The following is a 110,037-nucleotide window of genomic DNA, read 5'->3' as shown; positions in this document are numbered from 1 at the left end:
CCGGCCGAACTGCGCAGGCTGAACATGATCAGCGCGACCAGCGACAGGCCGTAGGCGGCGAGCTTGGCGACGTTGTGGACGGCCAGCGACACCTCGCTGTGCAGCCCGACCCAGCCCACGCCCCAGGCCAGAGCGGTCGACAGCCAGATGATCACCACGCCCAGGCGCATCAGCCGCCAGGGCCACAGGCCGCTCAGACCGTGACGGCCGGTCATGGTCACGACGGCCAGCGCGGCCATCCCCTGCACCACCGCCCAGGCCGACACCTCCAGCACCGGCGACATGCGCATCAGCAGCGGCATGACGGCGACCACCACGGCACCGGCCAGCAGGCAAAGCATCCAGGCATCACGGGCGAGCCGACGGCGTGAGCCTGCCGGCACAAGCGCCGCCGACTCCCATCGGCTCATCATGCTCTTTTCCTTTCCTGCCGCGTCGAGACGGTATGCCCCCTATCGGCCTCCCGCCACCGCTCCTGAGCGCTCTAGCCGGGAAAGCTTGACATCGACGGGCAGGACGGGCCGCCACGACGCCGGGTCCGCAGTGCACCGCCAGCACCCCGGCGAGGCCGGGACCGCCCCAGTGGTCTCGGCACGCCGCCGGGTCGGACATATCGATGACGAACGGTTCCGCGACGGCTCGGACGATCGAATACGCGCCCAGGACGAATCCGAGAATCTTAACGATCTTCCATATGTCCTTCTCCTGATATTCATGATCCGTCCGCGGGCTTGAACGGCTCCAGCGGACGGGCGCCGAGCACCCATCCGGAGGTGACCCGCGCGAGGCACGCCTGCACCCCGCTGAGCTCCTCCCGGCCGATCGACCAGTCCATCTCCGGCGATCCCCCGCCCATGATGATCGACTCCGTGAAGTCGTTCCAGCGCCCGTACGAGCTGAGCAGGACGGCGTCGTCCGGCACGTCCAGGTCGAGCACCGCATAGCGGGCGTACTCTTCGGGAGTCTGCGGGCACAGGAGCAGCTCCGCCGTCAGCGCCACGGCGTTGTCGCGGGTGTCCGGCCCGGTCCAGGCCCAGACCGGAGGCCGGCCTCCGCAGTCGAGGCCGCGCCGCGCCATCTCCGCCACCATCACCTCGTAGCAGGCCCGGTAGTTCCGGATCATGATCCGGTCCCAGTCCCCCACCAGCTCGCCGGTATCCTCCAGCGCCTCGAGCACCGCTCGATGCTGAACCGTCCACAAACGCATCGGGCGATTGTGCCAGCGCGGGGACGTGACGATCCACGCGATTATCCGGAGGGCGGCGGTGCCGTACGGGAAGAGACGTCTATCGGTCTCCGGCCGTCTTCACAGGCAGGCCCGACCGCTCCCGGAGCGAGGCGAGCGCGTCCGGCGTCACCGCTCCGACGTGCACCGTCGAGGTGACGTAGGAGTAACTGGCCAGGATCCGGGCCGGCCGGTCGATAAAACTCAGCCAGTCGCCGCCCCGGCAGGCCTCCCGTGAGCCGACGTAGCCGATCAGCGACTCGACGGTCTCCAGCTGCCCTTTCCGCAGCCGGCAGGTGGCCTGGTACGGCAGCGACCTCACGGTCTGCACGCAGGCGACGTTGATCAGGAAAGCCGACAACCTGCGGAACGCGCTGTGCCACTTCTGCCCGGGCTCGGCCCGGCCGTGGACACGGGGGTCGGACCAGTCCACGTCGTCCGGGCGTATGCTCCACTGCGCACTCCACCGGTTCTCCCCGCAGAAGACGAGCCACCCGTCATCTGCCGTCAGGTGCCCGGGAGCGTGCATCCGGAAGGTGTGCTCGTGCCCGCCGGCGCCCATCAGCTCCGCGTGCCGCCCGGCCGCCGTGTAGTAGTCGCGCAGGGCCTGCGGCAGGCCGGTCCCGAGGCGCTCCTCGGCCGTCGCGATCTCGGCGGCGGTGCACCCGTTCTCCGGCGTCCACCCGCCGTACGCGGTCGTCATGACGTCCCGGAGCAGTTCCCCGATCACGCTGTGCCCCGCCCTCCGATCCGTCGTTGGAGACGGGCTGCGCTCCGTCGATGGCGATCATAGGCGACCGGCGGGGCGGTCAGCGGTGGTGACTGCGTCGGCGTGCGCCGGCCTCCGCGCTCCGGGGCCCGCCCCGGGTGTGCGGAGGAAGGGGTCGAGCAGGCCCGGTACGGCTCGCGCCGCCAGGTCGAGGCCCTCCCCGGGGTCCACGTCCAGTACGTCGTAGTGGCCGTCGCCGGCCGCCGTGGTCGCCGAGACCGTGATGAGGCCGAGTCTCCGCTGGAAGTACGACTCGGTGACGGTCCAGCCCACGACGCCGCCGCGGTCGAGGGCGACGGTGCGCCGTACGATCGCGCCCGCGCGGGTCACCAGGTGCCGCTCGCCCAGCGCGTGGCCGAGTCCCCGGGCGGCGTCCGCCGCCAGCCACAGCGTGACCGGCAGGGCGAGCACCGGCACCGCCCACGACCAGGTCCAGGGGGCCGGCAACGACCACGACCGGGCCGCCGCCGCGGCCACCGCCGCCAGGACCGCGGTGGAGACGACCGTCGCGCGCAGCCGCCTGGTCCTGGCGGCCCGGGGATGAGGGCGCAGGCCCGGGCGCCCGGGAGAGCCCAGGCCCGGGAACGCCGTTCCGGCGACCTGCTCCGCCACCCGTCCGGCCGTCGCCCGCGGCATCGGAGGAGTGAGCATGGCGACCTCGTCGGCCTCGTTCTCCTCCTTCTTCCGCAGTCCTGCGGCCACCGCCTTGACCCGTGCGCCGCCGCCCAGCCGCAGCAGGAGGGGCTCGACGAGCTCCACCCCCCGCAGGCGGCGCTCCTCCAGCGTCAGCGAGCGGGCGGTGAGCAGGCCCCTGCTCAACCGCAACCTGCCGGGTTCGCGTTCCAGCCGGTAGCGCCCCCAGGCGGTGGCGAACGTCACCACCGCGCCGGCCAGCCCGACCAGGACGTTGAGCGCCAGGAGCAGCGGGATCACCGGCCACGGGCGGGTGGTGACCCAGTCCCACAGCTGCGCGGCGGCGCCCGACTCGAACAGGTCGAAGCCGAGTGCGTCCAGCGGCTTGTAGGCGATGCCGAGGATCAGCGCGCCGCCCGCGACGGTCCACACGGTCAGCGGCGCGAGCCTGAGCCACGACCAGTCCAACTCGGCGAGCGGGGCGTCCCGGGACGGGTCGTCGCCGTGCTCCTGCCCGGCCTGCCGCAGCAGCAGGATGCCGCGCAGTTCCTCGGCGTCCCGCCGCGACAGCGGATCGAGGGTCAGCATCGAGCGCTCACCGGAGGTGTGCTCAGCCGTGCCGATCTTGACGACGGCCAGGCCCAGCGCACGCCGTACGGGATCGGAGGTGAGATCGACGCTGCGGACCCTGTCGCGGGGCACGGAACGGTGCTCGCGGAAGACGATGCCCGAGCGCAGCTCCAGCCGCTCGCCGGTGAGCCGCCAGGCCGTGGTGCGCAGCCGTAGCAGGTCGAACACCAGCACCCCCGCCAGGACGAGCGCCGCCGCTCCCGCGATCGCTCCGGCGCGGGCCGGGACCGTCCAGTCCCGGGGCAGGACCCTGATCAGGACGACCACGACGGGGACCACGATCGCCGTCGACATCGCCGCCGAGGCGGCCAGGCTCCGCCGGTGCAGGGGCCGCCAGGCCGTCACGTGGCATCACCCGGTGTGGCCTGGGTCATCGCGGTCAGCCGCTCCGCCAGCTCGGCGGCCAGCTCGTGGTCCAGTGCCTCGATCTTGATCGCCCCCGCCGCCGAGGCGGTGGTGACCCTCACGTCGGCCAGTCCGAACAGCCGCTTCACCGGCCCCCGCTCGGTGTCGACCGTCTGGATGCGCGACATCGGGGCCACCCGCCAGACGTGGGTGAACCAGCCCGTGCGGGTGTAGACCGCCTCGTCGGTCACCTCCCACCGGTTCAGCCGGTGATGGGCATGCGGGGTGACGACGGCCAGAGTCAGGAGCAGTACGGCGAAGCCTCCGGTCAGGACGCCGAGCCAGACCGGACGGGAGGTGAAGATCCAGTAGGCGGCGACGGCCCCGGCCACCACGGGCACGGTCAGGAACAACAACTCGATGGTCCACACCGGCACCGCTCTGCGGTCCATCTGATTGCGCGGCGGGCGCAACAGCGCCCCCGCGCCCCGCACCCCCGGCCCGTCCCGGCGGGCGCCGTCGGCGTCCGTAACCGTTCTCATGGGACCAGCCTGGTGGCGGCCGGGCCCGCGCCGCTTCGTGCGGAGGTCGACGGCGGCACCTACTTTGGTCGCCGTCGACCTCGACCGTCGTCGTGCGAGACGGCCGCGCACCGGCGTCGAGGCCGACGCCGGTCCGGTTCTCTCCGGAGGCCGGAGCGGCTACGCCTTCGGCAGGCCGACCGCGTTGGCCGCGTCGGCTTCGAAGTACTCCGTCGCGGCGAAGGGGCCGGCGTGCTTCTCGAAGAAGGTTCTGACGCTGTCGACCGAGTCGTGGACGATGACGTTCACCGCTCTGGTCCCGTCGGCGCTGGCCACCGCCAGCGTCCATCTGGCGCCCTTCGGCAGTTGTCCGTACGCCGCCTTCAGCGCGTCCCAGAACCTGCCGGCGTCGGAAATCGCGGAAACCGTCATGACGTGCATTCCTGTGTTCTCCTCGTTCGCTCTCGGATTCACTCGGCAGTTGGTGTGGAGGTACTGCGCGACTCCGTGCCGGAAGTCGTAGACGGCGACGGTCTGGGGGTCTTCGATCGGGCTTGCCGGAGGCATCAGGAAGTGCGTCTCGCTGATCGGGAGCAGTTCGTAGGTGACGCGTTCCGGCTTACCGGCGAGTTCGGCCTCCATGGGGTTCACCGTGAAGGTGAGGCGGAGTTGCCCGTCCTCGGCCGACACGGTGTACCGGGAGCCCGGCCGCTCGTAGACGCCTTCGTACCTTGACGGGTCGAGGGACGGGGCCGGGCCGGGTTCCGGCAGGTCCGGGACCGCGGGCGCGCCGAGGCCGGGCAGGATCTCGTTGAACACCTTCCTGTAGAAGGTGTCCCGCGGCCCGGCGTTGGCCAGCAGCACGAGGGCGAGGCCCGAATCCGGCAGGATCCGCAGGCGCGCGCTCTGGCCGACGGTGCTGCCGTCGTGCGCGTAGACGGTCTCGCCGTGCCAGTCGCACACGATGAGACCGAGGGCCCACTCCGGCCCGAACGCATACGGATCGGGTACGGGGACGCGTGATTCCGTCATCTCGCGAACGGCCTCGGCCGAGACGATCCTGGTGCCGTCCGGCGCCCTGCCTCCGTCGAGGAAGACGTGCGCCATCGTGAGCACGTCCCGCGCCGTCGAACTGATGTTGCCGCCGGGTCCGAAGGACCGCGGCAGATGGGTCAGCGGTGAGATGACGGGCCCCTCGTCGAGGGAGCGGACCAGGTGCCCCGTCGCGGCGCGGCGCGGGTCGACCTGGGCGTGCCAGGTGCTCGTACCGGTCAGTCCCAGCGGATCGAAGAGGCGATCCCGCATGATGTCGTCCCACCGTTTGCCGTCGACCACCTCCATGACGCGGGCGAGTACGGCATAGCCCAGGGCGGCGCTGTACCCGTGGGTGTGACCCAGGGGGTGCACCTGGGGCGCCTGGGCGACGTTGGCGACCATGCGTTCGCACACGTCCTCGCCCTGGCCGGGATCGCCGTAGGCCTCCTCGATGCCGTTCGTGTGGTTGAGGAGATGGCGGGGTGTGACCTTGGCGCTGACGCCGGGGTCGGCGACCCGGAAACCGGGGAGAAAGGTCCGCACCGGCTCGTCCAGGCCGGCTTTGCCTTCGTCGACGAGTTGCATGAAGGCCAGGGCGGTCCAGGTCTTGGTCATGGAGCCGCACTGGTAGACGGTGTCGGCCGTCGCGGGCTCGCGCGTCACCGCGTTCTTGACGCCGACGGCGAAGTCGACGATCTCCCCGTCGTGGAGGATTCCGACCGCGGCGCCCGGGATCCGGTATTCGGCGAGGAGTTCGGAGACCCGCGCCTTTGTTCGCGTTACATCCAGCATCGACGTGTCCTTTCCGGGGAATGAAAGGCTACGTTGCGTTTTAAGTAACGTCAATCAAAATTGAATGGATATAGCGAGCTAGAAGCGGATCGTTGCAACAGCATTGTCGATAAAAGCAACTCATGTCATTCGTCCGTTGCAATGTATTGTTGGTGAACGCATCTGCAGAGGAGGCGCGGCCGATGCCCGGAGGCAGGCTGACCCACGAGGATCGTCAGAAGATCGCGACCTGGCTGGCCGACGGGCTGGGGTACGCCGACATGGGCCGGCGGCTCGGCAGGCCCACGTCCACGGTCACCCGCGAAGTCGCGCGCAACGGCGGGCCCGCGGACTATCTGGCGGACCGCGCCCAGCAGGCCGCCGAGCGGCGCGCCCGCCGGCGCAGGCCGGTCGGGACCACCGGGCCCGACGAGCGGCAGACCGAGGCGGCGCGCCGCTTCGTGGAAGAGTTCGCCGTCCTGGTGGCCGGGACCGGACTGCCCCGGATGCCCTCCCGGGTGTTCGTCTGCCTGCTCACCTCCGACTCCGGGAGCCTGACGTCCGCCGACCTCGTACGCCGGTTGCGGGTCAGCCCGGCCTCGGTGTCCAAGGCCGTCGGCTACCTCGAATCGATCGAGCTGGTGGGACGCGGCCGGGATCCGGACGGGCGCCGCGAGCGATACACGATCAGCGACGACGTCTGGCTCCGCGCCTGGAGAGCCGACACCAGGGCGCACGCCGAGGTCTCGGCGGCCGCGCGGCGCGGAGCGCACATCTTCGGCTCCGGCACTCCCGCCGGGACCCGGCTCCGCGAGATGGGCCGGTTCTTCGCCCGCATCAGCGACCACATGGACGACAACGACCTCAGCCACACCGCCGTGGCCGACACGCTGACGGTGATCGCCGCGCTCGTGCACGCCGCCCGGCCGCTCACCGCGGACGACCTCGCCACGGCGCTGGACTGGCCCGCTCAGCGCGTCACCGGCGCCCTGGAGGTGATCAGCCGTCGCCCGGTCCTGTCCGACCCGCTCGCCGTGGAGCGGCTCGGAGACGGCACGTACGTCATCGTCCCGAGGCCGGACCGGCTGGGCCCCGCGCAACGCGAAGCGCTCCGAGGCCGGACCGGCTGAGATCCGCGCGACGCGAAGCGCTGACCGCCGGTCTCCGCCCGGTTCAGGGGACGGCTCAGGGGACACGGAAACGAGGCCGGTGACCGGCCGTGTTCACCCCGGCCGGCCGACGGTGCTCTCGCGGACCACCAGCCGGTGGGCGGCCACGATCCTGCGTGCCGGCGGCGGCGCGTCCCCGGACGGCACCTCGGGGTCCCGACGCCTGCCCGCGCCGGTCGGCGGCCGCTTCAGCCGGTCGGCCAGGCAGCTCAGCGCCCGCTCGGCGATCCCGGCCTTGTCCGGGGCCACGGTGGTCAGCGACGGGGTGCCGTAGCGCCCGTCCTCGATGTCGTCGAACCCGCACACCGCCAGATCGTCCGGGACGGCCAGGCCGTGGTCCAGCGCCGCCCGCAGGGCGCCCAGCGCGAGCTGGTCGCTGAAGCAGAAGACGGCGTCCGGGGCGTGTCCCCCCTCCAGGAGCTCGCGCATGGCCCGGGCCCCGTCGGCCCGGTGCAGAGCGGTCACCGGCATCTCCAGGGCCGGGTCGTGGGGGATCCCCGCGGCACGCAGCGCCTGCCGGTAGCCGGTGATCCGCTGCTGCGCGGTGCCGTTGGCCAGGTGCGGCTGCACGCCGATCGCCGCGATCCGGCGGCGGCCCAGGCCGATCAGATGCCCGGTGGCCTCGGCCGCGGCCGCCACCGAGTCCACGCTCACGTGGTCGATCAGCCCGGCGGCGTCCTGCTCGCCGAGCAGGACCAGGGGGACGGCGTCGGCGCGCCGGCGCAGCTCGGCCGGGGACACGGCCCAGGGGCTCATGACCAGTCCGTCGACGATCTGCCCCGGCGGGCCGTCGAGCAGCAGGCGTTCGCGGTCGGGATCGCCGTTGGTCTGGTCCACCAGCAGGGTCCAGCCGTACTGCTGCGCCGCCTGGACCAGCAGGGAGGCCAGTTCCCCGAAGTACGGCGAGTCGATCTCCGGGATGACCAGCCCGACCAGTCCGGACCGGCCCGCGCGCAGCAGCCTGGCGGCCGCGTTGGGGCGGTACTGCAGCTCCTCCAGCGCCTGCTGCACACGCCGCCGGGTCTCCGGGGCGACCTGGGGGAAGTCGTTGACGACGTTCGACACCGTGCGCACCGACACCCCCGCCCGCATCGCCACGTCTTTCAGGCTCGCCCCCACCACCCGTCCTCCCATCCGTGTCCCGCCGCGCCACAAGCCTGACACCAGGTGCTCGCACAAGTCACCCTTCTCGCCCGGAAAAGACTATTGCAACGTTGCATGCAACGATGCAATATGGATGAATCCCCCAAAAAAGGAGCGGGCAGGCATGACGGAGACAACACGTCCCACCCTGGCTCGGACGAGGACGGCCGGTGAGCAGCGGCCCGGGGCCGCACCGGCGGGCTGGCGCGACATCCGGGCCGACGAGGCGAGCGTGGCGGCCGCGGTCGAGGATCTCTACCGCGACGGGATCACCGCGCGCCAGGGCGCCTTCGCGGCCGGATGGGCCGATGAGATGGCGCAGGACATCGAGGCGGCGTTCCGCGAGGCGCTCTCCCGGCCGGGCGGCGCGGTGGGACGCGGCCCGAACCGCTACTACGTCGAGATCCACCCCGAGCAGATGCGCGGTTTCACCGACCTGGTCACCCACCCGTGGGTGACCGCGGTCTGCGAGGCGGTGCTCGGCCCCCGGTACGAGATCGTCGAGCTGGGCTTCGACGTGCCGCTGGCCGGGGCGGTCGACCAGCCCTGGCACCGCGACTTCCCGATGCCCGAGGAGACCCGGTCCCACCGCAGGCTCACCTCGCTGGCGTTCAACCTCACCGCGGTCGACACCGAGCCCGACATGGGGCCGTTCGAGATCGCCCCCGGCACGCAGTGGGACGACGAGCCCTCCTTCGAGCACGGCATGTTCCCGCCCAGGGACACCTACGCGCGCTATCGCGAGCGCGCGGTGCGCAAGTATCCGCGCCGCGGCGACATCTCGGCCCGCTCCGCGCTGACGATCCACCGGGGTACGGCCAACCGCTCGGCCAAGGACCGTCCTGTGCTCGTCCTCGGCGTCGACGCCCCCGGCGCGGGCAACGCCGACCGCCACGACATGGCCGTCACCCGCCGCTACTGGGAGAGCCTGCCCGCGCAGGTGCGCGACCATCTGTCCTGCCAGGTGGTCGACGAGCTCCGCCCGATCACGCAGAAGCACACGATCGAGGGCCTGGTGATGGGCGACGCGTGACCGCCGGTCACCGGGACGCGGCCGCCGGCGACGGATGGGCCCGCACCGTCCACGCGGTGGCGTCGATGCGGATGGGCGGGGAAGGCAGCAGCTGCCGGCAGCGGTCGCGCAGCCCGTCCCTGTGCCGGGGGTCGAGCCCGGCGACATACGCTCCCGCGGGCCCGACCCCCAGCAGGAACGGCTCCCACCACTGCTCGAAGGTCGGATGCGTCACCCGCACCGACAAGGTCGCCGGTTCCGGGTCGGGCAGACCGGCCAGCTCGAACAGCTCCCGCAGGTGTCCCTCTCGCGCGCCGGCCAGACCGGACTCGTCGGGGGCCGCGGGGTCGAGGTCGCGCGCGGCCCGCCAGAAGAGCGACAGCGGGCCGCCGCCTCCGGCGTGGTCCCACACGCAGGCGGCCACCACCCCCGCCGGCCGGGTGACCCGGGCCATCTCGCGCAGTCCCGCGACGGGGTCGCTCATGAAGTGCACGACCAGCTGGGCGAACGTGACGTCGAAGGCCGCGTCGGCGAACGGGAGCCGTTCCGCGGCCGCCGGCCGTACGTCCACTCCGGCGAGGCGCTCGCGCGCGGCCGCGACGAACGTCTCGGACGGGTCCACGGCGCAGACGGCGTCCGGCCCCAGTCGCCGGACCAGCTCCGCCGCCAGCGCCCCGGGCCCGCACCCGACATCCAGCGCCCGCTGCCCCCGGCGGACGTCCACCAGGTCGGCGAACCGCATCGCGAGCGGCTCGGAGTAGCGCCCCATGAAGCGCCCGTAGGCGTCGGCACTCACATCGAAGCCCATCGCTCCAACCTATGTGAACCGCGCCGGCCGGGGGCTCAGTCGGCCGGAGCCAGTTCGAGGCCGGCGAGTGCGGCGTAGTGCATGAACTTGAACGGGTTGAGCATCTGGTTCTGCGCGACGAGCGAATCCAGGAGCCGCCGTCTCAGCCCGGCGAGTTCGGGAGCGCCGGGGTGGCTGAGCAGCCCCAGGTCGACGAGGTGCAGCGCCAGGGCCTGCTCGCCCCGCCGTGCCAGCTCCAGACCCGCCGCGCCGAAAGCCGCGGCGCTCCCGCCGCCGAGCAGGTCCATCGCGGCGGCCAGCTCCGCGGGCGCGAAGCGCTCGACGCCCTCGCCCCGCCTGTGCCAGTACCCGGTCCGCTGGCGGTGCAGGCGCTGGATGAAGTTGTCGCGGGTGACCAGGTACGGCATGACCGCGGCGGGATGCTCCTTCAGGACGTCCGGCAGGTGGTTGAGCCGCAGGATCTCGACGAGGGTCAGCCCGTCCGCGATCCCGGCCGCGACGAGCCGTTCCAGCTCGCGCAGCGCCGCGAGCAGTCCGGGGAAGGCCTCGATCGTGTAGTTCTCGGTCAGCGCGGTGTGCCCGTGGACGAGCTGCCGCGGCCGCAGCTCCATGACCGTGCGCATGGCCTCGAACAGGCCCTGCGCGGATCCCTCCGCGAGGGTCGGGGCGCCGAGGTAGGGCATGCTCATGTCACCGGTGAAGACCACGCCCGGGCCCGGGAGGTGGATGATCAGCCCGTCGTCGGTCTCTCCTCCCGGGATCGGGATGAGGGTGAACTCCACGCCGCCGATCGTCAGAGTCTCCCTGTCGCGCACGAGGCGGTCGGGCGTGAGGTCCAGGCGGCGGTCCTCCCCGTCGCGCGGGAGGTAGTAGCCGAGCGGCGGCGGGCCGGAGTTCTGCCGTGCGAGCTCGCCGGCGAAGTTCGCCTGCGCGATCACCGTGGCGCCGTCGGCGGCGAAGGCGCCGACTCCCCCGACGTGGTCCGCGTGGGCGTGTGTGAGGATCACGTGCGTGACGGGCAGGTCGGTGACCTCACGGAGTTCGCGCAGGGCCGCGGCCGCGTGCTCGGGGGTGCTCGCGGCGTCGACGGCGACCACCCCCTCGCCGGTGACGACGAAGCCGACGTCGGAGAAGTCGTAGCCCTGGGCCGCGTACACGCCCTGCGCGAATTCGACCAGGCGCCGGGGGCCGAAGCGGAATCCGTCCTCGGGGTTGCCCCAGTGGGGGGTGATCAGGTGACCGGCCCGCTCGCGTGCCCGCTCCGCCGGGCCGGTACGGCCGAGCAGGTCGTAGGCACGTGCCAGCGCCGCGTGGACGGGCCGCATGAATCCCGCCGGGAACTGGTCCTTGACCATGAGGACGAACTCCAGGTCCGCGACCACCGTCTCCGCGCGGCCCGCGCATCCGGGCAGGTCCGCCAGCGAGATCCCGCGGAAGTAGTGGGGCAGGCCCAGATCCATTGAGGTGGCGGCGTCGAGCTTGGCGATCGCCTCTTCGGCCTGACCCTCCAGGCGGGACTGGAAGGCGCCGGCGAGTGCCAGCAGGAGCGCGTCGTCCGGCGTCTTGGCCGACAGCGGCGAGAAGAACTCGAACCCTTCCCTGTCGAGTCCGGCGGCCGTGAACTGGCCGGCCAGCACGATCCTGGTGCGGCGATCGGCTCCGGGCCAGGCAGCCACCTCGCAGAGGGCGGCGATCTCCATGTTCATCGGTCTTCTCCGTTCGAGGAGCGGATGAGCGCGAGGGCGAGCGCCGCGGCGGCGGCCGAAGCGATCATGAACCAGCGGGTGGCGTCGTGGGCGCCGACCACGGTGGAGGGGGTGGGCGTGCCGAGGACGGCGACGAAGGCGGCCACCCCGAAGGTCGAGCCGATCTGGCGGAACATGGTCTGCGCGCCGATTCCCGTGGCCAGCTTCTGCGGCGCCAGGGTGGCGGTCGCGGCGATCGTGAACGCGGGCAGCGCGAGACCCACTCCGGCGCCGCCGACGAGCATGGCGGGCAGGAACCGGGACCAGTAGGCGGGCTCCGGTCCGATGAGCACCACGAACATCACCGACCCGGACGCGAACAGCAGGGCGCCCGCAGCACCGACGAGTCCCGGGCCGACGCGCTGGGCGAGCTTCCCGGCGAACGGCGCGACCGCCGCGGCCACGATGGGTCCGGGGGTCAGGGCCAGCCCGGCCTGGAGGATCGAGTAGTGCCAGACCCCGGTGAGGAACAGCACGTTGGCCAGGAGCATCGCCGAGAACGCGGCGTAGAACAGGGCCGCCGACAGACTGGCCAGGGCGAACGCCGGGACCCGCACGATGGCCGGCTCCAGCACCGGGGCGGGGTGCCGCCGGGCGCGTACGGCGAACCCGGCCGTGAGCACGGCGGCTGCGGCGAAGCAGCCGATCACCCGCGCGTCCCAGTTCCACGCGTGGCCCTGGACCAGGCCGAGGGTGGCGAGGGAGACGGCGGCGACCAGAAGGAGCGTGCCGGCGCCGTCGGGCAGCGGCGGCCGGGCGGGGTCGCGGATCTCGGGCAGCACCCGGTAGGCGCCGACGAGCACGATCGCGACGAGCGGGATGTTGACGATGAAGATCCAGTGCCAGCCGATCTGGGTCAGCAACCCGCCCAGTGACGGGCCCGAGGCCGCGCCTACCGCACCGAGGGCGGACCAGGCGCCTATCGCGGCGGCCCGGCGCCGCGGGGGGATGGACGGCAGCAGGAGACCGAGCGAGGCCGGGGTGACCGCGGCGGCACCGGCTCCCTGCAGGACGCGGGCGGCGATGAGGAACTCGAGTGACGGTGAGATCGCGCACAGGGCAGACCCCAGGCCGAACGCGACCAGGCCGACGGCGAAGACCCGCCGCCGTCCGACGACGTCGCCCAGCTTTCCGGCGGGCACGAGCAGGGCGGCGAAGACGATCGCGTAGGCGTTCAGCACCCAGGACACGCCGGCCACGGAGGAGTCCCCGAAGTCGGCCTGGATCGCCGGGACGGCGATGTTGACGATGAACACGTCGAGGGCGGAGACGAAGACCGCCAAGGCCAGGACGGCGAAGACGGCGCGGGGGTGACCGGCGCCCGGGGGCGGGCTGAACGGTGGGCCGGGAGCTGTGCTCGCGGCGGCAGGGGACGCCTGCGTTCCGATGGTAGGCATGACAAGTTATTAAATCTCTTAGACAAGAAAGTCAAGCAGCAACGTGAGTAACTAAAGCGAGCTGATAGGATCAGGTCATGCGCTCTTACAATCAGTACTGCTCCGTGGCCAAGGCCCTCGATGTCGTCGGCGACCGCTGGACCTTGCTGATCGTGCGGGAGCTGCTGGCCCGCGGCCCGTCGCGCTACACCGACCTGCGCTCCGGGCTGCCGGGGATCGCCACCAACCTGCTCGCGGACCGTCTGCGCGAGATGGAGGCCGCCGGTCTGGTGGAACGCGAGGACGCGCCTCCCCCTGTCGCCACCGCCTTGTTCCGCCTCACCGAGCGCGGCGCCGGCCTGGGGTCGGTGATCTCCGAGCTCGGCCGCTGGGGCGTGCCGCTGATGAGCGACTACCGGCCGCAGGACGCCTTCCGCGGCCAGTGGCTGCGCCTGCCCGTCCGGATGTTCCTGGCCGACCACGAACCCGGACAGCCCCCGGTCTCGATCGAGGTCCGCGCCGAGGACCAGACGGCGGTGATCGACGTCGCCGACGGGCGGGTCTCGCTCCGCCTGGGCGCCGCCCCGGACGCCGACGCGACCATCACCGGCCCGCCACCGCGCATCCTCACCCTGTTCAGCGGCAACCTCCCCCTCGCCGAAGCGGAGGACCACGGCATCAGGATCACCGGGTCACGGGAGGCCGTCCGGCGCATCCTGCCCCGCGACAGTGGACAGGCAATTAGCAAATTGCCATAATCCCTTCATGCTGGACGTGGACCTGGTGAAGGCGCTGGCCAACGAGAAGCGTCTGATGATCCTGGAGTGGTTACGCGACCCCGAACGCCATTTTCCGCCGCAGCGCGACGGCGATCTGGTGCACGACGGAGTCTGCTCCCTGTTCATCGCCCAGAAGCTGGGGGTGAGCCAGCCGACCTGCGGCGAGCATCTGAAAGTGCTCGCGCAGGCCGGGCTGCTGCGCGGCAAGAAGATCAAGCAGTGGGTGTTCTACCAGCGTGACGAGGACCGCATTTCCGAGGCGAAGGAGTTGCTGAGCGGTGAGTGGTGAACCGGGCGGCGGTGTCGTCGCACCCGAGAGCCTCGGCGCGGGGCTCTACGAACGGTTGATCGCCGATCTGGAGGCAGCCGGAGCCCGCTACCGTCTGATCGACCACCCGCCCGAGGGGCGCACCGAGGTGGTCAGCGCTCTGCGTGGACACGACGTCGCGCGGGCCGCCAAGTGCCTGATCGTGATGGTCAAGATCGGCAAGAAGCGGACCCGGTACGTGCTGACCGTGGTGCCCGGCGACGCCCGCCTGGATCTGGAGGCGGTGAAAGCCCTGACGGAGGGCACCTATGCCGCCTTCGCCGACCGCGGCAGGGCCGAGGAGCTGGCCGGCAGCGTCAGCGGCACCGTGCTGCCCTTCAGCTATCACCCCAGGCTGGAGGTGGTCGCCGATCCGGCACTGCTGCGCGGACCGGAGCTGTTCTTCAACGCCGCCCGGCTGGACCGCTCGATCGCCCTGGCCACCGACGACTACCTCCGCCTGGCCGCCCCTCGCGTCGCCCCCGTCATCACGGCCTCCTGACTCCGGCCCGCCGGTGCCGCCGGGCCGGTGCCGCCTTTCAGCGGCGTACGGCCAGGTGGTGCGCGAGGTGGGCGATCACCTCGCGCGCGTCGTCCTCGATGCCGTTGATGAACGTGGACCTGCGCCGCCGCAGCACGGGCAGCCCCAGCGCGTACAGCCCCGGGCTGTCGACCACGCCGCCGTCGTGGCGCAGCCGGCCCTTGTCGTCGACCACGGGCACCTCGAGCCAGCCGTAGTCGGGCCGGAAGCCCGTCGCCCACACGATCGTGCGGATCTCGCCGCTGTTCAGGTCCAGCTGCCACCGCGCCGAATCGGGCACCCCGGTCGGCGCGAAGCGCTCGGGCGGGGCGACCTCGTCCCCGAGGCCCCGCCTCCCGGCCCACTCGTCGAACGTGCCCAGCAGGCGCTCCATCTTGAGGTCCGCGAGGGAGAACACGTTGCGCAGCCCGCCGGAGAACAGCGCGCGGCCGTCGCGCACGTCCGCCCAGCGGCCCACGAGCTCGACGCCCATCGAGGTGAGCGCGTTGAGGTCGAGCGTCGCGCGCTCGGGGGTCCCGACGAGCTGGGGCGAGGGCAGCCGCCGGGCCCGCGTGAGGTCGTCGACCTCGTCGTACCGCTGGTCCCACACGCCGGAGGCGTCCATCCACCACAGCACGTCGCGCCCGCGGTAGGTGCGGGGCAACCGTACGTGCTCCCCCACCGAGAGCACCACCGGCCGGCCCGACCTGCGCAGCTCGGCGGCCAGCTGCACGCCGGTCGCCGAGGCTCCCACGACGAGCACGCCGCCCTCGGGCAGCAGGCCGGGCCCGCGGTAGCCGAACGGCGTCAGCTGCTCGACGGAGGCCGGCACCGCGCCGGCGAAGCGCGGCACCGTCGGCAGGTTGCAGGCGCCGCTGGCGATGACCAGCGTCCGGCAGGCGATCTCACCGCGGCTCGTCGTCACGCGGTAACCGTCGCCGGCGCGCCGTACGGACGTGACGTCCGTGCCGGTCCGGACGGGGGCGCCCGAGAGCTTGGCGAAGCGCTCGACGAACTCCGTGATCTCCGCCGTGGTCATGTAGCCGTCGGGGTCCGGGCCCTCGTAGTGAAGGCCCGGAAGGCGGCTCTGCCAGTTGGGGGTGAGCAGCCGGAAGGAGTCCCAGCGTTCGCGCCGCCACGAGTTCGCCACCTCCCCGCGCTCGATCACCAGGTGGTCGATCGACCGTTCGCTCAGGAAGTGGCTCGCCGCGAGGCCCGCGTGCCCCGCGCCGATGACGACTGTCGTGACGCTTTCGATGGCTCGGCCCTCAGGCGACTTCGACGGTGACGTTCGTCGGGTTGGTCAGGGCGTCGAACACGGCCGAGCGCTTCTGGGACTGGGCCACCAGGGCCTCGATGTCCTGCTTGGAGGCGTCCGCGTCGATGTTGAACGTCACCTTGATGTCGTTGAAGCCGTTGCGGACGTCGCTGTCGGCGCCGAGGATGCCGCGGATGTCGTGGGTGCCTTCCAGGGTCGCCTCGACCGAGCGCAGCTGGATGCCGCGGTTCTGCGCGACGGAGGCCACGCCCGCCGTCAGGCAGGCCGCCAGGCCGACGAGGAGATACTCGATCGGGGTGATGCCGTTGTCCTCGGCCGCGAAGACCTCGGGGTGGTCGGCGTCGAACACGGCCTCGTTGCGGTGGGTCTGCTCCTGGCCGAGACCGAAGAACTCCTTGACCGTGGTGGTGCTGTGCACTCCGTTCTGCCACTTGGAGGAGGCCCGCCAGACGAACTGGGCGGCCTCGGGGGCGCTCTTGAGCACCTCGCGCGCGTCCAGCAGCGCCTGCACGTTCACACCGTTGGCGACCGTAGTCATGTTTTCGCCCTTTCCGGCACTTCCCGCAATTCCGATAGGTATTTGACCATATACCGGGCGCGGCGGCTACCATAAGCCCCATGTCGCAGCCAGCCAGAACGCTCGCGGCCGGCGAAGTCGGCAGCGTGGGCACCGTGGAGACCCGGTACCTCGACCTTCCGCATCCCGTACGCCTCGACTGCGGCCGGGAGCTGCATCCGGTCCGCGTGGCCTACGAGACCTACGGCACCCTCTCGCCCGGGCGCGACAACGTGATCCTGGTGTGCCACGCGCTCAGCGGCGACGCCCACGCGGCCGGCCTGGCCGAGGCACCGCCCGAGGCGGGCACCCGCGACGGGTTCGGTGCCGAGGAGCGCGACGGCGCGAGCGGCAGGGGGCTCGGCTGGTGGGACGGGATGATCGGCCCCGGCAAGGCGTTCGACACCGACCGCTTCTTCGTCGTCTCCACGAACCTGCTCGGCGGCTGCCGCGGCACGACGGGGCCGTCCTCGATCGATCCGGCGACGGGCCGGCCGTACGGGGCGGACTTCCCCGTGATCACGGTCGCGGACATGGTACGGACCCAGCGCGCGTTCCTGGACGTCCTGGGCATCGAGCGGCTCGCGGCGGTGGCCGGGGGCTCGCTCGGCGGGATGCAGGCGCTGGAGTGGGCGGTCCTGTTCCCCGACCAGGTCGACTCCATCGTGGTGATCGCCAGCACGCACGCCCTCCACCCGCAGGGCGTGGCCTGGAACGCGATCGCGCGCGACTCGATCATGCGCGACCCGGCCTGGCAGGGCGGCCAGTACTACGGCACCGGCCGCGCCCCCGACGCCGGCATGGGCATCGGGCGGATGGTCGGCCACATCACCTACCTGTCCGCGCCCGCGCTGGACGACAAGTTCGGCCGGCGGCTGCAGTTCGCCGACGACCTCCGCTACACGATCACCGAGCCGGAGTTCGAGGTGGAGAACTATCTGCGCCACCAGGCCGACTCGTTCGTCAGGCGCTTCGACGCCAACACCTACCTCTACGTCTCGCGCGCGCTGACCTACTTCGACCTCGCGCGGCAGCACGGCGGCGGATCCCTCGCGCGGGCGCTGGAGGGTGTGCGGGCGCGTACGCTGCTCATCGCCTTCAGCTCCGACTGGCTGTACCCGCCGTCGGCGTCGGAGGAGATCGAGCGGGCGCTGCGCGCCCTCGGCAAGCCGGTCGAGTTCAATGTGATCGACGCGCCGTACGGCCACGACTGCTTCCTGTTGGAGGAAGCGCGACAGACGCCCGTCATCCGCCGGTTCCTGGCCCACGGCCAGGCCGGGTGAGGTCGAGGAAGAGGACTCTGTGACCGACAAGCTCTCCCGCGCCGAGCAGGCCCGTGAGTTCGGGTTCGAGACCCGGCAGCTGCACGCCGGGCAACGGCCGGACCCGAACACCGGCGCCCGCGCGGTGCCGATCTTCCAGACGACCAGCTACGTCTTCGAGGATCCGGAGTCCGCGGCGGCGTACTTCAACCTGCAGGAGTACGGCAACACCTACTCGCGCATCATGAACCCGACCGTCGCGGTGTTCGAGGAGCGGGTGGCCAACCTCGAGGGCGGCGCCGGCGCGGTGGCGTTCGCCAGCGGGATCGCCGCGCAGGCGGCCGCGCTGTTCACGCTGCTGCAGCCGGGCGACCACGTCGTGTCGTCCTCGGCGCTCTACGGCGGTACGGTCAACCAGCTCAAGCACCTGCTGCGCAAGATGAGCGTGGAGCTGACCTGGGTCGACCCCGACGATCCGGACGCCTGGCGCGAGGCGGTCCGGCCGAACACGAAGGCGTTCTTCGGCGAGACGATCGGCAACCCCTCCGGCAACGTGCTGGACATCGAGACCGTGGCGGCCATCGCGCACGAGCACGAGCTTCCGCTGATCGTGGACAACACCTTCGCGACGCCGTACCTGTGCCGCCCGATCGAGTGGGGCGCCGACATCGTGATCCACTCGGCGACCAAGTTCATCGGCGGCCACGGCACGAGCATCGGCGGCGTCGTCGTCGAGGCCGGCACGTTCGACTGGTCCAACGGGCGCTTCCCGGTGATCGCCGACGCCTCGCCGGCCTACCACGGGCTGCGCTTCCACGAGACGTTCGGGATGTACGGCTATCTGATGAAACTGCGCGCCGAGACCCTGCGCGACCTCGGCGGCGCGCTCTCGCCGTTCAACGCCTTCCTGTTCCTGCAGGGCCTTGAGACGCTGTCGCTGCGGATGGACCGCCACGTCGAGAACGCGCGGGCGGTCGCGGCGTTCCTCGACTCGCACGAACTGGCCTCCAACGTGACCTATCCCGGGCTGCCGGGCAACAAGTACCGTCCGCTGGTGGACAAATACCTGCCGCGCGGCGCCGGCGCGGTGTTCTCCTTCGACTGCGCGGGCGGCCGGGACGGCGGGCAGGGCCTCATCGGCGGCCTGACGCTCTGGTCCCACCTGGCCAACGTCGGCGACGCCAAGAGCCTGGTCATCCACCCCGCCAGCACGACGCACCGCCAGCTGGGCGACGAGGAGCTGCGGGCGGCGGGTGTCGGGCCGGGGACGGTACGGCTGTCGGTCGGCACCGAGTCCGTCGAGGACCTGATCTGGGACCTGGAGCAGGGTTTCGCCCGCGTCGCCGCGACGATCGGAGAGAAGGTGGAGACCGTATGACCGATCTCGGGCGCTACCAGGACCCGCTGACGATCCAGCGCGTGCTGCACGCCACCGGGACGATCGCGATCGTGGGCCTGTCGAACAACGAGCTGCGGGCCAGCTACTTCGTCGGCTACTACCTCAAGCGGCACGGCTACCGGGTGATCCCCGTGAACCCCCGCGAGAAGGAGATCCTCGGGGAGACCAGCTACCCGAGCCTGCTCGACGTGCCCGTGCCGGTGGACCTCGTGAACGTCTTCCGCGCACCGGACGCGCTGCCCGCCATCGCCCGGGAGGCCGTGGAGATCAAGGCCGGCGCCCTCTGGTGCCAGTTCGGCGTGATCAACGAGGAGGGCGCGCGGATCGCCGAGACCGGTGGCGTCACCGTCGTCATGGACCGCTGCCTCAAGATCGAGCACGCCCGCTACGTGGGCCGGATGCACTGGCTCGGCTTCAACACCCGCCGCATCACCTCCGTCCGCGCCGGGCTTCAGTAGCCGCCCCGTCCGGCGAGAGGATGGGCGCGGGCCGCAGACGGAGGGGCCGTGGTGGCGGCACACCGGAAGGAGGGGACGGCATGGGCGAACCGGTTCTCGCCGAATCCGTGCGGTACGCGGACGACGGCGTGGTGGAGATCCTCGACCGCCGCGTCTACCCGTTCGAGGTGAGCTGGGTGCGCTGTGCGACCAGCGAGGACGTGGCGGTGGCCATCGAGCGGATGGTGACGCAGAGCACGGGGCCGCTGTTCGCGGCCACGGCCGGCATGGTGCTGGGGGCGCGCGAGGCCCGCGGCGACGGGCCGCGGGAGGCGGCTGCGCGGCTGCGTGCCGCGGGAGCGAGGCTGATCGCCACCCGGCCGACCAACAACCACATCCGCGACGCGGTCCACGCCGTACTGTCGGCGACCGTGGGCAGCGGCGAGGATCCCGGCGACGATGAGAAGCGGCTCACCGGGGACGAGCTGGTGGCGGCGGCCGAGGCGGCGGCGCGGGCGCACGAGGACGCCTATCACGCCCGGAACGCCGCCCTGGGCGGGCACGCCGCCTCACTGCTCGACGACGGCACGCGGGTGCTGACGCACTGCTGGGCCGACGCGTTCCTGATCGCGACGGTGCGGGCGGCGCAGGCCGCGGGCAAGCGCCTGGAGTTCGTCTGCACCGAGACCCGCCCGTACCTGCAGGGCGCCCGGCTGACCTCGGCGGCGCTGGTGGAGATGGGCTACCGGCCGACGCTGATCACCGACGGCATGGTGGCCGCCGTCCTGTCCGGCGGGCTGGCCGACGTGGCGCTGACCGGCGCCGACCGGGTGACGATGGACGGCCATGTGGTCAACAAGGTGGGCACGCTCGGCGTCGCACTGGCCGCCCACGCCTTCGGCGTCCCGTTCTACGCGCTCATCGACGCCCCGGACCCGCAGGCCCCGACGGCCGCCGACGTGGTGATCGAGCAGCGCGACGGCGACGAGGTGCTGCACGCCCTCGGCCGCCGCACCGCCGCCGAGGGCGTGACCGGCTACTACCCGGCCTTCGACGTGACCCCGCCCCACCTGGTGACCGGCATCGTGACCGAGCGCGGGATCCACCGGCCCGACGCCTTGGAGTAGTCACCTGTACGGACTGCGCCCCCCTCCGGCGTGGACCCGCCCCGGCCTCGTACACCGCCGCGAGTAAACTGGCGGACACGCTGCGGTGGCCCAGGCCGCCGAGCGGGGCGGCCGCTTCGAGCCGGGCGCGGCCGCAGGAGGTTCCTGTCCTCGCAGCTGATGTGCTGGGTGGCCATCGAGCGGGCCATCCGCCTGGCCAAGTTCGTGGCGCCCACCGACCCCAAGTGGCTGTCCACTCTGGACGCGCCCACCACGGAGCTGGTCGCCGACTCCCTGGTCCACCGCTACGACCCCCGGGCGAGCCCGGACGGCCTGCGGGGCGAGGAGGGGACCTTCTCGATCTGCTCGTTCTGGTACGTCGAGGCGCTGACCCGGGCCGGGCGGCCCGACGAGGCCCGACTGGCCTTCGAGAAGACGCTCACCTACGCCAACCACCTGGGCCTGTACGCCGAGGAGATCGGCCGCACCGGCGAGCGGCAGGGCGACTTCCCCCAGGCGTTCACCCACCTGAGCCTGATCAGCGCGGCGTTCAACCTGGACCGCGTCCTGGGCTGACGGGACCGGTGGCCGCAGAACCCCGGGTCAGGTGTCGGGGAACTCCAGCTCGACCGTCTGCCCGGCGCCGAGAAGGAAGTACGCCAGGAACGTCACTCCGTCGTCCTGCGCGTCGAAGCGGGCGATGCGGACGCCCTCCGGCTCGTAGAACGTGTCACCGGCGGTGAGTACGGACTCCGGCCCGCCGTCGATCTGGTACACCACGGAACCGGATTCGATGCTGCCGAACACGGGACAGTTGTGGGTGTGCAGCCCGGCGGGCTGACCGGCGGCGATGCTGATGCGCCGCACCTCGACCCGATGGGTGACCGCCGGCACCGCCAGCGGCTGGTCGAGCACGACGGTACGGGTGACCGGCGGCGTGCCCTCGGCCGGGGCGGCGGTCGCCGGCGTCCTTGGGGGGATGCTCATGGGGTGGCAGTCCTTTCTGTCAGGTTCCCGGCTGTCAGGTTCCCGGCTCACGCACGGTGCCGGGCGGCCTCGGCGGCGTGGAGCGTCAGCAGCGCGAGCACACCCGATATGGCCTGGTCGAACGGGTCGGCGGTGCCCGAAGCGCGGGCGAGCACGTACCCGCCCTGCAGGACCGCGACGATGGTCGCGGCCGTGGCCGGCGGGTCGAGCCGGGAATCCAGTTCGCCCGCCGCACGGCCCTCCTCCAGCACCTGCGCCAGACGGGCACGGAGCCACGCGAGGGTCTCCTCGACCGGCGCCCGCAGGGCGGGATCGGCCATCACGTCGGGGTCCTGGGTCAGCCTGCCGACCGGACAGCCTTTCAGCACGTCCCGTTCGCGACGCAGGTAGGCGGTGACGCGTCCGAGGGCCGTACCGGGAACCGACAACCGCGCCTCCGCGGCGGCCCGCAACTCCTCGGCGGTACGGCGGATCGCCGTCAGCGCCAGGTCGTGCTTACCGGCGAAGTGGTGGTACATGCTGCCCTGCCCGGCACCGGCCCGCTGCTGGATGGCCTTCGGACTGGTGCCCACATAACCGCGCTCCCACAACAGGGCACGCGTGCTCTCGATGAGGCGTTCCTCCGCGTTCACCCCTTTACTGTACATACCAGTAGGTACAGATTCTCATCGGGCCGTGCTCGGAACAGAGTCCTCCAGCAGGGGCGGCACTCCTCGGAAGCACGTTTGGTTTTCACCCCATATAACCTCTATTACCGATATCGCCATCTATGTCGGATGGTGACCGTGAGGCATGTCCTTCCATGGGCGGCCTCCACCCGTCCGACTGCCGCCCGAGGAGATTCCCTGTGCGCCGGATGATCGGCCTTCTCGTGCCGCTGGCCCTGACGGCTCTGCTGTCACCGCTCTCCTGCGACGACGGCCGCACGTCCGCGGCCGAGTTCCGCGACCGCGCCCGGCAGGTGGCCGACCGCTGGCACGGCTCGGCAGCCGGCCGCGCCTGGCGCCAGGGGCTGGTGCCCCTGCAGGGCTGGCACATCGAGCCGGACTGGCAGCGCATGCCGGACTGGGTGGCGGTCAGCCAGACCAACAGCGTATGGACCCTGAACACCGAACTCCCCGGCGACACTCCACCCCCTGCGGTGCTGCGCTGGCCGGACGGCGCCACCATGACCGTCGCGCTGATCACCGCCCCGGCCGCCTACGCCGAGCTGACCGAGCCCGAGTTCGCCGAGGAGGAGTGCCCGGCCGTGGGCTGCCGGCCGCTGCGGGTGACCGGCGTCGAGCTCGGGCGAGCACGGATGGCCACCAGCCGGGGAACGCTGCAGATCCCGGCCTGGCACTTCACCGTCGCGGGCGTGCCCGCGCACTTCAGCGTGCCGGCGGTCGACCCTGCGGCGGTCACCGCCCGGCCCGTCGCCGAGGACGACAGGATCGAGCAGGTGACATCGTTCGAGGCGCTCACCGGCGATCCGCGGCGCGTGCGCCTGCACTACGGGCACGGCCGATGCGATGCCATCCACGGCGCCCGGGTCCACGAGACCGCCGATGTGGTCGTGGTCGGCGTCGACACCGAGTTCACCGGAGAGACGTGCCCGGCCATACTCGTCCTTGACGAGATCACCGTCACCCTCGACGCGCCGGTCGGCGCCCGGACCGTGCTGGACGCCCAGAGCGGCCTGCCGGTCCTGCCCACCGCCCTGGCACCCGCCGACCACGCCTTCCCTCCCCCGCCCTGACCAGAACACGAAAGGGCCAGCACGCCGTACCGGACACAGGGCCGGGGGCGGGGGCGGGGGCGGGCTCAGGCGAGCAGGAACTTCAGGCGGTCGTCGGCCAGCCACGGCGCGATCTCGACGATCTCGGCGCTGACGACGTCCTCGGCGACGAACGGGTCGGCCGCCACGCGGCTCTCCAGGTCCGCCCGCGAGGTGCCGTGGGCCACGATCGCACCGCCCTGCCCCGGCTGGATGCCGCCGACCAGCAGGAACACGCCGTCGTCGACGCCGCGTTCGATCCATTCCCGGTGGCCGGGCATGTGCTGTTCGGCGGCGGCCTTGTTGGCGGAGAACCGCAGCAACACCACGAACATGTGAGACCTCTCGGAATCGTCGAAATCGGGGGCGTCAGGCATCGGCCTGCGCGCCGTCTTCGTGCGCGGCGGGGACGGCGGCCTCGGAGCCCGCGGAGTATGCGCTCAGCCAGTCGTGCATCCGCCGGACCTCGCGGCGGATGAAGTCCTCATCCCGGAAGGCGTGCGCCAGCGTGGCGACGCCCTGGCTGAAGGCCAGCACGTGCATCGCCAGCGCGTCGGCCCGGGCCGGGTGCCCCAGCTGCGTGAACTGCTCGCGCAGCCACGCCCGGAAGAGCGTGAACAGCTCGCCGGCCTCGTCCAGAGCGGGGTGGCCGAGCTTGGCCAGCTCCGTGGTCAGGGTGCCCACGGGGCAGCCGTAGCTCTGGATGTCGGCGCGGTTGGTCACCACGATCTCGATGAACCGGCGGATCCGGCCGGCGGGGTCGGACTCCTCGGCCTCCCACTGCTCGAGCATCCGCCGCCGGCTCTCCAGCCGCGCGACGATCACCGCGCGCAGGATGTCGTCCTTGGACTTGAAGTGGTAATAGAAGTTCCCCCGGGAGATGTGCACGGCCTCGGCGATCGCCGCGAAGGAGGTGTGCCCGTAGCCCTGGTGGTAGAAGAGCCGGTCGGCCGCCTCGACGATATGGGCCCGGGTGGTCTCTGCACCCACTGCCTCGCACCTCCCGTGTTGCCGGCCGCCCCGTGGAACCGCTTTAGGACGGATGTCCTAGACGGAATAATAGGACAGCCGTCCTACGCGGTGTCAACCGGCTCCGGCTACCTGCCGCCCCCGCCGACCCCGAGGGCCAGGGCCTCCCGGCCCGGTCGCGGCACCGGGCGCGGCTGCGGCCGTTCGGAGTGGGTCGCGAGTTCGCGCACCTGCGGGGCGACGAGCGGTACGGTGCGCAGCGCGACCGTCATCCAGGCGCCGGCCAGCAGCGCGTACAGCCCCAGCGCCGCCCAGCCGAACAGCTCCGAGCCGAGCTGGACCGCCAGCGCGGAGGCGCCGGTCACACAGGTGCCGACGGGGAAGGTGAAGCTCCACCAGGTCATCGCGTACGGCAGGCCGCCGCGCCGTACGGTGCGGAGCAGGAAGAAGGCGGCCACCGCCAGCCAGGCCATCGCCGCGGTCCACACCGGCACCCCGTACCAGAGCCCGAAGGCGGCCAGCTCCGGCGCGGAGCGGGCCAGCTGGTTGACGGCGGTGACCGACTGGCCCAGCGGGCCGAGCACGATGACCAGCGTGGGCACCATCGAGGCGGCGCCGGGCCCGTGCACCCGGATGCGGCGGACCAGCACCGCCACGATCGGGATGACCGCGAGCAGGCTGAGGCCGAACAGGGCGTAGCAGGTCACCAGCAACGCCTCGCTCAGGGAGCCCACGTGCGGCACCAGGTGCGCGCCGCCGGTCGCCGCGACCATGGGCGGCACCACCGGCATCAGCCACAGTCCCGAGGCCTCCTCCAGCCGGGGCCGGTGCCGGGTGAGCATGAACCACGGGACCCCGATCATGGAGGCCAGCCCCAGGAGCGTGCCGGCCAGCCACAGCGTGGCGTCGACGACGATCGCGGCGCGCAGGCCGATCAGGTCCTGGCCGTAGAACAGGGTGCCCGTGCCGACGGTGAGCAGCGCCATCGGCGGCGCCCCCAGGAAGGGGGCGATCTCCGGATCGAAGCGGCGGTGCCGCCAGGTGAACGCCAGGGCGACCAGCATGATGCCGGACAGCAGCCATATGGCCGCCGCCAGGGGACGCAGGGCGTCGAGGTCCGGGGGTAGCGCGGTTGCGACGATACCGGTCCCCATGACGGTTACGTACCACTTCGGAGGCATGCGGCAACAATGGCCAGGGGCGCTTGACGCCCACTAGCAGTTCCCTTGATCGACAAAGGCGTCTCCGCCGGAGCGCGCCCGCCCCCAGGAGGGGTAGGCTGCCTATATATAGGCTGTCTACTCTTAGGATGAGCGATGGGCCGGACGAACCGGAACCTGCTGGTGTGGCTGCACGTGCTGACATCGGTGGGCTGGATGAGCCAGGCGCTCGCCCTGTTCACCCTGAACGTGTACGGCATGGCGACCGGTGACCGCGACGCGTACGTGATGGCGGAGCTGCTCGATGAGAACGTGCTGGTGCACCTGGCCAACGGGTCCCTGTTCACCGGATTCATGCTCTCGGCGCTCACCCGGTGGGGCTACTTCCAGTACTGGTGGGTGCTGGTGAAGTCCGCCATCTCGCTGGTCCAGCTCAACGTCGCCATCTTCGTGCTCAGCCCCGCGCTGACCGCGCTCGCGCAGGGCGAGGCCGTCGCCACTCCGGCGATGCCCGCGGGCACGCTCCTCATGGCCTCGGCCATCGCCTTCCAGGGCTGGCTCTCTATAGCCAAGCCGTGGAAGCGCACCCCGTGGACCGACAAGCCCGTGCCGTCGCCCGCGCCGCCCGCCTGGTTTCCGTACTTCGTCCTGGCGGTACCGGTGGCCGACTTCGCGCTCGCCTTCTTCGTCTTCGGCCACCCGGCCCCGCTCTTCTTCCTCCTCACGGCGGTCGGCTATCCCCTCTGGCGCTCCCGCCACCTGACCCCCGCACCGGCAGGAGCCCGGACCGGGTCATCCTGAACATCCCGTCGCCACCGCCGGCCCGGCTGGGGCCCGGGGGCGTCACTGGGCACCGAACCAGCCCGGCACGTCGAGGCGGAAGAGGTCCGGCGGCGTCACCTTGCGCAGGTCGGCCTCCAGCTCGCGCAGCCGTTGCGGCCCGATCACCTCGGCCCACCGGGCACGCAGCTCGTCGAAGACGCGCTCCGACCGGACCAGGGAGTCGGTGCCGTGCGCGGTGAGCCGGACGATCTTGCGCCGGGTGTCGCGGGGGTCGCAGGCGCGCTCGACGTAGCCGAGGCGTTCGAGCGTCTCGATCGTCTTGCCCGCCGCCTGCTTGGAGACCCCGAGCGTACGGCCCAGCTCCACGGCGGTGTCGCTGCCGCGCATGATCGCCTGGAGCACGAACCCGTGCATGGGGCGCAGATCGGGGTGGCCCTGCCGGGCGAGTTCGGCGTGGAGCTCGTCGATGAGGACGCGGAAGCCGAGGAGGAGCCGGATCGGCAGCTCGAAGCCGGGAGGGTCGCTTGGCATGGTGGACAACCTGGTCGACTGTATGGACAACGGCATTGACCAGCTTAGGAGTACGGCGCGGCGTCCGGCCTCTCGGATGCGGGGCCACCGATTACCAGGACCGCTCCAGGGTTTTACCTACAGTGATCATGCCGGTACTGGTAGAACTCTCTGGTGCGATGTGGGCCTGGGGGGCTGCATCGACGGGTCGGGCCTGCGAGGAGAAACGCCATCGACGGTGGCGATCCCCGTCTTCTCGCAGGTACCGGCGACGCACCCGAGCGCCGGCCGCTTCTCAGCGCGGGGTCAGGACGCAGAACTCGTTGCCCTCCGGGTCGGCGAGGATGACCCACGACACCTCGCCCTGGCCGAGGTCGACGTCGGTGGCGCCCAGAGCCCGCAGCCGGTCCACCTCCGCCGCCTGATCGTCACCGGGATAGGGCCGGAAGTCGAGATGGACACGGTTCTTCACGGTCTTCACGCCGGGTGTGCGCAGGAACTCCAGATACGGGCCGATCCCCTTGGCCGAGCGCAGCCTCGCGTGGTCGTCGCTCACCTCGTGCAGGGTCCAGTCCATGGCCCGGTCCCAGAACCGGGCCATGGCCCGCGGATCGGCGCACTCGACCACCACCGCGGCGATCGGCCCGGTGTCACGGTAGATCTCCCGCGGCTCCAGCACACAGAACTCGTTGCCCTCCGGATCGGCCAGAACCGTCCACGGCACATCCCCCTGCCCCACATCGGCCGGCGTCGCACCGAGCTCCCTCAGACGCGCGACCAGCTCCGCCTGATGAGCCGCAGAGGTGGTCGCCAGGTCGATGTGCACGCGGTTCTTGACCGTTTTGGGCTCCGGAACGGCGACGACGTCGATCCAGAGGGCGGCGGGGTCCGGATAGGCCAGGCCCTCCGGTTCGACGTTGGTCACATCGGGTCCCTCGCTGGAGACACCCCAGCCCAGCGCCTCCGCCCAGAACCGGCCCACTACGGAGTGATCCCCGGCATCCATCGCAATCTGCACAAGTCGCATCGCCATGCCGCCGATCTTATGCGCGATGCAATGAGGATCCCGGGAATTCACGCGTCACAACGGGCGCAGGTGTTCGATCACGACGTGGTGCCGCCCGGTCAGCCGCTGGGCGATCAGCGAGCGGTGGCAGGCCTCGGGGTCGCGCTCGACACAGAGCAGCGCCGCGGTCCCGCTGCCCGGCAGTGCCGACACGATCGGCGTGAGGTCGGCGAGGTCGAGGATCTCGGTGGTGTAGCGGCGGGTGTACTCGGCGGCGAGTTCACGGCGTGAGCGCTTGCCGACCCCCTGGCGGTCGTCCTCGGCGTACTGCAGCCGGCGCAACCCGGTGGTCGGGGCGAGCTCGGGGTGGTGCTCGTAGGCGATCTCGGCCTGGGCGAGGGCCGCCTGCAGCCGGCGAGAGTTCGCCCAGGCGTACTCGGGTCCGCGGACACCTCGGCGCTGGCGTACATCCAGCAGCAGACGCACCTCCGCGTGCCGCAGTCGTCGCAGGAAGGACTCGCCGTCGAAGCCGTAGACGCCGATCGTCACCATCCTGGGCACCGGAAATCCCCCTCCTTCCTCCAGCCCGCCGCCTCCGGCGTCTCTGCCGGAGGCGGCGGGGTCGCATCACGCGACGGCGGTCCCCTCAAGCTCGACCATCAGGTCGGGGATCGCCAGCCGCGTCACCCCGAGCATCGTGGTGGACGGCGCCGCCCCGGCGGCGCCCAGCCGCGCCGCCAGCACACCGTAGTGCTGGAAGAGCAGATCGACGTCGGTGGTGTAGACGTTGAGCCGGACGAGGTTCGCGAGGGACATGCCGGCCTCGCCGAGCACGGCCTCCAGGTTGTCGAGGCTCAGCGCCAGCTGCGCCGCCATGTCACCGGCGTGCTGGGGCTTGCCCTCCTCGCTCATCGCGGTCTGCCCGGAGCAGTACAGGGTCCGGCCGTGCCCGGAGACGATCTCGCCCTGGTTGTATCCCAGCTCCACCGACCACGGCCACGGGTTGACCGCCGTTCGCTCCACTGCCATATCAGCTCCATTCGATTCGTCGACATCCATACGTCCACAGGCTCGGCAACCGCCGTCCTCCCGGCCGCGCTGATCAGCCTCCCGGAGAATCACGACATCCTGTGTCGTGTATTCCGATAGCGTTTTCGTATGCGCGCCGACCGGCTGGTCTCCCTGGTGCTGCTGCTGCGCCGGCACGGCCGGCTGTCCGCGGCCGCGCTGGCCCGCGAGCTGGAGGTGTCCACCCGCACCGTGCTGCGCGACATCGAGGCGCTGTCCGCAGCCGGCGTGCCGGTCTACGCCGAACGCGGCCGGCACGGCGGTTTCGCGTTGCTTCCGGGTTTCCGGACCGAGCTCACCGGACTCAATCCCGACGAGGCCCTCGCCCTGCTGGTCGCCGGATCGCGGCGCGGCGCGCAGACGTTCGGCCTCGGCTCGGCGCTCGCTTCGGCGATGCTCAAGGTGGTCGACGCGCTGCCCGAAAGCTATCGGGACACCGCGGCCGGGGCGGCCGAGCGGTTGCTCATCGACCCGGAGACCGACCTGCTGTCGCGCCGGCTGGTCGCCGAGGAGGTGCCCGACGCCATCGTGGCCGAGGTGCTGCGCGCGGTGTTCGCCGGGCAGAGGCTGCGCATCCACTACGCGGCCGTGAACCAGAGCCCGCAGTGGCGCACGGTGGACCCGATCGGCCTGGTCACCGTGCGCGACAAGGGCTACCTGCTGGCCACGAGGTCCGGCGCGGACCGCACCTACCGGCTGTCCCGGATCCTGGCCGCCGAGAAACTCGCCGAACCCGCGCAGCGCCCGGACCGGGTCGATCTGGAACGGGCCTGGCAGGAACGCAGCACACGCTTCCGGACCGGCGGCGACCAGGTCGTCGTGCTGGTACGGGTGGACCCGGCGCGGCGGGAGGACCTGGTGAGCACCGCGCTGGCCGTCCTCGCCGAAGAGGCCGACCCGGACGGCCGGCTACGGCTGAAGGTGACCTTCCAGGATCCGAGGCACGCCGAATGGGCGCTGTGGCAGCTCACCACGGACGCGGAGGCCCTGGACCCGCAGTGGTTGCGCGACTCCCTGCGCGACCGCGCCGCCGCGATCGCCACCCGCTACGCGGCGTCATCCTGACAGTCGCCGCCTTCCGCGGTCCGGGGGTGCCGGACCGGGCCGGATTCGATGAAGGCTGTCGCACCGCAGGGGGCATGGTTGGAATATTGAAAAAGGGCTCACCGTGGCGTCCGGTCCGGCGCAGCGGCGATGGACATGGTCATTGACGGCCTCAGGAGTGATCATGAGCGGTGACCGAGGGGCACGAGCGAACGATCAGAAAGGGCGCGATCGTGCCGCGCAGCGTCGCGACCAGCTGGCCGGCCGACGCGATCGGGCGGCCGAGCAGCGCGATGCCGCCGCGCTGGTGCGCAATCAGGCCTCGAGGCAACGCGACCAGGCAGCCGAGCAACGGGACCAGGCGGCTGAGCAGCGGGACCAGACGGCCACCTGGGAGCGGTGGCCGACCGAGGAGCTCGACCGGCGTGCGCATGACCTGCTGTGGGCGGCCGAGCAGCGGGACCGGGCGACCGCGCAACGGGATCGGCAGGCCGGCCGGCGTCAGCACCGGCTGGCCGGACTCGGCGACGCGGTCGCGCGCGAGCTGGAGTTGCTGGCCGGTGAGCGGGCGCAGGCCGCGGCCGATCGCGAGTGCAACCAGGCCGATCGGGCCGCGCTGCGCGAGCTGCTGGCCCAACTGCGCGAACAGCGGCTGATCTCACAGGACGGCCGCGAGCGGGACCAGCAGCGGGCGGCGGCGGATCGGCAGGCCGCCGCCGAGGACCGGCGCAGCGACCAGGAGGACCGGCAGGCCAGCAGGAACGATCGCCGGATGGCCGCCGCGGACCGGCTGGGCGCGAGCGTCGACCGGCAGGCGGCCGCGGGACGGCGCACCCGGCAGAACCTGGACTTCGACGAGGAGGCCCAGGCACGCGGCGAGCGGTGACGGAGACCGGCCGGAACGCTTCCAACTGCGGATACAGCGGTTACGCCGGTTCGGCCAGGGGGTAGGAATGCCCCTGGCCCACAGTCCGGCCAGTGCGGCTGTAGCGGGGCAACGCCCACCACGACCGTTCCAGAGCAATCACGAGCGTGAGTGGAGGAGCCGATGGTTTCCATCCCGATCCCTACCGACGAACCCGAGCGGTTGGCGGAGCTGGCCACCCTGCAGTCCCTGCCCGCCGTACCCGAACCCGACTTCACCGCCGTCGCCCGGCTGGCCGCGGCCGTCTGCCAGGCCCCGCTCGCGCTGGTCACCCTCATCGACGGTGAAGGCCAGTCCTACAAGGGCCGCGTCGGCATCACCGCAACGCGCGGCGGCCGGGAGGCGACGGCGTGCTCGTATGTCATCTGCAGCCGCGAGGTGCTGGAGATCCCCGACGCGCTGGCCGATGAGCGCTTCGTCACCAACCCGTGGGTGACCGGTGAACCGTATGTGCGCTTCTACTGCGGCGCGCCGATCGTCACCAGCCACGACCACGCCCTGGGCGCGGTGTGCGTGATGGACCACGTGCCCCGTCGCCTGAAAGAGGACCAGCACCAGGCGCTGATCATGCTGGGCGCCGCCGTCGCCGGCCTGATGGAGGCCCGCTACTACACCCAGCGGGCCGATGAGATCATCACCCGGCTGCGGGAGACGGAGGAGCTGAAGAACCAGTTCCTGCGCACCGTCAACCACGAGCTGCGCACCCCGCTGACCTCGATCGCCAGCTACCTGCAGCTGATCAAGGACGGCGGGCTGGACGAGGTGACCGAGCAGAAGTTCCTGCGGGTGATCGAACGCAACAGCCAGCGCATCCTGGGGCTCATCGACGACTTGCTGCTGATGGCCAGCCTCAACGCCCGCACCCTCGCCCACCGCCCGGGCGCGGTGGACCTGGCCGAGCTGGCCCGGCGCGTGGTGGAGAAGGTCATGCCCGCCGCCCGCGAATGCCACCTCGCCGTGGGCGTGCGCGCCCCCGCCTCGGTGACGGCGTGGGCCGACGCCGCCCGGCTGGAGCACGCGCTGGCCCAGGTGCTGGACAACGCCGTCAAGTTCACCCCGCCCGGCGGGAGCGTCATCGTCGTCGTCACGGCCGAACCGGTCCCGACGATCGAGGTGCGCGACACCGGGATCGGCATCACCCCGGCGGATCTGGAGCACGTGCTGGATGACTTCTACCGCGGCGGTGAGGCGGAGGACCGGGCGATCGGCGGCACCGGCGTGGGGCTGTCCATCACCAACAAGATCGTCCAGCTGCACAGCGGACAGGTGCACATCGACAGCCGGCCCGGTCGCGGCACCCGGGTGCGCATCAGCCTGCCCGGCACCGCCGGCGACACCTCACCGTCACCGGATCCCGGACTGCCGAACGGCCACGCCACGCGCCGCTAGAACCCGCGCCGCAAGCCGGGACGACGGCCGGCCCGTGCGTGACAGCGTGGGCGATCAGTCCTGGCGCCAGATGACGAAGCGCGGGAAGGCGTGCGAGCCGGGCCGGTCGCCGACCTCGTCGACGGCTTTGCGGACCTCCAACAGGTCGGCGACGGTCATCTCCAGAGGCGGCTCGTCCGGCTGGTAGGTGGTGCGGATCGGATAGTCGACTCCGGGACGTGTCGTCATCTCGATGTGGCAGCCGAGGACGTGGGTGACGGGCCGGGCGGCGGCGAAGTCGACCAGCCGGTCGATGGTGCGGGTGAAGGCCTGCCAGTCCTGGACGTAGAGCCTGCCGGGATAGACGGTGTCCCCGGTCAGCAGGAAACCGGTGTGCGGGTCGTAGAACGTCACGGCCGCCTCGTGGTGGCCGGGGGTGGCCAGGCATTCCAGCACCCGGCCGCCGCCCAGATCGACCGGGGCGACGCGGTCGGGATCGGCGTCGAAGCCGAAGTACGGCCATGCGGAGTCCTTGCGGGCCCCCACGACCAGGGTGCCGGGACGGTCGGCGAACTGGGAGTCGCCCGCGGTGTGGTCGCCGTGGGCGTGGGTGTGCAGGACCAGCAGGCGGTAACCGTCACGAGGATGGCGGGCGAGCCAGCTGCCGACGAGGTCGTCGACCACGTCCCGCAAGGGGAAGAACTCGGCCGACTCGGTCGCTCCGGTGTCCAGCAGAACGGCCCGATCGGCGCCGAACAGCAGGAACAGGAAGGGCGCCTCGTAGTTGATCGCCTTGTTCTGCCGCAGCACGAACGTGTGCTCGTCGTAGGCGTACACCTGGATGTCGGGATCGGTGTTGTGCTTGGCCGACGGCGAGCCGTGGATCCACGCCACGTCGAAGGCCCGGGCCCGGGGCGGGGAGGAGGCGAAAGTGATCGTTTCTGGGGTTCCCATGGGGCTGTCTCCGTAAGTGGTCTGGTCGTCAACAAGATCCTGCGGTCCCCACGGCCGATGGTAAAGGGGCCACTGCCGCCGAGGCGGTGGAGCGGTTCGGCCTGCGGCGGCACGACAGGCCTCCCCGTGGAGCTACAGCCGGCTCAGGATCTGCATGGCCTCCCTCTCGATGTGCGAAAGATCGTGGAGGATGACGCCGGCCTGCTCCAGGTGCTCGGCGTCGCCGCTCTCCCCTGCCTTCGCGATCAAGGTGGACACCTCCGTCCACAGCACGGCGGCCTCGGCGTACAGCCGGTGACCGGCGCGGAGGTCGCCGTCGTCGATCAGCCGGGTGCACTCGTCGAGGAAGTCGCGGTAGAGAGCGCGGAACAGGGCGCCGCCGGTGCCGCCCCTCTCCATGAGAAGAGCGGCCTGCGGCAGGTCCCGCTGCGGCTCGCCGGCGCGGAGCAGCCAGCCGGGCACCTTCTTGCCGGCTTTCTCGATGCCGCGGTGGCCCAGGTTCGCGATGGGAGCGGCGAGGAAGGCCTCGGCGCAGTCTCTGATGGCGGGGACGATCCGCTCCTGCCAGGAGAGCGGGTGAGCGGGCAGCGTGATGGTGAAGGACCGGTTCCTGGCGGTCATCGGACCGCGTTCGGCCCGCGCCATGGCGAGACCGGCCCGGCTGGTGCGCACCGCTCCTCCCTGCTGGTCGGTGTCCACCAGGTAGACGTCGTGCTCGTCGTAGCCGTACATGGCCACCATGTGACCGCCGAAGTGCACCCTGGAGCGGAAGTAGTCCAGGTGGTAGGAGTCGAGCTGGAGGCCGACCGGCCGGCCGGCGTCGATGGGGGCGGCCACGTTCTGCCACGCCTTGCGCGGCGAGGCGGTCTCCTCGGCCGTCAGCGTCAGCCCCAGCCTGGCGGCCAGGTTCCTGGTGAGATCGAAGGGCTTGACGCGGCCTCCGAGAAAGGGGAAGGCCATGCCCCTGCTGTCCCAGTAGACGAAGGACAGGCCCGAGCCCAGCCCGAACAGCATGGGCTCGGACAGGTCGAGCCCTTCGTGCCGCAACAGCACTCCCAGCGCCGTCGTCTCACAGTGGTGCATGCCGCGGGCCTCGACGTCCACGATGGTCATGCGTCGCTCTCCTCACGCTGACGCGGCGAACGGTCACGCCGTCCCCGCCCCCGTCCCCTTCACGACCGGTTACCGGGCCGTTGAAAGGAGTGTGCGGCCTCCCCCGGTGGGAGAGTCCAGCCGCGAACGAGGGCGGTGGCGGGTGATCGACGGATCACGATGAGCGCTACGGAGGACGTCGGGATGTCCGACTCATACGTGACAGTCCGTCACCTGTGGTCGTTCTCCACCAGTGGCACGACGTAGGCCCGGCGCTCGCAGATCAGGCCGTCGCGCATCACGAACACCTCGCCCATCGCGGCGCGCATCACGCTGCCGTCCTTCTGGAGTGCTTCGAGGGTCATCTCCGCCATGACGACGTCGTTCTCCTCGACCATCCGCGTGATCTCCACCTTCGGGGGGACGCCGACCGGATCCGGCCCCTCGATGTTGGCGTCGTAGGCCTCCTTGCCGGTGATCCGGTAATGGCCGAACACGGTCCACTCGATGTCGTCGGTCAGGCACGACAGGATCTGCTCGTGATCGGACTTGTTGAACCCGTCGATGTACCGCTCGACGGTCTGCTTGTTCGCTGACTGGCCCGCAGTGGACATGACCCTCCTTCGTCGTTCACCGGTCAGTCGGCGCCGGTCGAGCTTTCTCGACACGCTGTCCGGAGAAAAGTCCGGGGCCCGGCTAGCGCTGCTTGAGGCGCTGCGCCTCCTTGCGCACCTCGGCCTGGACCGACCGCTCGCGCTGCAGCCACTCGGGGTTGTCCGCCTTGATGGCGTCGATCTCGGCGGTGGTGAGCGGCCCGGTGATGCCGCCCCTGGCCAGGCCCGAGTTGGAGACGCCCAGCTTCGCGGCGACGACCTGCCGGGGGTGCGGCCCGTTGCGCCGCAGGTCGGCCAGCCAGGCCGGCGGAGCGGCCTGCATCGCGTTCAGCTCATCCCTGGAGACGAGTCCCTCCTGGAACTCGGCGGGGGTGGCCGACAGGAGGACGCCCAGCTTCTTGGCTGCGGTCGCGGGCTTCATCGTCTGGATGGTCTTGGGCTTGGCCATGGTGTCAAGGGTATGGCTCCAAGCCGCCTCCCCCGACATCGGTACTCTGAGGAAGTGACTGACAGGGAGTTCCGGCTGGCTTACGTACCCGGGGTGACGCCCGCCAAATGGGTCAACATCTGGGCCGAGCGCGTACCCGACGTGCCGCTCACCCTGATCCCCGTCGCCGCCGCCGAGGTGGTGGAGCTCCTGCGCGACGGCGGCGCCGACGCCGGGTTCGTGCGGTTGCCCGTGGACCGCGAGGGGCTCAGCGTGATCCCTCTCTACGTCGAGACCACCATGGTCGTGGTGCCGAAGGATCACCTGGTGGCCGCCGCCGACGAGGTGACCGTCGCCGATCTCGCCGACGACGAGGTGCTCCATCCGATGGACGACACCCTTGAGTGGACGACTCTGCCGGGGCTGCCGGCCTTCAGGCGTCCGGACACGACGGCGGAGGCGATCGAGCTGGTGGCGGCGGGGGCCGGGCTGCTTCTGGTCCCGCAGTCGCTGGCGCGCCTGTACCACCGCAGGGATCTGACCTACCGGCCGGTTGTGGAGACGCCGCAGTCACAGGTCGCGCTGGCCTGGCCCGCGGAGGCGACGACCGATCTGGTGGAGGACTTCATCGGCATCGTCCGCGGGCGTACGGCGAACAGCTCGCGGGGCCGTACCCCCGCACCCGCCCCGCAGAAGGCGCGCAAGCAGCCGCGCAACCCCGCTCCGGGCGGATCGGGCCGCCGGGGCGCGCAGACCGGCCGGGGCAGGAAGGGCCACCGGCCCCGCTGAGCCGTCGTTCCCGGCGTGGAGCCGGCGGATCACGCCGAGTCCGTCCTCCGATCCCGGACTGCCCCCGGCCGATCTCCCGCCTTCCGCGCCGCCAGGATGATGAGCACGCCGGCGACGGTCCCGGCGAAGAACGGGGAGGGCACGAGGAGGACGCCGCCCAGCAGGCACCAGGCCGCCAGGCCCCAGCCGATTCCGGCGGGCACGGCCACCCCGCGTCCGGCGAGGTACCAGGTCAGGCAGCCCAGGAGGACCAGGGGTACCGAGAAGCTCGCCGGGCCGCCCCAGAAGACGGCCTGGTTCCGGAGGGACTCCACCGTCGGTACGGCGTCCCCGCGCGAGAGCACGAGCGGGACCGCCGCCCACATCCCCCGGTCCACCCAGCCGGTGACGTCCTGCCGGGCGATGAGCGTCAGCAGGGACAGGTGCCCCGCCCCCAGCACGATCATGATCCCGCTCGCCCAGCGGAGCAGTCGTTTTCCGGAGTTCATCGTGAGCCTCCTTCTTTTCTGTGTTGGCCGACACAGGCTATATCGACTAACACTTGCTATGTCATCCGGCATACCTGATTAGATGGACCGCATGGCCACGCGACGTATCGAGAGGACTCAGGAGAGCCGCCGGCTGCTGGTGGCGGCCGCCGCCGAGCTCTTCGCCGAGAAGGGGTACCGGCAGACGAGCTTCATCGACATCGCCGAACGGGCCGGCATCAGCCGCGGCTCCATCCCCTGGCACTTCGGCAACAAGCTGGGCCTGCTGGAGGCGGTGGTCGACGACCGGCTCCAGACCGTGCTGACCGGTCTCACCCCGCCCGCCGGGGAACATCCCGGCGATCCGCTCGACCAGGTCATGGAGTTCATCCGCCTGCCCGCCGCGCGCCTGTTCATCACCCTGCTCGCCGAGGCCGTGGAGGTGGACTCACCGATCCGCGAGCACTACGCGCGGCTGCACACGGCGCTCCGGCAGGCGGTACGGGCCCGGATACCGGCGCAGGCGCTCCCCGCGGGAACCACGCCGGAGGCGTTCACGGTCCTGCTGGTGGGGGCCGTCATCGGCGTTCACGCCCAGTGGCGGGTGGCCCCCGAGGCGGTGGACCTCGACGCCGTCGGCACCGCGATCCGCGCCCTGCTGCCGGCGGGCCCCGGGCGGGCCTGACGCGGCGCCGATAACGTGGACGGGCGGACACACGCCGGCGCGAGCCGGTCGCGGTCCGCCCGTCGTCAGGTCAGGCGCCGGGTGCGCGGCGTCACCAGTTGTAGACGATGTCTCCGTTGCTGTTGACCATCTTGAAGGTTCCGTCGCCCTGGTCGATCACGCACCCGAAGCCACCGTCCCCCGTCTCTCCGCAGAAGGTGTCGGCGGCGGCCGGGCCCGCCACGGCGACCCCGCCGCCCACGATGACGCCGGCGGCGGCGACGGCGACGGCGAGCCTCCTGGCCCGCCTGCTGGTGGTGTTGTTGTGCTGCATTGCTGACTCCTCAGTGCCGATGGCTTGTCGGTCACAGGAGTTCGTAGCAACCACTCGGCCGGATTGCGTTCGGACGAGATCCCGGCGGCGCCGACCGCCCCCTGTGCATCGCCTGGCCGGATCCCGCTGGCTTCTACCTCGATTTCGTCGCCGTTCCAGACCCCGAAACGGTGAACTACCGCGTGCGTCTCGAGCTCTCGACCACCTCTGCGGCTCATCAGGCGGAGCTGGTCTCCGTCTGGCGGAGCTCGGTGAAGTGGCCGCCCGTGTCAGTCGTGAACGTGCACGATGTCGGCGTCGGGGGCGTGCATGAGGGAGCCCGCGTGCTCCCCGAACAGCCTCGCCACCAATTCGCCGCGGCTGCCGACGTCCACCTTGGCGAAGATCGCCTTGAGGTGGTCGCGGACCGTGTGCGTGGACAGGTGCAGCCGGGTGGCGATCTCCGCGGTGGTGTGCCCGCGCGCCACGCACTCGGTGACCTCGCGCTCGCGCGGCGTCAGCGCGTACGCCTCCACGATGATCGGGACGATCTGCATCGCCGTCGCCGGCTCGAACACCACCGAGACCGGCCCCGCCTGGCCCCTCCGGTCCTGCAGCACCGAGGCGTGGATGCCGACCCAGCGCCCGCTGTCACCGCGCACCCGTATGACGGCGGGACCGGATTCCCGCTCGGCGGCCACGGCCCGGGCGCGCGCCACCACCGAGGCGACGGCCCCCGTCCGCAGAGTGGTCGACAGAGGCGACCAGGGCGAGCCGCCCAGCTCCCCGAACCAGTGCTCGGCCTGGGCGTCGGCGAAGACGATCCGGTCATCGGCGTCGAACAGCGCCGTGCCCGGCGCGTCGGCCGCGCCCGCCGCGGTCGCGCCCGGGCCGGTGGCGACGGCCAGTCCGGCCAGGCTCAGTGCGATCCCCGGCGCCAGGGCGGCCACGTGGCGCAGGTCGCGCTCGTCGAAGGGCGGACGGTCGCCGGAGCGGAACAGGTCCACCACCCCCCACGCGCCCGCGCCGATGCGGAAGGCGGCGCGCAGGTTGTCGGCGTACCCCAGCGGCCGCATGAACTCCCGGAAGCGCACACTGCGGCCCAGGTTGCCACCGGTGACCTGCCGCAACGTCCCCACGGCGGAGGCCGAGCGGGCGACGTCGCGGAAGGTCAGCATGTCGTGCGCGCCGTACTCGCGCTGCCAGTAGGTCTCGCAGTGCTCCTGCCCGATGTTCTCCACGCGCATGGGCGAGGTCGGCAGGACGGTGGCCGGGTCGGTGCCGATCCAGGCCGCCGCGTCGTACGGCACCACCCGGCGAAGACGCCGCGCGGCCGCCGCGAAGAGCTCCGACCCCCTGCCCGACACTTCCAGCGCCCGCTCACGCGCGGGCGCCTCAGCGCCGGCTGACTCCCCGATGCCGTCCATACCGCCATGATCGCAGGCCGTCGCATGCGGCACATCCCCCATCTGCGGGGGGTGGCGCCCCGCGATACCCCCGCCGGGCGGGATGGGGCCGCCGCCTGTTCCCCGGCACTCTCGATCACGACGACAACGATCACCGATCGAGAAGGACACCACGATGCCCGCCATCCCTCTCCCCGGCCTGCAATCCCTGCGCCCACGGCTCGAAGGGTCGCTGGTCCTGCCCGGTGACCCGGGCTGGGACGCCGCCCGCTCGGCCTGGCAGCTCGCTGTGGACCAGCGCCCGGCCGCCGTGGTGCTGGCCCGCTCCGCCGCGGACGTGGCCGCCACCCTGGAGACGGCCCGCGCCTGCGGGCTGCGCGTGGCCCCGCAGAGCAGCGGGCACAACGCCGCTCCGCTCGGCCCGCTGGACGACACCATCCTGCTGCGCACCTTCGAGATGGCGCATGTGCACATCGACCCCGAGCGACGACTGGCCCGCGTGGGAGCCGGGGTGGTGTGGGCGGAGGTGAGCGCGGCGGCCGCCAAGCACGGCCTGGCCGGGCTCGCCGGAACCGCCTCCGACGTCGGCGTGGTCGGTTACACCCTGGGCGGCGGCCTGTCCTGGTTCGCCCGCTCCCACGGCCTGGCCGCCAACCACGTGACCGCCGCCACCGTGGTGACCGCCGACGGGCGCATCCGGCGCGTGGACGCCTGGCACGAGCCGGACCTGTTCTGGGCGATCCGCGGCGGCGGGGGCGCGCACGCGATCATCACCGAGCTGGAGTTCGCCCTGTTCCCCATCACCGAGGTGTACGCGGGCGCGATGTACTGGCCGCTGGAACGGGCCGAGGAGGTGCTGAAGCGGTGGCGCGACTGGACCGCCACCGTGCCGGACTCGGTCACCTCCCTCGGCCGGTTGCTGCGCTTCCCGCCGTTGCAGGAGATCCCGCAGCCGTTCCGGGGCCGCAGCCTGGTGGCGGTCGAGGCGGTGGCCCAGCTCGACCGGGAGGCGGCCGACGCGCTGCTGGCGCCGCTGCGCGAACTCGCTCCCGAACTCGACACCTTCGCGCCCACCCCGGCCGCCGCGCTCGACATGCTGCATCTCGACCCGCCCGGCCCCACCCCGGCCGCGGGGGACGGCTTCCAGCTGACCGAGCTGTCCGACGAGACCCTGGCCGCGCTGCTCGCGGTGGCCGGCCCCGGAGCCGACGTCCCTCTCCTGACGATCGAGGCCCGTCACCTCGGTGGCGCGCTCGCCCCGGGTGCCCGCTCCGGCGGCGCGGTGTCGTCGCTGGACGCGGCCTTCACCGTGTTCTCCGGGGGCATCACCGTCGACGCCGCCTCCGCGGCGGCCGTGCACACCGCCCTCGACGTGATCGACAGAGTGCTGGCCCCGTGGCGCGCCCGCACCTCCTACCGCAACTTCACCGAACGGCCGGGCCACGGGATCGCTTTCGAGCCCGATCACGTACGGCGCAGGCTGCGGCAGATCAAGCAGGCCTACGACCCGCACGATGTGATCAAGGCCAACCACCCGATCGATTCATCCCGGTAGACGCGACCTCGATCACTTCGCGATCGAGCGTGCCCTTCACCGCGGAGCGGCCCCCGGCCGCGCCCGCACGCCTCAGGAGACGAACCCGGAGGCGTCGAAGCCGGCCGGCGGAGCGTCGGCATCCCATACCCACCAGCGGTGCGGACCCGGCTCGAAGTCATAGTCCGCCCAGCAGTCGATCAGCGCCTCGGCGCCTCCATCCCGGTCATAGTCACCGGCCCGCACCGGCGTCGCCGCGTAGTAGTCGTGCCCGGGACAGGCGAACGGGCCGATCTCCCGCCGATCGGGCAGACCCCCCGCGAGCAGCTCGATCCGGCGGCCGGCGCGGAAGACCAGATCGTCCCGGCCGTCGCCGTCGAAGTCCCCGATGGCCGGCCACTCCAGCAGGAGCTGCCCGGGTGGCCGGAGCCTCCGGCATCCACTGTCGAGGGGCCGCGGCCCCGCCCCGTCCGCGCCGTGTCATGGTCGCGTCACGGCCGATCCCGCTCACCGGATAACCGGGCACCGCGGGATAGGCGAGCCCGGCCCGGGGTAGCGGGCTGCTCATGACGGACGGCGATCTTCGTCTCCCAAGGTGGGCGGTCACCGGTCTTTTCCTGGTCAACGGGATGGTCCTGGCCAGTTACTACGTCCGCGTCCCGAGCCTGAAGAGCTCCGTCGGCCTGACCGACGGCCGCCTCGGCGTGGTGCTGACCTTCGCCGCCGTGGCGGCGCTGCTCGGCATGCAGTTCGCCGCCGCGTTGAGCGCCCGGTACGGCAGTTCGCTGGTCGCGCGGGTGAGCGCGGTGGCGTTGCCCGTCTCGTTGTCCGTGGTCGGGCTCTCCGGCGGCTTCGTTCCGCTGCTGGCCGCGCTGCTGCTGTTCGGTGCGGTCGGCGGGCTGCTCGACGTGGCGATGAACTCGCAGGCGATCGCGGTCGAGCGGGCGCTGGACCGGCCGGTGATGAACGGCTGCCACGCCGCCTGGAGCCTGGGGTCCATCATCGGGTCGCTGCTCGGCAGCCTGGCCGTCAAGGGGGACGTGCCGCTCACCTGGCACTACCTGCTGCTGGGTGTACCGGTCGTCGTGTTCGCCGCGGTGATCGGCCGGTGGCTGATGCCGGTGGCCGACGGCCGGGCGCCGGAGATGGACGCCGGCGAGCGGCCGGCCGCAGGCCGGCGGAGCGGGTGGAGCCCGGCCGTGGTGCTGTTCGGCGTGATGGGGGCCGCGGTGCTGCTCCTGGAGGGTGCGGTGTCCACCTGGAGCGGCGTCTACCTGCACGAGGACCGCGGCGCCACGCTCGCCGTGGCGTCGCTCGCCTACGTCGGGTTCTCCGCGCTCCAGGCGGCCGGACGGCTGTTCGGGGACCGGCTGCACCGGCGTTTCGGGGCGGTCCGGCTGGTCTTCTGCGGCGGCCTGCTGGCCATCGCCGGGCTCGCGCTGGCGCTCGTGCCGTCACCGGCGGTCGCGATCGCCGGCTTCGCCGTCCTCGGCGCCGGGCTGAGTGTCCTGCTCCCGGTCATCCTCAGCGCGGTGGGGCACAGCAGCGCGCAGCGGTACGGCCCGGCGAGCGTGGCGACGGCGGTCTCCCGCTTCACCACCGTCTCGTACGCGGGCATCCTGCTCGGCCCGGTCGTGGTCGGATGGCTGGCCGAGGGTCTGGGCCTGACCTGGACGCTGGCCGGGCTGCAGGTCCTGCTGGTGGGCGTGGTGCTGCTGGCCCGCAGGACGGCGGCGGCGGATCAGCGGGAACAGGCGCCGGGGCGGACGGGGTAGGCGATCGCCCTGCCCCGGCGGCACCCGGGGCCGGGGTGGAATCCTCGAACGCGAACCGACCGCCGGTGTGCTCACCGGCGGCCGGGATCAGCGGACGGCCGGGGTCAGCGGATCTCGTAGATCGCGGTGGTGCCGCTGATCTCGTTGCCGACCACCAGCAGCGGGCGGCGGGTCGGGCTCTGCGCGGCGGCGATGAACAGCACGCCCTCGGGACCGACGTCCCCGGCGGTCCCGTCCTCGACCGAGCCGGCGAAGTCGCGGGTGTTGACGTAGCCGGCCAGGCGCGGCGCGCGCGGGTCGCTCACGTCGTAGGCGACGACCCCGCCGACGCGCTCCAGCCCCGCGAAGGCGTAGGTACGGCCGCGCACCTCGCCGACGGTGACGCCTTCGGGCTCGGGTCCCTTGTTGTCGCTGCGGCTGTCGGCGGAGCCGTTCTCCTCGTTGTCGGCGTTGAACTGCCCGGGCAGCCGCTGGGCGATCAGCCGCTCCAGCCCGTCGCCCGAGTCCCACACCAGCTGACCGGAGGCGGTGCGGATCGAGATCGAGCGGGCGCCGAAGGCGTGCAGTTCGGTGTAGGCGCCGCTCGCGTCCTTGGGTGAGTCCGCGGCGACGTTCAGGCGGCCGAGCTCGGTGTCCTGCTTCAGCGTGGCGGCGTCGGGGAAGGCCGCGGCCGACAGGTTCAGCGACTTCACCCGGACCTCGTCGGCGTGGCAGTCCCACTCCCGGCCGTCGCCCTCGTTGGCGGTGACGAGATAGGTCCGTCCCCGGTCGCGGAAGTGCGCGACGGCGTCGGGCTGGTACATGCCCTTGACCGGCCGGGACCGGATGTCGGTCCTGCCGTCCTTGTCGGAGGCGTCCATGCCGCTCTTCGACCAGTCCTTGAGGCCGAGCGGGACGACGTCGCGGACCTTGGCCCGGTTCAGGTCCACGATCGCGAGCGCGTTGTTCTCCTGGAGGGTGACGTAGGCGGTGTCCCCGTCCACCGTGACGTACTCCGGCTCCAGGTCCTGGGCGGCCGTCGCGCCCGGCCCGGAGATCCGCACGCCCTCGGCGCGCAGCCGGGCGGCGTCGAAGGCGGCGAAGCCCGCGGTCCGCACCGTCCAGCGGCGCACGTCGATGACGCTGACCGAACCCTCGGGGTCGGCCGCCTTCCCCTCGCAGTAGGACTCCGCCTCGCCCTCGTTGGCGACGACCACCCGGCGGCCGTCCGGGGTGAAGGTCACCATGTCGGGCAGCGCCCCGACGGCCACCTCCTTGAGCTTCTTGCCGGTCCTGGCGCTGAAGAAGGCCACGGTGCCGGGCTCGGTTTTGACGGCGGCCTGCTGGGCCACGGCGACCAGGCCGTCGCGGACCGCGACGCTGTTGGCTCCCGGGGTGGCCAGGGTGGCGACCTTGCGAGGGGCGCGGGGGTCGCGGATGTCGAGCACGTCGACGGTGCCCGCCTGCGCGTTCACGACGAAGACCCTCCGGGTGCGCGCGTCGTAGGCGGTGATCTCCGAGGCGCCCGAGGCGACGATTCCGGTGGTGTGACGGCCGAGGAAGGCCAGCTCGATGTCCCGGTTGCCGGACTCGGCCGCGGCGGGGCCGGTGATGGCGGCGGGCAGGAGGATCAGCCCGCCGACCGCGGCCGCGGTCGCTCGGGCGAGGGTCGTGTTACGCATGAGGCGCATCATCACGTGATTCCATGGCCGGTCACTTACCCGGAGATGACCGGCAGATGAAGGTAGACGACCGGGTACGGCGCTGCGGGCCGTACCGGCCATGTCCGGACAGGCCCGCCGACCACCGGCCGCCGCCTCACCCGCCTGGTTCAGGCGCCCCCCGCCTGATGCGGGCGGCCACCGGCAGGTGGTCGCTGCCGGTGGCGGGCAGGGTCCAGGTGCTGACGGGAACCGCCCCGCGGGTCATGACGTGGTCGATGCGGGCGACGGGCCAGGCAGCGGGCCAGCTGAAGCCGAAACCCTCCTGCGCCGGGACCATCCGGGAGGTGATCGGAGCCAGCCCGCGGTCGTCGAGGGTGCCGTTGAGATCACCCAGCAGAACGATCCCGTCCAGCTCTTCTGCGGCGACGGCCGCGCCCAGCGCGGCGGCGCTCTCGTCCCTCCAGGCGGAACCGAAGCCGTCCGGCAGCCGGAGACGGACCGAGGGCAGATGGGCGACGTACACCGCCATATCACCGAACGGCGTCCGCGCGGTAGCGCGCATCCCCCGGTTCCAGTCTCCCCCGACCCCCGCCGGCCTGATGTCCACCGGCCGCGAGTCCACCAGGGGATGGCGGGACCAGAGCCCGACGGTGCCCACGACCGCGTGGTGGGGATGGTCGGGGGCGAGCACGGCCTCGTAGACGGGCAGGGCCTCGGGCGTCAGCTCCTCCAGCGCGATGAGATCCGCTCCGGCCCGGGCCAGGGCTCGCGCGGTTCCCCCGGGATCGGGGTTCTCGTCGTCGACGTTGTGCTGCACGACGGTCAGGTCGTGAGCCGTCCCACGATCGGCCGGGAAGATCCGCTCGCCGAAGAGGGCGGCCCAGACCGCCGCGGGCAGCACCAGGGACACCGTCGCAAGGGCCGAGCGACGCAGCGACGCCGCCGCCATCAGCACCGGAACGGCCAGACCGGCCCAGGGGAGGAAGGTCTCCAGCAGGCTGCCGAGATTGCCCACGGTGTTGGGCACGACGCCGTGGAAGGCCATCAGCGCGCTCACCAGTACGGCGATCGAGGCGAGGACCCGCCCGCGCGTCCAGAGCGTCCGGCCCGCCGCCTCACCGTCCCGGCGCCCCCGGCCGATGCGGCCCGGGCGCCGCTCCGTGGAGCCGGCCCTCCGATCGTCGATGCTCATGCGTCCGACCGTACGGGTCACCGTCTCCACTCGCGCACCGCCCGGCCGGGGACGGATACCGGGCCTCGGGCGCCCGCCTCCGGCTCGGCCGTCCGGGCGCGGAGTTACCGCCGGTCCCCGGCGTCCTTCACGGGGTGGGCGTAGGCCAGGGCCGTGCCGAGGCACAGCGTCAGCGCGAGCCCCAGCAGGAAGTTGTGGAGGGTGACGCCCAGGCCCATGCCGATCGCGAGACCGGCGGCCATGCCGATGCTCCAGTTGGGGGCGGTGTTCTTCGCCGTGTTCTCGCTGGAGTTCTTCGCGGTGTTCGTCATGGTTCGATCTTCGCGAAGGAGGGTGGGTCCGATGTAGATGTCGAAATCACCAGGGGCGGATGACAAAAGTCATGGCGCCCGCCGTAGATCCGTCTGAGCGGCGGAGCCTTCAGCGGGTCTGCTCGATCAGTGATTTCTCCCGCTCGATTCGCTCGGCCGGGGTGAAGCGACACGGCGATGACGGCCCCGCGGCACATCGGAAAGAAATCACTCAGTTACTCTCGGTTGGAGGCAGGAGTGGTCGCGTCGACTGAGTGAACGCGTCGTGATGAAGGAGGGACGAGCGCGGTGGCGAGCACGCAGCGGGAGGCGGCGCTGGTCAGGCTCCTGGACACCGTCACGGCCGTGGCCGTGAGCGGCGACGATCTGGGGGAGGCGGCGCGCACGGTGCTGGACGCGGTGCGCGAGGCGACCGGCTGGCCGCTCGGGCATCTGTGCGTGCCGGCCGACGACGGCGGGGACTTCGTCTCCTCGGGCCTCTGGGCGGGACCGATCGAGGATTTTCCGGCGTTGCACGAGATCAGCGCCGTGACCCGCTTCGCGCCCGGCGTCGACATCGTCGGCCGGGTCGTGGCCACCGGGCAGCCGGTCTGGTCGCATGATGTCACCGCCGACGCGGTGTTCGTCCGCGCCCGGCGGGGCCGGCCGCCGGAGGTGAGGGCCGCGTTCGCCGTCCCGATCGTGGCCGCCGACGGGGTCGCGGCGGTGCTGGAGTTCTTCTCCGTCCGGTCGGCCGCGCCCGACGAGCTGCTGCTGCGGGTGATGGCCAGCCTCGGTCATCAGCTCGGCCGCATCGTCGACCGGCGCAACGTCCAGGTCACCGTCCAGGCCGGCCGTGACCGGTTGCGGCAGGTCATCGACACCTCGGTGGAGGGCTTCGTCTCCACCGACGCGACCGGGCGCATCACCGAGTGGAACGCCGCGGCGGCGCGCATGTTCGGCCGGTCCCGCGCTCAGGTGCTGGGCCGGCTGGTACACGAGGCGATCGTGCCCGAGCGCTACCGCAGCGCCGATCAGGCCGGCCGGGCCCGGTTCCTGGCCACCGGGAAGTCGAACGTGCTCGGCCGGCGTCTGGAACTGGCCGGCGCGCGGCCCGACGGCAGCGAGTTCCCCATCGAGATCGTGGTGTGGGCCACCCATGAGGACGGCACGTGGGCCTTCCACGCGTTCATCCATGACATCACCGACCGGCACCACGCCCAGCAGGCGCTGCGCCAGGCCTATGAGGCCGAGCAGGCCACCGTGGCGCGCCTGAAGGAGCTGGACACGGTGAAGGACGCCTTCCTGGCCACCGTCTCCCACGAGCTGCGCACGCCGCTGGCCTCGATGATCGGTTACCTGGAGGTCGTGACGGACGCCGAGGCCGGGGTGGTGCAGGCCTCGCCGCCGGGCCGCAAGATGCTGGAGGCGATGATCCGTAACACGGTACGGCTGCAGCACCTGGTCGAGGACCTGCTGGCGATCAACACCCTGAGCGCCGACCGGCTGGACATCACGGCGGTACCGGTGCCGGTCGGCGAGGTCGTCGAGCAGGCGGTGCGCGTCACCGGCGTCGGAGCCCGCGACAGCGGGCACAGCTTCCGGGTGCTCGTCGACCCCGGCCTCGCTCCGCTCGCCGGCGACCGGGATCTGCTGGTGCGGGCGGTCGGCGCGCTGTTGTCGAACGCGGTCAAGTTCTCGGCCGCCGGTACGCCGATCACCGTGCACGCCTCGGCCGACGGCCCGAAGGCGACGATCACGGTCATCGATCACGGGGCCGGCATCGACGCCGACGAGCTGGCGCACGTGTTCGAGCGCTTCTACCGCACCCGCTACGCCGAGGACAACGCCATCCAGGGCATCGGGCTGGGGCTGGCCATCACCAAGGCGATCGCCGAGGCGCACGGCGGCACCGTCACCGCGGCCACGATCCCGGGCCGGGGCTCGACCTTCACCCTCACCCTGCCGATCTGGACGTCAGGCCCGGACGCCGACCGGCCCGACCCGCTGCCCGACGGAACCGATCCCCGGCATGGGTGAGGGAACGGCGAGGTCGCGCCGCCGATGGGCGTGGTTGCGCAGCGGCCGTGCGTGGCCGCTGCCGACGGCGCTGCTGGTGACCCTGCTCGGGGCGGGCGCCTCGGCGGCGGCCGGTGCCGCGCTGCACCAGGCCCAGCACCGCACCAGCGCCCAGGCGATGGACCAGCGCGCCGTCCTGACCCGTCTGACCGTTCAGGCCGAGACCCGTCGCTACGCCGACACGCTGGCCGCGACGGCCGCCGCGGCCGGGGCGCTCGACGAGCTCACCGCCGACGCCTTCGCCCAGATCACCGCGTCGCTACCGGAGCTGTCCCTGCCCGGCGCCACCTCGATCACGTTCCTGGTGGCGGCCACCGACATCCAGATCCCCCGGGTGCAGGCCCGGTGGCGCACCCGCGGCGTGCCGGATCTGACCTTGCGCACCGACGGCCGCGGACACGGACGCGAACACACCTTCGTCATCTTCAACCGGCCGCTGCAGCCGGGCGCCCAGCCGGCACCCGGGCTCGAGGCCGGCCAAGTGCCGGAACTGGACCGCGCCCTGCAGGAGGCCCGCTACACCCAACACGTCACCGTCTCCGACACCTACCACCTGCTCATCGACCGGCATCTGCCCCCGGAGCGGCGTCAGAGATCGCTGGTGATGGTCGCCCCGGTGCACGAGCCCGCCGGCGAAGGCGGCGCCTTCATCGGCTGGGTGGCGATGGGCCTGCGCGGCCAGGACTTCGCCGCCGCCGCCCTGCGGCACATCGCCGCGGACCGCATCGACGTGCTGCTGTCGGCCCGCCAGTCCGACGGCCGCCTGGTGCCGGTGGCGGCCATCACCGCGGCAGGAGCGCAACACCCCCCGCACGATCTGCACCGCACCGCGGCGATCCAGGTGGGCCAGCGCTCCTGGCAGCTGCGCATCGCCGCCTCCAGCGGCGCCCTGCCCGGCGCCACCAGTGCGCTCCCGGCCCTGGCCGCGGCCGGGGGAAGCGCGCTGAGCCTGCTGCTGGGCGCGCTGGTGTTCACCCTGGCCAGCGGCCGGGCCGGAGCCCGTGCGCAGGTGGAGCAGGCCACCACCGCGCTGCGGGCCGAGCATGCCGCGCTGCGCTCCGCCCGCGACGAGCTGGCCGCGCACGAGGCCTACCTGACGCAGGTCCTGGACACCATCGAGGTCACCGTCGTCACCTGCGACGCCGAGGGGACCATCGTGCACCTCAACGAGGTCGCCCGCGCCGCACTGCCGTCCTTCCCTCCCCGGACCGCGACGGAACTGGCCCGCCACCTCCCGCTCCTGCGCACCGACGCCACCCCGCTGCCGGTGGAGCAGAGTCCGCTGATGCGGGCCCTGGACGGGCACGACGTCGACAACCTGGAGGCGGCGGTGCTGCTGCCCGACGGCACCCGGCGGATCCTGATGCTGCACGCCCGCCCGCTGCGGCACACCGGCGGGCGCCTCATCGGCGCGGTCGTCTCCTCCTACGACATCACCGAGCTGCGCGAGCACCAGGCCGAACTGCAGGCCTTCGCCGGGATCGTGGCCCACGACCTCAAACGACCCCTGAGCACGGTGGCCGGCTTCGCCGAACTGGCCCGCGACGATCTCGACGGCCCGCTCGAGCGGCGGCCCGAACACGATCCCGTCGCGGCTCTGGCAGCCGGGCAGGCCCGCTACCTGGACCGGATCCTGGCCGGGGTGGCGCAGATGAACCACCTGATCGAGGATCTGCTGGCCTACGCCGCCGCCCGTAACGCCGAACTGCAGCCCCGCCGCATCGACCTGAACGGCCTGGTCGGTGAGATCGTCGGGGAGCACCTGGCCGCCGTCGCCGCCGACCCGGCCGCCCCGCCGCCGCAGGTGCGCATCGACCCGCTGCCGGAGGTCTACGCCGATGCGACCCTGGTGCGGCGGCTGGTCGACAATCTGGTCGGCAACGCGATCAAGTACACCCCGCCCGGCCAGGCCGCCCGCGTGGAGGTCACCACCTGGGCTGCCGCGGAGGGCCGGGTGGGCATCCAGGTGGCCGACCGGGGAATCGGCATCCCGCCGGACGAGCATCAGGCGATCTTCACCAGCTTCCACCGCGCCGCCGAGGCCGCCGAGACCTACAGCGGCACCGGTCTGGGCCTGGCGATCTGCCAGCGCATCGTGCAGCGTCACGGCGGCACCATCACCGCTGCCGACAATCCCGGCGGCGGCGCCCGCTTCACCTTCACTCTGCCCGCCGTACCCGCCACTCCCGAGTGATGCTACGGACCGCAGAGGAGCCTCGGCATCCGGTCGGCCGGTCCGTCCGGCGCGCCGGATGCCGCACGGGGCAGCCGGCGCATCAACAGACTCAGCCGCTGCAGCACGGGCGAGGGATCGACGATGAGCAGACCGCCGCCCGCCGCCGCCAGGGCGGTGTGCACGCCGGCCAGCGCGTCGAACCCCGTCCCGTCGCAAAAGCGCAGGCCGGTGGCGGCCAGCACCAGATGGCGGATGCCACGGCCGGGCAGCGGCGCCAGCACCGCCTCCAGCAGGGCGACGGTGCTGACGTCCAGTGCTCCCTCCACCTCGACCACGGCCGCATCCTGGTGTACGGCGGCCAACCGCACCGACAGCTCCATGCCGGTCCTCGCCTCATCCGGCTCAGAATCCGATGCGCCGACCTGCCGCGATCGCAGGCTGCAGGCATCACTCGACGGCACCAAGAGGGCTCACCTCCGCAGACATGGCGAAAAGGCGGCCGCGTCTCTGGACCACCCCTACCTCTACCCGTACCGGCGGGCCTAACCATCTCCTGGGGCGTGTCAGGCTGGAGGGGACACCGGGGCACCTGCAATCCCGCATCCGTCGCTTCCGCGCCCGTCCAGCCGGTGACCTCTGAAATCCACCTCCTCGAAAGCGCAGACACGCATGTCCTCGCCCCACCCGGCCCCATCCGATCCGGCCCGGCCGGACGCGCTGCTGGCGCTGCTGCTGTCCACCGACACCTTCGAGGCGTTCCTGCACGAGCTGGCCCTGCTGGCGGTGGCCGACCTCCCGCCGGACAGCAGGTGCGGCATCACCGTCACCCGCGACCAGCGGGCGGCCACCATCGCCAGCAGCGACGAGCTGACGGTGGCCGTCGACCGCATCCAGTACCGCACCGGCCAGGGCCCGTGCCTGGACACCCTGGCCACCGGTCAGATCCACTACATCGCCGACACGTGCGCCGAGCAGCGCTGGCCGGCGTTCTGCCCCGAGGCCCTGGCCCACGGGGTGCGCTCGTGCCTGGCGCTGCCCATGCGCGGGCCGGGCGCGATCGTGGGCGGCTTCAACCTCTACAGCACCCACCCCGAGGCCTTCGACGCGGACATCCAGGACCGGATGAGGATCTTCGCCGGCACCGCCGCCGGCGCGGTCGCCCTGGGACTGCACCTGGCCGACCAGTCCCGCACCGCCGCCGACCTGCGCACCACGCTGGCCTCCCGCAGCGTCATCGACCAGGCGATCGGCATCGTGATGGCCCAGCAGCGCTGCCCGGCCGACCAGGCCTTCAGCCTGCTGAGCCGGGCTTCGCAGAACCGCAACCTCAAAGTCCGCGACCTGGCCGCCGAGATCGTCACCGCGGTCGGCGGGCTGCCGCCGGACACCGGCGCCTTCGACCTTCCGGACTGAGACCGGCCCTGACGCCGCCGGCCGTACCCCGTCCGGCGACAGCCGGCGGCGCGCAGGGGTGTCTCCGCATCGCCAAAGGCGCGATGAAACACTGGTGGGGCACAGGTCCGCAGCCTGACCGGGGGAGGAGAGCGGGCGTGAGCGACAGGCAGCTGTTTCCGAATATGCGGGTGGACGACCTGCTGGAAGAACTACAGGATCGGCTCAGGACGCTGATGGCGGCGCGGGACCGGATCCACGCGCTGCTGGAGGCGGTGGTCTCCATCGGCCGGGACCTGGACCTGGAGACGGTGCTGCGGCGGATCACCGAGGCCGCCGTCACTCTGGTCGAGGCCCGTTACGGGGCACTGGGGGTGATCGGCAAGGGGGGCACGCTGAAGCGCTTCATCCCAGTGGGCCTCACCGAGGAGGAGATCGCACAGATCGACCACTGGCCGCACGGCAAGGGCCTGCTCGGGCTGCTTATCAGAGAGCCCGAGACGCTGCGGCTGGCGCACATCGCCGGCCATCCCGCCTCCTACGGTTTCCCGCAGGGCCATCCGCCGATGGACAGCTTCCTGGGCGTTCCGATCATGGTCCGCGAGGAGGTGTTCGGCAATCTGTACCTGACCGAGAAGACCGGGGGCAGGCCCTTCGACGCCGACGACGAGGCGGTGGTCACCGCGCTGGCCACCGCCGCGGGCGTGGCGATCGAGAACGCCCGCCTGTATGAGGAGACCCGGCGCCGCGAGGCCGAACTGCACGTCTTCGCCGGTGTCGTCGCCCACGACCTCAAGCGCCCGCTCACCACGATCCAGGGCTTCAGCGAGATGGTGCACCAGGACATCGCCCAGGACCCCGGCCAGGAGAGGAACGCCGAGTGCCTGGAGCGGGTGACCAGGGCCGCCGGGCAGATGAGCCGGTTGATCGACGACCTGCTCACCTACGCCACCGCGCGCGACACCACGCTGAACTGTGCCGCCGTCGATCTGAACGCGCTGGTACGCGAGATCGTCGACGAGCACGTGGCCGGGGCCCGCGCCGAGGCTGGCCCGGTCCCGCAGGTGCACATCGATCAGCTTCCCGTCGTGCATGCCGACCTGCCGCTGGTCCGCCAGCTGCTCGGCAATCTGATCGGCAACGCGATCAAATACACGCGGCCCGGCCATCCCGCCCACCTCGACATCACCGCCACCACCGTCGCCACCGACAAGGGCCGCGCCCGCATCGAGATCGCCGACCGCGGCATAGGGATCCCGCCCGGCGAGCACAAAGCGATCTTCACCGGGTTCCACCGGGCGGCCGCCGCCTACAGCGGGACCGGTCTGGGACTGGCGATCTGCCAGCGGGTCGTCGAACGGCACGGGGGCACCATCACCGCCAGCGACAACCCCGGCGGCGGCGCCCGTTTCACCTTCACCCTGCCCGCCGTGGGCGATCCTCGGTCCTCAAGGTGATTCGGTGCCGGGTCGTGCCGGGGCGACGGCCGCGGGTGCGCGGTGAGGGGAAGTCGAAGGTCATCTCATCGCTGCGGATGCAGTTCCACGGAGATGTACGGCGACAGCGCGTGCAGGAAGTCGGCCGCGTCGAAGATCTCACCGGCGGAGACGACACCGGCCGTCCTGGTCCGCCCCGTGAGGATGCGTTCGACCGCTTCTGCCACGAGTGGCGCGGTGACGGCGTAGATGTCCCGCCCCCTGGCCACGGCGCGCCGTTCACCGCCGCCGGAGCGCACGACGACGTCGACGAGGAAGGTCTGCGCCGAGCGTCCCAGCTCGTCGGCCGGCACCGGCGCCGGGGTGTCCGGGGCAGCGACCTCCCCGGCCGCCTCGACGGTCATGTAGGTGCGCACCTCGGGGATGGACAGGTGGCTGGGAACGGTGACGACGTCGGCCATCGAGAACTCCCCGATGACGGCCCGGGGACCCATCGGCTCGGGGAAGGCCCACTCCAGGGTCGGCGCGGCGTCGTCACGGTACTCCAGCCGGCCGTCCGTGTAACGGACGCGCCGCCCGTCGCGCCGCTGCCGGGAGACCACGCCCGAGGCGCGCGTCCCGGCGGTGGGGTGCCAGCTGTTCAGCCCGTAGGCGATGTGCGCCTCGTCGGCCGTCGTCCAGTCGCCCATCGCGGCGGTGACCAGCAGGTCGCCGAGGCCGCCGTAGAAGGCCATCGCCGGGACGATCACCGCTCCCGCGGCGCGGGCACGATCGGCGAAGTGGCTGAACGTGTCGGCGTTGGCCTCGATCTCGGCCGCCACGTCCACATACGGGATCCCGGCGCGCAGTGCCGCCTCGATCACGGGGGCGGCCGTCACGGCGAAGGGCCCGGCACAGTTGATCACGGCCGCCGTACCGGCCAGCGCGCGGTCGAGCGAGGCCGGGTCGTCGACCGACGCCGGGCGGGCCTCCAGCCCGGACTCGTAGGCCAGCGCCTTCAGCTTGTCGGCGTCGCGCCCGGACAGGAGCGGGACGAATCCGCGCTCCCGCAGCCGCGCCACCACGAAGCGTCCGGTGTGCCCGTACGCGCCGAACACCGCCACCGTGGACCCCGATGTCATGACTTCTCCCCTTGCGCTCAATGATCTGTCGCGATCTGTTGCGCCCATCCTTCCGAGGCCGGGCGCCCCGGACGAGTGTCCGGAACGCCATTACCCATACAATTTCGGACATGCCCGCTAAGGCCGTTCGGCTATGAAGCCCCCGAACGGCCAGAACTCCAGGTCGTTCTCGCCGGGGAACGCCCGGAACGAGGGGAACCCGGCGTCGGTCAGCGAGTACGCCCACTCCTGCTGGGTGAGGTAGCCGACGTTGACGCGGCGCGGGGGATCCAGGACCGCCCGGTTGTAGCTGTGCAGGCTGGTCTGCAGGACCTCGCAGGGGAAGAACACGCCGGGCCGGGTGCGGTTGCCCGAGGTGAAGGTGAGCCAGCCGCCGGGCTTCAGGATGCGGTGGCAGGAGCGCAGCACCTCGTGGAGGTTCTCCACGTCGTGCAGGACGTTCTCCAGGATGATCAGGTCGGCCGAACCGTCCCGCAGGTAGGGCACGTCGTCGTAGGAGTCCAGGTCGTCGAGGTCGACCCGGTCGAAGGAGGTGACGGCCAGCAGCTCCGGCGCCTCCTCCTGGAGCATCTGCCTGGCGCCGCGCATGAGCTCGCGGCTGATGTCGGTGAAGCCGTAGTGCCGGATCGCCCTGGCCCGCTCCCGGAAGCCCTCGATCTGCAGGGCGGCGCGGATGGTGGCTCCGACGCCGGCGCCGCCCTCGAACACCACGATGGGGTCGCCCGCGCGCAGGCGCTGGTCCAGCACGCGGGCCACGAGGCTGTTGCAGGTCTGCTTGGGCGCCACGTCGACCATGAGGTACTCCCAGATGCGCCAGGTCTCCGCGACGCCGATCCGCTCCTCCATGGCGGCCAGCCCGTCGCGGCCCCGCAGGACGTCCCCGGCCACCGACTCGACGGCGCGCAGCGCGACCATGGTGGCCGTGTCCGGCGACGACACCCCGGCGAGATAGGCGTCCTCGGGGGTCTGGGCGCGCCTTTCCAGTTCGGGGGTGGGGCGGTAGACGTAGCCGTCGCGGACCAGGTCGCCGCGGTCGGCGAGATACTCGATCAGGCGCTTGCGGAAGAAGTGCGGCTGCCGCTCCGAGCCGGTGGACGGCGGCGGGGCCTCCGGGTCGTGCACGGCCTCGCCCGTCGCGAAGAGATGCCGCATGGCGATGCGCGAGAGCACCAGCGCGGCCTCGTGCCTGATGCGTTCGAGCTTGACCGTGTACTCGGGCGTGCAGATGTCGCTGATGTCGATCGCCGAGATGTCGGCGCGCGTCGCTTCCTGAACCGGCTGAGTCATGACGTGACCTCCGTGTCTGCTGATCCGAGCCACTCCACGGCGGCGTCGACGACCGCGCCGGGCCGGTGCGCCCAGCGGAAGTGGTGTGTCCTGTCCAGCCCGACGTCCTCGGGTGGGATCTCCGCCCATGCGACCCTGGCCGACCGGAGCCTGGCGGCGAGATGCTCCGAGCAGGATTCGGGGACGTAGCGGTCCCCGGGCAGTACGACGAACAGCGCGGGGACCGTGGAGCGGGCCAGGGCCGCCTCGTAGTCGACCCGGCTGCCGTGAACGAGGTAGGCGCCGTGCACGGCGTCGTGCATCCAGTCGCGGACCACGCCGCGGGACTCCTTGCCCGCGAAGGGCAGCCAGCCGGGCAGATAGCCGTGCAGTGCGGTGGCGAGCCGGATGATCTGCAGGCCCAGGAACCTGGCCGGCCTGCGTATCCCGGCCACGCGGCCGTACCAGCTCGTCCCGGTGGCCACGAGCACGGTGGCGGCCACGTGCGGCGACGTCGCGGCGTGCAGCACGCTCAGATGACCGCCGAGGCTGTGGCCGAACAACGTGACCCGCTCGGTGCCGAACTCCCGGCGCAGCACGTCGACGATCTCCGGCAGCTCGGTCTCGAGCATCTCGGCGTAGCCGAACGTGGTCGAGCGCGACGGGCGGACCGAGCTGCCGCCGTTGCCGCGCAGGTCGGCCAGCACCGCGGTGTACCCGCGCGCGGCGAGCTCGGCGGCGACCGCCGTGTAGTAGCTCGCCCGCACGCCCATCGCGGGCAGGCAGAGCACCACCGGCGCGTCCTTCCCGGCGGACCGGAAGACCACGAGTTCGCTCGTGTTGCCGTCGGTGAAGCTCACGCGGAGGCGCTGCGGTGCCCGCCGGTGATCGGTCATGGTCATCTCAGGGCCACCTCGATGTCGGAGAAGAGCCGTCGTTCGTCATGGGCGAGTCCGATGCGGTCCACCGCCTGCCGGCGCAGGCCGGCGTCCGCGGGCTGGGACTCGCCCAGCCGTACGGCGATGCGTCGCAGGCACAGCAGCAGCCACGCCCCGGTGGCGTGGAAGTCGTCGCGGCGCCGCCCGTACAGCCAGGCCGAGGCGCAGGCCGCCGCGGCGTCCGCAAGGGCGTCACCGGGCGACGGCGACGTCCCCCCGTGTGAGGCGATCCCGGTCAGGCGATCGAGCAGCTCCAGCAGGCGGGGGGCGTACGGTCCCGGCAGGCCCTCCTGGCGGATGAGGGCGCGGGCCCGCGCGAGAGGGTCGCCGTCGCCGTCACCGGACCCGTCCGCCGCGGGCTCCCCCAGCCACGCCAGCTCGGGCGGGACCGGGACGAACGGGTCGGGCGGCAGCTCGTCCGGCGGCGCGGCGGGCGCGAGGTCCCCGGAGTCGGTCAGGGCGGTCACCACGGCCACGTCGCGGCGCATCTTCTCCACGATGCCGTGCCAGTGCTCGGTGGCGCAGTACGCCCGCGCGCCCAGCACGATCGCCAGGGACTCCACGCCGTCACCGGCCAGTTCCGGCACCAGGTCGCCGGCGCGCGCCGAGAGCGCGGGGAAGCGGTGCGGGTCCGTGCGCGCGGCGCGGCACAGCCCGTGGCAGAGGGCCTCGCCGATGAGCAGGTCCGCGTATACGTCGGTCAGGCGGACGGCGACCGGTTCGAGCTCCAGGATCGGCGCGCCGTACAGCCGCCGGGAGCGTGCGAACGCCACGACCGCGCGCAGGCAGGTGTCCAGCCCGCCGAGGGCCAGGCCGGCGACCGTCAGCCGCGCCACCGGCAGGGTCCGCGCGGTGGTCTCCAGTCCCTGCCCCGGCGGGCCCACCATCTCGGCCGGGCCCGCGGGGAAATCCGACAGGGTGAGGCGGCCCAGTGCCGAACCGCGCAGGCCGTGGGTCTCGTACGCGGGGTCCGACCGCCAGTGCCCGCCGCGGTCCGCCTCCCGCAGCAGCAGGAACGCGGTGACGCCGGCGCCGGTGCGGGCGAGCAGGGTCGTGCCCGCGGCGTGCCCGTCGTGGCCGGCGAGCGTGGTCCTGCCGCTCAGACGCCACGCGTGCCCGGCCCCGGCCAGGGTCTCGAACCGGGTGTCGGCCATGATGTCCACGCCGTGCTCGGCCTCGCCCATCGTCAGCCCCAGCAACTCGTGCCGGCGCAGCAGCGCGGCGACCGCCCGGCGCTGGGCGGGCGTGCCGCACTGCCAGACGGGCAGGCCCGCCAGGAAACCGGCCGCGATCACCGACGCCGCGGTGAGGTCGCGCCGCGCCAGGACGCGGAACAGGGCCAGGCAGTCATCCAGGGACCGCAGCCGGCCGCCCGAGGCGGCGGGGGTCAGGTACTCGGCCAGCCCCCACGAGAACGCGGCGTCGCGCAGGTGCTGGGGGAACCTGCCCTCCCTGTCGGTCGCGACGGCGGCGTGGAAGGAGGCGGGACTGCGTTCGTCCATGGGGTCGCCGAGAGCCCGGTCGAGCTGAGCGGCCGTGCCCAGGGCGGCCTCGATGGTCTGGTCCATGTGCCCGCCCCTTCAGGCCGGTCGTGACAGCGACAGCGCCGAGCGGCCCGCGTGGCGCATGGCGAGATCCAGGAACAGGCTCTCGGTCGTCTCGCGCCGCGGGGGGGCGCCGGGACGCAGCAGCGATTCCACGCCCGCTGCGCGCCAGTGCGCGGGCCCCGACCGGGCGAGGCAGACCGCGGCGAAGGTGCGCGCGTACCGCTCGCCGACCCGCAGTCCGTCCTCGGATCGCGGGTCCACGTCCCGGTGCGCGTCCGCGAGCAGGTCGCGGCCCGCCTGCCGGAGCAGCGCGGCGGCGCGCGCGGATCCCGCCTCACGCTCCAGGTCCGCGCAGGCGCCGTCCAGGCCGGCGGTGACGGGATCGAAGTCGCTCGCCGTACCCAGTGCCGCAAGTCCCGAGGGGTACGGCGGCGGCGCGAAAGCCGGCTGGAACACCTCGTCGGCCGCGCGCGGGTCGACCCCCGGCTCGGTCAGGCACGACACCTGGGCCGCCAGCGAGCTGAGCACGACCGGCTCGCTGCCGTCGAACAGGCTGAACAGCCGCGTGTCGCGCACGAGCTTGTCGTAGATGCCGTACCAGTGGTCCTGGCGCAGCAGGTAGCGCGCCCCGAGCACACCGGCCAGCCGGCGCAGCCGCTGTTCGGCCAGGTGCGGCACGAGATACTTGGCGACCGCCGAGGCCACCGGGGCCAGGGCGGGCAGGTGCTGCAGGATCCGCACGCAGCAGGTGGCCAGCGTCTCGGCCACGCGCAGGTCCAGGTCGGCGGCGGCGAGCTCCGCGCGGACGTGCGGCAGGTCGATCGCCCGCCCCTGCCGTACGTGACGGTGGCGCAGGACGTCGAACGCGCAGCGCAGCCCGGTGTCGAACGCGCCCAGGCTCAGGCCGGGCACCAGCGTGCGGATGGTGATCAGGGAGCGGATCGTGAGATCCAGCCCGCGGCCGGGCCGCCCCAGGACGGCCGACGACGGCACGAACGCGTTCAGGAACCGCATTCCCGCGATGTCCGCGCCCCTGATCCCGTGCGTGTGGATCCTCGGCAGCAACTCGTAGCTGCCGGCCGGCAGCCGTTCCATGTCCACCAGCAGCAGGGTCAGCGAGCGCAGCCCGGTCAGGGAGGGCTCGCGCACGAGCAGGCAGACGAACCGGGCCAGCCGGATGTTGTTGATCACCCATTTGGCGCCGTCGAGCACGTACCCGCCGCTCACGCGCCGCGCGGTGAGGTCGCTCGACAGCAGGTCGGCGCCCTTGTCGAACTCGGTCAGCGCCAGCGACATCCACTGGCCGCGCAGGACGGCGTCGGCGTATTCCCGCTGCTGGGCGGGCGTCCCCGCAAGCCACACCGGCGTGCCGGAGGCCCAGGGGGAGTTCGCGATCACGGCCACGGTCGGATCGCGGCGCGCCACCACCCTGCCGACGGCCAGCAACTCCTCCAGGGAGGTCAACCGGCCGCCGAGCGAGGCGGGCACCAGATGGGCCGGATAGCCCCATGCCCGTAGCCGGTCGAGCGAGCTGTGCGGCCAGCGTTCGGCGTGGTCGCCCGCCATCGCGGCGCCGAACGTGAGAGGGCCGGTGGGCCGGTGCGGGTCGCCGAGGGTCGACTCCAGCTCCTCCGCGGCGGGGAAACGGTTCATGCGGCGCTCCTGACGCGTTCTTCCGCGGTCACGTGCTCCAGGACCCGGTCAAGCGTGCCGGCGAGCAGACGGTCGCGCATGAGGAGGCGCTGGAACTTGCCGCTGGTGGTGCGCAGCAGCCCGCCCCTGCCCAGGAGCACGACGTCGACGGAGGCGCCGCCCAGCTCACCGGCCGCCGCCGCCCTGAGGTCGGAGACGAGCCGCCCGTGGGGTGGCCGCGCGGTGGCGGCCTCGGCCAGCACCGCGATGCGCTCGGGCCGGCCGAGGCCGTGGTCGGCCGGCAGCACGACCGCGACGGCCCGCCCGCGGTGCAGTCCCGCCACCCGGCGGACACCGGCCTCGACGTCCTCCGGGTAGTAGTTGCGCCCGCCGAGAATGATCATTTCCTTGCGCCGTCCCGTGACGTGCAGCGCCGGACCGGCCAGGTAGCCGAGGTCTCCCGTGGGGCACCAGCCTCCGGCCGGAAGGGGCGCCTGCCCGTGATAGCCGCGCGTCACCGGCTCGCCCCGGACCTCGATGTCGCCGACGACCCTCTCGCCCGCCTCGACGCCGTCCTTGACGATCCGCACCTCGAGGCCGGGCGCGGGCACGCCGCAGCTCACGATGCCGCGCGCCGCGGGGGCACCCCGGCCGGCGGGCTCGGCCCGCCCCGCGTTGTTGAGCAGATCGCGATCGACCCAGTCGATTCGGGCCTCCTGCCCGGCGGGGGTGAAGGTGACCGCGAGGGTGGCCTCGGCCAGGCCGTAGCACGGGGTCATGGCGCGGGGGTCGAGCCCGGCGGGCGCGAAGCGCTCCTGGAAGGCGGCGATCAGCTCGGGGGCTATCGGCTCGGCGCCGTTGAGCATGACCCGCACCGCGGACAGGTCGAAGCCGGGCACATCCTCCGGGGGGACGGAGTCGAGCAGGTGACCGTAGCCGAAGGCCGGACCCACGTAGACGGTGGCGCGCAGATCGCAGAACCAGCGCAGCCAGTCCTCCGGCCGCTTGACGAAGTCCTGCGGCTCGGAGACGTGGACCGCGACGCCGCCGCCGATCGCCGCCAGCGTGGAGAACAGCCCCATGTCGTGGGAGAGGGGCAGCCAGTGACAGGTCACGTCACCGGCCCGCGCGTCGACCCCCCGCTGGATGGCGCGCAGACCGGCCAGCACGTTGCGATGGGTCAGCGCGACGCCGCGGGGCGCCGAGGTGCTGCCGGAGGTGTACTGGATCAGCGCGAGGTCGTCCTCCCCCGCCTGCGGCGGCTCCAGGACGTCGCCGTTGACGTCACCGTCACCGTCGCCGGGCGGGCAGGCGTGCGGGCCGGTGAGCCGGGAGAACGGCACGACCCGCAGGCCGGGCACCAGCTCGGCCAGAGGCTCGGCGTACGGGTCGTCGATGACGGCGAACCGCGCGCCGCTGTCGGCCAGCACGTGCCGCATCCGGGTCAGGAACGCCCTGGTGAGCCCGGTGGAGACGGCGAGGGGGACCATCACCGCGCCCGCGAGCGCGATGCCGCCGGTCACCCGGAGGAAATCCACCGGCGACTGCAGGAGGACGGCCACCGGCGCGGCGGGCTCCACGCCGAGGGACCGCAGCCGCACGGCCGCGAGGCGGCCGTCGCGGACCAGCTCGCGGAAGGTCAGGCGCCGGCCGGGGCGGAAGGTGCCGACGACCTGAGCGGGGTGCGACTCGAACGCGCGGACGAACATCTCACCCAGCGTCCGCACCCCCGCCGGGAGGAGCGCGCTCAAGCGACTTTCTCCTGTTCCTGTACGCATAGCCGGTGGATCTCGTCGGCGATCTCGCTCAGGGTCCCGGTGCGGAACAGCACCTCGTTGTCGAGCTCGATGCCGAACGTGCGCTCGATCCGCCCGGCGATCCGCAGCAGCTTGATGGACTCGACGAGGCTCAGGTCGGTGATCCTGGCGTCGTCGGTGATGGTGCTCTCGGGAATCTGGAGTACGCGGGCCACGATGCCTTTCAGGGCATGGGAAACCGCCTGGTGCGTGAGTTGGCCTGCCATTGATAACCCCATTCCAAGTGCCATGCGGTGAGCGAGGCCAACGTAACCAGGGAATTTAGCCGTTCCAACCCCTAACAAATGCGACCCCTAGACGACATCCGCCTCTGCCTGCGCGAACGCCCGGTTTGGAATTGTCATAGGGGTGGCCGTACGGCGTTGTCCCGTGCATACTGGTATCCAGCGATAAAACCATCGGACAAACGCTCCGGAACGGCATCCGGCGAATGATGAATCAAAATCGTCCACGGGACGTCGAGGACGTCATCCTGCGCAGGAGTCGCGTCCTCGGGTGGGCAGATCATCCTTGATCATCTGATTCCGCATGTTCCGCCGGCTTCCTCGGGTCCGAGAGTGGCCAGGAGCCTGCGGGCCTCGTCTCCGCCGAACGCGGTGACGGCGGCCCGGCCGATCCGGTCCAGTTCCGGCCCTGGGGGGCTGCCGGGCGCGAAGGTCTCCTCGTCGCGGATGATCACTTCGACGTCGTCGAGGATGCGCCGCTGCTCTGCCGTCAGCTCGGTGTGCGTGGCGCGGTATCGGGACAGCTGCTCCAGCCAAAGCCGGCTGCGCGTCCGCGATGAGAGCCGAGCGTAGATCGAGCGTCTGCGGGCCATGGGATGGGCGATGAATTCGTCGTAGGTCTCGGGGAGGCGGCCGTCACCGCCTGTAGTGGGATGCTGTTCTTCGTGCATAATCTCCTACCGGAACGAGAAAAGCTTTCTCCGACTATTTCAGGAAATGTCGGCTGTCGCAGGTGTAATTCGGCGGGCGCCGCCCTGATCCGCTCGCTGCCTGATCCGCTCGCTGCCTGATCCGCCCGCCGCCTGATCCGCCCGCTGTCAGCGGGTCGCGCGGACTCGTTGCCGGCGATGCCGGTCGACACTCTTACCGGACTCGGTGACCTGCGCCTTTCAGGTGGCTCGAAGCCGTATCAGAGCGGTGTCAGGTCCGTGTTAGGCCTCAGGGCCACAGTTCTCGGCATGGACACCGCAACGCGGCCCCCGGCCGACCCCCGAGACGCCCAGCCGACAGGCTTCGTCGCCAAGCTCCTCGCCGACCGTCACTCCGTCCCGTTCTCCGTCGCACTGCACCTGGTGCCCGGCGCGCTTATTGTCGCCGTCTACGCGTTCGTCGCCGCTCCCCTGGTCCGGGCGATGGACTTCCCGATCTTCATGGCCTGGGCCGTCGCCCTTGCGGTTGTGCTCTTCCCGCTCCAGCTGTTCCTGCTGTGGCTGGGCAGGAAGCAGACCGGCCGCTTCACGATGAAGGGCGTCGTCCGCTACCGCGACAGGCCGCTCTCGCGCGGCAAGGTCTTCTGGCTCGGGGCCGCGTGCCTGGTGTGGATGACCGCGGTCTCGCTCGCGCTGACCCCGCTGGACGCCGTCGTCTACGACTGGTTGTTCACCTGGGTGGACTATCAGGGCGCCGGCCCCGAAGGCACGGCCTATCTCCAGGGCTACTCCCAGGAGCGCGTGCTCACCACACTGCTCATCTGCGCGCCGTTCACCGGCTTCGCCCTGCCCCTGCTCGAGGAGTACTACTTCCGCGGCTTCCTGCTGCCCCGCCTTCCGCAGCTCGGCAGGTGGGCCCCGTTCTTCAACACCTTCCTCTTCTCGGTGTACCACTTCTGGGCGCCCTGGACGGTCCTGTCGAAGCTCGTCTTCCTCTACCCGGGCGTCTGGCTCGCCTGGAGGAAGCAGGACATCCGCATCTCGATCATCATGCACCCCGGCTCGGCGCTCCTGATGACCGTGACCGGCGTCATCGCCCTCGCCTCCGGCGCCTACTCGATGTGAGACCGCCCAGATGAAGGGCGCCCTCCGCCGGCCGAATGCGTCTGCATATTGACGAAAGACAAGTCACGAAGAAGGGCGAGAAGCGCACCGTCGCCTCTCGCCCTTCTTTTCGATCCTGACACAACAGAATTCAGATAACTCATGACTCTTTTTCCTGCCGAAAATCAACTACGTCTTCTGGCGGCACACGGGCTCGACATACGGTTCGGCGCCCAGTGGGTCAGCATCGAAGATGGCCATGAAGTGGCCCGACGTCTGGGCTTCCCCGCGGAGACGATACAGACGTGCGACTTTCGAACCGCTATGCGATCATACGATCCCGTGGGCCCTGCGCAGCGGGTTTGGATCACGTCGCACGCACCCGGCCGGTCCCATGTGCTTCTCCTCAGCGGCGGGCAAGCCTCGTCCGCGGAGGAGCTCAGCCGCCATGGCCGGCGCGTGTTCGAACTTTCCCACGTCGGCGGAATCGAGGAACTCGATGAGCCGATCTACATCCGCGACGGTGAATACAAGCGCCGATTCGTTCGGGAAACAGTCCGAGGGCGCGGGTGCGCTCTCGGGCCTGCTCGCATGGATCGATGCTGCCCACATAGACGTACTGGTCGTAGCCGACATGGACGAAGAAGCGGCCCGCCGCCTCCAGGCGGCACCAGGCGCCGTTGTCGCGCAGCATGGCCCGCACCAATTCCAGGCCCGACCGGCCGATCGACAGCGCCACCGGCGGGTGGACGGCGAGCCCGTGTCCCCCGCAACCGAGTACCCCGGCCCCGGCTGGAAGCGGCTACGCCGGGCCGACCTCGCGCAACGTGGCGGCGACCCGATCGAAGTGGTACGGCTGCCCTGGGCTCCATGACCGGAAGCCTGTTGTTTGCACAGTCCCTTTAGGGGACTGCCCTGCGACAGGCCTTACGATGATCAGATGCGGATCGATCTTGTGACGATCGTCGTGGACGACTACGACAGGGCGATCACGTTCTTCGTCGAGGCCCTGGGCTTCGACCTGGTCGAAGACTCACCGTCGCTGACGAACGACGGGCGCCCGAAGCGGTGGGTCGTCGTGCGGCCGCCCGGAGGCGGAACCGGCATCCTGCTCGCCCGTGCGGACGGCGAACGCCAGGCCGGCGCCGTCGGGAACCAGGTCGCCGGGCGGGTGGGGTTCTTCCTGCGGGTGGACGACTTCGAAGCCGCCTACCGGCGGATGACAGCGGCCGGCGTCGTGTTCGTCACCGCGCCGCGGGACCAGCCGTACGGGCGGATCGCCGTGTTCACCGACATCGCCGGCAACCGATGGGACCTGCTCGGCCCGCCCGAGAGGTCCTGACACGCCCCCGCCGGGCCGGAGAAGCCGGAACACCCCGACGGCCGCCGACGGCGCAGAGGTGACGGATCGCATCCTCTGACCGGTGCCATACGACCGGGACTGAGCCCTCCATCGGCTTCGATGGGCTGTCACCGGTTCGAAGGCTCCTGCGGGCGCGGCGGAGTCCGGCCGGCCGCAGCGGCGAAGCGGGTCATCAACTCGGCGAAGGTCTCGCGCTCTTCGGGGCTCCAGCCGTGCAGCAGAGTCTGCAGGCGATCGGTGCGGTAGGCACGGGCGCGCTCGTGCAGAGCGCGGCCGGCGTCGGTGAGGGTCAGCACGGTGTGGCGCCGGCTGGCAGCCGAGCTCTGCCGTACCACCACCCGGTGGGCCACGGCGCGATCGACCAGGCGGCTGGCGGTCGAAGGGCTGACGGCCAGCGCCCGCGCCACCACGCCGATGCTGATCCCGCCGGAGTCGCCGTCCGGGATGCCGGTGGCCACGGCATCGACGATGAGCAGGGTCGACAGCTCCACGCGCCGGTCACCGTCGGGAACCGCGGCGGGGGCCTCGAAAAACCGCCGCAGCGCCAGCAGGGCGCGGTCGAGCCGGTCGACGGGATCGGCCGGGGAGATCGGGCTGTCGGGCATGTCGTCCGCCATCACAGGTGTACTATACAAACGTCGCCACGTATGTATAATACAAATGTTGCACGTCGAAAGGTTGGAGGGCGGGATGAGCCAGATCCTCATAACGGGGGCGAGCGGCACCATCGGCCGTGTCGTCACCCGACAGCTGATCGAGACGGGAGCACCGGTGCGCCTGGCGCGCCGCCCGGCCGAGCTCACCGCCTCCCACCCGCACCCCGCCGGCGCAGGCAGCATGGACGGATCGGATTCCGTACAGCAGGTGGCCTTCGATTTCGCCGATCCGGCGAGCTGGCCGGCGGCCTTCACCGGTGTCGAGACGATGTTCCTGCTCCGCCCGCCGGCCATCGCCGACGTGCGCCGTGACCTGATCCCCGCCGTGGCCGCCGCCCGGGAAGCCGGCGTGCGGCATGTGGTGTTCCTGTCGCTGCAGGGCGCCGAACACAACCGTCTGGTACCGCACGCAGCCGTCGAGAAGTGGCTGCGCGCCTCGGACATGGCCTGGACGTTCATCCGGCCCTCGTTCTTCTGCCAGAACCTGTCGTCCACCCACGCATCCGACATCCGCGACCACGATGTGATCATGGTCCCGGCCGGCAGCGGCGCCACCGCCTTCGTCGACGCCGAAGACGTGGGCGCGGTCGCCGCGGCCGCGCTGCGCGATCCGGCCGCGCACGCCGGCCGGGCCTGGACGGTGACCGGCCCGCGGGCGCTGACCTATGAGCAGGTCGCCCACATCCTCACCCGCGAGCTCGACCGGCCGATCCGCTACACCCGGCCTCATCTGGCCGCCTACGCCCGCCACGCCCGCACCGCCCTGCGCATGTCCTGGCCCATGGTCGCGGTGACCGCCGCGATCTACACCACCGCGCGGCTCGGCCTGGCCGCCGGCCTGACCGACGACGTGCGCGCCGTACTGGGCCGCGACCCGATCGATTTCTCCGCCTTCGCCCACCGGGAGCGCGCCGCCTGGACGCGTCCCGGAACCTGACCCTTTCGCCCCCGCACCCCTTTCGGGGCCGCCCGCAGGAGAACACGGATGAACGTCGCCCTCATCGGCGCCACCGGCCGCACCGGTGCCCACGTGCTGGCCCGGCTGCTCCAGCGCGGCCACCACGTCACCGCGCTGGTGCGCACCCCCGCCAAACTGCCGTCGGTCGCCGCGGCGGCCGACGGCCTGACCGTCCAGAGCGGTGACGTCCTGCAGGCGGGTGCGCTGGAGCGATTGATCGACGGCGCCGAGGCGGTCGTCTCCGCGCTCGGGCCGGTCGGCCGCCAGGCCGATCTGCACACCCGCACCGCCCAGCGGCTGGTGGCGCTGATGAGTGAGCACGGCCCTCGCCGATTCGTGGGCATCAGCGGCGCCGGCGTGGACGCCCCAGGCGACGACAAGTCCCGCCAAGCCAAGATCATCAGTTTCCTCATCCAGAGGCTCGGCGGCGCAGCGGTCGCCGACAAGCCCGCCGAACTGGCCGTCTGGCTCGCCAGCGGCCTGGACTGGACGCTGGTGCGTCCGCCCCGCCTGCTCGACGGCGCGCCCACCGGCCGGATCGACCACCACGCCCACCGTTCGGTCCCCGGCACCACGATCACCCGCGCCGACCTGGCCGCGTTCGTGGTCGAGGTGGTCGAACAGGGCTTGTACGCGAGGGCGGCGCCGTTCGTCGCCGGTGCTGTCGGCGGCGTTCAACGCCATCACCACCCGTGAAGGCCGCCGTCATGACTACGCACCGCCGACCCGCCCACGGTTTCCGATCTCGTTGCCACAGCCATGCCGGATACTGAGGTGGTGGATGTAAGGCCGAGTGCGGCGGGTGCGCCCCGGGCGGCGTGGGCACCGGGGCCAGCAGGCCGCCGAACCGCTCGGTCAGATCGTCGATCATCAACCCGGCGCGCTTTCCGGCCGTGCCTTCGGCTGCATCGCGCAGCAGGGCGGGCAGTGGCCAGGCGATGTCGCCGCTGCGCAGGTTCATCAGGTGCGGAGCGGGCGCCGACCCGGCCGCCAGCCCGGCCGCGCCCGCCAGTTGCGCCTGCCGGCGTGGATGGTCCAGCAGATAGAACAGCGCGAACGGCACGTCGGCGGGCTCGGTGGCCAAGGCCTCCGCGGCCAGGACGCAGGCACGCTGCGGCGACGTCGCCTGCGCGGTGGCGGTCGCCACCGCCCGCAGGGTGCGCATCCGCCGCTCCCCCACGATCGTCGCTGTGGTGTCCAGCGCCGTGTTGTGCACGCCGACGACCGTGCCCGAGGCGTCGGTGATGGGCGAGTAGGTGAAGGTGGCGAAGACCTCCTCCAGCAGACCGTCGCGCTCCATCAGCATCGGCATGTTCTCGCCGCCGGCGCACTCCCCGCGGGTCAGGACGGCCTGCGTCATCGGACCGACGAACGACCACAGCTCCGGCCAGGTCTGCGCGGCTCTGCCGGCCAGCGCCCGGGGGTGCTTGGTGGTACCGAGGAACTGCCGCCACCGGTCGTTGTAGATCTGGATGAGCTCCGGTCCCCACCAGACCGCCATCGGATAGCCGGAATCCAGCGTCGTGCGCACCATGGCGCGCAGCACCTCGGGCCACCTGCTCACCGGCCCCAGCGGGGTGGCGGCCCAGTCCACGGCCCGCAGCAGGCGCTCGACCTCGCCCGATCCGCGAAACAGCCAGTCTGTCGCCTCGATCTCGGAGCGCGGTCGCGGCAACGGCCGGCCGTACACCACGTTCGCGATCATGGGGCCGATCTCGGCCAGCGGCAGCACCAGATGGGCGATCGGCGCCGCGGCGGTCGGCATCGAGGCGTACTCCGCGCTGTCGGGGTCCTGGCTGATGACGAACCCGCCCGCGGCCTGCACCGCTGCGGCGCCCGCGGCGCCGTCGCGCCCCATCCCGCTCAGCACGACGGCCACCCCGCGCGCGCCGACGGCATCGGCCAGCGAAGCGAACAACGCGTCGTGCGGATGCTCCAGCGCGCCCGTCCTGTGATCGAACAGCGCCACAGTGCCGTCCGGCAGCACCTCCATACGGGCCAGCGGAGGGCACACCAGGATCCGTCCTGCCAGCAGTTCCTCGCCGTCGGTCGCCCAGACCACCTCGCGCCCGGTCCGTTTGTGCAGCAGCATCGTCAAGGCGCTGCCGTGGCCGCCCAGGTGCTGCTGCACCAGCACGCTCACCGGAAGATCGACCGGAAGGGCCCGCAGCACCGCGGTCAGCGCCCCCATGCCTCCGGCTGAGGCCACCAGCACCACCACGCTGACGACACCGGTGTCATCCACATGGTCGTTCATGCGATCCTCCGCCTCGCCGGCCGCAGACGAGTCGCGACGCCGGCCCGGTCGCGGCCGACCGAAGACACGACAAAGGCACGACAGCCGCATCTCCACCAAAACACACCGGCACCGAAGCGACCATCGGCAACGAGAAACGCTCTATCCCTGATCAGCCGCCCGTTCTCGCCGGCACGCCAGATTGCCGCGCATGGTCGGGGTGGTCGAGGCCGAGATGCCGGCCAGACACAGCACCGGGCGGGCGAGCCCGGCGGGTGCCGACGGCGATGCCGGCCCATCGGGCGTCGGTGAACACGCGGTCGTCGGGATCGGCGCGGACCGCTCACCGCTTGGTGTAGTCCCGGGTGTACCAGCGCTCCGGGCGCACGCGGACCATGACCATGGTGTCGGCGACGTCCTTGGTGGCCTCGAGGTACTGCGCGGCGCCTTCGGGGCCCAGGTAGCGCTCGGCCAGCGTTCTGCGGTCTCCCGGCCGTGCCGGGTCCTGGACCGCCACGACCGGGCCCTCCACCGAGGCGTACCGGTAGGGCGGCCGCCCGTCCTGCGCCACCAGGCTCACCTGGCCCGCCCTGCCGATCAGCTCCATCTTGCGGCTGTCCCGGGCGGTGATGAAGGCGATGTCACCGCCGGGCTCGTACAGGTACCAGACCGGTATCGCCAGTGGCGCCCGCTCCGCCTCTTGCGCGACGCTCAGGACGCCCACGTGGACGCCGGCCAGGAAGGCCTCCCGTTCGGCAGCGCTCATCGCCAGGGTCATCGCGGCTCCTCTCTCCTGACCTCACCATGGACGACACCCTGCGTACAGCCAAGAGGAGACCTCCACCCGCCTCACCGCCAAGCCGATCCCGAGAAGGCCTTGCCCGGACACCAGTGGAGTCACCCCGAGCCGCCGATCAGGACGAGACGATGCAGGCATAGGTGCGGTCGAAACGGCCACCGGCCAAGTCCCGCTCGTCGATGAGGAAGTCGAGCTGACCGGCATCCCACCACACCATGTCGGCCGCCCGGTGGGAGTCGACCGAGAACAGGACACGCCAGTGCCCGATCTCCTCATCGTGCTCTCGACGCCCTGCGATGAACCACTCCAGGTCCTCCACCACCCGGTCACGGGCATCTGGTTCATCGGCTCCTCCCTCGGCCCGCCGCGATCGCTCGGCCTGCAGCTCCTGCACGGTTCTGTACCAGTGGAACAGGATGGATTCCCGGCCCGACAGGCACAGGTAGGCGTCCCGGCCGGTGCCGTCCTGAGGATGACCGCCGGTGCGGCTGCGGCCGTCGAGGCCGGAAGGCGCGGGACGGGGCAGCCCCTGCAGGCGCTCACCGAGATCACCCAGGTCCCACAGCAGCTGTTGCGGCAGACTCACCGTCGCCTGCACACGCAACGCGCAGGCGGGAAACCCGCTCAGCTCCTCGTTGTGGAAGCGGGCAGTCGGGGGCGCGCACTCCCGCAAGCGCGACGCGTCGGGAAAGTACCGGATCGCGTGCACGACGTTCGCGGCCGGCTCATCGACTCCGACGAAGAAGCTGAGCAGGCCGACGGCAGGCAGGCCGACGATCGACGCGTCGAAGGCCCCGAGATCGAGCTGGCCGACGAACGTCAGCGCCTCGCCGCCGGCGGTGGGCCAGTGAGCGGAGCCGGGCAGGGCAGGGCTGCCCCCCAGGCGGCTGCCGGTGGGCAGGATCGGACCATCGGGCACGACATCGGCCGCGAACGCGGGCAGTGCCGCGGCCTGGATCTCGGGCCATCGATCGGCCAGGCCTTCCCGCTCGGCCAGGTCCCGCATCTGCTCTACGGTCGCGTCGGTCACGTGCCGCATTCAACCAGCCTGCCGCAGGGGTGAGCTCACGCGGTGGGCAGGGTGAAGAAGAAGGTGGTGCCCCCGTCGGGGGTGGACTCGACCCAGATGCGGCCGCGGTGCCGGGTGATGATGCGCTGCACCAGGCTCAGGCCCATGCCGACGCTCTGGTAGGTGCCGGTACGGCGCAGCCGCTGGAAGGGAGTGAACACCTCCTTCAGCTGGTCGGCGTCGAGCCCGGTACCGTCATCGTGGATGCGGTAGGTGATGAAGCCCTCCGGTCCGGCCTCGTAACCGACCCCGATGCGGGCGGTCGGCCGGTCCCGGGTGGATTCGATGGCGTTGTCCAGCAGGGTGGCCAGCGCCTGCCGCAGCAGCTCGGAGTCGCCCTGGCAGGGCGGCAGGTCGGCGCGCTCGAAGCGGATGTCGCGTTCGCCCCGGTTCCTGGCCAGCTTGGCCCACACCTGGTCGGTGAGCGTGGCCAGGTCCACGGGCTGCCGGTCGATCTGCCCGCGTTGCAACTGGGAGAAGGCCAGCAGCGCGGTGATGAGGTCACCCATCCGGGTCGCGCTGGACCGGATCTTCCTCACGAACACGAGCGCCTCCTCGGTGGACATCTGGCCCGGGTAGTGCTCGGCCAGGACCTCGGCGGATGTGCTCATCGCGGTCAGCGGGGTGCGCAGGTCGTGGGAGATGCTGGCGGCGAACAGCTCCAGCTCGGCGTGGAAGGCGCGCAGCTGGGCATCCTGTCGCAGTAGCTGCTGTTGTCCCTGCCAGCGCCGGTGCGCGATGTAGGTGAGCGCCGCGGCGGCCACCAGGCCGCACAGCGCGGAGACCAGCAGGACGACCCCGAAGCGCCGATGCTCCTCGTCGGGCTCGGCGTACAGCCTCTGGTGCGGGGCCACGATCACCAGCCGCCAGCTGTCCGGCCAGACCGAGGCGGAGGTGTAATGCCACTCCTGTCCCGCCCGCTGATAGTCGCCACTCGATCCTTGCCGCAGCGCCGCGGCCAGTTGCGGGGCGAAGCGGGACAGCGAGATGACCTGCGCTCCCGGGTTTCTGGTGGTGGCCACCACGTCGCCGAACCGGTCGACCAGGTAGGCGTAGCCGCCGGGCGGGGCGATGGCCTCGCGCAGATAGTTCCCCAGCGGGCTGTCGGCGACGATGAATCCGCCGGAGAAGATCCGCTGCCCCTGCGGGGTCGCAAACGGTACGGCGATCGCGGTGAGGGACTGGTTGGGCACCACAGCCGAGGTGAACACGTTGGAGACGGCGATCCGGTCCTGCAGCAGGGCCACCCGGACGTGCGGCTGGCTGCCGGTCAGGTCCTGGCCGAGCAGCTCGGGCCGCGGCGGCCAGATGGCCAGGGCGCGGCCCTGCCGATCGAGCACGATCATGGAGGTGTAGCCGAGTCCGCCGCCGAAGATCTCCAGCCGGTCGGCGCTGACGGTCCGGTCGGCCAGGGCCTTGCTGGCGTCCTGCCGCTGCCTGGCCGCGATTCCGGTCATGTAGGACCGGATGAAGTCGGCCGCCACCTGGGTGCGCTGAATCATCCCCTCTTTCTCGGCGGCCCGCAGGAACGAGCCGGCCCACATCCACGTTCCCGCCGCGAGCGCCACCAGCAGCAGCCACACCACCGGGCTGAGGAACACGACCCATCGGCCGCCCAGTCCGCCTTCGCTGCCGGCCTCGGCCACGGCACCTCCCAGATTTCTCCCACCTTGACGCTGTCGTGCTGCGCGGCAGAGCGGATGACCGGCTCGTCTCGGCAGGCGATGGCCAACCGAGAGTGAGCATTACATGACAGTCTGTCACCTGAAGTTACCAAGCGCCCCCTGGGAGCGGGCACCGGCCCGGGAAGGAGGCAGGGGCCCTCGAAAAAGCGCCGGCGGTCAGCGCAGGGATTCACCGATGCAGGCCTCGAAGACCGGTCTCGTTATACATACAAAAAGGGAATAACCCATCCACGGCCAGAAGAATCCTCACCGCAGGCACACCGCCACCGCGATCCATTGGCGGCATGTGCTTTACTATTGACCAAAAGGGGAATCGCCGATCCCTTTCGAAGCAATTCTTGAACCGCACTTCCGGAAGATTTCTTCATCGTTTATGTCCGGAGGCCGGGGCTACATAGACAAAATCACCGTCAATCAACAGCGTCAAAGGGATCCAAATGCGGTGGCGTCGGTCATCGAGCGGACCACCGCCATTACCGGCGGTTTTGTCCTCACCGCGCACAACCGCCACGGCTTCGGCGACAGGCGCCTTCCCCCAGCGGACGGACAGGGGTGGGCGGCTCGCCGAACACCAATTCTTGAGCCGAGTTTCCGGAATCTTTCTTCGGCTTTCTCCGGAACCTTCATACATCTCTCTACGGGGGGTATCGGCTCCGCCACGCAGGGTTTATAGTCAAAGGCTATGGGTGCTTTCCGACAATCGCAGCCCCCGCCCCGTCCAGCGGGAATGCGCCATCAGCACCTGCCCGGCCTGAGCCTCATCGCCCTCGCCGGTGAGATCGACCGCACCACCAGCGCCCAGCTGGCCGACTACGTCGCGCGCGTGCGCCGGGCCGGCGACCATGTCGTCTTCGACCTGACCGAGCTGAGGTTCCTGGACAGCTCCGGCCTGCGCGTGCTGCTGATGTGCGCCCAAGCGTGCGCCGCCGAGGGGGTGCAGGTGCACCTGGCCGGCGCCCGCGCCGCGCCCGCCCGGTTGCTGACCACCACCGGCCTCGGCGGCCACCTGCCGGTCCATGCCGAGGTGGAGCAGGCCATCACCGCCGCCGTGACCCAGGGCGGCTGAGGGTGTCCGGATGCCCCGCACGTCGGAAAAGCGGCTCGGTAGTGATGCGCCCGGCGGCCGTCGTGACTCCCCGGCCCAATTCACCCCGGCCCCGAAAAGAGGTGACATGGTCTCGACCAACGGTGGTGAGCCCGCCTCCACCTGGACGTTTCTCACCCACCATGCCCGGGTGCCGGTGGAGATCGCCCGCGATCCGCAAGTGCGCATCCGCGACATCGCCGCCCGGATCGGCATCACCGAGCGCGCCGTGCAGAGCATCGTCTCCGACCTGCACCACGAGGGCTATCTGACCCACGACAAGGTCGGCCGGCGCAACCACTACACCCTCAACTCCGAACGCGGCTTCCGCTACCCGACCGAGGCCGACCTGCCCGTACGGCTGCTCATCGACATCTTCACCCAGCACGACCTGCCCGACGGCGGTGCCCCCGCACGCGCTACCGGAACCGATGCATAGCCGATGCGGACGGCAGGGCGGACACCGCGCAGGCAGCGCCTGGCATGCGCTGCGGTTGCGGAAGAGGGGAAGAGGCGGGCATGAGGGTTCCTCACTCGGTGAACAGAGCGAAGCAACCTTATGTGCCCTTTACATGGCGCTTTACGGCATTTGCCGGTTTTTGCCGACGCTTGGACTTCCTTGGGGAAAAGCAGAGGAAGCCCTCTGCCCTATCGCCAACCTGTACCTCCAGCGCCGCCCCCGACGGAGTGGCATCGGTGAGAGCCGGTCCGGATTTTGACGGCAGCACCTCCACGGGCGGGCGCTCCCCGGACTGGACGGCGGACGACAAGAGGCGAGCATTAACGTACTCTTTGTGGCGATTAGTCCGTTTATAGATGTCCTGCGAGCGAGACATGTCCCTGATCAGAGTTCCCTCTCCCTACGCGCCCGGGGAACCCGACTGGACGCTGGTGGCCCGGTCTCTGGCCCAGGTCATTGTCATGACCGTGCTGCTGTTCATGGCCGGCGGTGTCGCCCTGTCCATGATCGCCGATGCCCGCGGGCCGGATCGGGCCGATGAACGTTTCGCCGTGATCATGGGCACCGCCGCGAAGATCGCCAACCCCGACCACCGCTTCCACGCACTCGCCCACGACGACGACGGATGGAGCGAGCACCTGACCCTGGTGGGCGAGCCGCTCACCGCAGACGACGGCATCAGCGAAGACGTCCCCGGCCGACGCGTCACCTACGAGATCACCAAGGACTCCTCCGGCGCGATCGACACCGTCGGCGCCGCACCCATCGGTGACTCGGCACTGGACCACAGCCTCATGACCATCGGCGAGCGCGACCAGAGCCAGGACGCGGCCCGTAGTCAGACCCGCAAGCGCCTGGACGCCCTGCCCGCGGGCATGAACGCGGTCGCGCTGGTGGAGTTCGAACACCCGCTGGCCACGACCCAGGTCGCCGACTTCACCGGCCGGGATGACTACTGCGGCATGGTCACCTACGTCTATCAGCCCTTCGGAGGCGCCAACGAGAACGCGATCAGCTGGAACGCCCGCATGGCCCCCTTCGAAGGGCACACGAAAGAGCACACCCCCGAGCCGGGATGTACGAAGGAGCCGGAGGAGGCCCTGGCCGCATTCCGCTCCTGGACGGCCGAACTGCGCCCCGGAGACGACGCCGGCCTGCGCGGCCTGTCGCTGACCCGCGCGCGATTGGCCGGGGCGGCCGACAAAGGCCTCGCGTACGCCTTCGTCGCCGAATCCTGGCGGGTGGGCGACCTGCGCGCGCTGCTTGACGACTCCCGGGTGCGGACCGTCCGGGTCACGGATGTCGCCTTCAACCTCAGCTGAGCACGCTGTCGTTTGCAGCGTCGGCAAACCCCTCGGCCGACCTCTATCTGAAGGCCGTGGCCTTCCGGATCCGACACAGCACGGCCCCCCGGCGAAGAGGGCCTATGCGGAGTGATCGCACTCGAATACGACGTTTCCGTGGCGTGCGTCCTGCCTCCGGGCGGAGGAAGGGCACCGATGGACTCTTGACGGGGGCGCTGCGATATTTGTCGGATGTGGCAGTTCGTCGACCGGCCCGAACTCGAACGCCGCTGCCGGTTGCCGGGCGGTCTCGGTGTCGCGCCCTCCGGGGAACAGTCCCTGGCCCGCGTCCCCGGCCTGCTCGCCGAGGGCGAATGGGACAGCGCCGTGGTGCTCGCCTTCGACGGGCTGGGTTACGACCACGCCGCCGCGACCCTCGCGCCCGACCGGCTGACGGCGCTGACGACGACGTTCCCCAGCACGTCGGTGACCGCCTGGCCCACCGTGCTGACCGGCGCGGGGGCCGAGGAGCACGGCCTGGTCGGCGTGCGGTTCCGCGCAGGCGGTGAGCTGGCCGACTGCTTCGCCGAGGGGCCCGCGCCCGGGACGGTGGGAGAGACCGTGTTCGAGCGGCTGTCCGCGCGCGGCGTGCGGTGCCTGGTCAATCCCGGCGAGATGGCGACCTGGCCCGCCTGGTGGCGCTCGGCGGTCACCGGAGGCGCGATCGCGCTGCCGCCGTACGCGGACTGGGAGAAGATCCGGTACGAGCCTGCGGCCATCGCGGAGGCGGCCGCCGCCGAGGTCACGGCCGGGCTGGCGCGGCGCGGGCCGGGACGGTCGCTGGTGTGGTCGTGGATCAACGTGGACGACTGCGTGCACCGGACCGGTCCCTCGGCTGAGCTGGACGCGGCGTTGCGCGAGATCGGGACGCTCGCCCGGCGTCTCGCCGATCAAGGGCACACGGTGCTGGCCCTGTCCGACCACGGAGCCGTGCCGAGCCGGTGCCCGCCCGCGCTGGCCGAGGGCTTCGCGGCGGTGACCGGGCCCGGCACGTGTGCGCTGCCGCCCGGCGGGGCCGGACGGGTGCGGTGGGCCTATCCGAAGCCCGGCAGGGCTGACGAGGTCGCCGGCAGGCTGGCCGAGCTGCTGGGTGACGACGGCCTGGTGACGACGCCGGACGGGCTGGCCGGGCTGGGGCTGCTGGCCCTGGAGGGTTCGGTACGGCACGCGCTCGGGGAGGTGGTCTGTCTCGCGGTGGGGCCGAGCTTTCCCGTGCCGGAGCCGGGCGTGGCCTGGGAGCACGGGTCGGTGAGCGTGGGAGAGATGATCGTGCCGCTGGCGGTGTGGGAGGCGTCCTGACATGACGGGGTGCACGGGGTACGCGGGGTACGCGGTCGTGGGGCGGCTGCTGCGGGCGGCGGGCGCGGGACCGGAGGTGTGGATCGCGGCCGGGGACCTCGCCGCCTGGTCGGCGGGGCTGGCCGCCGCGGGGTTTCGCGCCGTGGCGGACCCGCCGGCCGGGGTGACGCTCGTGGACGGTGCGGGCCTGAGCGGGCCGGCCTTCCGGCGGCTGGTCCTGTCCCTGCCCCCGGAGGGTCTGCTCTGCGCGGTGGGGGGCGAGGACGTGAGGGAGTGCGGGTATGAGGTGATCGCCGCGACCGGCGGGTGCGTGCTGGCCCGGGGCGTGGCGGTGCCGGCGCCGGACGTGGCCGGCCGGGCGTACGAGGAGGACGGCGCGGGCCTGCTGGACCTGCGGTGGTCGCCGGACGAGGTCAACTGGCCGGATCCCGACCCGCGCGAGGTCTGGCGCGAGATGACGGCCATCGCCGAGACGGCCCGGGCCTACGCCCTGCACGACCCCTATGGCGGCCGGGCGGGGGACGTCCTGTCGCGGTGCCTCGGATGGCCCGTCGAGCCCGATCACGTGACGTTCGGGGCGGGGGTGGCCTCGCTGCTGCGCGACCTCGTGCCGCTGGCCGACGGCGGAACCGTGCTGGTGGGGCGGTACGGCTTCGCCGACGTGCCCGGCTGGGTGACGCAGGCGCGCTCCCCGGTGCGCTTCTTCGACGACGGCGGGCCGGGCCCGTCCTGGTGCGAGGAGCTGCGGCGGACGCGGCCGTCCCTGGTGATCGCCGACCGGCCGACGCAGCGCGGCGTCGTCCACCCGCTCGGCGAGCTGGCGACCGTGCTGGAGGAGGCGTCGCGGCTCGGCGCGATCGTCGTCCTGGACGAGGCCAACGCCAACTACCTCGAACCCGGGCTGAGCGCGGTACGGCTGACCGGGCGGCACCGCAACCTGGTGGTGGTCCGCGGGCTGTCCAAAGGCTACTGCCAGGGCGGGCTGCGGGTGGGGTACGCCGTCGCGTCGGCCGCGCTGACCCGGCGGGTGCGGGCGAGCGTGCCCGCTCTGCAGACCGGCGAGCCGGCTTTCCAGGCGGGCCTGCGGATGCTGGCGCTGCCCGACCCGCTGGGCGGGCTGCGATCCAGGATCGGCCTGATGCGGCCCCGCGCCGTGCGGGTCCTCACCGCCTTCGGCCTCACCCCGGATCCGGGGCATCCGTCGCTGCCCTGGGTCACCGCCCCGTCCGACGCCGTCGAACGGCTGGCCGCACACGGCGTGCTGGCGAAACGGCTGCGGGCGGGGGGCCGGTCCTCGCCTGACCTGGCCAAGATCGCGGTGCCGCTCTCGGACGAACGCGCCGCTCTCTTGACCGAGGCGCTGAGCGGCGAACGGACGGCCACCCGATGACCGGCGAACGGACTGCTCGGGCGATGAGCGGCGGCGACGAAGGGTCCCGTGTCGCCGACAGCATCGACGACCTCACCGAAGCCGAGCTGGAGCGCTGGCGGGCGGCCACCCACGCGGCCCCGGCCTTCTACCGCCCGGCCTTCCTGCGCGCCTACGAGCGCGCCCCCCTCGCCCCCACCGACGCCTTCCACTATCTCCTCCTGCCCGACGCCGTCCTCCCCGCCTACCTCCAGGGCACCGAGGACGCCGCCGGCGACGTCTCCGGCCTCGGCCTGCCCGCACGGCCGCACGACCGCATCCTGCTCACCCACGTCACCCACTGCTACGACACGGTGCTGCCCGCCGCGACGCCCCTGGAAAGGGCCGTTCCCGCCGCGTGCCGGGCGCTCGCCGAGCTGGCGGCCCGGCAGGGGGCGCGCTGGTTCGCCTTCCTGGACGTGGACGCCTCGGGCGCGCTGGCCCGCCGCCTGGCCGCCGAGGGGTTCACGCCCGTCCCCATGGAGACCCGCTACCGCCTCGACCTGAGCCCGTACCGCGACCTCGACGACCTGATCGCCCGCCACCCCCGCCGCTCGTACGCCGGCCGCTGGCTGCGGCGGATCCGCGCGCGCGACGACGTCGAGACGACCGTGCTGCGCCCGCCGTTCGGGGATGGCCGGGTCGCCGAGGCGGTGGAGCTGTGCCGGCGCACCACCGCCCGCCACGGCACGCCGGGCTACTACCCGGAACAACTGCACGCGTTCGTCCGTGAGGCGGGCGAGGACGTGCGCGTGGTCGAGACCCGCATCGGCGGCCGGCTGGCCACGGCGGTGATCTGCCTGCTGGACGCCGAGCGCTTCCACCTGTGGGCGGGCGGCACCGACGAGTGCCTGTCCGGCCAGGGGATCAGCCGTTACGCGCTGCTCGTGTCCAGTGTGCTGGGCCCCGCCCTGGCCTGCGGGGCGCGCTGGCTGGAGGCCGGTCGCGGCAACGCGGGCGTCAAGGAGCACTTCAGGATGGAGCCGGTGCCGCTGGCCGGGTTCGTGGGCACTCTGTGACGCGCCGCCTCGCGCCTGCCGCCATGCTCTCCTGCACGGCGCTGTCCGCGCTCGGCGACTACCTCGCGGTCACCGCGCTCGCCCTGCACGTCCAGCGGCAGAGCGACTCGCCGCTCACGGTGTCGGCGCTGATGCTGGCCGGGCTGGTGCCGCTGGTGATCTTCGCGCCGCTCGCGGGGACGGCGCTCGACCGGTTCGAGGCCAGGCGGCTGGTGTCCTGGACACTGGGCGTCCAGGCGGGGCTGGCCGTCGGGCTGGCCTTCGCGCAGCAGCTCTGGCAGCTCCTCGTCCTGCTCTTCCTGCTGGGGACGGCCGGCGCGATCACCCAGAACGGGCTGGTCGCCCTGCTCCCCGGGCTCGCTCCGCCCGAGCGTCTGGCCGATGTGAACGGCTGGTTCGAGGCGGGCAGGGCGGCGGGCGTCACGCTGGGGCCTCCGCTGGGCGGGATCGTAACGGCGGCCTGGGGGCCGCGGGACGCGCTGCTCGCCGACGCCGCGACGTTCGCCGCGCTCTGCCTGGCCCTGCGCCTGGTGCCCGCCCGCCCGCCGGCTCCGCGCACGCAGGCTCCGCGCACACAGGCTCCGGCGCCGAAGCGTGCGGAACGGGAGCTGACGGCGGGCATCACCGTCCTCGTGCGCCGTCCCCTGCTGCGGCGGGCCGTCGGCGTCCAGATCGGGGTGACCTTCTTCCTCGCCGGCGTGAACGTGGCCGAGCTGTTCTTCGCCACCGGCACCCTGCGTGCCGGAGAAGCCGGCTACGGCGCGCTGGTCGGCGTCTGGGGCCTGGGCATGGTCGCGGGGGCGCTCGGCGCGGGACGGTGGGCCCCGTCGAGCCCGCCCGCGCTGATGACGCTGCTCTCGGCCGCCGGGATCGCCGCCGGCGCGGCCGTCGCCCTGGCCGGGACGGTCGCGACCTACCCGGTGGCGGTGGCGGGCTGGGCGGTGGCGGGCGCGGCCAACGGCGTACTCAACGTCACCCTGCGCACGCTGCTCCACCAGGGCGCCCCGGCCGCGCTGCACGGACGGGTCTTCGCCGTCCAGTACGCCGGCTACAACGCCGCCAAGATCGCCGCCCTGGTGACGGCGGGTCCGGTCGTCGTCCTGCTGGGCCCCGCGGGCGCCGTCGTCGCCATCGGGATGTGCACGGCCATGGTCGGCGTGACGGGAGTGACCGCGTCCCGGAGGCGGATGAATGCGGAGTGAAGTGCGGCTGCCGTTCTTGTTGACGGCTGATCCGATTGCATTCACGCTGGGGCTGTTGCGCGCCATGACTTCGCGATCTCCACTTCTCGGGGCGAAGGAGGCGAAGTGCGAGCACGTGAGGCGGTCCTGACCGTTCACGACGCCTTCCCGGTCGAACGCTGCGAGGATCTCGTCGCCTCCCTGTGCGGATTGGACCGCTACCAGGCGTCCGACGGCATCGGCAGGGCGGCCGACCTGGTGGCGGCCGCCGCCGAACGGGCCGGCCTGCGCGAGGTCGCGGTCCACCGGTATCCGGCCGACGGGACGGCCACCTGGTGGACGTTCCGCGCGCCCGCCGCGTGGACACCGGTCAAGGCGACCCTGGACCTGCTCGAACCCGGCGGCGTCCGGCGGGTGGCCGAGCATCCGGCGCAGCCGTACTGCCTGGCCACATACTCGGCCGCGACCCACGCGCGGGGTGTGCCGCTGGTCGACGGCACGGATCCCGGAGCGAAGACGCCGCCCGGCGCACTGGTCCTGCTCCCCTCCGGGCGCGGGATCCGGCTCGGCCCGGCCATCGCCGAGCTGCAGCGTACGGAGGCCGGTGGCGTGGTCACCGACATCCCCGCCGAGCGCTGGCACGACCGGCCCGTGAGCGGCCGGCTCGAACTCGCCCGCGACTCCCGCCTCTACGCCTTCAGCGTCCCGCCCGCGACGATGGCCGGCCTGCTACGGGCCGCCCGCGAGGGCGTCACCGCCGCCGTCACCGTCGAGGTCACCGGGGACGCCGCGATGCCGGTGGTCGAGGCCGTCCTGCCCGGGGACGAGGCCGCCGGCGAGACGCTGCTGCTGGCCCATCTGTGCCACCCCGCCCCCGGCGCCAACGACAACGCCTCGGGCGTGGCCGCGCTCCTCGGCATCGCGACCGCACTGGCCGCGCTGCCGCGCCGGCCCGGCGAGGGGCCGGTCAGGTTCGTGTGGGGGCCGGAGTTCGCGGGCACGGCGGCCCACCTGCACGGCAGGCGCGGCCCGCGGCCCGCGTACGTGCTCAACCTGGACATGGTGGGCGAGGACCAGGCCGTCTGCGGCTGCCCGCTGACCGTCGAAGGCGGCCCCGGGCACGTGCCGAGCCCGCTGCCCGCGCTCGCCGCCGACTTCGCGCACCTGCTGCCGGCGCCCGCCTCCTCGTACGCGGGAGCGGTGCCGCTGCGCGCGTGGACGTGGGAGGAGGTGCCGTTCTCCGGAGCCTCCGACCACGCGCTGTTCGCCGACCCGGCGACCGCCAGCCCGTCGCTCGCCCTCGGGCACTGGCCCGACCCCTACCGGCACACCAGCCTCGACACCCCCGACAAGGTGTCCGGCGAGGAGCTGCGGCGGGCCGGCACGCTGGCCGGAGCCCTGGCCCTGTTCCTGAGCGGCATGGGCCCCGGCGACCGGCCGTACCTGCGCTCGGTGCTCACCGACTGGGCGCTCGGGCGGATGGTGGCCGTCCGCCGCCTCGCCCGCGCCGCCCGGCCCGGGGACGGCGTGGTCGATCCCTTCAGCCGGGACCGGCTCGGCGGGTTCCTGCGCCACCAGGCAGGGCTCGCCGCCGCCGTACTGCCCGAGCTGGCCGGGGACCTGAGCGCGCATGCCGAGGCGCTCGCCGCTCCGCACCTGCCGCCCCCGCCCTCTCCCCCGCCTGCACAGCCGTCGCGGCGGCTGGAGAACCGCTGGCCGGGGCCGTTCAACTTCGAAGGATTGCTCGACGCCGCCACGCCCGCCGACCGGGCCTGGCTAGCCGGACAGGACGACGGCGATCCCTCCGCCTACACCAAGGCGGTCGCGCTGGCGCTGGCGCTGGCCACCGGCGCCGGGCTCGGGCAGGCCGTCGTCCAGGCCGCCTACTCGACCTGGCTCCCCATCGACCCGGCCTTCGCGGCACGCCTGCTGGACGCGCTCGAAGCGGCCGACTGGCCCGGCAACGACCTCACGTAGCCCTCGTGAGGAGAGGAGGTGAACGCCATGCCCGCCACCGCGACCGTCAAGACTCAGAGCACGGTCACGACGTCGCTGGGACAGATCTTCGCCCAGCTGGCAGCCAAGCGGGAGACGGACCTGATCCGCTTCCGTACCTGTTGCGCGGACCCGCGCGCCAGCCGATGAGCTGAACGGCTCGTCGTCAAGGGGCACGGCCGTGCGACGACCGAGCGGCCGTGCCCCGCCTTCCCGCGCAGATCCCTTCCCGCGCAGATCCCCTTCCTGCACAGATCCCCGACGCCCGGAGGATGCCGTGGCCGTTGACTTCCAGCTGATCGACCGGGTCGGCACGACGACCCCCCTCGCCGCCCGCCCGGGAGCCACCATCGCCCAGGTGCTGATGGAGAATTTCGTCCCGCCGCTGTCGGTGACCGTCACCGGGCGCGGCGAGGTCCCGCTCGCCGACGGCGAGCACGTCCGGGACGGGCAGAGCTACCGGGCCAGACTCATCGAGGGCTACGACCTGGGCGCGATCCGCCGCCTCTACACCGAGTACCCCGGCGACAGCGGGCACGCCTACCTCAAACGCCGCCTCGTCTTCAGGGACGACGGCAACCTGACCCTGGAGCAGGCCCCCTTCGACATGCCGGACCTCGCCCGCCACGTCGAGGACACCGTACGCCAGACCATCGAGCGCTTCCGGCTCGTCCAGCCCGGCCGGCCCATGGTCCTCGGCCTGTCGGGAGGCGTGGACAGCGGCTCGCTCATGCTCGCCCTCGGCGCCCTCATCGAGCGCGGCGTGCCCCTCGACCTGACGGCCGCGACGTTCGAGGACTTCGACAGCACCTACTCCGACACCTTCGACCGGGCGCACGAGCTGGCCGAGCGCTTCGGCGTCCGGCACGAGCTCATCCCCGCCGACCTGGCCCGCTCCGTCTTCCACCTCGACCGCCCGCTCCGCGACGTGCTCCCGGCGCTCATGGAGACCGAGGACTCCCACCAGACCATGTACGTCGACCACCACACGACCCGGCGGACCCTGGAGGTCTTCGCTGCCGAGCACGGCGCCCGCACCATCGCGCTCGGCCTGCACACCACCGACCTGCTGGCGGGCCTGGTGAACGCGCAGGCCACCGGCTACCGGCTCGGCGGCATCCCGCTGCGCGCCGTGGGCGACTTCTCCTACGTCTTCCCGCTGGCGTTCGTGCCGAAGAAGGAACTGGACCTCTACTACCTGCACGCCACCGGCACGATCCCGCCGCAGAGCCCGCCGAACCCCTGGGAGTTCAATCCGCTCGACCGCAACTTCTACTACTACTTCGCCGACTTCATGCAGAGCTTCTGGCCCGGCGTCGAGCACTGGATGTTCACCGGGGCCGCGATCGCCGCCGGGGAGGACAAGCAGTCCTTCGTCACCTGCGGCAACTGCCAGGGCTCACTCGACCCGCAGGGCCGCGACTGGACGCCGGGCGACTTCTGCGACGTGTGCAGCATCCTGGCCCGCTACGACTACGTGAAGGGCATCTGACCAGCCGTCCGGCCGCTGCAGCGTGGGGCGGCGGGTAACGGCGCGGAGCCGGCTCCCCTCATCACGGCGAATCGGCGCCCGCCCGCACACCGTCCCTCTCTGAAGCGCGCCGGCCGGGGGTGGTGACCCCCGGATGCCCTTCGCGCGTCGTCAACGTCGCTTCGGTGGTCCGCGGTGGGTGACGACCTTGCCTCCCGGTCCGGGGTACGCCATGATCAGCAGCCGCTGGGTGCCGTGCTCCTCGCCCTTCCACGGAAACCAGGCCAGCGCTCGGGCGTCGTGGTGAAGGCGGTGACGATGCCCGCCACCGCGGCGAGGGTCGAAGAGGTCGTCGGCCCTCGCCGCGGGGGCCGATCCACGCGGGCATGCCGGCCGCGAGGTTGACGGCCGCCGGGATCAGCGGGAGCACCACGGCCACATAGACGGTGGCGAACAGCGTGGCGATTGGGCCGAAACGGTAACGGCGCACGGCGGCACCCTCGGGCGCGAGCGGGCAGGAGCTGAAGATCCGAACGAAGGCGCCCAACCCCAGCGAGCCACCACTGAAGCGATCAACTGAGGATTGGCGGCGCCCGCAACCCGCTGAGCGGTCAAGATGGCCGAGCGCCGGCACTGCCGGGCGGGCTATGCGGTGGGTCCGGCTGCGGTCTTGGTGAATCGGCGGGCCAGGCGCGCGAAGGCCTGCGTGAGTTCGCGGGGCCCGACGACTTCGATGTCGGCGTCGTAGCGGGCGACGGCGGCGGCGAGGCTGGGCCAGGACCAGGACCCGACGGTGAGCTTGCAGCGGTCAGGGGTGATCTCCTCGACGATGCCGTCGCGGGTGTAGAGGGCGACGGCGGCGGCGGGCAGGTCGAGGATGACCGTGCCCTGACAGGGCCAGCTGTCGGAGGCGTCGGCGGAGCCTCGGAACCGGCTGGTGATGAAAGCGGCCACGTCGCCTCCGGGCAGCGCCCTGGGGGTGAAGCGGGGTCCGTTGGGAGTGCGCGGCACGATCCGGTCGGCGCGGAAGGTGCGCCAGTCCTGGCGGTCGAGATCCCAGGCGACGAGGTACCAGCGCCCGTCCCAGGTGACGACGTGGTGCGGCTCGGCGCGGCGCGGGGGCCTGTCCGCGGCCTCGGTGCCGTAGTCGAATCGCAGGGTCTCATGGGCGTGGACCGCGGCGCTGATCGTGAGCAGCACGGTGCCGTCGACGGGTGCGGCCGGGCGGCCGGGCGGCCGGCGGACAGCGGTGACCTGCAGAGTGTCGACACGGTTCCGGAGCCGGGTGGGCATGACCTGGCGGATGGTGTTCAGGGCGCGCGCGGCGGGTTCGGCGAGGCCGTCGCCCTCGGTGGTGGCGGCGATCTGCAGGGCGACGGTGAGTGCGACGGCCTGTTCGTCGTCGAACAGCAGCGGGGGCAGTTCGGTGCCGGCGCTGAGCCGGTAGCCCCCGTCGGGGCCTTTGACCGCGGTGATGGGATAGCCGAGCTCGCGGAGCCGGTCGACGTCGCGGCGCACGGTGCGCAGGCTGATGCCGAGACGGTCGGCCAGCAACGTGCCGGGCCAGTCGCGGCGGGTCTGCAACAGCGACAGCAGAGCCAGCAGTCGGGCGGAGGTTTTCGGCATGAATGTGATTCTGCCCGAGGTAGGTGACACATCCTGGCACCTACCTCTGCGAATCTCGGACCTGCAACCAGAGAACCTGATTCGACGGAGTCATCATGAGCATCACCACTGCCGTTCACCTGAACTTCCGGGACAACGCCCGTCCGGCGCTGGAGTTCTACCAGTCCGTCTTCGGCGGCCACCTCGTCGCGTTCACCAACGCCGACGCCCGGCAGGTGCGGCACCCGGCCGACGCCGACCGGATCTCGTGAGGCGAGGTCCGGGCCGACAACGGCTTCCACGTCATGGCCTACGACGTGCGCGAGGAGCAGACCTACGACGCCGGCGACCGGGCGTTCTTCGTCTCCGTTCGCGGCGAGGACGCCGACGAGATCACCGCCTACTGGAAGGGCCTGTCCGACGGCGCCACCGTCATCGAGGACCTCGGCCCGGCCGGGTGGACCCCGCTCTACGGCATGCTCAGGGACCGTTTCGGCGTCACCTGGGTCCTCGACGTCGCCGTCGAGTACAACGCCGGCTGAGCCGCCGCGCGGGTGCACGGCTCACCGTCGCGGGCGCCGTGCACCCCGGTGCCGCGCCCGGCACGGCGGTCTCCTCGTCACACCCCTGCCGGCTCTTCGTCGGCGATCCCGACGGCGCCATGCGCGGGCACGGGCTTGGTGAGGAAGGTCGTCGCGCCGTCGGAGGACTCCGTACGGTAACCCTGGGCGTGGTAGAGGCGGATGTTGCCGTGGCTGCGGGCGCCGGTGGACAGCACGATGCGGCGGCATGAGGCGTCGGCCGCCGCTTCGGCCTCGCCCAGCAGCCAGCGCCCCACCCCCTGGCCGCGCAGATCGGGGACGACGCCCAGGCGGCCCACGTGCCAGTCGTCGTCTATGCGGCACGTGCGCACCATGCCCAGGAGCCGGCCGTCGCGCCACAGGCCCGTGCCCTGCCAGGTGGCCAGCCATGCGCGTACCTGCTCCAGCGACTCATGCAGGGCGGGGATGGCCAGGGTGTCGTTGGCCAGCGCCTCCTCCACCCAGCAGCACCGCTGGAGCACCAGCACCTCCGCGGCGTCGTCCGGGGTCAGCGCTCTGACGTACGACCCCGGCACCGGCACCTCCCCGGAAGCGGAGCGGGCCCGCTCGCGCATCGGCCGCAGCGCGTGGGCGAGGCGGACGAGCTCGTCCAGGACCCCGATGGCGGCCTGTTCTCGGCCGGCGTCCGGGCGGATCCGCCCGGAGTCGACGGTGTCGGCGATGCGCAGGGCGAGCGTGGCGCCCAGCGGGACCAGCCGCAGCGTGGTCACCACCTGCTTGGCGTGCTGAACCGAGCGGGTGCCCGCCGAGGTGTTGCCGTAGCTGACGAACCCCATCGGCTTCCACGCCCATTCCCGGCCCAGGTAGTCGAGGGCGTTCTTGAAGGTGGCCGGCATGCCGTAGTTGTACTCGGGCGTGACCGCGATGAAGCCGTCGGCCGCCTCCACCATCGCGCTCCACCGCTTGGTGTGCTCGTTTCGGTAGCGACCGGAGGCCGGTTCGTCCTCCTCGTCGAGGAAGGGCAGGGCGAGGTCGCCAAGGGAGATCGGCAGCAGTTCCACTCCCAGTTCCGTGGCCCGTGGCGCGATCGTGTCGATCAGCCACTGGCCCACCACCGGGCCGAGAGCACCGGGACGGGTGCTGCACACCAGGACGAGGACTCGCACAGGTTTCGTTGACATGGAAATGAACTTAGCTGGTAGCTTGTTTACATGTCAAAGAAAAGTTCGGGGAAGACGGTGCGCTGGCTCGACGCCGACGAGGAACGCGCCTGGCGCGCTCTGCGCCGGATGATGATCGCGATCCAGTCGCGCACCGCGCACGACCTGGCCTCGATCGGCCTGTCCGACCCCGACTACGAGGTGCTCAGCACGCTGTCGGAGCGCCCGGGCCACGCCAGCACGCTGCACGAGCAGGCCGCCAAGATGGGCTGGTCACGCAGCCGCCTGTCGCGGCACGCCAGCCGCATGGAGGCCCGCGGCCTGGTACGGCGCGAGCCCGACCCGGACGACGGCCGGGGCTGTTATCTCGTCCTGACCGAGGACGGCCTGCAAACACTGGAGGACGCCGCCCCGGCCCACCTGGAATCGGTCCGCCGACACGTCATCGACCGGCTCTCCCCCGCGGACCTGTCCGCTCTGGAGAGCATCGCCCGCAAACTGGAAGAACCCTCATGAGCATTGGCGCACCTGTCCCCTGGCCGGCGCGCGAGATGCTGTCGGGCGTGATGATGGCCGCTCTTGGTGTTCTCGACCATGCCGTCGGTTCAGGCGCTGCTCGCAGTGCTCCCGGAGGGGGTGGGGGCGTCGGTGCCCGTGTCCGGTGCGCCGTCGAGGGAGATGCCCCGCGCGCTGAGCAGCACCATGAAAGCGCAGCTTCCGACGAGGGCGATGTCAGCGAGGTTGCCGACGAACAGTCCGCCGTAGTCGATGAAGTCGACGACGTGGCCCCGGGCGAAGCCGGGCGGGCGGAACAGGCGGTCCAGCAGGTGAGAGGTGGCGCCGCCCAGCAGCGCGCCCAGCGCCACGGTCCAGACCGTCGAGCGCAGCCGCCTCCCGACATACGCGACGCCGGCCACGGCTGCGGCCGCCGCCAGGGTGAACACCCACGTCGCCCCCTCGCCGATCGAGAAGGCGGCGCCCGGGTTGAACAACAGCCGCAGCTGGATCACCCCCGGGATCACCGAGACGGGTTCCCGGTCGGTCAGCGCCGAGATCGCCCACAGCTTGGAGGCCTGGTCGGCGAGAAGAACCATGACGGCCAGCACGAGCATCCACCCGTACGGCCGCATTCCTCGTCTCGCTGCGCGCACACTTCGTTCGTCCGACATGCCTACCTCGCGATCGTGGGATCGGGCACAGCAAATCTAGCGATACCGACCTGTCGGCGGATACGGCGATGACGGCCCTCCCCTCCCCCTTTGTACCGGAGCAAGAGTCCACGACGAGCGGAATGCGGCGGACCTGTACATCGATGCGCTGGTCCGTCGGGTTTCGATTGTCGGTCGCGGGGACCGTCAGCGGGGAACCACAAGATCAGTCGCGTCCCCGTTGTCGCGCGCCCGGTTGCCTGCCATCGGTGGAGCCTGGGTGGCGGGGCTCATTCGCCGGTATCGGCGAACAGCGTCATCATGCTCTGCTGCAAGGAGATGAGGTCGGTCACCGTGTATCGCCCCTCACCCGGCCGAGACGGAGCACTCAGCGGCTTGTCGGGATGCCCGCGGGCCACGAGCCTCACCTGGCGGGCCGGATCCGGCAGGTGGGCCAGGCCCCACACGCTGAAGCGGGCGTGGCGGAACCGCACGCCGCCGGCAGCGGGACGGCCGGCCAGCTGCCGCACCGTCGGCGGGACGGAGAAACGACCGGCGTAGAACTCGATGACGGGGTACCGGCCGCCCTTGTCGTCGTGCAGCTGCAGGACGAAGGCCGCGTGGAAGCCTGCGTCGAGTTCGATGGAGACGACATCGGCGGGCCGCAGCGATGTCTCCGCCCGGCGCCGTGGCGGCCGGCGCACCGGCGGCACCGGCGGCGACTGCAGCAGGGCCTTGATCGCCGGAGAGCGCCGCGTGAACGCCTTCGACAGCACGGCGGCGTCGTCGAGGTCATCGAGGGCGGTCAGGGCGGCGGCGGTGACGTCGTCGGCGCGCATGCCGTACTTGTGCAACAGCGTGGCCAGCGCCACCCGGGCGGTGTCGCGTGTCGTGGTGTCGGTGTCGGGGGCCTGGAGCAGGCACCGCCAGCGCCGCAGGATCGGCTCGATCACCAGCCGCCGGACCTCGGCCGGTGGTTTGCCTATCTCCCGCAGCCGCCGTCCCACCCAGCCGGCCAGATCCTCATCCATCGCCTGGACCAGTGTGGGGGCGGCGAGTCCGTCCAGGACCTGTTTGTGCCGCATGGCGCCAGCATGGCAGGCGGCGACTGCGCCGGCGTGCCCGGGTTGCGCCGGAGGATCTTCCGGTGATGCCGGACGTCATCGATCGCCGACGACTCTGCCGTACGGCGGAGCCTGCAGCGGGCCTCGTTCCCTTATGGAGCGGAAGCGATGTACCGGATAACGCGCCCGAGTCACGCACCGGCCGCAGAGAGACCTCGCCAGTTCGGCTGTGATCGTCCGGCGCTCATGCACGGGATAATCAGCCGTTGTCAGGCACATGCTCCGGTCGCAGGTCGAGCCGGCTGATGCTCCATCACCGCTTGGCATGCGACTACGAGGCCCGCCCCGCCCGTCAGGGCTGGTCGTCCGTTAGGTCGAGGTCGTTCCAGACCTGCTGGCCGACCTCGGCAGGCGGTTCGGCATGGCAGAAGCCTCCTACCGCAAGATCGACGACGTCCGGCAGGCCGGACTCGGCGCGCTGGAGAAGGCCCACCGGGCCGGCGTCAGCCTCGTCTACGGATCCGACCTGCTGGGCCCCATGCACGCCCACCGACTGGAGGAGTCCACCCTGCGCGCCCAGGTCCAGCCCAACGCCGACCTCATCCGCCCGGCCACCACCACCGCCGCCCGCCTGCTGGGCATGGACGGCCGGATCGGCACCCTGGCCATCGGCGCCCACGCCGACCCGCTGGTGGTGGACGGCGATCCGGTGGAGGACGTCTCCGTCCTCACTCGCCCGCACGAGCATCTGCGGCGCGTCATCAAGGAAGGCGTCCCCATCGACCCGACGGCCGGAGTCGAGCCCCCCGCCGCACACTTCCGGGAGGGCTGGACTCCGGCGGTCTCAGCCGTGGTGGCCGCATCGCCATCACCGCAGCGTCCGAGGGTACGGCGGCCGCCGGCGCCGGCCAGCAGCAGGCGGGCCTCGCGCTGCGGTCGGCGTATGAGTGGTGCCACTGGCTGCCTGCGGAGCCGCACAGGGAAATGGGTGGCGGCTGCCCGGCGTATATGGGCAGGGTGGATCTCGTGCCGGAGAACAGCTTCGATGAACGGATAGCCGAAACGTATGAGGTGAAGTGGCCGGAGTTGTTCGATCCTGCGGTCGTCGATCCGGCCGTGAGCTTCCTTGCCGATCTCGCCCGATCGGGCACTGCTCTGGAGTTCGGCATCGGGACGGGTCGTATCGCGTTGCCGCTCAACCGGCGGGGCGTTCGGGTCCACGGAATTGATCTGTCGTCGGCCATGCTCGCGCGGCTACGGACAAAGCCGGGCTCCGCTGACATCGATGTGACCACCGGGGATTTCGCGACCACCAAGGTGAACGCGACCTTCACCCTGGTCTATCTGGTGCGCAACACGATCACGAACCTGACCACGCAAGACGAACAGGTCGAGTGCTTCCGCAACGCGGCAGCGCATCTCGAACCCGGCGGCTGCTTCGTCATCGAGAACTACGTGCCGGAGCTTCGGCGTCTTCCACCAGGTCAGACCATCCACCCCTTCACGGTGAGTCCGGAGCACCTCGGTTTCGAGGAGTACGACGTCGCGTCGCAGATTGCGATCTCCCATCACTACTGGGTGGTGGCCGATCGGCTCGAGATCTTCTCCTCGCCGCACCGCTACGCATGGCCGTCCGAGCTGGACCTCATGGCGCGCATCGCCGGTATGACCTTGCGTGAGCGCTGGGCCGGCTGGAAACGCACGCCCTTCACCAGCGACAGCAGGAGCCATGTATCGGTCTGGCAGAAGGCGGAGGCAGGCGACCGGGGTGGCTGACAAGGCCGCGTGGGCTTCTCCTTTCCGACCGACAGGATCATCTTTAGACCCCGATGGTGCCCGTTTGTGATCGATCGACTACCGAAACGGTAAATTCGGGAGCAACAGCCGCGCCGGTCCACCGGTGCCGATCGCGGCCGGAAGGGGGGCGCGGGAACGGTGGCAGGCACGCGGCGGGAGATGGCCCTGGTGGCGCTGCTGGATGACATCACCGCGGTGGCCGCGGCCACCGACGACCTGGAGGAAGCCTGCCGGGCCGCCTTGAGTGCGGTGTGCGAGGTGACCGGCTGGCCGCTGGGGCATCTGGGCGTGCCGGCCGCCGACGGGCAGGCGTTCGTCTCCTCCGGTGTCTGGGTCGGGCCGATCGAGCGCTTCCCGTTGCTGCACCAGATCGCCACAGCCATCCGTTTTGCACCCGGCACCGGCATCATCGGCCAGGTGGTGGCCACCGGCCAGCCGGTCTGGTCGCGCGATCTGACCGCCGATGCGCTGGCGGTGCGCCTGCTGGGCGGCCGCGATCCCGGGGTGCGGGCGGCCTTCGCCTTCCCGGTCATCGCGGTCGACGGCGTGGCGGCGGTGCTGCAGTTCTTCGCCGAGCAGGTCATCGCCCGCGATGAGCCGCTGCTGCGGGTGATGGGCGCCATCGGCTACCAGCTGGGCCGGGTGGCCGATCGCCGTACGCTTCGCGCCGCCGTGCACGACAGCCGAGCCCGGCTGCAGCAGATCGTCGACGCCTCGGTGGAGGCCTTCATCTCCACCGACGCGGCCGGGCACATCACCGAGTGGAACGCCGCGGCGACGCGCATGTTCGGCCGTTCCCGCACCCAGATGCTGGGCCATCTGGTCCACGAGACGATCGTGCCCGAGCGCTACCGCAGAGCTGACGAGGCCGGCCGGGCCCGGTTTCTGGCCACCGGACAATCCAAGGTGCTGGGCCGCCGGCTGGAGCTGACCGCCCTGCACGCCGACGGCAGCGAGTTCCCCATCGAGATCGTGGTGTGGGCCAGCCGTGAGGCCGAGGCCTGGGCCTTTCACGCCTTCGTCCACGACATCACCGAGCGCCGCCGCGCCGAGCAGGCGCTACGCCAGGCCTATGCGGCCGAACAGGCCACCGTGGCCCGGCTGAAGGAACTGGATGCGGCGAAAGACGCCTTCATCGCCACCATCTCCCACGAGCTGCGCACCCCGCTGACCACCTTGAGCGGATATCTGGAGCTGCTGGGTGAGGGCGAGGCCGAGCCTGCCCAGCAGCGCATGCTGCAGGCGATGACGCGCAACACAGCCCGGCTGCAGAACCTGGTCGAAGACCTGCTGGCGGTCAGCACCCTGGCCGCCGGCGAGCTGAGGGTGAACGCGCAGGCGGTGCCGGTGCGCCCGGCGCTGGAGGAGGCGGTGCACGCCACCAGCGCCCAGGCCCGCAGCAGCGGCCACCACATCGAGGTGACCATCGACGACGGCGTGCAGCAGGTCAGCGCCGATCACGACCTGCTGGTACGGGCGATCAGCGCGCTGCTGTCCAACGCGGTCAAGTACTCCCCCATCGACACCCCCATCACCGTGCACGCCTCAGCACAGGACGGGCAGGTGGCGATCGCGGTCACCGACCACGGCGTCGGCATCACTGCTGAGGAACTGCCGCAGGTGTTCGAGCGCTTCTACCGCACCGCTTATGCCTACGACAACGCCATCCAGGGCGTCGGCCTGGGACTGTGGCTGGTCAAGACGATCGCCGAGGCGCACGGCGGCACCGCCACCGCCACCAGCACCCCGGGACGGGGCTCGACCTTCACCGTGTGCCTGCCGGTGGCCGAGGCGGCCTGACGGCACCGGCGCGCAAGCCGGCGTCTGCCGTGCGGCCCGGTTGGTACGACCCGTTGGCCGCATGCCCGGCAGGCGTCAGCCTCAAGGGGACAGATCAAGCAGGTGCCGTCTTCGTCCTGCGGGCCGTCGTGCCCGCGAGCGGTGCCCCGCAAACCGGGACGGGCGGTCAGCCGGTGGCCTGCTGCCTGCGCTCGCCTTCCCGGGCGGCCTGCTCCAGGTCCTGGTCGGACAGGACGCGCGCGTCGGGATCACCGGTGTCCTTGCCCGGCTGGAAACGCAGCCCCTCCATGTAGGGGGTGGGCTCCTTGCGCCGGTAGCCGGCGAACTCCTTGGCGTAGCAGGCCCGTGCCTCCTGCACGCTCTTGGCCCCGGTGACGATGTCGCGCATGAGGTTGAGCGCCAGGAAGTTGGCCTGCTCGTCGTGGCAGCGGGCCGAGACCTCCCCGGCGGTGCGCTCGACGACGCTGCCGTCGAATCGGCCAGCGGGGTGAACATCTGCGCCGGCACCCGGTAGTCGATGACGCTCTCGACCGCGTCGATGTGCGGCGCGGGGAAACGGTGCTCGAAGAAGGCCCGGGAGGCCAGCACCCGCTTCCACGGTCCGACGCCGTGCCAGGTGAGCAGGGTCTCGATGGCCTCGTACGGCTCACCGTAGGCGTCGATGACCAGTTGGGCGGCCCCGCGGGACTCCTGCGGCCAGCCGGTGATGATGTCGGATCCGCGCTGCTGCAGACTCCTGATTCCTTCTCTGTTCTCGGGTCCTCGCGGTCCCGGGGGTGATCAGCCGAAGTCCAGGGCGACCTTGGTCCAGCCGGGCTCACGGCGGTCGAAGGCCTGATAGGCCTCGATCACCGAGGGCAGCTCCTGCTGCCGGGTCAGGACCGTGGTCGGGTCGGCCGCCCCGGTGGCGATCTTGCTGAGCAGGCCGGGGACGTAGCGGCGGTGATTGCAGTTGCCGGCCTGGACGGTGAGGTTGCGGTTCATCGCCGCGCCCAGCGGGAAGCTGGTGTGCTGCGGCGGGTAGACGCCGATGATGCCGATCGTGCCCGCCTTGGCCGCCATCTCCACCGCCCAGCGCAGCGCCTGACTGGGGGCGTCGCCCGGCTGCCACAGCTCACCTTGCGGGTTGGTCTGCGGGGCGGCCTGCCGCCGCTCGCGCTCGAAGTCCCGGCGCTCCTGCTCGGCCTGCTCGGCGGCGGGCCCGGTGCGGGGGCTCTCGGCATCGACGCCGACGGCGTCGATGACCCGGTCGGCGCCGATGCCGCCGGTCAGATCCTTGACCACTTGGACGGGGTCCTCGGCGGTGAAGTCGATGGTCTCGGCGTTCTGCAGGCGGGCGGTCTCCAGCCGGTCGGCGTTGCCGTCGACGATCAGCACCCGCCCGGCGCCCTGCATGCGGGCCGACAGCGCGGCGAGCTGGCCGACCGGCCCGGCGCCGAGCACCACGACGACGTCGCCCTCGCCGACTTCGGCCAGGCGGGCACCGTACCAGCCGGTGGGGAAGATGTCGCTGACGGTGATGGCCTGCTCGTCGGTGACCCCGGGCGGGACGGCGACCATGCCGGTGTGGGCGTAGGGGATGCGGGCGTACTCGGCCTGCAGCCCGTCGAAGGGGCCGGTGGTCTGCGGCCCGCCGTAGAACGACGTGCCGGCCGCGGGCCCGTTGGGGTTGGCCACGTCGCACTGGGCGAAGTATCCGGCCCGGCAGTACGAGCAGCGCCCGCAGGCGATGGTGGAGCACACCACGACCCGGTCGCCCGGGCGGAAGTTGCGCACCTGCGGCCCGACCTCCTCCACCACGCCCACGGCCTCGTGACCGAGTACGGTGCCCGGGCGCATGCCGGGCATGGTGCCGCGCACGAAGTGCAGGTCGGTGCCGCAGATGGCGCTGGTGGTGATACGGATGATCGCGTCCTCGGGTCCGTTCAGCGACGGCTCGGGCACCTGCTCGACGGCGATCTTGCCGACGTCGTGCCAGACCACTGCCTTCATCGGCTCGTCCTTTCAGAACGCATAGCTGGGATTTCCCCCATGCCCTCTCCTGCTCGAATAACCCTGCGACGGACAGAACGGGACACGACGGCCTGGCATAGCACCGTTTTTCATCCTGTGGCGCACCCGGCAGCGCCTGAACCGCGAGGAGGAGGCTCCAGAGCGCGGCGAGCTCGGCTTGCTGCAGGCGGGCGGCCGGGGTCAGGCGGGCACGGCGGCGGAGGCCACCCGGGAGGATTGCCCAGCCGCTCCATCGGCCGCGCTGCCTGGTGGCATACTGCGGCGGGGAGAGCGAGGTGAGAACGACGACCGGATTCGATGTGCGCCGCAACCAGATCCTGGCGGCCGTACCCGAACAGGAACTGCAGCACCTGAACGGGCATCTGCAGCCGGTGGCGCTGGAAGTCGGCCAGGTGCTCTATCGCCCGCACCAGCGGATGCAGCAGGTGTACTTTCCGCTGACCGGGGTGGTCTCCCTGACGGCCGAGCTGGAGGATGAGCAGGTGGTGGAGGTGGCCACCATCGGCAATGAGGGCATGATCGGCCTGCCGGTGTTCCTGGGCGCCGCCTCCCCCGCCGAGTGCGCCTCGGTGCAGATCACCGGGAGGGCGCTGCAGATGAGCGCCGAGCAGTTCCGCCATGAGGCCGCCGTCCTCGACGGCGGGCTGCAGGCCGCGCTGCAGCGCTACACCCAGGCCTTGTTCATCCAGCTGGCCCGCAACGCCGCCTGCAACGGCGCCCACAGCATCCGTCAGCGCTGCGCCCGCTGGCTGCTGATGACCGCCGACCGCGTGTAGGTCGAGGTCTTCGAGCTGACCCAGGAGTTTTTGGCGCAGATGCTGGGAGTGCGCCGGGCCTCGGTCAGCGAGGTCGCCGCCGCCCTGGCCGCCGACGGCTGCATCGCCTATCACCGCGGCACCATCACCATCCTTGACCGGGACCGGTTGCAGGACGCCGCGTGCGCCTGTTATGCGATCATCGGCGAGGCCTTCGCCACCGCCTACCAGGACCTGCGCTGAACGAGCCGCGTCGAGCACGTCTTCGCCCGGATGGAGAACGACAAGATCCTGCGCGACTGCCGGCAGAAGGGCACCAGTCTCCACCACGCAGTCCAGGCCGTCGCCCACATGCGCAACCTCGCCCTGCCGGCATGACCACGACAGCCGCAAACCTGTCCTGACCCGCCCACTCACGACCTTCCGCAATGCCCTTCAGCGCGGCGACTCGCCGGTCGGGTGCGTGGTCACTCCGCTCTGCCGGCGACGCCGTCGAGCAGGACGCGCAGGTAGGCGTCGACGCGGGCGGCCGGGGTGGGGCCGAGGCCGAGCGCGAAGGCCGTGCCGCAGACCAGATGATGGAGGTCCTCGTCGGTGAGTCCCGGACGCAGGGCGCCGGTCTCGCGGGCGCGGGCAAGGACCGTCCTGGCCAGAGCGTTGAACTCGTTGCGCTGGGCGGTGGTCTGCGGGATCGCGTCGTCGGTGGCGGGTGAGGCGATCACCTCGGCGAAGGCGGGGTCGGCCAGTTGCTGCAGGAGCAGGGCTCGCAGCAGGATCTCGACTCCCGTCCACGGATCGTCGTGCAGGGACGCGGTCCGGGCGCCGTCCAGGACGGCGGCGAAGGCGGGCTCGGCCAGGGCCTCCAGCAGCGCCCGGCGGGTGGGGAAGTGCCGGTATACGGTGCCCACGCCCATGCCCGCGCGGCGGGCCATCTCGTTGAGCTGCAGTGACAGGTCACCCGAGGCGACCGCCTGACGTGCCGTCGCCAGCAGGAGGGCGCGGTTGCGGGCGGCATCGGCACGCAGCGAGGTCATGGCCCGAGTCTACCTAAACGGATTGACAATCCGTTTCCTGTCACCTTGAATCGGATGACTTATCCGTTTATTTCCGGGAGGGACCATGGACAGCACCGTGGACTGGAGTGTCACCGATCTCGGCGACCAGAGCGGCCGCACCTTCGTCGTCACCGGCGCCAGCAGCGGCCTCGGTGTGGCGATCACCCGCCACCTCGCCGCGCGCGGCGGCCGGGTGATCATGGCCGTACGGGACACCGCCAAGGGCGGCCGGGTCCGGGACCAGTTGCGCGCCGCAGACCCCAAGGCCGATCTCGACGTCCGCCACCTCGACCTGCTCGACCTGCGCACCGTCCGGCGGTTCGCCGACGACCTGCGCGCCGACGGCGTGATCGTCGATTCGCTGGTGAACAACGGCGGCATCGGCACGGTGGCGCGCCGGCTGAGCCCCGAAGGAGTGGAGAGCCAACTGGCGACCAACCACCTCGGCCACTACGCGCTGACCGGTCTTCTTCTCGACCGGATGGCCGAGGGCGGTGCCGTGGTGACCGTCGCCTCCAGCCTCTATCGGATGGGCCGCCTCGACCTCGACGACCTGGCCGCCGAACGCCGCTACTCACCTGGTGGCGCCTACGCCACCTCCAAGCTCGCCAACGTGCTGTTCGGCCTGGAGCTTGACCGCCGCCTCCGCGCCGCCGGATCGCCGGTCCGCAGCCTGCTCGCCCACCCCGGCATGGCCAAGACCGACCTGGATCGACAGGCGGCGCTTTTGCCGCGCACGGTCCAATCCGTGCTGGGTGTCTTCTTCCGGCTGCCGATCGATGCAGCCGTCGCGCCGATCCTCTACGCGGCCACCGAGGCCGCCGCCCCCACCGGCAGACACATCGGCCCGGGCCGTCCGCGCCGCCCCCGCCCGACCTTCGAGACCTTCACCGGCGCCGCCGCCGACACCGCCCTCGCGGCCCGCCTCTGGGACCGCTCCCGCCAGCTCACCGGCGTCGACCTGACGTACGGGGACAGACAACATAAGCACTAAAAGAGCACGTCGCAGGTCAGAAGGTACACGAAGGTTCCAGCAGCCCTGATGGAAGATCCGCCCGAGGCGGTTGATCAGCCGTCCTCGGCCGCAGACGGCGGCGGTCATTCCACAGTGGCGGTGAGACGCTGCACGAACGACAAAGTCCGGGAACGCGGCGCTGGGCACGTCCAGGTGCCCGGCACCGGGACAGCGGTGGTATTGCACGGCGCTGCCCGCCGCGCTCAGATCCGCGACCAGGCGATCACCGCGACCGGGGCGGCGCTGAGCGCTCATCTGAGCAACGGCTGGTCCCCGGCCGGCCCTCGTGCGCCCGGCTGCTCAATAGCGCCTGAACGCGCAAAAGCCCGTCGAGCTGGATGTCTACCTGCCCAAAGGGCTTTTCGCACCGTGTCGGGACGACAGGATTTGAACCTGCGGCCCCTTGACCCCCAGAACATGTGAGGAGGCGTTTTCGCAGTTCAGTGACGTTCCTATAGCCACGGCTTCTGTTCGGCGACGTGCAGGCTGCCCGACTGCGTGGATGATGTGTGGTCCCCGCCTGGTCATCATCCTTTCTCAACCGATCTCCTTAACTATGTAGATCAAGATTTGACCCGCCACTCCGTGCCCGCCCCAGTACCTGACCCCTCTTCCCCATCTCTCCATGAGGAGACCTACGCCTCGTCACGGCCTCGGCCGGGGCGACCAGAGCACGATGGGCCGGCTGAGCCTTGAAGGCGGTCTCTGCCGCAGTAGCCGCATCGCCATCACCGCAGTGTCCGAGGGTGCGGCGGCCGCCGGCTTGGCTCACATGGCCATGCCGACCCGCCTTCTCCTTATCCGGGAAGTTTTTCCAGTGCTGCCTTCGGGGGCATGGCGACGTTACCCGGAGAGATCCCGGCGTTTCTCCCTGGATAAGAGGAGTTATCCGGGGAGACGCGAAACGGAAGATCCGTACCGGACCCTGCGCCTGGTTGGCGATGAGCAGTCACCGCTGCTCATCTCTGCTCCTGCGGCGAATGCCGCATCGATGCCCGATGCAGCCGCGAACTGGCCCGCCACCAACGGCACCCACCAAGATCGTGCAGCGAGGCGGTGAGCCGCGCCGGCGGCGGGCACTCAGATCGGCCGTAGCTGCCTGGGGGCATCGCGGGGGCAGATCTGGGCCATCCGGATCCGGCGCCAGGCGCTGCTCCATGCCATCACATCCTGCTCGCTTCCGCCGCAGGCGCGGACAAACGCGATCAGTAGCTCATACGGCGGGAGCCTGTCCTTTTTGAGGGTCTCGCACAGCGTGCTCGGGGCAAAACCGCCGCAGGAGCGGCGCGCCAGCTCCCGCAGCGACGGCTCACCGGACCAGATACGCAGCTGGCGCATCAGGTCGACCAGCTCAGCCGGCGTATTGGCGGTCAGCGGTTTGGGCTTGAGCGGGTATTCCTTGTCGTCGTCGATCTGGGCGATCGTTTTGGCTGGAGCACCGGCAGGGGTGGCCTTTCTCGGGGAACTGGCCGGAGAGTTTCCTTCTGCCGTCTTTCCATCCTCCAGCAGGGCTTTTTTATGCAGGGCGAGGATGGCATTGCGTGCTTCGCTGCCGAAATTCCTCAGGTCGATGATGTGGTTGACGGATTTGAGGGAGGGGACCAGGCCCCCTCGCGCGTCTCGTGCCAGGTTTCTGGCGAGAACACCAGCGAACTGATCGTCTTGTTCGGACAGGCGGACGTCGTTCAGCACCTCGGCCAGTGTGCCGGCAAGGCGCTGATAGAGCTGCTGGAGCATGGGCGGCATGTTCGTCGCGTGCAGATTGGTCTGGCGCAGGTGATCGAGGGAGACGTGGTCGAACACCAGGCGTTCGGCGTGAGGATGGCGCACTTCCATCGATCATGCTCCTGGCCTGCGGGTCAGGAGGGTGGACAGGAGCGTGAGGGCGAGCAGGCAACCGCCGCCGATCAGCAGGAGAACCTCGTCGGGAGTGTGGCCCTGCCGGGTGAGTGCGGCGATGAAGATGAGGATGATGATCAGGACGACGGGAACGACTACCTCGTGTACACCGACGGCAGGAAGTGCGATGCTGAATGAGAACATGAATCATTCTCTCTTTGGGATTGACATGCGGAACCTGACATATGCCACATCTCGGCCGATTCGCTCGATGGGGGCAACCATCGCAGGAGCGGATTTGTCGGATGTGTCATGGGCACCCTACCGACCTTCTCGAGCGATCACACGTTGTTCACTTTTCTGCTCGCAGTCGCCGCCATCCACGGCCGTTCGCCGGTGTTCGCAGATGTTCGTAGACGTTTGTCTCCAGCCCATACCGTTTCTCAGTGCGTATTGACGTTCATATTTGCTTGCCAGGTTCGCTTTGCCCTGTTTGTTCGGTTGTAATGGAGAACAACAACGGTGAACATTCGAAGTGTGCAGTTGTGAGCTGGTGGGGAGTTTCGGATTGACATGCGGAACCGCCCAGATCACGCATGAGGGTGCGCCGGGGCAACGGTGGACCCGGCAAAGGTTCGCATCCTGCGGTGAGCAGGATGCGAACCTTTGCTTTGCCCTCGATGCGGACCGGGCCCACAACTGGCCGCCTCGATGCTGCTTGCGCTTCAGGTCGCTCCAGCTGCGTGGCCATCGCGGCGAAGAGAGAAGAGCACCTTGCCGGCGATGGACTGCCCGCCAGGCCATCACCGCTGCCCAGCACGCCCGGGCTGATGCGGGCCGGTCGGGTGCACCGGATCCACAAGCACCGCGTCGGTGCCCCCGTGGGCAGAAAACCCCAACCTCGTAAGGCTGTGGTGGAGCTGGGCTCAGCGAACGCCAGGCCCGGAATGGGAGGGCGCCTCAGGTCGGGTCGGGAGGCGGCGGCTCGGTCACCGGTTCCGGAGGCGGCGGCTCAACCGAGGGCTCCGGTGGCGGTGCCTGCATCTCCTGCGCCGGGACGGTGGAGACCGGCGTGGGCGCGGGCTCATCGGCGAACACACTGCCGAGTACCGCGAACGCGCCGATGGCCAAAACGAGCAATCCCAGACCTCCGGCCCCGGCCGCAGCACCAGCTGGAAGTCTGCGAACATGCGCCCGGACGGTAACCGTTCGCCCGCTGCGAAGGGTCCGCGTGTGCCGGCGGACCCGTGTCGTGCGCCCCTCGCTCATGCCCTGGGAGGGTAGGCCGCGCAGGCCGGGTAAGGAGAGTCACGTCGCGGTGGGCATTGCCTAACGACCAGGTGACCATACCCACCCCCATAGCGGGATCAAGCCGACGACTCCTCCACCAGATAGCGTCAAAATGGCGTCAGGCGTCGTTGCGGAAGAGCATCGGGCAACCACGGCTCTCCATCCTGGAAACCGTCTCGGAACTCAATCTCCGGAGAGAAACTTTTGGGATGAGTTCCGGGATGATCCGGAGTGATCGCTCCTGCAAAAACTGTCGATTTCCGAAGTCACCTGCACAGATGTCGGAAGTCCTCTGCAACGGGACAGGTGTTAGGTCAGCGCTTGAGGGCCCGATGCCTCTTGAGCAGAGCGGTGATCTTCTCATAGTCCGCGTCGCCGTTCAGTTCGGTCAGCAGATCGTCGGGGCACAGCTCGTAGAGCTCTCCCCACCATCGGCGGGCCCGGTTGTCCCAGATGCGGTAGCCGCCCGGCACTCCTCGGGCCACGTACCGTCTCCTACTCACCGACCGCCTCCGGATCGTTTCTCCGGGGCGTAGCCGCAGCGCTGCGGGCTGCACGCGGTCTTGTGGTCGCGGCCCCACAGGTAGGTGTCGCGTTCGGTGGCGCGGGCGAGGTGGACCAACCGGAGTTGCCGGCTTCGGCGCAGGGCTGAGGGCAGGGCGGTGAACGTGTCGGGCAGGACGGCGAGCATCCCGGTGACCTGTTCGCCGTCCTGCATGCGCAGAAGGGCGGTGCACTGCCACCAACGGATCTGTTCGCCTCGGCCGTCTGAGCGGCCGGGCCAGTAATAGTCCGCCGGATCCGGCACCAGGTAGTGGACGCCATCGGGATCCAGGTGGGCCCGTAGCCAGGGCCCGCCTTTGCCGAGGCCGAGCCGAAGCCGTCCGGCTTCGTCGTACAGGGCGCAGACGGTGTCGGTGTCGAGTTCCTTGAGGACACGCGCCTGCGCCGGCAGCGGCCGGTGGCCGGCCGGGGTGCTGACCGGCCAGCGCCCCAGCAGGACGCCGATGCGCTGCCGCGGCGTCATGGGGAACGGGCCCTTGCGATTGACCGGGAGCGGCGGTGGCGTCCAGCCGAGCCCGGCCTGTTCGATATGACGCAGCATCCATACGCGCCCTTCCGGGCCGGCGGTGTGCCAGGCCCAGCCCATCGGCCGTTTCGCCATCGCCTGCTGACGACCACTGCCGCGCGTGCCCCTGCGGGACGGCCGCCAGGGGCGGCGTGGCCGCGCGATCCCCGGCAGGTTGTGGCCCAGGTTGGCCAGGAACCCGATGCGGTCCAGATCATCGTCAAGGGAGCCGTCTTCCGACGCGCGCCGGACGTCCCCGGCTAGGTACCGGATCTCGGTGAACGCCCTGGCCGCCAGGAGCGCGGCCACGTCCCGATCGAGCCCGGCCTCGCGGCGCCTCATGCCGCCCCGCCCGCACGGTCCCGGCCGGCCCGCTCAAGGACCCGGTACACCGTCGGCCGCGACACCGAGAACACCTCGGCCAGGTCGGCGATGGTGTAGGTGCCGGTGGTGTGCATGCGGGCCAGCTCGCTCTGCTGACGGGCATTGAGTTTGGGCTGCTTGCCGCGCAGCTTGCCCTTCGCCTTGGCGACGGCCATGCCCTCGCGGGTGCGCATGCGCAAAAGGTCGACCTCAAACTCGGCGAAGGTGGCCAGGATGTTGAAGAACATCTTGCCCATCGGGTCGAGCGGGTCATACAGGGTGCCGCCGAGCGACAGGCGCACGCCGCGGGCGGCGAGGGTGTCGCCGATGTCGCGGGCGTCGGGCACCGAGCGGGCCAGCCGATCCAGCTTCGGGACCACGAGGGTGTCGCCGGCGCGCACCGCCGCCAGGGCTTGATCCAGTCCGGGGCGCCCCCGGGTGGTGCCGGTCAGGCCGTGGTCGAGGTAGATCCGATCATCCGACACACCGAGGCCGAGCAGGATGTTCTTCTGGGCGGTGAGGTCTTGGGCGTCGGTGGAGCAGCGGGCATAGCCGATCATGGTGGCGGTCACCCGCCAAATGTAAGGTGGGCTCAAGGGATCAACGCACCACCCACAATGACCTGGATCATTGCGGAGGTGCGCATGCGCGACTACGGGCTCTCTCCTGAACGACAAGACGAACTCTGGCAGCGATGGCGCCGTGGGGAATCACTGACCGCCATCGCCCGCAGCATCGGCGCCCCACTGCACCACCTGCGCCGCTTCCTGGCCCAGACCGGCCGCATCCGACCGGCACCGGCCCGCCACGCGCCCCGGCACCTGACCTTCACCGAGGGCGAGGAGATCTCCCGCGGCCTGGCCGCCGGCTCCTCGGCCCAGGCAATCGCCCGCCGGCTGCAGCGGGCCGCCTCGACAGTCTCGCGGGAGATCGCCCGCAACGGCGGACGCGAACACTACCGGGCCCAGCACGCCCAGGTCCATGCTCACCAGTGCGCCCGCCGCCCCAAACGCGCCAAGCTGGCCACCCACCCAAAGCTGCGTCGGCTGGTGGAGGCCAAGCTGGCTCTGCGCTGGTCGCCCGAGCAAATCTCCGGGTGGCTGCGGCGCTGCTTTCCCGACGACGGCGGCATGCGCATCTGTCAGGAGACCATCTACCGCTCGCTGTTCGACCCTCGCCACCAAGCCATCAACCGCACTGGGACCCGGTGGCTGCGCACCGGCCGCCCGATGCGCTACCCGCGCGCGATCCGTCGCCGCGATGGCCGTGGCCGCCTCCGCGACATGCTCTCCATCGGCGCCCGTCCCGCAGAGGTGCAAGAGCGTCTGGTGGCCGGCCATTGGGAGGGTGATCTGCTGATGGGCGCCCGCCCGTCGGCGATCGCCACGCTGGTCGAGCGCACCAGCCGCTACGTGCTATTGGTGGCGCTGCCTGACGGGCTCAAGACCCAGCAGGTACGGCCGCATCTGACCCGCGTGGTCAGCGGACTACCAGTGGCAGTGCGCCGCTCGCTGACCTGGGATCGCGGCCGCGAGATGGCCGAGCACCGGCTGTTGACCGCTGCCACCGGGATGCCGGTCTACTTCTGCCACCGGCGCAGCCCCTGGCAGCGCGGCAGCAACGAAAACAGCAATGGGCTGCTGCGGCAGTATCTGGCCAAAAGCGCCGACTTGCGCACCTTCACGCAAGCCGACCTGGATGCCATCGCCACTGAGCTCAACGACCGGCCTCGAAAGCTGCATGGGTTTCGCAGTCCGACTGAGGTCTACGCTGACCTCGTCAAGGCTGGTGGTGCGTTGACTCCTTGAGAGCGCCGAGTGGCGCGGAACAACCCCCTGAGCGACCGGCCCGCATCGCGGCGGAGGGGGAAACATCTTTCGGTAAACTGTTCGAATCTGCCGATCCGGCAGTCTCGGGCGCCTGGTCTCGCTCGCCGTCACAAGGACCAAGGAGCCCGCGCCATGACCGAGTCCGCCCTCTCCCACGCACTGATCGAGCAGGTCCGCGCCGACCTGAGCCGCGCCGGGTTCGTCGTCGACCCGGCCGCCGTGGCCGTCGACGGCGGCGTGCACGTCGCCCACGACGCACGCCGCGGCGTCGTGGTGTCCTGGGCGACCACCGCGCAGATGACCACCAGCGATCTGGCCGGCCACCACCACGTACGGGCCGCGGTGCATCTGGCACTGCTGACCATCCTGACCGGCGCCGGCTACACGGTGGCCAGCGATCCGGCCAGCGGCGAAGTCATCGTCACCGGCCTGCCCGCATAGAAGGAGCCCGCCGTCGACGACGGCCAGGAGCACGCCCGTCCCGGGCCGATCCCCCGGGACGGCGCTCGACTGGGTGAGCAGGAGGTGGCCCAGCTCGCTGCGGCGGCCAGGTGAGCTCCTCACCGACCACGACCCGGGTAACCGGCTCCTACGACATCTCCTGTGCGATCAGGCTGCACGCACACTGGCTGTCATCGCGCCGGTGGACGCCCGCAGTGCGGCGAAGTTTTCCGGCACCTGCGTGGGCTTGGGATCGAAGGTCACATCAGGGCGCGGAGAGACCGGGCCTGCCGTGGGATACGACGTGGGCGAGGCGGTGGGCGAGGCCGTGGGCGAGCAGGTCGGGGGGTTGGTCGGATTCGGCGTCGGCAGCGGCGTGGCCAGACAGGTCGGACGCGGTGTCGGCGAGCTGTCAGCTACCGCCATCGGAGCGCTCAACGCGGTAACCAGCACAGACAACGCTGTTATAGAAAAAATCTTGCCTATGTGCATGACGCCAGCATCTCGGCGCCAACTTGGATCTTGGTTGCAACTGAAAGGTCGCTCCACAAGACCGACCCAGCCGAAGCGGAGAACACCACAATGGCCAGGCCACTGATCCGACAACTGATGTCTTCACCGCTGAGCTAGCGCCTCGGGACCGGGCGAGTGAGGTGGCCGACCGATCTGGCAGCTGGGCGCCGGTCGGATCGGCGGCGTGCAGTTGGTACCACCAGTGCTGGCCGACCCTGCGGCGGTACGTCGTGACGTCACCGGCGACCTGGCCATGTCCGCGCGAGCTCGCCTGGCCGGCCTGCGGCCCGTCCGGCTAGACCTGCCGAACGCCACGCACCGCCCGCCCAAGCCGCCACGCGGCTCCAAGCACCCGGCCCTGACCATGGACACCGAGTCCAGCTGACCCGGGCCGGAGCCCGCCCTCCTGCTTAGCTCGGGCCCAGCGACAGCGCCGGTCAACAGCGGATTCTCCGGCACGAGCCGCGCCAATCGCCGCGGCCGCTGGTAACACGTTCGGGGATCGGAGGGCTGATCAAGCTCTGCTTCACGGGCTTTGATCAAATCCGTCATAGGCCTACATGACCGGTCAGGTGAAGATGGCGTTCACGGCGTTGCTCACCTCCGCGAGAGGGACTTTCTCGCGTTCGCGTTCGAAGGTGATCCACTGCTTGCCTTCCGCCGCGATCCCTTCCAGGACGTGCAGGGCGTTGCCGAGGCCTGCCGTGTCGAGAGTCATTTGCGAGGCACCTTGCGGGTCCTTGTCTTCCTTCTCGGTGACGTCTGTGGGTGGATCGGTCACTTTGACCTTGATCGGATCGCCGTTGGTCAGCGTCAGCTCGAAGACGTTCTCTCCGCTGTCGGTCTCGGCCACCTGGACGGAGGTGAACGCGTCGTAGCGGTAGTTGGTACGTGCCAATCGGTGGAAGGCGGCCTTCCGGAAGTCGAGGTGCACGGTCAGCTGCCGCACGCCGTCTTTGGTGAGCAGGAAAAGCAGGATCTTGTACTTCGAGTAGCGCCATGGCCCGTTCGCGACGCGTGCCCTGTCGTAGGAGGGCGTGGCGGGCGCCTCGATGAAGGCGTGGGCCAAGACGTCCTGCCGCTTCAGCCTGTAGAGGCCCATCGCCTGTTCCATCAGCGCCTTGCGGTCGCATTCCAGCCAGCGGGCCATCTGAAGATCATCCGGCCTGTCGGCGAGTTTGCGCTTCCACCGCTCGCAAGCCGCCTGGCGGTCGGCCCGCAGGCTCGCCTTCTCCGCCTTGTCAGCGGCGTGGCGCTTGTACTCCGCGGCGATGCGCAACCAGAGGCGAGCCGCGAACCAGACCGAGACCACGGCGACGAACGCGGTCAGGGACACAGTGAACGCCCTGACGTGCGCGCCGCTCCAGATCAGGAAGACGCCTGCCGCGGCCGCCGCGATCGCGGCGAGCGCGCACATCGCTTTCCTGGACAAGGGGACGCGCAGCTCTTTGCGGTAGTCCCACAGGCTGCCCGCCTGCCAGCGCCGCGCGACGTCGGCGACCAGGTAACGGGTCAGCCAGGCGACTTGCTTGGCGTTGACCGTGCTCTCCCGGTAAACGGTGACGACCTCATCACGCAAGGCCCGGCGCACCCCCGCCGTCTCCGACAGCCAGCGGGCCTGGTCCGCGCCGCGCGGGACGTATAGCGCGAAATAGTGGTTGAACTGCTGGTCGATCTTGCTGACGAAGCCATCGCCGCGCCTAGTGGTGGCCGGTCGGTGCAGATACTCGCGGTCCTTCGCCTGGCGGCGCTCCTTCTTGCACCGCCACTCCACGCCGATGCGCACGCTCGTGTAGCAGCTGGCCGCCAGAACCAGCAGAGCGAACAGCGCGGCCGTCCCGGTGTGCTGCCATGCCGTGACCCCGATGAAGCCGACGGTCACCAAGGCCAGCGCGGTGGTCACCGTCGCTCCGGTCCAGGCGCCGAACCCAATGCGGACGGGATCGGCCGGCCGTACCCGTGCGCCGATGGGATCCGGCTGGAAGAACTTCCAGGCCCGGCCCAGCCGATCATTCGCGCAGCGGTCACTTCTGGCCGCCTCGAACGCGTGCGTCCACAGGGCGTCCTCAGCGGAGCTGTCCAGGAACATCTCCATGTGCTGCAGGACGTCGTTGCGCTGCTCGTCGGTCAGCTTCTGGAGTTCCTGCTCTAGGTCGGCGGCCCCGTTCTCCGTCGGACGGGATGTCAGGAGGTGGTCGATCAGTTTGATCGCGTCGGCCCACTCGTCATCGGCTTTGACGGCGCCGCGCACGCAGCGCAGTATGGCGATCTCCGCCGGCGGCACCTGCTGCAGGGTACGTCCGCTGAGCAGGGCCAGCAGCAGGTAGAAGCAGGACAGACCGTTGATGTAGTTGCGCAGGACCACCGCGTCGCGGATGTGCTCGCGAGCCTCCCGGGCCATCCCGGCGCGCAGGGAATTGAGCCCCACCTCGAAAGTCTGCTCGGGTGAGAGGGCGGCTGTGGCTTGGTAGACGTTGACAGGTCCGTGGATGGCCTCCGCCTGGACGGCGACGTTCGCCGAGTCCATGGCGAGGTTGGTCGGGCCGGAGGGGGAATCGTTCACAGGACGCCCCGGATGGCCGCGATGACGGCTGAGACGTGGGCCGCCAGCTCCGCCACGTCCGCCAGGAGCCCACGGAGTCTCTTGAGCGCGATCACCGCCTTGCTCCTGCCCTGCTCGGTGCTCTCGGACAACGATTCGGCGGCGGCGGTGATCTCTTCCTCCGCCGCGGCGAACGTCTCCTCGTCCACTTCCTGGGCCTTGCGCGCCCTGGCAAGCCGGTCGCGCAGTTCGGCGAGCTGGATCGCCGGATCGGCTGCCTGGGGCTCGGACGGGTGCCCGACGGTGACGTTGCCGTGAATGTGCCCGGCCTGCACACCCACCCGGGCATTGTCGCGAGCGACATTCTTCACGCGGTCGGTCATGCCTTCCGCCTCTCTCCTCTTGGTCGCCGGATGGTTCTCGTGCTCTGCGGCCAGTTCCCGAGCCAGGGCCACGGCGAAGGCGGCGGCGTTGGCCGCTGCCTTCGGCTGCCAGTTTCGGCCGTCGGTCGCGGTCTTGGTGCCGTCGGCGCGGTCGCTGATGCCGCGGACCACGGCCATGGGCAGTGACCTGTTGTGATGGGCGGCCTGGGCCACGCCGGCCGACTCCATCTCGATCGCGAGCGCGTCGTTGTAGGTCTGGCGCACCCACCGGGCGTGCGCGGAGATCGCCGAATCCTGTACGACCTCACCGGCCGCGATCGGGCCGAAGCGCACCGCGGGCACGGCCGTGCCCGCGGGCAGGTGACGGATCCAGCTCTGGGTGCGGTAGAGGTGGCGGGCGATCTGGTCGGTCTCGTGGTCGATCTCCCACACGCGCGGACGGGCTTTGAGGCCATCGTCTTCGCTGGTGCCGCCGTGGTAGGCGTACACGTGCGTGGCCACCACCACATCGCCCAGACCGATGCCGGGCCACAGGGCCCCGGCGACCCCCACGAACAGCAGCGCCGACGGTGAGAACTCGGCGATCGCCCGCTCGGTGATCACCGCCGCGGGATGGTTGCCCTTGCCGACCAGGCCCAGGGCCACCCGGCGTCCGTCGCCGTCCAGACGGCCGAGCTCGAAGCGGGTGCCGGCGGTGTGGCGGTGCACGCACAGGTCGGTCAGATGCCCGCGGACGGCCTGATACTCCAGATCCAGTGCGGTGAGAATCACGATCATGACCATCGACCTCCTAAGGCCGAGTCATCGGGGGATTGAGGACGTGGACCGGGCCCGCCCTGAACAGCCGGGCGGGCCGCCCGTTGGGGGTCTTGCGCATCGGTCCGTCGGCGACGATGAAGCCGTGGGCGCCCTGGACTTTGCGGTAGAAGTTGCGGGGGTCGAGGCGGACGTCCCAGACCGCCTCGTACACCTGCTGCAGCTCCGAGATGGTGAAGGTCTCGGCGCAGAACGCGGTGGCCAGGGCGGTGTGCTCCAGCTTGGCCCGCGCGCGCTCGACTCCGTCGACGATGATGCGGCGATGGTCGAACGCCAGCTCCGTGCCCGGGGCCAAGGCGTCCTCCACCGGCATCCAGGAAGCGCCGGCGGCGTCGGTGCCGGCGACCGGCTCCGGCAGGCGGGGCGCGACGGCCAGGTAGGCGACGGACACGACGCGGCCGCGTGGGTCACGGTCCGGCTCGCCGTACACGGCCAAGGGCTCCAGGTGCACGTCGGACAGGCCCGCCTCCTCCGACAACTCGCGCCGCGCCGCCGCCTCGATGTCCTCGTGCTCATCATGCAGAAAGCCGCCCGGCAGGGCGAGGGCGCCGAGGAACGGGGCGATACCGCGTTCCACGAGCAGGATGTGCAGCCGTGCCTCGCGCAGGGTCAGGATCACCAGGTCGACCGCGAGCAGGATGCGCGGCGGCTGCCACGGGGAGTCGGGCATGAACACACCATATCTTTTTGTCAGATCGACAGAAAGTCCTCGCGGGGTATAGGGAACGGCCCTGTGGCGGAACCGGAATGCACATCAAGTCGGTTCGGGCAGCTCGGCAGGGGTGACCAGGACAGGGCATCCCAAGGCGTTGGCGTGCGTTCCGGTTCTGCCGCAATCCAGAATTCGATCAGGGATTCGGACCGGAAGCCTTCAGCAGCAGAAGTGATCATTTAAGGTCCGTCCGTGCATCAATCGATAGCCGGGCCGGACAGTCACGCCACCACGGTAGATCAAGCCCCTCCATAGGGCCGTTTCACAGACAGGGCGTTTGCGCCGACCTATGAAACACGGCTCGCCCTGGATGGTCGATCGTCGCTCCGCCGTTTCATAGGCGGTCACCTATGAAACAGTGAGACGGCTCTCTGCTGTGATCACGCTCGCGTGCGGGCTTTAGCTCACCAGAGAAGCAGACAAAGCCCCCAGTGGCGGGCCAGAAAGTGTGATGCGCCCGCCCGGCCGGCGGGCATCGACCCAGACCGTGACCGGCCCAACGGTGTGCAGGGCAGGGCCCAGCGCACCGGTGCGGGCCCGGGCGGTGATCTGGTCGAGGGCGCGGCAGGTTCGTTTCTTTGGCTGGCCACCTCTCAGCATCGGCTGATATCGGCCGATGGGAACAGTGGCCTTGCCGGCCCTGTGATCGTTTTCCTGCCGTTTTCACCGTGAAGGACTATCCATGTCATCGGCTCTTTCTGTGCCGGGTACGCCGGCGCGGCGGTCGCTGGCCGCCCGCGGTCGCGACCTGCCGCTGACCGCCAAGATCTTCGCCGCCGTCGCCGCGGTGGCCACCGCCGGCCTGCTGGTGATCGGGGTGAGCGTCAGCGGTCTCAACACCGCCGACGAGGAGGCCTCGGCCATCTACACCGGCGGGGTGCGCCCGATCGAGACGCTGGCGCAGCTGCACACCGAGGTGCTGCAGGTACGCAACCTGGTGCTCAACTACTACCTGTCGGATGCCGAATACCGGAAGACGAACGCGGCCGACATGCACGCGCTCGACGCCGCCATCGACAAGAACGCCGAGGCGTTCGCTCCGATGACGGCCGACAGGGCCGCCTCGGACCGGCTGTATGCCGACTGGGTCGCATACGTCAAGATCCGCGACGAGAAGATCATGCCGGCCGCCGACAGCGGTGACCTGGACGCCTTCTGGGAGGGCTTCAACGAGGCCGAGCCGATCACCGAGCGCATCGATGAGGGCTTCGCCACCCTGCGCGCCGCCCAGGCCAAGACCGCCGAAGCCAACGCCAACGACGCCCGCAACACCGTCGGCGACGTCGTCACCCAGGTCGGCGTCATCGGCGCCCTC

112 protein-coding genes and 3 pseudogenes (1 of these 115 only partly in view) are annotated in these 110,037 nt (G+C 71.2%); 52 read left to right on the top strand and 63 right to left on the bottom strand.

The window, feature by feature from the left end; all coding sequences use genetic code 11:
• The 6 genes from Psi01_RS33160 to Psi01_RS33135 form a co-directional block, all read right to left on the bottom strand.
• Positions 1–341, bottom strand: partial view of a putative bifunctional diguanylate cyclase/phosphodiesterase gene (locus tag Psi01_RS33160; RefSeq protein WP_204068085.1) — the start only. The gene continues 1,915 nt to the left of window position 1, outside the view; the window shows 341 of its 2,256 coding nt (coding positions 1–341); it begins with the start codon at positions 339–341; its stop codon lies beyond the left edge, outside the window.
• 371 nt (positions 342–712) lie between these two features.
• Positions 713–1,207, bottom strand: coding sequence for a DUF3841 domain-containing protein (locus Psi01_RS33155; RefSeq protein ID WP_204068084.1), 495 nt, complete (start codon positions 1,205–1,207; stop codon positions 713–715).
• A 79-nt stretch (positions 1,208–1,286) separates the two neighbouring features.
• The gene (locus tag Psi01_RS33150) at positions 1,287–1,955 is read right to left on the bottom strand and encodes an SMI1/KNR4 family protein (protein ID WP_204068083.1); all 669 of its coding nucleotides are present in this window, start codon (positions 1,953–1,955) and stop codon (positions 1,287–1,289) included.
• A gap of 57 nt (positions 1,956–2,012) precedes the next feature.
• Positions 2,013–3,602, bottom strand: coding sequence for a PH domain-containing protein (locus Psi01_RS33145; protein WP_204068082.1), 1,590 nt, complete (start codon positions 3,600–3,602; stop codon positions 2,013–2,015).
• A complete protein-coding gene (locus Psi01_RS33140) occupies positions 3,599–4,054 on the bottom strand; it encodes a PH domain-containing protein (protein WP_239128213.1) in 456 nt (151 codons plus the stop codon). The genes Psi01_RS33145 and Psi01_RS33140 overlap by 4 nt, the downstream gene beginning before the upstream one ends.
• Before the next feature lie 249 nt (positions 4,055–4,303).
• A complete protein-coding gene (locus Psi01_RS33135; RefSeq protein ID WP_204068080.1) occupies positions 4,304–5,950 on the bottom strand; it encodes a serine hydrolase in 1,647 nt (548 codons plus the stop codon).
• Positions 5,951–6,102: 152 nt separating this feature from the next.
• On the opposite strand from Psi01_RS33135, the gene Psi01_RS33130 reads away from it, so the two are divergent.
• Positions 6,103–7,059 carry a GbsR/MarR family transcriptional regulator gene (locus Psi01_RS33130; protein WP_239128205.1) on the top strand — a complete coding sequence of 319 codons (957 nt, stop codon included), beginning with the start codon at positions 6,103–6,105 and terminating at the stop codon, positions 7,057–7,059.
• A 93-nt stretch (positions 7,060–7,152) separates the two neighbouring features.
• Here Psi01_RS33130 and Psi01_RS33125 read toward each other — a convergent pair whose 3' ends face one another.
• The gene (locus tag Psi01_RS33125) at positions 7,153–8,220 is read right to left on the bottom strand and encodes a LacI family DNA-binding transcriptional regulator (RefSeq protein ID WP_239128204.1); all 1,068 of its coding nucleotides are present in this window, start codon (positions 8,218–8,220) and stop codon (positions 7,153–7,155) included.
• A 145-nt stretch (positions 8,221–8,365) separates the two neighbouring features.
• Here Psi01_RS33125 and Psi01_RS33120 point away from each other — a divergent pair, with 145 nt between their 5' ends.
• Positions 8,366–9,274, top strand: a complete 909-nt coding sequence (locus tag Psi01_RS33120; protein ID WP_204068079.1) for a phytanoyl-CoA dioxygenase family protein — start codon at positions 8,366–8,368, stop codon at positions 9,272–9,274.
• Between the two features lie 7 nt (positions 9,275–9,281).
• Here Psi01_RS33120 and Psi01_RS33115 read toward each other — a convergent pair whose 3' ends face one another.
• From Psi01_RS33115 to Psi01_RS33105, 3 genes are read right to left on the bottom strand one after another with little or no spacing between them, the layout of a single operon-like run.
• Positions 9,282–10,061, bottom strand: coding sequence for a class I SAM-dependent methyltransferase (locus Psi01_RS33115; protein ID WP_204068078.1), 780 nt, complete (start codon positions 10,059–10,061; stop codon positions 9,282–9,284).
• A gap of 35 nt (positions 10,062–10,096) precedes the next feature.
• Positions 10,097–11,767, bottom strand: coding sequence for an MBL fold metallo-hydrolase (locus tag Psi01_RS33110; protein WP_204068077.1), 1,671 nt, complete (start codon positions 11,765–11,767; stop codon positions 10,097–10,099).
• The gene (locus Psi01_RS33105; protein ID WP_204068076.1) at positions 11,764–13,203 is read right to left on the bottom strand and encodes an MFS transporter; all 1,440 of its coding nucleotides are present in this window, start codon (positions 13,201–13,203) and stop codon (positions 11,764–11,766) included. The genes Psi01_RS33110 and Psi01_RS33105 overlap by 4 nt, the downstream gene beginning before the upstream one ends.
• 77 nt (positions 13,204–13,280) lie before the next feature.
• On the opposite strand from Psi01_RS33105, the gene Psi01_RS33100 reads away from it, so the two are divergent.
• From Psi01_RS33100 to Psi01_RS33090, 3 genes are read left to right on the top strand one after another with little or no spacing between them, the layout of a single operon-like run.
• Positions 13,281–13,940, top strand: coding sequence for a winged helix-turn-helix transcriptional regulator (locus Psi01_RS33100; RefSeq protein WP_204068075.1), 660 nt, complete (start codon positions 13,281–13,283; stop codon positions 13,938–13,940).
• A gap of 7 nt (positions 13,941–13,947) precedes the next feature.
• Positions 13,948–14,250 (top strand): ArsR/SmtB family transcription factor, encoded by a 303-nt coding sequence (locus tag Psi01_RS33095; RefSeq protein ID WP_239128203.1) that lies wholly within the window; start codon positions 13,948–13,950, stop codon positions 14,248–14,250.
• On the top strand, positions 14,240–14,770 hold the full coding sequence (locus Psi01_RS33090) for a YbaK/EbsC family protein (RefSeq protein WP_204068074.1): 531 nt from the start codon (positions 14,240–14,242) through the stop codon (positions 14,768–14,770). The genes Psi01_RS33095 and Psi01_RS33090 overlap by 11 nt, the downstream gene beginning before the upstream one ends.
• 37 nt (positions 14,771–14,807) lie before the next feature.
• Here Psi01_RS33090 and Psi01_RS33085 read toward each other — a convergent pair whose 3' ends face one another.
• Together Psi01_RS33085 and Psi01_RS33080 are read right to left on the bottom strand one after the other, a co-directional pair.
• On the bottom strand, positions 14,808–16,022 hold the full coding sequence (locus Psi01_RS33085; protein WP_204068112.1) for an NAD(P)-binding domain-containing protein: 1,215 nt from the start codon (positions 16,020–16,022) through the stop codon (positions 14,808–14,810).
• A gap of 34 nt (positions 16,023–16,056) precedes the next feature.
• Entirely contained in the window at positions 16,057–16,605 is a 549-nt protein-coding gene (locus tag Psi01_RS33080) for an OsmC family protein (RefSeq protein ID WP_204068073.1), read from the bottom strand.
• 80 nt (positions 16,606–16,685) lie between these two features.
• Between Psi01_RS33080 and metX the strand changes: the two genes are divergently transcribed.
• From metX to Psi01_RS33055, 5 genes are all read left to right on the top strand, one after another.
• On the top strand, positions 16,686–17,906 hold the full coding sequence (gene metX, locus Psi01_RS33075; RefSeq protein WP_204068072.1) for a homoserine O-acetyltransferase MetX: 1,221 nt from the start codon (positions 16,686–16,688) through the stop codon (positions 17,904–17,906).
• Positions 17,907–17,925: 19 nt separating this feature from the next.
• Positions 17,926–19,263, top strand: a complete 1,338-nt coding sequence (locus Psi01_RS33070) for an O-acetylhomoserine aminocarboxypropyltransferase/cysteine synthase family protein (protein WP_204068071.1) — start codon at positions 17,926–17,928, stop codon at positions 19,261–19,263.
• Entirely contained in the window at positions 19,260–19,742 is a 483-nt protein-coding gene (locus Psi01_RS33065) for a CoA-binding protein (protein ID WP_204068070.1), read from the top strand. Before Psi01_RS33070 ends, Psi01_RS33065 begins: the two co-directional genes overlap by 4 nt.
• A gap of 80 nt (positions 19,743–19,822) precedes the next feature.
• Positions 19,823–20,848: a s-methyl-5-thioribose-1-phosphate isomerase gene (locus Psi01_RS33060; protein WP_204068069.1), complete on the top strand. Its 1,026-nt coding sequence runs from the start codon at positions 19,823–19,825 to the stop codon at positions 20,846–20,848.
• Positions 20,849–21,007: 159 nt separating this feature from the next.
• A complete protein-coding gene (locus Psi01_RS33055) occupies positions 21,008–21,403 on the top strand; it encodes a glycoside hydrolase family 15 protein (RefSeq protein WP_239128202.1) in 396 nt (131 codons plus the stop codon).
• A gap of 27 nt (positions 21,404–21,430) precedes the next feature.
• Here the strand turns inward: Psi01_RS33055 and Psi01_RS33050 are convergent, their stop codons facing one another.
• Positions 21,431–21,814 carry a cupin domain-containing protein gene (locus Psi01_RS33050; protein ID WP_204068068.1) on the bottom strand — a complete coding sequence of 128 codons (384 nt, stop codon included), beginning with the start codon at positions 21,812–21,814 and terminating at the stop codon, positions 21,431–21,433.
• Positions 21,815–21,861: 47 nt separating this feature from the next.
• The gene (locus Psi01_RS33045; protein WP_239128201.1) at positions 21,862–22,446 is read right to left on the bottom strand and encodes a TetR/AcrR family transcriptional regulator; all 585 of its coding nucleotides are present in this window, start codon (positions 22,444–22,446) and stop codon (positions 21,862–21,864) included.
• Positions 22,447–22,661: 215 nt separating this feature from the next.
• Here Psi01_RS33045 and Psi01_RS33040 point away from each other — a divergent pair, with 215 nt between their 5' ends.
• Positions 22,662–23,552 (top strand): hypothetical protein, encoded by an 891-nt coding sequence (locus tag Psi01_RS33040; RefSeq protein WP_204068066.1) that lies wholly within the window; start codon positions 22,662–22,664, stop codon positions 23,550–23,552.
• Between the two features lie 65 nt (positions 23,553–23,617).
• Here the strand turns inward: Psi01_RS33040 and Psi01_RS33035 are convergent, their stop codons facing one another.
• From Psi01_RS33035 to Psi01_RS33025, 3 genes are all read right to left on the bottom strand, one after another.
• Entirely contained in the window at positions 23,618–23,905 is a 288-nt protein-coding gene (locus Psi01_RS33035; RefSeq protein WP_204068065.1) for a YciI family protein, read from the bottom strand.
• A gap of 34 nt (positions 23,906–23,939) precedes the next feature.
• The gene (locus Psi01_RS33030; RefSeq protein WP_204068064.1) at positions 23,940–24,560 is read right to left on the bottom strand and encodes a TetR/AcrR family transcriptional regulator; all 621 of its coding nucleotides are present in this window, start codon (positions 24,558–24,560) and stop codon (positions 23,940–23,942) included.
• Positions 24,561–24,667: 107 nt separating this feature from the next.
• Complete coding sequence (locus tag Psi01_RS33025; RefSeq protein WP_275424628.1) at positions 24,668–25,720, bottom strand: TDT family transporter; 1,053 nt, start codon at positions 25,718–25,720, stop codon at positions 24,668–24,670.
• Positions 25,721–25,855: 135 nt separating this feature from the next.
• Here Psi01_RS33025 and Psi01_RS33020 point away from each other — a divergent pair, with 135 nt between their 5' ends.
• On the top strand, positions 25,856–26,500 hold the full coding sequence (locus Psi01_RS33020) for a hypothetical protein (protein ID WP_204068062.1): 645 nt from the start codon (positions 25,856–25,858) through the stop codon (positions 26,498–26,500).
• A gap of 42 nt (positions 26,501–26,542) precedes the next feature.
• Here the strand turns inward: Psi01_RS33020 and Psi01_RS33015 are convergent, their stop codons facing one another.
• The 4 genes from Psi01_RS33015 to Psi01_RS33000 all read right to left on the bottom strand — a co-directional run bounded on the left by Psi01_RS33015 (position 26,543) and on the right by Psi01_RS33000 (position 29,021).
• A complete protein-coding gene (locus Psi01_RS33015; protein WP_204068061.1) occupies positions 26,543–27,013 on the bottom strand; it encodes a MarR family winged helix-turn-helix transcriptional regulator in 471 nt (156 codons plus the stop codon).
• Between the two features lie 274 nt (positions 27,014–27,287).
• Entirely contained in the window at positions 27,288–28,025 is a 738-nt protein-coding gene (locus Psi01_RS33010; RefSeq protein WP_239128200.1) for a VOC family protein, read from the bottom strand.
• A 48-nt stretch (positions 28,026–28,073) separates the two neighbouring features.
• Positions 28,074–28,550, bottom strand: a complete 477-nt coding sequence (locus Psi01_RS33005) for a DUF488 domain-containing protein (protein WP_239128211.1) — start codon at positions 28,548–28,550, stop codon at positions 28,074–28,076.
• Between the two features lie 75 nt (positions 28,551–28,625).
• On the bottom strand, positions 28,626–29,021 hold the full coding sequence (locus tag Psi01_RS33000; protein ID WP_204068110.1) for a RidA family protein: 396 nt from the start codon (positions 29,019–29,021) through the stop codon (positions 28,626–28,628).
• A gap of 135 nt (positions 29,022–29,156) precedes the next feature.
• Between Psi01_RS33000 and Psi01_RS32995 the strand changes: the two genes are divergently transcribed.
• The 3 genes from Psi01_RS32995 to Psi01_RS32985 all read left to right on the top strand — a co-directional run bounded on the left by Psi01_RS32995 (position 29,157) and on the right by Psi01_RS32985 (position 32,424).
• Positions 29,157–30,131: a helix-turn-helix transcriptional regulator gene (locus Psi01_RS32995; protein ID WP_204068059.1), complete on the top strand. Its 975-nt coding sequence runs from the start codon at positions 29,157–29,159 to the stop codon at positions 30,129–30,131.
• A gap of 163 nt (positions 30,132–30,294) precedes the next feature.
• Positions 30,295–30,996 carry a hypothetical protein gene (locus Psi01_RS32990; protein ID WP_204068058.1) on the top strand — a complete coding sequence of 234 codons (702 nt, stop codon included), beginning with the start codon at positions 30,295–30,297 and terminating at the stop codon, positions 30,994–30,996.
• A gap of 162 nt (positions 30,997–31,158) precedes the next feature.
• Positions 31,159–32,424 carry a GAF domain-containing sensor histidine kinase gene (locus Psi01_RS32985; protein WP_204068057.1) on the top strand — a complete coding sequence of 422 codons (1,266 nt, stop codon included), beginning with the start codon at positions 31,159–31,161 and terminating at the stop codon, positions 32,422–32,424.
• A gap of 54 nt (positions 32,425–32,478) precedes the next feature.
• Here the strand turns inward: Psi01_RS32985 and Psi01_RS32980 are convergent, their stop codons facing one another.
• The 4 genes from Psi01_RS32980 to Psi01_RS32965 form a co-directional block, all read right to left on the bottom strand.
• Positions 32,479–33,357, bottom strand: a complete 879-nt coding sequence (locus tag Psi01_RS32980; RefSeq protein ID WP_204068056.1) for an MBL fold metallo-hydrolase — start codon at positions 33,355–33,357, stop codon at positions 32,479–32,481.
• 132 nt (positions 33,358–33,489) lie between these two features.
• Positions 33,490–34,470, bottom strand: a complete 981-nt coding sequence (locus Psi01_RS32975) for a BtrH N-terminal domain-containing protein (protein WP_204068055.1) — start codon at positions 34,468–34,470, stop codon at positions 33,490–33,492.
• Positions 34,471–34,679: 209 nt separating this feature from the next.
• A complete protein-coding gene (locus tag Psi01_RS32970; RefSeq protein ID WP_204068054.1) occupies positions 34,680–35,063 on the bottom strand; it encodes a nuclear transport factor 2 family protein in 384 nt (127 codons plus the stop codon).
• 82 nt (positions 35,064–35,145) lie between these two features.
• Positions 35,146–35,511: a DUF5997 family protein gene (locus Psi01_RS32965; protein ID WP_204068053.1), complete on the bottom strand. Its 366-nt coding sequence runs from the start codon at positions 35,509–35,511 to the stop codon at positions 35,146–35,148.
• A gap of 54 nt (positions 35,512–35,565) precedes the next feature.
• On the opposite strand from Psi01_RS32965, the gene Psi01_RS32960 reads away from it, so the two are divergent.
• Complete coding sequence (locus tag Psi01_RS32960; RefSeq protein ID WP_239128199.1) at positions 35,566–36,279, top strand: LysR family substrate-binding domain-containing protein; 714 nt, start codon at positions 35,566–35,568, stop codon at positions 36,277–36,279.
• A gap of 29 nt (positions 36,280–36,308) precedes the next feature.
• Here the strand turns inward: Psi01_RS32960 and Psi01_RS32955 are convergent, their stop codons facing one another.
• Positions 36,309–36,767 (bottom strand): DUF6463 family protein, encoded by a 459-nt coding sequence (locus tag Psi01_RS32955; protein WP_204068051.1) that lies wholly within the window; start codon positions 36,765–36,767, stop codon positions 36,309–36,311.
• Positions 36,768–36,858: 91 nt separating this feature from the next.
• On the opposite strand from Psi01_RS32955, the gene Psi01_RS32950 reads away from it, so the two are divergent.
• On the top strand, positions 36,859–37,431 hold the full coding sequence (locus Psi01_RS32950) for a TetR/AcrR family transcriptional regulator (protein ID WP_204068050.1): 573 nt from the start codon (positions 36,859–36,861) through the stop codon (positions 37,429–37,431).
• 91 nt (positions 37,432–37,522) lie between these two features.
• On the opposite strand, the gene Psi01_RS32945 is transcribed toward Psi01_RS32950, so the two are convergent.
• Entirely contained in the window at positions 37,523–37,744 is a 222-nt protein-coding gene (locus Psi01_RS32945; protein WP_204068049.1) for a hypothetical protein, read from the bottom strand.
• Between the two features lie 269 nt (positions 37,745–38,013).
• Entirely contained in the window at positions 38,014–39,150 is a 1,137-nt protein-coding gene (locus Psi01_RS32940) for a helix-turn-helix domain-containing protein (RefSeq protein WP_204068048.1), read from the bottom strand.
• Between the two features lie 154 nt (positions 39,151–39,304).
• Here Psi01_RS32940 and Psi01_RS32935 point away from each other — a divergent pair, with 154 nt between their 5' ends.
• Complete coding sequence (locus Psi01_RS32935) at positions 39,305–40,684, top strand: FAD-binding oxidoreductase (protein WP_204068047.1); 1,380 nt, start codon at positions 39,305–39,307, stop codon at positions 40,682–40,684.
• A 72-nt stretch (positions 40,685–40,756) separates the two neighbouring features.
• Here Psi01_RS32935 and Psi01_RS44620 read toward each other — a convergent pair whose 3' ends face one another.
• Positions 40,757–41,068, bottom strand: coding sequence for an FG-GAP-like repeat-containing protein (locus Psi01_RS44620; protein WP_373872525.1), 312 nt, complete (start codon positions 41,066–41,068; stop codon positions 40,757–40,759).
• 161 nt (positions 41,069–41,229) lie between these two features.
• Here Psi01_RS44620 and Psi01_RS32930 point away from each other — a divergent pair, with 161 nt between their 5' ends.
• On the top strand, positions 41,230–42,438 hold the full coding sequence (locus Psi01_RS32930) for an MFS transporter (RefSeq protein ID WP_204068046.1): 1,209 nt from the start codon (positions 41,230–41,232) through the stop codon (positions 42,436–42,438).
• Between the two features lie 104 nt (positions 42,439–42,542).
• Here Psi01_RS32930 and Psi01_RS32925 read toward each other — a convergent pair whose 3' ends face one another.
• The 3 genes from Psi01_RS32925 to Psi01_RS32915 form a co-directional block, all read right to left on the bottom strand.
• Entirely contained in the window at positions 42,543–44,099 is a 1,557-nt protein-coding gene (locus Psi01_RS32925; protein WP_204068045.1) for a choice-of-anchor I family protein, read from the bottom strand.
• A gap of 136 nt (positions 44,100–44,235) precedes the next feature.
• A complete protein-coding gene (locus Psi01_RS32920; protein WP_239128198.1) occupies positions 44,236–45,273 on the bottom strand; it encodes an endonuclease/exonuclease/phosphatase family protein in 1,038 nt (345 codons plus the stop codon).
• 104 nt (positions 45,274–45,377) lie between these two features.
• A complete protein-coding gene (locus tag Psi01_RS32915) occupies positions 45,378–45,584 on the bottom strand; it encodes a hypothetical protein (protein WP_204068043.1) in 207 nt (68 codons plus the stop codon).
• A 288-nt stretch (positions 45,585–45,872) separates the two neighbouring features.
• On the opposite strand from Psi01_RS32915, the gene Psi01_RS32910 reads away from it, so the two are divergent.
• Positions 45,873–47,603 carry an ATP-binding protein gene (locus tag Psi01_RS32910; RefSeq protein ID WP_204068042.1) on the top strand — a complete coding sequence of 577 codons (1,731 nt, stop codon included), beginning with the start codon at positions 45,873–45,875 and terminating at the stop codon, positions 47,601–47,603.
• The gene (locus Psi01_RS32905) at positions 47,596–49,836 is read left to right on the top strand and encodes an ATP-binding protein (RefSeq protein ID WP_204068041.1); all 2,241 of its coding nucleotides are present in this window, start codon (positions 47,596–47,598) and stop codon (positions 49,834–49,836) included. The genes Psi01_RS32910 and Psi01_RS32905 overlap by 8 nt, the downstream gene beginning before the upstream one ends.
• Before the next feature lie 2 nt (positions 49,837–49,838).
• Here Psi01_RS32905 and Psi01_RS32900 read toward each other — a convergent pair whose 3' ends face one another.
• A complete protein-coding gene (locus tag Psi01_RS32900) occupies positions 49,839–50,198 on the bottom strand; it encodes an STAS domain-containing protein (protein WP_204068040.1) in 360 nt (119 codons plus the stop codon).
• 289 nt (positions 50,199–50,487) lie between these two features.
• Here Psi01_RS32900 and Psi01_RS32895 point away from each other — a divergent pair, with 289 nt between their 5' ends.
• The 3 genes and pseudogenes from Psi01_RS32895 (at position 50,488) to Psi01_RS44615 (ending at position 52,667) form a co-directional block, all read left to right on the top strand.
• The gene (locus Psi01_RS32895) at positions 50,488–51,231 is read left to right on the top strand and encodes a GAF and ANTAR domain-containing protein (protein WP_204068039.1); all 744 of its coding nucleotides are present in this window, start codon (positions 50,488–50,490) and stop codon (positions 51,229–51,231) included.
• A gap of 164 nt (positions 51,232–51,395) precedes the next feature.
• Positions 51,396–52,154 (top strand): annotated as a pseudogene (locus Psi01_RS43680) (GAF domain-containing protein); the annotation flags it as partial.
• 81 nt (positions 52,155–52,235) lie between these two features.
• Complete coding sequence (locus tag Psi01_RS44615; protein ID WP_373872524.1) at positions 52,236–52,667, top strand: sensor histidine kinase; 432 nt, start codon at positions 52,236–52,238, stop codon at positions 52,665–52,667.
• 65 nt (positions 52,668–52,732) lie between these two features.
• Here the strand turns inward: Psi01_RS44615 and Psi01_RS32885 are convergent, their stop codons facing one another.
• The 8 genes from Psi01_RS32885 to Psi01_RS32850 all read right to left on the bottom strand — a co-directional run bounded on the left by Psi01_RS32885 (position 52,733) and on the right by Psi01_RS32850 (position 61,862).
• Positions 52,733–53,767, bottom strand: a complete 1,035-nt coding sequence (locus tag Psi01_RS32885) for a saccharopine dehydrogenase family protein (RefSeq protein WP_204068037.1) — start codon at positions 53,765–53,767, stop codon at positions 52,733–52,735.
• A 117-nt stretch (positions 53,768–53,884) separates the two neighbouring features.
• Positions 53,885–55,054: a class I SAM-dependent methyltransferase gene (locus Psi01_RS32880; RefSeq protein WP_204068036.1), complete on the bottom strand. Its 1,170-nt coding sequence runs from the start codon at positions 55,052–55,054 to the stop codon at positions 53,885–53,887.
• Entirely contained in the window at positions 55,051–55,935 is an 885-nt protein-coding gene (locus Psi01_RS32875; protein ID WP_204068035.1) for an alpha/beta hydrolase family protein, read from the bottom strand. The genes Psi01_RS32880 and Psi01_RS32875 overlap by 4 nt, the downstream gene beginning before the upstream one ends.
• Entirely contained in the window at positions 55,932–57,539 is a 1,608-nt protein-coding gene (locus tag Psi01_RS32870; RefSeq protein ID WP_204068034.1) for an acyl-CoA dehydrogenase family protein, read from the bottom strand. The genes Psi01_RS32875 and Psi01_RS32870 overlap by 4 nt, the downstream gene beginning before the upstream one ends.
• Before the next feature lie 12 nt (positions 57,540–57,551).
• On the bottom strand, positions 57,552–59,171 hold the full coding sequence (locus Psi01_RS32865) for an acyl-CoA dehydrogenase family protein (RefSeq protein ID WP_204068033.1): 1,620 nt from the start codon (positions 59,169–59,171) through the stop codon (positions 57,552–57,554).
• The gene (locus Psi01_RS32860; protein WP_204068032.1) at positions 59,168–60,901 is read right to left on the bottom strand and encodes an AMP-binding protein; all 1,734 of its coding nucleotides are present in this window, start codon (positions 60,899–60,901) and stop codon (positions 59,168–59,170) included. Before Psi01_RS32860 ends, Psi01_RS32865 begins: the two co-directional genes overlap by 4 nt.
• Complete coding sequence (locus tag Psi01_RS32855; RefSeq protein WP_275424627.1) at positions 60,898–61,173, bottom strand: acyl carrier protein; 276 nt, start codon at positions 61,171–61,173, stop codon at positions 60,898–60,900. Before Psi01_RS32855 ends, Psi01_RS32860 begins: the two co-directional genes overlap by 4 nt.
• Positions 61,174–61,481: 308 nt before the next feature.
• On the bottom strand, positions 61,482–61,862 hold the full coding sequence (locus tag Psi01_RS32850; protein WP_204068030.1) for a bacteriocin fulvocin C-related protein: 381 nt from the start codon (positions 61,860–61,862) through the stop codon (positions 61,482–61,484).
• Between the two features lie 288 nt (positions 61,863–62,150).
• On the opposite strand from Psi01_RS32850, the gene Psi01_RS32845 reads away from it, so the two are divergent.
• Positions 62,151–62,966, top strand: coding sequence for a CPBP family intramembrane glutamic endopeptidase (locus Psi01_RS32845; RefSeq protein ID WP_204068029.1), 816 nt, complete (start codon positions 62,151–62,153; stop codon positions 62,964–62,966).
• Positions 62,967–63,384: 418 nt separating this feature from the next.
• Here Psi01_RS32845 and Psi01_RS32840 read toward each other — a convergent pair whose 3' ends face one another.
• Positions 63,385–63,684: a hypothetical protein gene (locus Psi01_RS32840; protein WP_204068028.1), complete on the bottom strand. Its 300-nt coding sequence runs from the start codon at positions 63,682–63,684 to the stop codon at positions 63,385–63,387.
• A 201-nt stretch (positions 63,685–63,885) separates the two neighbouring features.
• On the opposite strand from Psi01_RS32840, the gene Psi01_RS32835 reads away from it, so the two are divergent.
• Positions 63,886–64,287, top strand: a complete 402-nt coding sequence (locus tag Psi01_RS32835; protein WP_204068027.1) for a VOC family protein — start codon at positions 63,886–63,888, stop codon at positions 64,285–64,287.
• Between the two features lie 128 nt (positions 64,288–64,415).
• Here Psi01_RS32835 and Psi01_RS32830 read toward each other — a convergent pair whose 3' ends face one another.
• Positions 64,416–64,925 carry a MarR family winged helix-turn-helix transcriptional regulator gene (locus tag Psi01_RS32830; protein ID WP_239128209.1) on the bottom strand — a complete coding sequence of 170 codons (510 nt, stop codon included), beginning with the start codon at positions 64,923–64,925 and terminating at the stop codon, positions 64,416–64,418.
• 73 nt (positions 64,926–64,998) lie between these two features.
• Here Psi01_RS32830 and Psi01_RS32825 point away from each other — a divergent pair, with 73 nt between their 5' ends.
• Positions 64,999–65,901, top strand: coding sequence for an NmrA family NAD(P)-binding protein (locus tag Psi01_RS32825; RefSeq protein WP_204068025.1), 903 nt, complete (start codon positions 64,999–65,001; stop codon positions 65,899–65,901).
• Between the two features lie 48 nt (positions 65,902–65,949).
• Entirely contained in the window at positions 65,950–66,618 is a 669-nt protein-coding gene (locus tag Psi01_RS32820; RefSeq protein WP_204068024.1) for an NAD(P)-dependent oxidoreductase, read from the top strand.
• On the opposite strand, the gene Psi01_RS32815 is transcribed toward Psi01_RS32820, so the two are convergent.
• The 4 genes from Psi01_RS32815 to Psi01_RS32800 all read right to left on the bottom strand — a co-directional run bounded on the left by Psi01_RS32815 (position 66,500) and on the right by Psi01_RS32800 (position 71,672).
• Positions 66,500–68,179, bottom strand: a complete 1,680-nt coding sequence (locus Psi01_RS32815; protein WP_204068023.1) for a chemotaxis protein CheB — start codon at positions 68,177–68,179, stop codon at positions 66,500–66,502. The genes Psi01_RS32820 and Psi01_RS32815 overlap by 119 nt on opposite strands.
• 322 nt (positions 68,180–68,501) lie before the next feature.
• Entirely contained in the window at positions 68,502–68,936 is a 435-nt protein-coding gene (locus tag Psi01_RS32810; protein ID WP_239128197.1) for a pyridoxamine 5'-phosphate oxidase family protein, read from the bottom strand.
• A 136-nt stretch (positions 68,937–69,072) separates the two neighbouring features.
• On the bottom strand, positions 69,073–69,987 hold the full coding sequence (locus tag Psi01_RS32805) for a DUF1963 domain-containing protein (RefSeq protein ID WP_204068022.1): 915 nt from the start codon (positions 69,985–69,987) through the stop codon (positions 69,073–69,075).
• A 35-nt stretch (positions 69,988–70,022) separates the two neighbouring features.
• Complete coding sequence (locus Psi01_RS32800; protein WP_204068021.1) at positions 70,023–71,672, bottom strand: sensor histidine kinase; 1,650 nt, start codon at positions 71,670–71,672, stop codon at positions 70,023–70,025.
• Between the two features lie 766 nt (positions 71,673–72,438).
• On the opposite strand from Psi01_RS32800, the gene Psi01_RS32795 reads away from it, so the two are divergent.
• The 10 genes from Psi01_RS32795 (at position 72,439) to Psi01_RS32750 (ending at position 82,992) form a co-directional block, all read left to right on the top strand.
• Positions 72,439–72,777, top strand: a complete 339-nt coding sequence (locus Psi01_RS32795) for an STAS domain-containing protein (RefSeq protein ID WP_204068020.1) — start codon at positions 72,439–72,441, stop codon at positions 72,775–72,777.
• 106 nt (positions 72,778–72,883) lie between these two features.
• The gene (locus Psi01_RS32790) at positions 72,884–73,234 is read left to right on the top strand and encodes a helix-turn-helix transcriptional regulator (protein WP_204068019.1); all 351 of its coding nucleotides are present in this window, start codon (positions 72,884–72,886) and stop codon (positions 73,232–73,234) included.
• A 395-nt stretch (positions 73,235–73,629) separates the two neighbouring features.
• Positions 73,630–74,577, top strand: coding sequence for a hypothetical protein (locus Psi01_RS32785; protein ID WP_204068018.1), 948 nt, complete (start codon positions 73,630–73,632; stop codon positions 74,575–74,577).
• A 213-nt stretch (positions 74,578–74,790) separates the two neighbouring features.
• A complete protein-coding gene (locus Psi01_RS32780; RefSeq protein WP_204068017.1) occupies positions 74,791–75,897 on the top strand; it encodes an alkaline phosphatase family protein in 1,107 nt (368 codons plus the stop codon).
• 1 nt (position 75,898) lies between these two features.
• The gene (locus Psi01_RS32775; protein ID WP_204068016.1) at positions 75,899–77,287 is read left to right on the top strand and encodes an aminotransferase class I/II-fold pyridoxal phosphate-dependent enzyme; all 1,389 of its coding nucleotides are present in this window, start codon (positions 75,899–75,901) and stop codon (positions 77,285–77,287) included.
• Positions 77,284–78,324 carry a GNAT family N-acetyltransferase gene (locus Psi01_RS32770; RefSeq protein WP_204068015.1) on the top strand — a complete coding sequence of 347 codons (1,041 nt, stop codon included), beginning with the start codon at positions 77,284–77,286 and terminating at the stop codon, positions 78,322–78,324. The genes Psi01_RS32775 and Psi01_RS32770 overlap by 4 nt, the downstream gene beginning before the upstream one ends.
• A gap of 23 nt (positions 78,325–78,347) precedes the next feature.
• The gene (locus Psi01_RS32765) at positions 78,348–79,526 is read left to right on the top strand and encodes an MFS transporter (RefSeq protein WP_204068014.1); all 1,179 of its coding nucleotides are present in this window, start codon (positions 78,348–78,350) and stop codon (positions 79,524–79,526) included.
• A gap of 105 nt (positions 79,527–79,631) precedes the next feature.
• Positions 79,632–81,482 carry a DUF4910 domain-containing protein gene (locus tag Psi01_RS32760; protein WP_204068013.1) on the top strand — a complete coding sequence of 617 codons (1,851 nt, stop codon included), beginning with the start codon at positions 79,632–79,634 and terminating at the stop codon, positions 81,480–81,482.
• An 18-nt stretch (positions 81,483–81,500) separates the two neighbouring features.
• Positions 81,501–81,650 carry a hypothetical protein gene (locus Psi01_RS32755; RefSeq protein ID WP_203878370.1) on the top strand — a complete coding sequence of 50 codons (150 nt, stop codon included), beginning with the start codon at positions 81,501–81,503 and terminating at the stop codon, positions 81,648–81,650.
• Positions 81,651–81,777: 127 nt separating this feature from the next.
• Positions 81,778–82,992: a tRNA lysidine(34) synthetase gene (locus tag Psi01_RS32750; protein ID WP_204068012.1), complete on the top strand. Its 1,215-nt coding sequence runs from the start codon at positions 81,778–81,780 to the stop codon at positions 82,990–82,992.
• Between the two features lie 624 nt (positions 82,993–83,616).
• Here Psi01_RS32750 and Psi01_RS32745 read toward each other — a convergent pair.
• Positions 83,617–84,597, bottom strand: a complete 981-nt coding sequence (locus Psi01_RS32745) for a helix-turn-helix transcriptional regulator (protein ID WP_204068011.1) — start codon at positions 84,595–84,597, stop codon at positions 83,617–83,619.
• Between the two features lie 95 nt (positions 84,598–84,692).
• On the opposite strand from Psi01_RS32745, the gene Psi01_RS43670 reads away from it, so the two are divergent.
• Positions 84,693–84,848, top strand: a complete 156-nt coding sequence (locus Psi01_RS43670) for a hypothetical protein (RefSeq protein ID WP_239128196.1) — start codon at positions 84,693–84,695, stop codon at positions 84,846–84,848.
• Between the two features lie 27 nt (positions 84,849–84,875).
• Positions 84,876–85,118, top strand: a pseudogene (locus Psi01_RS43665) (VOC family protein); the annotation flags it as partial.
• A 77-nt stretch (positions 85,119–85,195) separates the two neighbouring features.
• Here the strand turns inward: Psi01_RS43665 and Psi01_RS32735 are convergent.
• Complete coding sequence (locus Psi01_RS32735) at positions 85,196–86,299, bottom strand: bifunctional NAD(P)H-dependent oxidoreductase/GNAT family N-acetyltransferase (RefSeq protein ID WP_239128194.1); 1,104 nt, start codon at positions 86,297–86,299, stop codon at positions 85,196–85,198.
• A gap of 30 nt (positions 86,300–86,329) precedes the next feature.
• Here Psi01_RS32735 and Psi01_RS32730 point away from each other — a divergent pair, with 30 nt between their 5' ends.
• Positions 86,330–86,794: a MarR family winged helix-turn-helix transcriptional regulator gene (locus tag Psi01_RS32730; protein WP_239128193.1), complete on the top strand. Its 465-nt coding sequence runs from the start codon at positions 86,330–86,332 to the stop codon at positions 86,792–86,794.
• Between the two features lie 89 nt (positions 86,795–86,883).
• Here the strand turns inward: Psi01_RS32730 and Psi01_RS32725 are convergent, their stop codons facing one another.
• Both Psi01_RS32725 and Psi01_RS32720 read right to left on the bottom strand, forming a co-directional pair.
• Complete coding sequence (locus Psi01_RS32725; protein WP_239128192.1) at positions 86,884–87,408, bottom strand: signal peptidase II; 525 nt, start codon at positions 87,406–87,408, stop codon at positions 86,884–86,886.
• Between the two features lie 308 nt (positions 87,409–87,716).
• Positions 87,717–88,511, bottom strand: a complete 795-nt coding sequence (locus Psi01_RS32720; protein ID WP_204068010.1) for a hypothetical protein — start codon at positions 88,509–88,511, stop codon at positions 87,717–87,719.
• A gap of 400 nt (positions 88,512–88,911) precedes the next feature.
• Between Psi01_RS32720 and Psi01_RS32715 the strand changes: the two genes are divergently transcribed.
• The 3 genes from Psi01_RS32715 (at position 88,912) to Psi01_RS32705 (ending at position 92,087) form a co-directional block, all read left to right on the top strand.
• Positions 88,912–89,547, top strand: a complete 636-nt coding sequence (locus tag Psi01_RS32715) for an amidohydrolase family protein (protein ID WP_204068009.1) — start codon at positions 88,912–88,914, stop codon at positions 89,545–89,547.
• Positions 89,508–90,266: a class I SAM-dependent DNA methyltransferase gene (locus tag Psi01_RS32710; RefSeq protein WP_307819288.1), complete on the top strand. Its 759-nt coding sequence runs from the start codon at positions 89,508–89,510 to the stop codon at positions 90,264–90,266. The genes Psi01_RS32715 and Psi01_RS32710 overlap by 40 nt, the downstream gene beginning before the upstream one ends.
• Before the next feature lie 159 nt (positions 90,267–90,425).
• A complete protein-coding gene (locus tag Psi01_RS32705; protein ID WP_204068007.1) occupies positions 90,426–92,087 on the top strand; it encodes a sensor histidine kinase in 1,662 nt (553 codons plus the stop codon).
• Positions 92,088–92,253: 166 nt separating this feature from the next.
• Here the strand turns inward: Psi01_RS32705 and Psi01_RS32700 are convergent, their stop codons facing one another.
• Together Psi01_RS32700 and Psi01_RS32695 are read right to left on the bottom strand one after the other, a co-directional pair.
• Positions 92,254–92,475, bottom strand: coding sequence for a hypothetical protein (locus Psi01_RS32700; protein ID WP_204068006.1), 222 nt, complete (start codon positions 92,473–92,475; stop codon positions 92,254–92,256).
• A gap of 392 nt (positions 92,476–92,867) precedes the next feature.
• Positions 92,868–94,079 (bottom strand): alcohol dehydrogenase catalytic domain-containing protein, encoded by a 1,212-nt coding sequence (locus Psi01_RS32695; RefSeq protein WP_204068005.1) that lies wholly within the window; start codon positions 94,077–94,079, stop codon positions 92,868–92,870.
• A 296-nt stretch (positions 94,080–94,375) separates the two neighbouring features.
• Here Psi01_RS32695 and Psi01_RS32690 point away from each other — a divergent pair, with 296 nt between their 5' ends.
• The 3 genes and pseudogenes from Psi01_RS32690 to Psi01_RS44610 all read left to right on the top strand — a co-directional run.
• Entirely contained in the window at positions 94,376–94,876 is a 501-nt protein-coding gene (locus Psi01_RS32690; protein WP_204068004.1) for a Crp/Fnr family transcriptional regulator, read from the top strand.
• A gap of 15 nt (positions 94,877–94,891) precedes the next feature.
• A complete protein-coding gene (locus Psi01_RS32685) occupies positions 94,892–95,098 on the top strand; it encodes a Crp/Fnr family transcriptional regulator (protein ID WP_275424629.1) in 207 nt (68 codons plus the stop codon).
• Positions 95,099–95,101: 3 nt separating this feature from the next.
• Positions 95,102–95,233 (top strand): annotated as a pseudogene (locus tag Psi01_RS44610) (IS5/IS1182 family transposase); the annotation flags it as partial.
• An 89-nt stretch (positions 95,234–95,322) separates the two neighbouring features.
• Here the strand turns inward: Psi01_RS44610 and Psi01_RS32680 are convergent.
• Positions 95,323–95,889: a TetR/AcrR family transcriptional regulator gene (locus Psi01_RS32680; RefSeq protein WP_204068002.1), complete on the bottom strand. Its 567-nt coding sequence runs from the start codon at positions 95,887–95,889 to the stop codon at positions 95,323–95,325.
• Between the two features lie 85 nt (positions 95,890–95,974).
• Here Psi01_RS32680 and Psi01_RS32675 point away from each other — a divergent pair, with 85 nt between their 5' ends.
• Positions 95,975–96,904: an SDR family NAD(P)-dependent oxidoreductase gene (locus Psi01_RS32675; RefSeq protein WP_204068001.1), complete on the top strand. Its 930-nt coding sequence runs from the start codon at positions 95,975–95,977 to the stop codon at positions 96,902–96,904.
• Between the two features lie 1,101 nt (positions 96,905–98,005).
• Here Psi01_RS32675 and Psi01_RS32670 read toward each other — a convergent pair.
• From Psi01_RS32670 to Psi01_RS32650, 5 genes are all read right to left on the bottom strand, one after another.
• The gene (locus Psi01_RS32670; RefSeq protein WP_204068000.1) at positions 98,006–98,761 is read right to left on the bottom strand and encodes a hypothetical protein; all 756 of its coding nucleotides are present in this window, start codon (positions 98,759–98,761) and stop codon (positions 98,006–98,008) included.
• Positions 98,762–98,764: 3 nt separating this feature from the next.
• On the bottom strand, positions 98,765–98,968 hold the full coding sequence (locus tag Psi01_RS32665; RefSeq protein ID WP_204067999.1) for a hypothetical protein: 204 nt from the start codon (positions 98,966–98,968) through the stop codon (positions 98,765–98,767).
• A 1,400-nt stretch (positions 98,969–100,368) separates the two neighbouring features.
• The gene (locus Psi01_RS32660) at positions 100,369–100,539 is read right to left on the bottom strand and encodes a hypothetical protein (RefSeq protein WP_204067998.1); all 171 of its coding nucleotides are present in this window, start codon (positions 100,537–100,539) and stop codon (positions 100,369–100,371) included.
• Between the two features lie 14 nt (positions 100,540–100,553).
• Entirely contained in the window at positions 100,554–101,465 is a 912-nt protein-coding gene (locus tag Psi01_RS32655; protein ID WP_204067997.1) for a hypothetical protein, read from the bottom strand.
• Entirely contained in the window at positions 101,462–102,058 is a 597-nt protein-coding gene (locus tag Psi01_RS32650; RefSeq protein ID WP_204067996.1) for a recombinase family protein, read from the bottom strand. The genes Psi01_RS32655 and Psi01_RS32650 overlap by 4 nt, the downstream gene beginning before the upstream one ends.
• Before the next feature lie 72 nt (positions 102,059–102,130).
• Here Psi01_RS32650 and Psi01_RS32645 point away from each other — a divergent pair, with 72 nt between their 5' ends.
• Together Psi01_RS32645 and Psi01_RS32640 are read left to right on the top strand one after the other, a co-directional pair.
• Entirely contained in the window at positions 102,131–103,294 is a 1,164-nt protein-coding gene (locus tag Psi01_RS32645; protein ID WP_239128191.1) for an IS30 family transposase, read from the top strand.
• A gap of 153 nt (positions 103,295–103,447) precedes the next feature.
• On the top strand, positions 103,448–103,756 hold the full coding sequence (locus tag Psi01_RS32640; RefSeq protein ID WP_204067994.1) for a hypothetical protein: 309 nt from the start codon (positions 103,448–103,450) through the stop codon (positions 103,754–103,756).
• 168 nt (positions 103,757–103,924) lie between these two features.
• Here Psi01_RS32640 and Psi01_RS44240 read toward each other — a convergent pair whose 3' ends face one another.
• The gene (locus Psi01_RS44240; RefSeq protein WP_204067993.1) at positions 103,925–104,248 is read right to left on the bottom strand and encodes a hypothetical protein; all 324 of its coding nucleotides are present in this window, start codon (positions 104,246–104,248) and stop codon (positions 103,925–103,927) included.
• Between the two features lie 205 nt (positions 104,249–104,453).
• On the opposite strand from Psi01_RS44240, the gene Psi01_RS32630 reads away from it, so the two are divergent.
• The gene (locus Psi01_RS32630) at positions 104,454–104,654 is read left to right on the top strand and encodes a hypothetical protein (protein WP_204067992.1); all 201 of its coding nucleotides are present in this window, start codon (positions 104,454–104,456) and stop codon (positions 104,652–104,654) included.
• 183 nt (positions 104,655–104,837) lie between these two features.
• Here the strand turns inward: Psi01_RS32630 and Psi01_RS32625 are convergent, their stop codons facing one another.
• From Psi01_RS32625 to Psi01_RS32615, 3 genes are read right to left on the bottom strand one after another with little or no spacing between them, the layout of a single operon-like run.
• Positions 104,838–106,832 carry a hypothetical protein gene (locus Psi01_RS32625; RefSeq protein ID WP_204067991.1) on the bottom strand — a complete coding sequence of 665 codons (1,995 nt, stop codon included), beginning with the start codon at positions 106,830–106,832 and terminating at the stop codon, positions 104,838–104,840.
• Entirely contained in the window at positions 106,829–107,971 is a 1,143-nt protein-coding gene (locus Psi01_RS32620; RefSeq protein WP_239128190.1) for a 5'-methylthioadenosine/S-adenosylhomocysteine nucleosidase family protein, read from the bottom strand. The genes Psi01_RS32625 and Psi01_RS32620 overlap by 4 nt, the downstream gene beginning before the upstream one ends.
• 13 nt (positions 107,972–107,984) lie before the next feature.
• Positions 107,985–108,680 carry an NUDIX hydrolase gene (locus Psi01_RS32615; RefSeq protein ID WP_204067989.1) on the bottom strand — a complete coding sequence of 232 codons (696 nt, stop codon included), beginning with the start codon at positions 108,678–108,680 and terminating at the stop codon, positions 107,985–107,987.
• Between the two features lie 742 nt (positions 108,681–109,422).
• On the opposite strand from Psi01_RS32615, the gene Psi01_RS32610 reads away from it, so the two are divergent.
• Positions 109,423–110,037 (top strand): MCP four helix bundle domain-containing protein (locus Psi01_RS32610; RefSeq protein WP_204067988.1); only part of this gene is annotated, 615 nt, incomplete at its 3' end.

This window comes from Paraplanobispora siamensis (assembly GCF_016863175.1).
Lineage (GTDB): Bacteria > Actinomycetota > Actinomycetes > Streptosporangiales > Streptosporangiaceae > Planobispora > Planobispora siamensis.
The sequence above is the reverse complement of the archived record's forward strand: the minus strand, read 5'-3'. Positions and strand labels throughout refer to the sequence as shown.

Bases quoted from the DNA above. Each gene is read 5' to 3' on its own strand.
- Psi01_RS33120 (WP_204068079.1), top strand. From the start codon at position 8,366: ATGACGGAGACAACACGTCCCACCCTGGCTCGGACGAGGACGGCCGGT.
- Psi01_RS43670 (WP_239128196.1), top strand. From the start codon at position 84,693: ATGAGCATCACCACTGCCGTTCACCTGAACTTCCGGGACAACGCCCGT.
- Psi01_RS32640 (WP_204067994.1), top strand. From the start codon at position 103,448: ATGACCGAGTCCGCCCTCTCCCACGCACTGATCGAGCAGGTCCGCGCC.
- Psi01_RS32825 (WP_204068025.1), top strand. From the start codon at position 64,999: ATGAGCCAGATCCTCATAACGGGGGCGAGCGGCACCATCGGCCGTGTC.
- Psi01_RS32780 (WP_204068017.1), top strand. From the start codon at position 74,791: ATGTGGCAGTTCGTCGACCGGCCCGAACTCGAACGCCGCTGCCGGTTG.
- Psi01_RS32855 (WP_275424627.1), bottom strand. From the start codon at position 61,173: ATGGCAGGCCAACTCACGCACCAGGCGGTTTCCCATGCCCTGAAAGGC.
- Psi01_RS33055 (WP_239128202.1), top strand. From the start codon at position 21,008: ATGTGCTGGGTGGCCATCGAGCGGGCCATCCGCCTGGCCAAGTTCGTG.
- Psi01_RS33115 (WP_204068078.1), bottom strand. From the start codon at position 10,061: ATGGGCTTCGATGTGAGTGCCGACGCCTACGGGCGCTTCATGGGGCGC.
- Psi01_RS32830 (WP_239128209.1), bottom strand. From the start codon at position 64,925: ATGGCGGACGACATGCCCGACAGCCCGATCTCCCCGGCCGATCCCGTC.
- Psi01_RS32865 (WP_204068033.1), bottom strand. From the start codon at position 59,171: ATGAACCGTTTCCCCGCCGCGGAGGAGCTGGAGTCGACCCTCGGCGAC.
- Psi01_RS32995 (WP_204068059.1), top strand. From the start codon at position 29,157: ATGCGCGCCGACCGGCTGGTCTCCCTGGTGCTGCTGCTGCGCCGGCAC.
- Psi01_RS32955 (WP_204068051.1), bottom strand. From the start codon at position 36,767: ATGAACTCCGGAAAACGACTGCTCCGCTGGGCGAGCGGGATCATGATC.
- Psi01_RS33050 (WP_204068068.1), bottom strand. From the start codon at position 21,814: ATGAGCATCCCCCCAAGGACGCCGGCGACCGCCGCCCCGGCCGAGGGC.
- Psi01_RS32720 (WP_204068010.1), bottom strand. From the start codon at position 88,511: ATGCGGCACAAACAGGTCCTGGACGGACTCGCCGCCCCCACACTGGTC.
- Psi01_RS32790 (WP_204068019.1), top strand. From the start codon at position 72,884: ATGGTCTCGACCAACGGTGGTGAGCCCGCCTCCACCTGGACGTTTCTC.
- Psi01_RS32920 (WP_239128198.1), bottom strand. From the start codon at position 45,273: ATGAGCATCGACGATCGGAGGGCCGGCTCCACGGAGCGGCGCCCGGGC.
- Psi01_RS32715 (WP_204068009.1), top strand. From the start codon at position 88,912: ATGGCAGAAGCCTCCTACCGCAAGATCGACGACGTCCGGCAGGCCGGA.
- Psi01_RS33135 (WP_204068080.1), bottom strand. From the start codon at position 5,950: ATGCTGGATGTAACGCGAACAAAGGCGCGGGTCTCCGAACTCCTCGCC.
- Psi01_RS32670 (WP_204068000.1), bottom strand. From the start codon at position 98,761: ATGGAAGTGCGCCATCCTCACGCCGAACGCCTGGTGTTCGACCACGTC.
- Psi01_RS32700 (WP_204068006.1), bottom strand. From the start codon at position 92,475: ATGCGCGACATCGTCACCGGGGCCAAGAGCGTGCAGGAGGCACGGGCC.
- Psi01_RS32885 (WP_204068037.1), bottom strand. From the start codon at position 53,767: ATGACATCGGGGTCCACGGTGGCGGTGTTCGGCGCGTACGGGCACACC.
- Psi01_RS33110 (WP_204068077.1), bottom strand. From the start codon at position 11,767: ATGAACATGGAGATCGCCGCCCTCTGCGAGGTGGCTGCCTGGCCCGGA.
- Psi01_RS33105 (WP_204068076.1), bottom strand. From the start codon at position 13,203: ATGCCTACCATCGGAACGCAGGCGTCCCCTGCCGCCGCGAGCACAGCT.
- Psi01_RS32835 (WP_204068027.1), top strand. From the start codon at position 63,886: ATGCGGATCGATCTTGTGACGATCGTCGTGGACGACTACGACAGGGCG.
- Psi01_RS32820 (WP_204068024.1), top strand. From the start codon at position 65,950: ATGAACGTCGCCCTCATCGGCGCCACCGGCCGCACCGGTGCCCACGTG.
- Psi01_RS32850 (WP_204068030.1), bottom strand. From the start codon at position 61,862: ATGCACGAAGAACAGCATCCCACTACAGGCGGTGACGGCCGCCTCCCC.
- Psi01_RS32775 (WP_204068016.1), top strand. From the start codon at position 75,899: ATGACGGGGTGCACGGGGTACGCGGGGTACGCGGTCGTGGGGCGGCTG.
- Psi01_RS32970 (WP_204068054.1), bottom strand. From the start codon at position 35,063: ATGTCCACTGCGGGCCAGTCAGCGAACAAGCAGACCGTCGAGCGGTAC.
- Psi01_RS32765 (WP_204068014.1), top strand. From the start codon at position 78,348: ATGCTCTCCTGCACGGCGCTGTCCGCGCTCGGCGACTACCTCGCGGTC.
- Psi01_RS32735 (WP_239128194.1), bottom strand. From the start codon at position 86,299: ATGTCAACGAAACCTGTGCGAGTCCTCGTCCTGGTGTGCAGCACCCGT.
- Psi01_RS44240 (WP_204067993.1), bottom strand. From the start codon at position 104,248: ATGCACATAGGCAAGATTTTTTCTATAACAGCGTTGTCTGTGCTGGTT.
- Psi01_RS32980 (WP_204068056.1), bottom strand. From the start codon at position 33,357: ATGGGAACCCCAGAAACGATCACTTTCGCCTCCTCCCCGCCCCGGGCC.
- Psi01_RS32900 (WP_204068040.1), bottom strand. From the start codon at position 50,198: ATGGAGCTGTCGGTGCGGTTGGCCGCCGTACACCAGGATGCGGCCGTG.
- Psi01_RS32695 (WP_204068005.1), bottom strand. From the start codon at position 94,079: ATGAAGGCAGTGGTCTGGCACGACGTCGGCAAGATCGCCGTCGAGCAG.
- Psi01_RS32895 (WP_204068039.1), top strand. From the start codon at position 50,488: ATGTCCTCGCCCCACCCGGCCCCATCCGATCCGGCCCGGCCGGACGCG.
- Psi01_RS32845 (WP_204068029.1), top strand. From the start codon at position 62,151: ATGGACACCGCAACGCGGCCCCCGGCCGACCCCCGAGACGCCCAGCCG.
- Psi01_RS33010 (WP_239128200.1), bottom strand. From the start codon at position 28,025: ATGGCGATGCGACTTGTGCAGATTGCGATGGATGCCGGGGATCACTCC.
- Psi01_RS32905 (WP_204068041.1), top strand. From the start codon at position 47,596: ATGGGTGAGGGAACGGCGAGGTCGCGCCGCCGATGGGCGTGGTTGCGC.
- Psi01_RS32665 (WP_204067999.1), bottom strand. From the start codon at position 98,968: ATGTTCTCATTCAGCATCGCACTTCCTGCCGTCGGTGTACACGAGGTA.
- Psi01_RS32620 (WP_239128190.1), bottom strand. From the start codon at position 107,971: ATGATCGTGATTCTCACCGCACTGGATCTGGAGTATCAGGCCGTCCGC.
- Psi01_RS32745 (WP_204068011.1), bottom strand. From the start codon at position 84,597: ATGCCGAAAACCTCCGCCCGACTGCTGGCTCTGCTGTCGCTGTTGCAG.
- Psi01_RS33095 (WP_239128203.1), top strand. From the start codon at position 13,948: ATGCTGGACGTGGACCTGGTGAAGGCGCTGGCCAACGAGAAGCGTCTG.
- Psi01_RS32950 (WP_204068050.1), top strand. From the start codon at position 36,859: ATGGCCACGCGACGTATCGAGAGGACTCAGGAGAGCCGCCGGCTGCTG.
- Psi01_RS33015 (WP_204068061.1), bottom strand. From the start codon at position 27,013: ATGCCAAGCGACCCTCCCGGCTTCGAGCTGCCGATCCGGCTCCTCCTC.
- Psi01_RS32785 (WP_204068018.1), top strand. From the start codon at position 73,630: ATGTCCCTGATCAGAGTTCCCTCTCCCTACGCGCCCGGGGAACCCGAC.
- Psi01_RS32925 (WP_204068045.1), bottom strand. From the start codon at position 44,099: ATGCGTAACACGACCCTCGCCCGAGCGACCGCGGCCGCGGTCGGCGGG.
- Psi01_RS32965 (WP_204068053.1), bottom strand. From the start codon at position 35,511: ATGGCCAAGCCCAAGACCATCCAGACGATGAAGCCCGCGACCGCAGCC.
- Psi01_RS33025 (WP_275424628.1), bottom strand. From the start codon at position 25,720: ATGCCTCCGAAGTGGTACGTAACCGTCATGGGGACCGGTATCGTCGCA.
- Psi01_RS32645 (WP_239128191.1), top strand. From the start codon at position 102,131: ATGCGCGACTACGGGCTCTCTCCTGAACGACAAGACGAACTCTGGCAG.
- Psi01_RS33140 (WP_239128213.1), bottom strand. From the start codon at position 4,054: ATGGACCGCAGAGCGGTGCCGGTGTGGACCATCGAGTTGTTGTTCCTG.
- Psi01_RS32975 (WP_204068055.1), bottom strand. From the start codon at position 34,470: ATGACCATCGTGGACGTCGAGGCCCGCGGCATGCACCACTGTGAGACG.
- Psi01_RS32935 (WP_204068047.1), top strand. From the start codon at position 39,305: ATGCCCGCCATCCCTCTCCCCGGCCTGCAATCCCTGCGCCCACGGCTC.
- Psi01_RS32615 (WP_204067989.1), bottom strand. From the start codon at position 108,680: ATGCCCGACTCCCCGTGGCAGCCGCCGCGCATCCTGCTCGCGGTCGAC.
- Psi01_RS32880 (WP_204068036.1), bottom strand. From the start codon at position 55,054: ATGACTCAGCCGGTTCAGGAAGCGACGCGCGCCGACATCTCGGCGATC.
- Psi01_RS33080 (WP_204068073.1), bottom strand. From the start codon at position 16,605: ATGACTACGGTCGCCAACGGTGTGAACGTGCAGGCGCTGCTGGACGCG.
- Psi01_RS32815 (WP_204068023.1), bottom strand. From the start codon at position 68,179: ATGAACGACCATGTGGATGACACCGGTGTCGTCAGCGTGGTGGTGCTG.
- Psi01_RS32985 (WP_204068057.1), top strand. From the start codon at position 31,159: ATGGTTTCCATCCCGATCCCTACCGACGAACCCGAGCGGTTGGCGGAG.
- Psi01_RS32810 (WP_239128197.1), bottom strand. From the start codon at position 68,936: ATGACCCTGGCGATGAGCGCTGCCGAACGGGAGGCCTTCCTGGCCGGC.
- Psi01_RS32870 (WP_204068034.1), bottom strand. From the start codon at position 57,539: ATGGACCAGACCATCGAGGCCGCCCTGGGCACGGCCGCTCAGCTCGAC.
- Psi01_RS33020 (WP_204068062.1), top strand. From the start codon at position 25,856: ATGGGCCGGACGAACCGGAACCTGCTGGTGTGGCTGCACGTGCTGACA.
- Psi01_RS32730 (WP_239128193.1), top strand. From the start codon at position 86,330: ATGTCAAAGAAAAGTTCGGGGAAGACGGTGCGCTGGCTCGACGCCGAC.
- Psi01_RS32680 (WP_204068002.1), bottom strand. From the start codon at position 95,889: ATGACCTCGCTGCGTGCCGATGCCGCCCGCAACCGCGCCCTCCTGCTG.
- Psi01_RS32990 (WP_204068058.1), top strand. From the start codon at position 30,295: ATGAGCGGTGACCGAGGGGCACGAGCGAACGATCAGAAAGGGCGCGAT.
- Psi01_RS32725 (WP_239128192.1), bottom strand. From the start codon at position 87,408: ATGCGGCCGTACGGGTGGATGCTCGTGCTGGCCGTCATGGTTCTTCTC.
- Psi01_RS33060 (WP_204068069.1), top strand. From the start codon at position 19,823: ATGGGCGAACCGGTTCTCGCCGAATCCGTGCGGTACGCGGACGACGGC.
- Psi01_RS32655 (WP_204067997.1), bottom strand. From the start codon at position 101,465: ATGAGGCGCCGCGAGGCCGGGCTCGATCGGGACGTGGCCGCGCTCCTG.
- Psi01_RS32915 (WP_204068043.1), bottom strand. From the start codon at position 45,584: ATGACGAACACCGCGAAGAACTCCAGCGAGAACACGGCGAAGAACACC.
- Psi01_RS33155 (WP_204068084.1), bottom strand. From the start codon at position 1,207: ATGCGTTTGTGGACGGTTCAGCATCGAGCGGTGCTCGAGGCGCTGGAG.
- Psi01_RS32875 (WP_204068035.1), bottom strand. From the start codon at position 55,935: ATGACCATGACCGATCACCGGCGGGCACCGCAGCGCCTCCGCGTGAGC.
- Psi01_RS33035 (WP_204068065.1), bottom strand. From the start codon at position 23,905: ATGTTCGTGGTGTTGCTGCGGTTCTCCGCCAACAAGGCCGCCGCCGAA.
- metX (WP_204068072.1), top strand. From the start codon at position 16,686: ATGTCGCAGCCAGCCAGAACGCTCGCGGCCGGCGAAGTCGGCAGCGTG.
- Psi01_RS33100 (WP_204068075.1), top strand. From the start codon at position 13,281: ATGCGCTCTTACAATCAGTACTGCTCCGTGGCCAAGGCCCTCGATGTC.
- Psi01_RS32940 (WP_204068048.1), bottom strand. From the start codon at position 39,150: ATGGACGGCATCGGGGAGTCAGCCGGCGCTGAGGCGCCCGCGCGTGAG.
- Psi01_RS33005 (WP_239128211.1), bottom strand. From the start codon at position 28,550: ATGGTGACGATCGGCGTCTACGGCTTCGACGGCGAGTCCTTCCTGCGA.
- Psi01_RS32945 (WP_204068049.1), bottom strand. From the start codon at position 37,744: ATGCAGCACAACAACACCACCAGCAGGCGGGCCAGGAGGCTCGCCGTC.
- Psi01_RS32930 (WP_204068046.1), top strand. From the start codon at position 41,230: ATGACGGACGGCGATCTTCGTCTCCCAAGGTGGGCGGTCACCGGTCTT.
- Psi01_RS32795 (WP_204068020.1), top strand. From the start codon at position 72,439: ATGCGCCATCAGCACCTGCCCGGCCTGAGCCTCATCGCCCTCGCCGGT.
- Psi01_RS32770 (WP_204068015.1), top strand. From the start codon at position 77,284: ATGACCGGCGAACGGACTGCTCGGGCGATGAGCGGCGGCGACGAAGGG.
- Psi01_RS32675 (WP_204068001.1), top strand. From the start codon at position 95,975: ATGGACAGCACCGTGGACTGGAGTGTCACCGATCTCGGCGACCAGAGC.
- Psi01_RS33065 (WP_204068070.1), top strand. From the start codon at position 19,260: ATGACCGATCTCGGGCGCTACCAGGACCCGCTGACGATCCAGCGCGTG.